Source organism: Massilia litorea (assembly GCF_015101885.1).
Taxonomy (GTDB): Bacteria; Pseudomonadota; Gammaproteobacteria; order Burkholderiales; family Burkholderiaceae_D; genus Telluria; species Telluria litorea.
In genome coordinates, this window is sequence record NZ_CP062941.1 from 1,479,559 (window position 1) to 1,592,265 (window position 112,707).

The 112,707-nt window shown below is 64.1% G+C and carries 105 protein-coding genes and 1 tRNA gene (2 of these 106 cut by a window edge); 52 read left to right on the forward strand and 54 right to left on the reverse strand.

Annotated elements, in window-relative coordinates; genetic code table 11:
• Positions 1 to 164: the 5' portion of an asparagine synthetase B family protein gene (locus tag LPB04_RS06580; protein WP_193687931.1), read on the reverse strand. It extends 1,615 nt beyond the left edge of the window; only the first 164 of its 1,779 coding nucleotides appear in the window; it begins with the start codon at positions 162 to 164; the stop codon falls past the left edge of the window.
• A gap of 890 nt (positions 165 to 1,054) precedes the next feature.
• Between LPB04_RS06580 and LPB04_RS06585 the strand changes: the two genes are divergently transcribed.
• The 4 genes from LPB04_RS06585 to LPB04_RS06600 are packed head-to-tail and all read left to right on the forward strand — an operon-like array spanning position 1,055 to position 6,534.
• Complete coding sequence (locus LPB04_RS06585; RefSeq protein ID WP_193687932.1) at positions 1,055 to 2,542, forward strand: lipopolysaccharide biosynthesis protein; 1,488 nt, start codon at positions 1,055 to 1,057, stop codon at positions 2,540 to 2,542.
• Positions 2,539 to 4,314 carry an asparagine synthetase B family protein gene (locus tag LPB04_RS06590; protein ID WP_193687933.1) on the forward strand — a complete coding sequence of 592 codons (1,776 nt, stop codon included), beginning with the start codon at positions 2,539 to 2,541 and terminating at the stop codon, positions 4,312 to 4,314. Before LPB04_RS06585 ends, LPB04_RS06590 begins: the two co-directional genes overlap by 4 nt.
• A gap of 1 nt (position 4,315) precedes the next feature.
• Entirely contained in the window at positions 4,316 to 5,278 is a 963-nt protein-coding gene (locus tag LPB04_RS06595; protein ID WP_193687934.1) for a N(5)-(carboxyethyl)ornithine synthase, read from the forward strand.
• A 59-nt stretch (positions 5,279 to 5,337) separates the two neighbouring features.
• Positions 5,338 to 6,534, forward strand: a complete 1,197-nt coding sequence (locus LPB04_RS06600; RefSeq protein ID WP_193687935.1) for a glycosyltransferase family 4 protein — start codon at positions 5,338 to 5,340, stop codon at positions 6,532 to 6,534.
• A 7-nt stretch (positions 6,535 to 6,541) separates the two neighbouring features.
• Here LPB04_RS06600 and LPB04_RS06605 read toward each other — a convergent pair whose 3' ends face one another.
• The 14 genes from LPB04_RS06605 to LPB04_RS06670 all read right to left on the reverse strand — a co-directional run bounded on the left by LPB04_RS06605 (position 6,542) and on the right by LPB04_RS06670 (position 24,889).
• Positions 6,542 to 8,452, reverse strand: a complete 1,911-nt coding sequence (locus LPB04_RS06605; RefSeq protein ID WP_227496637.1) for a polysaccharide deacetylase family protein — start codon at positions 8,450 to 8,452, stop codon at positions 6,542 to 6,544.
• Positions 8,392 to 8,841, reverse strand: a complete 450-nt coding sequence (locus LPB04_RS24000) for a polysaccharide deacetylase family protein (RefSeq protein ID WP_227496638.1) — start codon at positions 8,839 to 8,841, stop codon at positions 8,392 to 8,394. Before LPB04_RS24000 ends, LPB04_RS06605 begins: the two co-directional genes overlap by 61 nt.
• Before the next feature lie 219 nt (positions 8,842 to 9,060).
• Positions 9,061 to 10,419, reverse strand: a complete 1,359-nt coding sequence (locus LPB04_RS06615; protein WP_193687936.1) for a putative O-glycosylation ligase, exosortase A system-associated — start codon at positions 10,417 to 10,419, stop codon at positions 9,061 to 9,063.
• Between the two features lie 136 nt (positions 10,420 to 10,555).
• On the reverse strand, positions 10,556 to 11,731 hold the full coding sequence (locus LPB04_RS06620; RefSeq protein ID WP_193687937.1) for a glycosyltransferase family 4 protein: 1,176 nt from the start codon (positions 11,729 to 11,731) through the stop codon (positions 10,556 to 10,558).
• On the reverse strand, positions 11,728 to 12,951 hold the full coding sequence (locus LPB04_RS06625) for a TIGR04063 family PEP-CTERM/XrtA system glycosyltransferase (RefSeq protein ID WP_193687938.1): 1,224 nt from the start codon (positions 12,949 to 12,951) through the stop codon (positions 11,728 to 11,730). The genes LPB04_RS06620 and LPB04_RS06625 overlap by 4 nt, the downstream gene beginning before the upstream one ends.
• 27 nt (positions 12,952 to 12,978) lie before the next feature.
• Positions 12,979 to 14,922, reverse strand: coding sequence for an XrtA/PEP-CTERM system amidotransferase (locus LPB04_RS06630; protein ID WP_193687939.1), 1,944 nt, complete (start codon positions 14,920 to 14,922; stop codon positions 12,979 to 12,981).
• Positions 14,907 to 16,106, reverse strand: coding sequence for a TIGR03088 family PEP-CTERM/XrtA system glycosyltransferase (locus LPB04_RS06635; RefSeq protein ID WP_193687940.1), 1,200 nt, complete (start codon positions 16,104 to 16,106; stop codon positions 14,907 to 14,909). Before LPB04_RS06635 ends, LPB04_RS06630 begins: the two co-directional genes overlap by 16 nt.
• Before the next feature lie 2 nt (positions 16,107 to 16,108).
• A complete protein-coding gene (xrtA, locus tag LPB04_RS06640) occupies positions 16,109 to 17,647 on the reverse strand; it encodes an exosortase A (RefSeq protein ID WP_193687941.1) in 1,539 nt (512 codons plus the stop codon).
• Complete coding sequence (locus LPB04_RS06645; protein ID WP_193687942.1) at positions 17,641 to 18,888, reverse strand: TIGR03087 family PEP-CTERM/XrtA system glycosyltransferase; 1,248 nt, start codon at positions 18,886 to 18,888, stop codon at positions 17,641 to 17,643. Before LPB04_RS06645 ends, xrtA begins: the two co-directional genes overlap by 7 nt.
• Positions 18,885 to 19,769 carry an XrtA system polysaccharide deacetylase gene (locus tag LPB04_RS06650; RefSeq protein WP_193687943.1) on the reverse strand — a complete coding sequence of 295 codons (885 nt, stop codon included), beginning with the start codon at positions 19,767 to 19,769 and terminating at the stop codon, positions 18,885 to 18,887. The genes LPB04_RS06645 and LPB04_RS06650 overlap by 4 nt, the downstream gene beginning before the upstream one ends.
• Positions 19,766 to 20,800 (reverse strand): XrtA/PEP-CTERM system-associated ATPase, encoded by a 1,035-nt coding sequence (locus LPB04_RS06655; protein WP_193687944.1) that lies wholly within the window; start codon positions 20,798 to 20,800, stop codon positions 19,766 to 19,768. The genes LPB04_RS06650 and LPB04_RS06655 overlap by 4 nt, the downstream gene beginning before the upstream one ends.
• 14 nt (positions 20,801 to 20,814) lie before the next feature.
• Positions 20,815 to 22,365 carry a TIGR03016 family PEP-CTERM system-associated outer membrane protein gene (locus tag LPB04_RS06660; protein WP_193687945.1) on the reverse strand — a complete coding sequence of 517 codons (1,551 nt, stop codon included), beginning with the start codon at positions 22,363 to 22,365 and terminating at the stop codon, positions 20,815 to 20,817.
• Complete coding sequence (locus LPB04_RS06665; RefSeq protein ID WP_193687946.1) at positions 22,346 to 23,344, reverse strand: XrtA-associated tyrosine autokinase; 999 nt, start codon at positions 23,342 to 23,344, stop codon at positions 22,346 to 22,348. Before LPB04_RS06665 ends, LPB04_RS06660 begins: the two co-directional genes overlap by 20 nt.
• Before the next feature lie 21 nt (positions 23,345 to 23,365).
• Positions 23,366 to 24,889: an XrtA system polysaccharide chain length determinant gene (locus tag LPB04_RS06670; RefSeq protein WP_193687947.1), complete on the reverse strand. Its 1,524-nt coding sequence runs from the start codon at positions 24,887 to 24,889 to the stop codon at positions 23,366 to 23,368.
• A gap of 385 nt (positions 24,890 to 25,274) precedes the next feature.
• On the opposite strand from LPB04_RS06670, the gene LPB04_RS06675 reads away from it, so the two are divergent.
• The 7 genes from LPB04_RS06675 to pepA all read left to right on the forward strand — a co-directional run bounded on the left by LPB04_RS06675 (position 25,275) and on the right by pepA (position 31,029).
• Positions 25,275 to 26,057, forward strand: a complete 783-nt coding sequence (locus LPB04_RS06675) for a S1 family peptidase (RefSeq protein WP_193687948.1) — start codon at positions 25,275 to 25,277, stop codon at positions 26,055 to 26,057.
• Positions 26,058 to 26,213: 156 nt separating this feature from the next.
• The gene (locus tag LPB04_RS06680) at positions 26,214 to 26,834 is read left to right on the forward strand and encodes an XrtA/PEP-CTERM system exopolysaccharide export protein (RefSeq protein WP_407943895.1); all 621 of its coding nucleotides are present in this window, start codon (positions 26,214 to 26,216) and stop codon (positions 26,832 to 26,834) included.
• 207 nt (positions 26,835 to 27,041) lie between these two features.
• On the forward strand, positions 27,042 to 27,668 hold the full coding sequence (locus tag LPB04_RS06685; RefSeq protein WP_193687949.1) for a hypothetical protein: 627 nt from the start codon (positions 27,042 to 27,044) through the stop codon (positions 27,666 to 27,668).
• Between the two features lie 20 nt (positions 27,669 to 27,688).
• Positions 27,689 to 27,976 (forward strand): HPr-rel-A system PqqD family peptide chaperone, encoded by a 288-nt coding sequence (locus LPB04_RS06690; RefSeq protein WP_193687950.1) that lies wholly within the window; start codon positions 27,689 to 27,691, stop codon positions 27,974 to 27,976.
• Entirely contained in the window at positions 27,970 to 28,887 is a 918-nt protein-coding gene (locus tag LPB04_RS06695) for an HprK-related kinase A (protein ID WP_193687951.1), read from the forward strand. The genes LPB04_RS06690 and LPB04_RS06695 overlap by 7 nt, the downstream gene beginning before the upstream one ends.
• On the forward strand, positions 28,884 to 29,978 hold the full coding sequence (locus tag LPB04_RS06700; RefSeq protein WP_193687952.1) for a nucleotidyltransferase domain-containing protein: 1,095 nt from the start codon (positions 28,884 to 28,886) through the stop codon (positions 29,976 to 29,978). The genes LPB04_RS06695 and LPB04_RS06700 overlap by 4 nt, the downstream gene beginning before the upstream one ends.
• A 196-nt stretch (positions 29,979 to 30,174) precedes the next feature.
• Entirely contained in the window at positions 30,175 to 31,029 is an 855-nt protein-coding gene (gene pepA, locus LPB04_RS06705) for a flocculation-associated PEP-CTERM protein PepA (protein ID WP_227496640.1), read from the forward strand.
• A 198-nt stretch (positions 31,030 to 31,227) separates the two neighbouring features.
• Here the strand turns inward: pepA and LPB04_RS06710 are convergent, their stop codons facing one another.
• From LPB04_RS06710 to LPB04_RS06735, 6 genes are all read right to left on the reverse strand, one after another.
• Positions 31,228 to 32,307: a nitroreductase family protein gene (locus tag LPB04_RS06710; RefSeq protein WP_193687954.1), complete on the reverse strand. Its 1,080-nt coding sequence runs from the start codon at positions 32,305 to 32,307 to the stop codon at positions 31,228 to 31,230.
• On the reverse strand, positions 32,304 to 33,191 hold the full coding sequence (locus tag LPB04_RS06715; protein ID WP_193687955.1) for a ThiF family adenylyltransferase: 888 nt from the start codon (positions 33,189 to 33,191) through the stop codon (positions 32,304 to 32,306). The genes LPB04_RS06710 and LPB04_RS06715 overlap by 4 nt, the downstream gene beginning before the upstream one ends.
• A gap of 118 nt (positions 33,192 to 33,309) precedes the next feature.
• Positions 33,310 to 34,095 carry an N-acyl amino acid synthase FeeM domain-containing protein gene (locus tag LPB04_RS06720; protein ID WP_227496641.1) on the reverse strand — a complete coding sequence of 262 codons (786 nt, stop codon included), beginning with the start codon at positions 34,093 to 34,095 and terminating at the stop codon, positions 33,310 to 33,312.
• A 130-nt stretch (positions 34,096 to 34,225) separates the two neighbouring features.
• Positions 34,226 to 36,994 carry an XrtA/PEP-CTERM system TPR-repeat protein PrsT gene (gene prsT, locus LPB04_RS06725; RefSeq protein ID WP_193687956.1) on the reverse strand — a complete coding sequence of 923 codons (2,769 nt, stop codon included), beginning with the start codon at positions 36,992 to 36,994 and terminating at the stop codon, positions 34,226 to 34,228.
• 146 nt (positions 36,995 to 37,140) lie between these two features.
• Positions 37,141 to 37,452 carry a hypothetical protein gene (locus LPB04_RS06730; protein ID WP_193687957.1) on the reverse strand — a complete coding sequence of 104 codons (312 nt, stop codon included), beginning with the start codon at positions 37,450 to 37,452 and terminating at the stop codon, positions 37,141 to 37,143.
• Between the two features lie 98 nt (positions 37,453 to 37,550).
• Complete coding sequence (locus tag LPB04_RS06735) at positions 37,551 to 39,992, reverse strand: TonB-dependent receptor (protein WP_193687958.1); 2,442 nt, start codon at positions 39,990 to 39,992, stop codon at positions 37,551 to 37,553.
• Positions 39,993 to 40,272: 280 nt separating this feature from the next.
• On the opposite strand from LPB04_RS06735, the gene LPB04_RS06740 reads away from it, so the two are divergent.
• The 5 genes from LPB04_RS06740 (at position 40,273) to LPB04_RS06760 (ending at position 46,902) form a co-directional block, all read left to right on the forward strand.
• On the forward strand, positions 40,273 to 41,283 hold the full coding sequence (locus LPB04_RS06740) for a LacI family DNA-binding transcriptional regulator (RefSeq protein ID WP_193687959.1): 1,011 nt from the start codon (positions 40,273 to 40,275) through the stop codon (positions 41,281 to 41,283).
• A 121-nt stretch (positions 41,284 to 41,404) separates the two neighbouring features.
• On the forward strand, positions 41,405 to 43,723 hold the full coding sequence (locus tag LPB04_RS06745) for a glycoside hydrolase family 65 protein (RefSeq protein WP_193687960.1): 2,319 nt from the start codon (positions 41,405 to 41,407) through the stop codon (positions 43,721 to 43,723).
• Positions 43,720 to 44,361 carry a beta-phosphoglucomutase gene (gene pgmB, locus LPB04_RS06750; protein ID WP_193687961.1) on the forward strand — a complete coding sequence of 214 codons (642 nt, stop codon included), beginning with the start codon at positions 43,720 to 43,722 and terminating at the stop codon, positions 44,359 to 44,361. Before LPB04_RS06745 ends, pgmB begins: the two co-directional genes overlap by 4 nt.
• A gap of 31 nt (positions 44,362 to 44,392) precedes the next feature.
• Positions 44,393 to 45,643 carry an MFS transporter gene (locus LPB04_RS06755; RefSeq protein WP_193687962.1) on the forward strand — a complete coding sequence of 417 codons (1,251 nt, stop codon included), beginning with the start codon at positions 44,393 to 44,395 and terminating at the stop codon, positions 45,641 to 45,643.
• A gap of 53 nt (positions 45,644 to 45,696) precedes the next feature.
• Positions 45,697 to 46,902: an FAD-dependent oxidoreductase gene (locus LPB04_RS06760; RefSeq protein ID WP_227496642.1), complete on the forward strand. Its 1,206-nt coding sequence runs from the start codon at positions 45,697 to 45,699 to the stop codon at positions 46,900 to 46,902.
• 36 nt (positions 46,903 to 46,938) lie between these two features.
• On the opposite strand, the gene LPB04_RS06765 is transcribed toward LPB04_RS06760, so the two are convergent.
• The 4 genes from LPB04_RS06765 to LPB04_RS06780 all read right to left on the reverse strand — a co-directional run bounded on the left by LPB04_RS06765 (position 46,939) and on the right by LPB04_RS06780 (position 55,695).
• The gene (locus LPB04_RS06765) at positions 46,939 to 47,358 is read right to left on the reverse strand and encodes a hypothetical protein (RefSeq protein ID WP_193687963.1); all 420 of its coding nucleotides are present in this window, start codon (positions 47,356 to 47,358) and stop codon (positions 46,939 to 46,941) included.
• A gap of 202 nt (positions 47,359 to 47,560) precedes the next feature.
• Entirely contained in the window at positions 47,561 to 50,848 is a 3,288-nt protein-coding gene (gene icmF, locus LPB04_RS06770) for a fused isobutyryl-CoA mutase/GTPase IcmF (protein ID WP_193687964.1), read from the reverse strand.
• Between the two features lie 170 nt (positions 50,849 to 51,018).
• Positions 51,019 to 54,591: an indolepyruvate ferredoxin oxidoreductase family protein gene (locus LPB04_RS06775; RefSeq protein ID WP_193687965.1), complete on the reverse strand. Its 3,573-nt coding sequence runs from the start codon at positions 54,589 to 54,591 to the stop codon at positions 51,019 to 51,021.
• 171 nt (positions 54,592 to 54,762) lie between these two features.
• Positions 54,763 to 55,695, reverse strand: coding sequence for a LysR substrate-binding domain-containing protein (locus LPB04_RS06780; RefSeq protein WP_193687966.1), 933 nt, complete (start codon positions 55,693 to 55,695; stop codon positions 54,763 to 54,765).
• 123 nt (positions 55,696 to 55,818) lie between these two features.
• Here LPB04_RS06780 and LPB04_RS06785 point away from each other — a divergent pair, with 123 nt between their 5' ends.
• Positions 55,819 to 57,039, forward strand: a complete 1,221-nt coding sequence (locus LPB04_RS06785; RefSeq protein WP_193687967.1) for an HD-GYP domain-containing protein — start codon at positions 55,819 to 55,821, stop codon at positions 57,037 to 57,039.
• 8 nt (positions 57,040 to 57,047) lie between these two features.
• On the opposite strand, the gene LPB04_RS06790 is transcribed toward LPB04_RS06785, so the two are convergent.
• A complete protein-coding gene (locus tag LPB04_RS06790) occupies positions 57,048 to 58,088 on the reverse strand; it encodes a GGDEF domain-containing protein (protein ID WP_193687968.1) in 1,041 nt (346 codons plus the stop codon).
• A 353-nt stretch (positions 58,089 to 58,441) separates the two neighbouring features.
• Between LPB04_RS06790 and LPB04_RS06795 the strand changes: the two genes are divergently transcribed.
• From LPB04_RS06795 to LPB04_RS06855, 13 genes are all read left to right on the forward strand, one after another.
• Entirely contained in the window at positions 58,442 to 58,627 is a 186-nt protein-coding gene (locus LPB04_RS06795; protein WP_193687969.1) for a Flp family type IVb pilin, read from the forward strand.
• Between the two features lie 60 nt (positions 58,628 to 58,687).
• The gene (locus LPB04_RS06800; RefSeq protein ID WP_193687970.1) at positions 58,688 to 59,218 is read left to right on the forward strand and encodes an A24 family peptidase; all 531 of its coding nucleotides are present in this window, start codon (positions 58,688 to 58,690) and stop codon (positions 59,216 to 59,218) included.
• A gap of 153 nt (positions 59,219 to 59,371) precedes the next feature.
• A complete protein-coding gene (locus LPB04_RS06805; protein ID WP_193687971.1) occupies positions 59,372 to 59,557 on the forward strand; it encodes a Flp family type IVb pilin in 186 nt (61 codons plus the stop codon).
• 245 nt (positions 59,558 to 59,802) lie between these two features.
• Entirely contained in the window at positions 59,803 to 61,239 is a 1,437-nt protein-coding gene (locus tag LPB04_RS06810; protein ID WP_193687972.1) for an ATP-binding protein, read from the forward strand.
• A complete protein-coding gene (cpaB, locus tag LPB04_RS06815; RefSeq protein ID WP_193687973.1) occupies positions 61,236 to 62,096 on the forward strand; it encodes a Flp pilus assembly protein CpaB in 861 nt (286 codons plus the stop codon). The genes LPB04_RS06810 and cpaB overlap by 4 nt, the downstream gene beginning before the upstream one ends.
• A gap of 25 nt (positions 62,097 to 62,121) precedes the next feature.
• Positions 62,122 to 63,654, forward strand: a complete 1,533-nt coding sequence (locus LPB04_RS06820) for a type II and III secretion system protein family protein (protein ID WP_193687974.1) — start codon at positions 62,122 to 62,124, stop codon at positions 63,652 to 63,654.
• Positions 63,655 to 63,663: 9 nt separating this feature from the next.
• Positions 63,664 to 63,936, forward strand: coding sequence for a hypothetical protein (locus LPB04_RS06825; protein WP_193687975.1), 273 nt, complete (start codon positions 63,664 to 63,666; stop codon positions 63,934 to 63,936).
• A gap of 62 nt (positions 63,937 to 63,998) precedes the next feature.
• On the forward strand, positions 63,999 to 65,174 hold the full coding sequence (locus LPB04_RS06830; protein ID WP_193687976.1) for an AAA family ATPase: 1,176 nt from the start codon (positions 63,999 to 64,001) through the stop codon (positions 65,172 to 65,174).
• Between the two features lie 18 nt (positions 65,175 to 65,192).
• The gene (locus tag LPB04_RS06835) at positions 65,193 to 66,539 is read left to right on the forward strand and encodes a CpaF family protein (RefSeq protein ID WP_193687977.1); all 1,347 of its coding nucleotides are present in this window, start codon (positions 65,193 to 65,195) and stop codon (positions 66,537 to 66,539) included.
• 33 nt (positions 66,540 to 66,572) lie between these two features.
• Positions 66,573 to 67,550, forward strand: coding sequence for a type II secretion system F family protein (locus LPB04_RS06840; RefSeq protein ID WP_193687978.1), 978 nt, complete (start codon positions 66,573 to 66,575; stop codon positions 67,548 to 67,550).
• A gap of 9 nt (positions 67,551 to 67,559) precedes the next feature.
• Positions 67,560 to 68,498, forward strand: coding sequence for a type II secretion system F family protein (locus tag LPB04_RS06845; RefSeq protein ID WP_193687979.1), 939 nt, complete (start codon positions 67,560 to 67,562; stop codon positions 68,496 to 68,498).
• A 16-nt stretch (positions 68,499 to 68,514) separates the two neighbouring features.
• A complete protein-coding gene (locus tag LPB04_RS06850; protein ID WP_193687980.1) occupies positions 68,515 to 69,639 on the forward strand; it encodes a LytR C-terminal domain-containing protein in 1,125 nt (374 codons plus the stop codon).
• A 96-nt stretch (positions 69,640 to 69,735) separates the two neighbouring features.
• Entirely contained in the window at positions 69,736 to 70,047 is a 312-nt protein-coding gene (locus LPB04_RS06855) for a BON domain-containing protein (protein ID WP_193687981.1), read from the forward strand.
• Positions 70,048 to 70,057: 10 nt separating this feature from the next.
• Here the strand turns inward: LPB04_RS06855 and LPB04_RS06860 are convergent, their stop codons facing one another.
• The 9 genes from LPB04_RS06860 to LPB04_RS06900 form a co-directional block, all read right to left on the reverse strand.
• Entirely contained in the window at positions 70,058 to 70,825 is a 768-nt protein-coding gene (locus LPB04_RS06860; protein ID WP_193687982.1) for a GIN domain-containing protein, read from the reverse strand.
• Positions 70,826 to 70,940: 115 nt separating this feature from the next.
• A complete protein-coding gene (locus LPB04_RS06865; RefSeq protein WP_193687983.1) occupies positions 70,941 to 71,147 on the reverse strand; it encodes a hypothetical protein in 207 nt (68 codons plus the stop codon).
• Positions 71,148 to 71,160: 13 nt separating this feature from the next.
• Entirely contained in the window at positions 71,161 to 71,793 is a 633-nt protein-coding gene (gene ureG / locus LPB04_RS06870; protein WP_193687984.1) for an urease accessory protein UreG, read from the reverse strand.
• Between the two features lie 10 nt (positions 71,794 to 71,803).
• Complete coding sequence (locus LPB04_RS06875) at positions 71,804 to 72,493, reverse strand: urease accessory protein UreF (RefSeq protein ID WP_193688877.1); 690 nt, start codon at positions 72,491 to 72,493, stop codon at positions 71,804 to 71,806.
• Positions 72,493 to 72,999, reverse strand: a complete 507-nt coding sequence (ureE, locus tag LPB04_RS06880; RefSeq protein ID WP_193687985.1) for an urease accessory protein UreE — start codon at positions 72,997 to 72,999, stop codon at positions 72,493 to 72,495. The genes LPB04_RS06875 and ureE overlap by 1 nt, the downstream gene beginning before the upstream one ends.
• A gap of 10 nt (positions 73,000 to 73,009) precedes the next feature.
• Positions 73,010 to 74,710 (reverse strand): urease subunit alpha, encoded by a 1,701-nt coding sequence (gene ureC, locus LPB04_RS06885; protein WP_193687986.1) that lies wholly within the window; start codon positions 74,708 to 74,710, stop codon positions 73,010 to 73,012.
• A complete protein-coding gene (locus LPB04_RS06890; RefSeq protein ID WP_193687987.1) occupies positions 74,707 to 75,024 on the reverse strand; it encodes an urease subunit beta in 318 nt (105 codons plus the stop codon). The genes ureC and LPB04_RS06890 overlap by 4 nt, the downstream gene beginning before the upstream one ends.
• An 8-nt stretch (positions 75,025 to 75,032) precedes the next feature.
• Positions 75,033 to 75,335 (reverse strand): urease subunit gamma, encoded by a 303-nt coding sequence (locus tag LPB04_RS06895; RefSeq protein ID WP_193687988.1) that lies wholly within the window; start codon positions 75,333 to 75,335, stop codon positions 75,033 to 75,035.
• A 9-nt stretch (positions 75,336 to 75,344) separates the two neighbouring features.
• The gene (locus tag LPB04_RS06900; RefSeq protein ID WP_227496643.1) at positions 75,345 to 76,172 is read right to left on the reverse strand and encodes an urease accessory protein UreD; all 828 of its coding nucleotides are present in this window, start codon (positions 76,170 to 76,172) and stop codon (positions 75,345 to 75,347) included.
• 358 nt (positions 76,173 to 76,530) lie between these two features.
• On the opposite strand from LPB04_RS06900, the gene LPB04_RS06905 reads away from it, so the two are divergent.
• Entirely contained in the window at positions 76,531 to 77,589 is a 1,059-nt protein-coding gene (locus tag LPB04_RS06905) for an OmpA family protein (protein ID WP_193687990.1), read from the forward strand.
• Positions 77,590 to 77,753: 164 nt separating this feature from the next.
• On the opposite strand, the gene LPB04_RS06910 is transcribed toward LPB04_RS06905, so the two are convergent.
• From LPB04_RS06910 to petA, 6 genes are all read right to left on the reverse strand, one after another.
• Positions 77,754 to 77,829 (reverse strand) — tRNA-Thr (locus LPB04_RS06910).
• Between the two features lie 27 nt (positions 77,830 to 77,856).
• Positions 77,857 to 78,342 carry a ClpXP protease specificity-enhancing factor gene (locus tag LPB04_RS06915; RefSeq protein WP_193687991.1) on the reverse strand — a complete coding sequence of 162 codons (486 nt, stop codon included), beginning with the start codon at positions 78,340 to 78,342 and terminating at the stop codon, positions 77,857 to 77,859.
• 213 nt (positions 78,343 to 78,555) lie between these two features.
• The gene (locus tag LPB04_RS06920; protein WP_056342583.1) at positions 78,556 to 79,167 is read right to left on the reverse strand and encodes a glutathione S-transferase N-terminal domain-containing protein; all 612 of its coding nucleotides are present in this window, start codon (positions 79,165 to 79,167) and stop codon (positions 78,556 to 78,558) included.
• A gap of 97 nt (positions 79,168 to 79,264) precedes the next feature.
• The gene (locus LPB04_RS06925) at positions 79,265 to 80,026 is read right to left on the reverse strand and encodes a cytochrome c1 (protein ID WP_193687992.1); all 762 of its coding nucleotides are present in this window, start codon (positions 80,024 to 80,026) and stop codon (positions 79,265 to 79,267) included.
• 24 nt (positions 80,027 to 80,050) lie between these two features.
• Positions 80,051 to 81,460 (reverse strand): cytochrome b, encoded by a 1,410-nt coding sequence (locus tag LPB04_RS06930; protein WP_193687993.1) that lies wholly within the window; start codon positions 81,458 to 81,460, stop codon positions 80,051 to 80,053.
• Position 81,461: 1 nt separating this feature from the next.
• Positions 81,462 to 82,076 carry a ubiquinol-cytochrome c reductase iron-sulfur subunit gene (gene petA, locus LPB04_RS06935; protein ID WP_193687994.1) on the reverse strand — a complete coding sequence of 205 codons (615 nt, stop codon included), beginning with the start codon at positions 82,074 to 82,076 and terminating at the stop codon, positions 81,462 to 81,464.
• Between the two features lie 273 nt (positions 82,077 to 82,349).
• Between petA and mscL the strand changes: the two genes are divergently transcribed.
• Genes mscL through LPB04_RS06955 form a run of 4 tightly spaced genes read left to right on the forward strand, consistent with a single transcriptional unit; the run spans position 82,350 to position 85,078 of the window.
• Entirely contained in the window at positions 82,350 to 82,784 is a 435-nt protein-coding gene (gene mscL, locus LPB04_RS06940; RefSeq protein WP_193687995.1) for a large conductance mechanosensitive channel protein MscL, read from the forward strand.
• Positions 82,785 to 82,787: 3 nt separating this feature from the next.
• Complete coding sequence (locus tag LPB04_RS06945) at positions 82,788 to 83,975, forward strand: Do family serine endopeptidase (RefSeq protein ID WP_227496644.1); 1,188 nt, start codon at positions 82,788 to 82,790, stop codon at positions 83,973 to 83,975.
• Between the two features lie 20 nt (positions 83,976 to 83,995).
• Positions 83,996 to 84,688 carry a DUF2461 domain-containing protein gene (locus LPB04_RS06950; protein ID WP_193687996.1) on the forward strand — a complete coding sequence of 231 codons (693 nt, stop codon included), beginning with the start codon at positions 83,996 to 83,998 and terminating at the stop codon, positions 84,686 to 84,688.
• Between the two features lie 9 nt (positions 84,689 to 84,697).
• Complete coding sequence (locus LPB04_RS06955) at positions 84,698 to 85,078, forward strand: cupin domain-containing protein (RefSeq protein ID WP_193687997.1); 381 nt, start codon at positions 84,698 to 84,700, stop codon at positions 85,076 to 85,078.
• Between the two features lie 51 nt (positions 85,079 to 85,129).
• Here LPB04_RS06955 and LPB04_RS06960 read toward each other — a convergent pair whose 3' ends face one another.
• The 5 genes from LPB04_RS06960 to LPB04_RS06980 all read right to left on the reverse strand — a co-directional run bounded on the left by LPB04_RS06960 (position 85,130) and on the right by LPB04_RS06980 (position 88,111).
• Entirely contained in the window at positions 85,130 to 86,137 is a 1,008-nt protein-coding gene (locus LPB04_RS06960) for an NAD(P)H-dependent glycerol-3-phosphate dehydrogenase (protein WP_227496645.1), read from the reverse strand.
• A 26-nt stretch (positions 86,138 to 86,163) separates the two neighbouring features.
• Complete coding sequence (locus LPB04_RS06965; protein WP_193687999.1) at positions 86,164 to 86,607, reverse strand: SH3 domain-containing protein; 444 nt, start codon at positions 86,605 to 86,607, stop codon at positions 86,164 to 86,166.
• A gap of 152 nt (positions 86,608 to 86,759) precedes the next feature.
• On the reverse strand, positions 86,760 to 87,221 hold the full coding sequence (secB, locus tag LPB04_RS06970; protein ID WP_193688000.1) for a protein-export chaperone SecB: 462 nt from the start codon (positions 87,219 to 87,221) through the stop codon (positions 86,760 to 86,762).
• Positions 87,222 to 87,422: 201 nt separating this feature from the next.
• A complete protein-coding gene (gene grxC / locus LPB04_RS06975; RefSeq protein WP_056342617.1) occupies positions 87,423 to 87,686 on the reverse strand; it encodes a glutaredoxin 3 in 264 nt (87 codons plus the stop codon).
• 23 nt (positions 87,687 to 87,709) lie between these two features.
• Positions 87,710 to 88,111 (reverse strand): rhodanese-like domain-containing protein, encoded by a 402-nt coding sequence (locus tag LPB04_RS06980; RefSeq protein WP_193688001.1) that lies wholly within the window; start codon positions 88,109 to 88,111, stop codon positions 87,710 to 87,712.
• Between the two features lie 129 nt (positions 88,112 to 88,240).
• Between LPB04_RS06980 and gpmA the strand changes: the two genes are divergently transcribed.
• The 16 genes from gpmA to LPB04_RS07060 all read left to right on the forward strand — a co-directional run bounded on the left by gpmA (position 88,241) and on the right by LPB04_RS07060 (position 104,106).
• Positions 88,241 to 88,987 carry a 2,3-diphosphoglycerate-dependent phosphoglycerate mutase gene (gene gpmA / locus LPB04_RS06985; RefSeq protein WP_193688002.1) on the forward strand — a complete coding sequence of 249 codons (747 nt, stop codon included), beginning with the start codon at positions 88,241 to 88,243 and terminating at the stop codon, positions 88,985 to 88,987.
• 3 nt (positions 88,988 to 88,990) lie between these two features.
• Positions 88,991 to 90,418, forward strand: coding sequence for a murein hydrolase activator EnvC family protein (locus LPB04_RS06990; RefSeq protein ID WP_407943883.1), 1,428 nt, complete (start codon positions 88,991 to 88,993; stop codon positions 90,416 to 90,418).
• 8 nt (positions 90,419 to 90,426) lie between these two features.
• Complete coding sequence (locus tag LPB04_RS06995) at positions 90,427 to 91,902, forward strand: S41 family peptidase (RefSeq protein WP_193688003.1); 1,476 nt, start codon at positions 90,427 to 90,429, stop codon at positions 91,900 to 91,902.
• A gap of 67 nt (positions 91,903 to 91,969) precedes the next feature.
• On the forward strand, positions 91,970 to 92,731 hold the full coding sequence (locus LPB04_RS07000; RefSeq protein WP_193688004.1) for a HesA/MoeB/ThiF family protein: 762 nt from the start codon (positions 91,970 to 91,972) through the stop codon (positions 92,729 to 92,731).
• A 113-nt stretch (positions 92,732 to 92,844) separates the two neighbouring features.
• On the forward strand, positions 92,845 to 93,297 hold the full coding sequence (gene gspG, locus LPB04_RS07005) for a type II secretion system major pseudopilin GspG (RefSeq protein WP_193688005.1): 453 nt from the start codon (positions 92,845 to 92,847) through the stop codon (positions 93,295 to 93,297).
• 6 nt (positions 93,298 to 93,303) lie between these two features.
• On the forward strand, positions 93,304 to 93,810 hold the full coding sequence (locus tag LPB04_RS07010) for a GspH/FimT family pseudopilin (RefSeq protein ID WP_193688006.1): 507 nt from the start codon (positions 93,304 to 93,306) through the stop codon (positions 93,808 to 93,810).
• Positions 93,807 to 94,187 carry a type II secretion system minor pseudopilin GspI gene (gspI, locus tag LPB04_RS07015; protein ID WP_193688007.1) on the forward strand — a complete coding sequence of 127 codons (381 nt, stop codon included), beginning with the start codon at positions 93,807 to 93,809 and terminating at the stop codon, positions 94,185 to 94,187. Before LPB04_RS07010 ends, gspI begins: the two co-directional genes overlap by 4 nt.
• On the forward strand, positions 94,184 to 94,807 hold the full coding sequence (locus LPB04_RS07020; protein ID WP_193688008.1) for a PulJ/GspJ family protein: 624 nt from the start codon (positions 94,184 to 94,186) through the stop codon (positions 94,805 to 94,807). Before gspI ends, LPB04_RS07020 begins: the two co-directional genes overlap by 4 nt.
• Complete coding sequence (gene gspK / locus LPB04_RS07025; protein ID WP_193688009.1) at positions 94,807 to 95,934, forward strand: type II secretion system minor pseudopilin GspK; 1,128 nt, start codon at positions 94,807 to 94,809, stop codon at positions 95,932 to 95,934. Before LPB04_RS07020 ends, gspK begins: the two co-directional genes overlap by 1 nt.
• 16 nt (positions 95,935 to 95,950) lie before the next feature.
• Positions 95,951 to 97,159 (forward strand): type II secretion system protein GspL, encoded by a 1,209-nt coding sequence (gene gspL, locus LPB04_RS07030; protein WP_227496646.1) that lies wholly within the window; start codon positions 95,951 to 95,953, stop codon positions 97,157 to 97,159.
• On the forward strand, positions 97,156 to 97,677 hold the full coding sequence (gspM, locus tag LPB04_RS07035; protein ID WP_193688011.1) for a type II secretion system protein GspM: 522 nt from the start codon (positions 97,156 to 97,158) through the stop codon (positions 97,675 to 97,677). The genes gspL and gspM overlap by 4 nt, the downstream gene beginning before the upstream one ends.
• On the forward strand, positions 97,674 to 98,447 hold the full coding sequence (gspN, locus tag LPB04_RS07040) for a type II secretion system protein N (RefSeq protein WP_193688012.1): 774 nt from the start codon (positions 97,674 to 97,676) through the stop codon (positions 98,445 to 98,447). Before gspM ends, gspN begins: the two co-directional genes overlap by 4 nt.
• Entirely contained in the window at positions 98,447 to 100,756 is a 2,310-nt protein-coding gene (gene gspD, locus LPB04_RS07045; protein WP_193688013.1) for a type II secretion system secretin GspD, read from the forward strand. Before gspN ends, gspD begins: the two co-directional genes overlap by 1 nt.
• A 7-nt stretch (positions 100,757 to 100,763) precedes the next feature.
• Complete coding sequence (gene gspE / locus LPB04_RS07050; RefSeq protein WP_193688014.1) at positions 100,764 to 102,185, forward strand: type II secretion system ATPase GspE; 1,422 nt, start codon at positions 100,764 to 100,766, stop codon at positions 102,183 to 102,185.
• A 2-nt stretch (positions 102,186 to 102,187) separates the two neighbouring features.
• Positions 102,188 to 103,408, forward strand: a complete 1,221-nt coding sequence (gene gspF, locus LPB04_RS07055) for a type II secretion system inner membrane protein GspF (RefSeq protein ID WP_193688015.1) — start codon at positions 102,188 to 102,190, stop codon at positions 103,406 to 103,408.
• A gap of 11 nt (positions 103,409 to 103,419) precedes the next feature.
• The gene (locus tag LPB04_RS07060; protein WP_193688016.1) at positions 103,420 to 104,106 is read left to right on the forward strand and encodes a type II secretion system protein N; all 687 of its coding nucleotides are present in this window, start codon (positions 103,420 to 103,422) and stop codon (positions 104,104 to 104,106) included.
• Between the two features lie 33 nt (positions 104,107 to 104,139).
• Here the strand turns inward: LPB04_RS07060 and LPB04_RS07065 are convergent, their stop codons facing one another.
• On the reverse strand, positions 104,140 to 104,871 hold the full coding sequence (locus LPB04_RS07065; RefSeq protein WP_193688017.1) for a helix-turn-helix domain-containing protein: 732 nt from the start codon (positions 104,869 to 104,871) through the stop codon (positions 104,140 to 104,142).
• Between the two features lie 319 nt (positions 104,872 to 105,190).
• Between LPB04_RS07065 and LPB04_RS07070 the strand changes: the two genes are divergently transcribed.
• A complete protein-coding gene (locus LPB04_RS07070) occupies positions 105,191 to 106,720 on the forward strand; it encodes a hypothetical protein (protein WP_193688018.1) in 1,530 nt (509 codons plus the stop codon).
• 61 nt (positions 106,721 to 106,781) lie between these two features.
• On the opposite strand, the gene LPB04_RS07075 is transcribed toward LPB04_RS07070, so the two are convergent.
• The 7 genes from LPB04_RS07075 to xerC all read right to left on the reverse strand — a co-directional run.
• Entirely contained in the window at positions 106,782 to 106,982 is a 201-nt protein-coding gene (locus LPB04_RS07075) for a hypothetical protein (RefSeq protein ID WP_193688019.1), read from the reverse strand.
• Between the two features lie 20 nt (positions 106,983 to 107,002).
• Positions 107,003 to 108,340 (reverse strand): ATP-dependent protease ATPase subunit HslU, encoded by a 1,338-nt coding sequence (gene hslU / locus LPB04_RS07080; protein WP_193688020.1) that lies wholly within the window; start codon positions 108,338 to 108,340, stop codon positions 107,003 to 107,005.
• 14 nt (positions 108,341 to 108,354) lie between these two features.
• Complete coding sequence (hslV, locus tag LPB04_RS07085) at positions 108,355 to 108,891, reverse strand: ATP-dependent protease subunit HslV (protein ID WP_193688021.1); 537 nt, start codon at positions 108,889 to 108,891, stop codon at positions 108,355 to 108,357.
• Positions 108,892 to 108,976: 85 nt separating this feature from the next.
• Positions 108,977 to 110,281, reverse strand: a complete 1,305-nt coding sequence (locus LPB04_RS07090) for an STAS domain-containing protein (protein WP_193688022.1) — start codon at positions 110,279 to 110,281, stop codon at positions 108,977 to 108,979.
• A 232-nt stretch (positions 110,282 to 110,513) separates the two neighbouring features.
• A complete protein-coding gene (gene dksA / locus LPB04_RS07095) occupies positions 110,514 to 110,963 on the reverse strand; it encodes an RNA polymerase-binding protein DksA (RefSeq protein WP_056342667.1) in 450 nt (149 codons plus the stop codon).
• A 207-nt stretch (positions 110,964 to 111,170) separates the two neighbouring features.
• Positions 111,171 to 112,208 carry a CobW family GTP-binding protein gene (locus LPB04_RS07100; protein WP_193688880.1) on the reverse strand — a complete coding sequence of 346 codons (1,038 nt, stop codon included), beginning with the start codon at positions 112,206 to 112,208 and terminating at the stop codon, positions 111,171 to 111,173.
• A 118-nt stretch (positions 112,209 to 112,326) separates the two neighbouring features.
• Positions 112,327 to 112,707, reverse strand: the final stretch of a protein-coding gene (gene xerC / locus LPB04_RS07105; RefSeq protein ID WP_193688023.1) for a tyrosine recombinase XerC. Its footprint extends 549 nt past the window's final position; the window shows 381 of its 930 coding nt (coding positions 550–930); its start codon lies off the right edge, out of view — the gene reads right to left on this strand; the stop codon is at positions 112,327 to 112,329.

Consider the following 112,707-nt stretch of genomic DNA (forward strand, 5'->3'; position numbering starts at 1 on the left):
GTGGAAGGTGCGCGCGAACTTACCGCCCAGAAGCAGGACGAACTGACGGTGAGAAGATCGGTCGAGGAACCCTGAAGTTCAACTGCCTCCGATGGGAATATGCATGCCAGAAAGAACTCTACGTTAGCAAAATTCTGCGCTAATAATGTCAAATCGATTTGCATATTGTATTTCTTACAATGACAGGCGCAGGTTTGTGCATTGCTGGCGCAAATTTGCCCGTTTCCAGTCGCATGGGCTGCACCTGCTTTGTTTGCTAACGCAGCGTCTTTTACGAAAAAACCCGCCGATTGGCGGGCTCGTCAATAGAGTAGGGCTCGACTACGCTGCGAGTTGCAAGCGCTCGTTCATTCCGGCATTACACTGCGCAACGATCGCTTCTGCTATCTCCCGAGACACGATGAAAAGAGCGTTCCCATGTGCATCACGGACGGTAGCGTCTGTAGCCCGATATGGAGTTGCGGTCAACGGTAAGGCAAGTTTCATATTTTTCCCAGTCGTGGTTAGGTTAACTATGGCCGTTACGTCTCCCGGCTCTTGTCCTGTTTCATTCAATGAGGGTCTCTGCCAGAGTTGCAAACGCTCGTACGATGGCAATAAGAAAAGCAGTAATCTGTTAATTGCAGGTAATTGCACTGTAGCTAAATTACCTTTTGTATCCTGCCGATAATTTTTTTCCTTAGAAGTTGTTGGAAAACATCTTTCAGTAGTGATAGCTTGCTCTGTGAGAGCGACTTCCCTTGCTTCCCGCTACCTTCCCAGCCTGGAATTCATGCTTTCGGGGCTCTCCGCTACCCTTGACCTGCGCCCTTTTCGAAGGCCAGAAGTGACCGGAGGGGGGGCGCGCACGATTGTTGTGATTCTTGACACATTTCAAGCCTTGGTCTACTCTGCATTGGATAACATTTCTTCCGATCAAAGCACAATACTCCGGCCGTAAGCAGCGTCTGAGGACGCGAAGAAGGCAGCGTCAGGCGCCCTGGCGACGCTGTGCAAACGATCCCTTCCGTGGCGCTGCCATCGGTCACAGACGCAGCAAAGGTAGTATCAACAGATGTCCCATAAAAGTACCAGTATTACCAGCGGCGCAATGATCATGGTTGCCATGCGCTGGATCGATCGTTTCATCGGCATCGTCAGCACCTTCATCCTCGCCCGCATCCTCATTCCCGACGATTTCGGCATTGTCGCTATGGCCTCGGTGGTGGTCTCGTTCGCCGACATCATCTTCGATCTCGGCGTGAACGTCGCCCTTATCCAGCGCAAGCACCCGAGCCAGGCTTATTACAACACGGCCTGGACTTTGCGCATCGTCCAGGCCGCCTGCGTGGCAACGGTACTGGTCATCCTTGCGCCGTTCGCAGCCGAGTACTACAAGGACCCACGCGTCACTGCTGCGGTCCAGGTCATGGCGCTGTCCTTGTTCGTGGGCGCGTTCGAGAACGTTGGCATCGTCGACTTCCAGAAAGAACTGCGTTTCGCGGACGACGCGAAGTACGTGATGTTCAAGCGCCTGGTCGGCTTTTTCATCACGGTGGCGCTCACGCTCATCATGCAGAGTTACTGGGGCATGATCCTCGGTACCCTTGGTGGGCGCCTGGCGGCGGTCGCACGCAGCTACAGTGTTCATCCCATGCGTCCGCGTTTCGCGCTGTCGGAATTCAAGGAAATCTTCGCGGTCTCACAATGGGTGCTGGTCAAGAACATCAGCTCCTTCCTCGACCGCAAGCTGCATATCTTTATGGTCGGCGGCTTGGCGAGCACTGGCGTGACGGGCGGCTATACACTGGCCAGCGAAATCGCCGATATTCCCGGGACCGATTTGCTGGCGCCCATCAACCGTGTGCTGTTTCCTGCCTTTGCCCAAGCCAGGGACAACCTGGAAGAGCTGACCAGGCTGCTGCTGCGCGCGCAGGCGGTGCAGGTGATGGTGACCTTCCCGGCCTGTGTCGGTTTCGTGCTGACCGCTCAGGAATTCGTGCCGGTGGCGCTGGGCGAAAAGTGGCTCTTCATCGTGCCTTTCATCCAGATCCTGGCCCTGTCGAACATCATCCAGTCGATCAACAGCAGCGCGAACTACGTGCTGACCGTCATCGGCAAGATCCGCCTGCTGGCCGTGACGAGCTGGATCCAGATCCTCATGTTCGGCGCCGGCGCTCTCCTGCTGAGCCGGAACCTGACCCCGGAACGCATCGCCCAGTTGCGCATGGCCTCGATCGTGCTGACCTTCGGCATTTCCTACGCTTTGCTGATGCGCAATGTGCCGGGATTGACCGTGCGGATGCTGGCCCAGGGCACCGGGCGCCCGCTGCTGGCTTGCCTGGCCATGGCCGTGGCCCTGTTCTTCCTGCAGACGCAAGTGCAGGCCCCGAACTGGGCCATGCTCGTCCTGAAGGTGGGGACCGGGGTGCTCGTCTACTGCGCCGTCGTGATGTTGCTATGGCGCGTCGCCGGCCGTCCGGAAGGTGCGGAAACCTATTTTCTGTCTAAAATAAAGCGGACGAAGCCATTGCCCGTCGGCGTACCTGGCGAGGCCAAATGAACATCAACCTGGATTTGATAGCGCGTCAGTTCGCGGACGTCGAATTTTTCCTGGCCTGCGTCTTCCCCGACACGGCGCCGCAGTTCGGTCCGGTGCCGTCCACCCTGGCCGTGGCCAGTACGCCGGAGTTCTGGGCGGTCAGTTCACGCGCGCCGTCCAACGGACGGGGCTTGCTGCATGAGGTCGCCGGCTCCCAGCTGGCCTTTCGCGGCTATGAGGCCGCGCTCGGCGTCCACTCCTACTCCGACCCGGCCATTCTCGAGCGCATCGCCGCGCCGGACGCGCTGCAGAACGGTGCTTTTGCGTACCTGAAATTCGACCCCCAGCTGCAGCAGGCAATGGTCAGGAACGATGCCTTCGGCTTCGGTCCGATGTATTACCGGCAGCGCGGCGGCACCTGGTTCTTTGCTTCGCACCCGGTCCTGCTGCACCTGGCCGGGGATGCGCCGGACCTGGGCTCCTGGGTGAGCCTGATGCACAACGGCAGCGCCATGGACGGCCGCAGCTTCTTCCAGGACATCAAGCGTTTCCAGGCCGGGGCACAGATGACGATCCGGCGCGACGGTGCCGACACGCAGCAGTGGTTCGATGTTGCCCAGCTCCCGCCGGGCGAGGAAATGATCGACGACGATGCCTTCCGCATCGTCGAAGACGCCTACCTGGCTGCCATGGAGCGCTGCCTGAAGCTGGACGTGGGCGAGGTGACCTTGCCATTCTCGAGCGGCTTCGATTCGCGCCGCTTCTTCGCCACCTTGCTGCGCAAGGCGGTGCCGTTCAAGGCCGTCACCTGCCAGACCTTCCACCGCAAGAACGGTCGCGACTACGATATCGACTCCTATTTTGCGCCGAAGATCGCCGCCGCTTTCGGCGTCGATTGCGAGCTGGTGCGCGCCGTGCCTCCTTCCGCGATCGAGGCCGAGCAGGCGCGGCGCCAGGCCCTGATCGGCACCGAGACCTTCATGCACGGCTGGGCCTTGCCCTTCATGCACTGGCTCGCCAAACGGCCACCCTCGCTGGTGTTCGACGGCCTGGCCGGCGACACCTTCGGCAATTCCGGTTTCGAGATCGACGGGTTGCACGAGACGCCCGAAAAGGATGCGGAACTGGTACTCGAGAAGTCGACCGGCCCCTTCGTGCTGCAGCAGCTGTCCTCCCGCTTCCCTTCCGGAGAAAGTTTCCGCCGGCATTACCGTGCATTCCTCGCGCAGTTCCCGCCCAACCTCAACCAGGCGGAACTGGCTTTCCTGCAGTCGCGTACGCGCCGCTGCATCAGCCCGTGGATCACGATGATGCACCCGCCGGGACACGTCGTCGTGTTCCCGTACTGCGACCTGGAATTTGCGATCGCAACGCTGACATACCACCCTGCGGAAAAATACAAATATTTCTTCCAGAAGGAATGCCTGCTGCGCTTTTACCCCGAATTCTACGATTTCCATGGTTCGCGTAATCTCCCGGCCGATCACCCGCCGCTGGATCAGGCCACCAGCCGGGCGCGTGACGAGGCCCAGGAGCGCTATGCCTATGGCGATGCCGCGGTCACCCGGGAAGCGCTCGGGTATCTGAACTGGCCGAACAAGCTCGTGCTGCTGGCGTCGCGGCTGATGCCGGGCCTGCGCCGACGCCGCGACTGGCTGTTCCGGCCTCTGCTGCTGCTGGTGCGCACCTACCGCGAAGCGCCGGCCTTCATCGAGCTCGACACCCGCGCGCAGGCAGCTCGCCAGACCGGCCAGGCTGAATTGACCCAACCAACCACCGCAACCAGGGGATGACATGAAAACCGTTGGACTGATGATCAGTACGAAGGAAAACGAAAAACGGCGCGCCATGCTGCCGAAGCACATCGAACGCATCCGCAACCGGGGGCAGCTCTATTTCGAAGCCGGATACGGCGAGACGTTTGGCCACAAGGACGACGAATACCGGGCCGCGGGCGCGCATGTGGTATCGCGCGAGGAGGCGCTGTCGAAGGACGTCATCGTCGATCCGAAGATCGGCGACGCCACCTATCTGTCCGAACTACGCAGCGGCCAGACCGTGTTCGGCTGGGTCCATGCCGTGCAGAACCGCTCGATCACCGACAAGATCATCGACAAGGAAGTGACCGCGATTGCATGGGAAGACATGTTCGAGGGCGGCCGCCATGTGTTCTGGCGCAGCAACGAGCTGGCCGGCGAGGCCGCGATCATGCACGCCTTCACGCTGTACGGCAAACTGGTCTATGAATGCAAGGTGGCGCTGATTGGCCGCGGCAACGTCGCGCGCGGCGCCCACCGCGTGCTCTCCTGCATGGGCGCGCACATTAACGTCTACGAGCGCAGGACCGAGTCGCTGCTGCGCCAGGAACTGTCGAAGTACGATGTGGTCGTCAATGGCCTGCTGTGGGATGTGTACCGCAAAGACCACATCATCTACCGCGAAGACCTGCCGAAGCTGAGGAATCCGGCGATGATCGTCGACATCAGCTGCGACCGGGCCGGCGCCATCGAGACCAGCCGGCCGACGACGATCGAAGATCCGGTCTACACGGTCGACGGCGTGCTGCACTATGCCGTCGACCATACGCCGGCACTGATCGGCTATTCCGTCACCGCCTGCCTGGGTGAAGAAATGGTCAATTACCTCGACACCATTATCGAGGACCGGATCGAGGAAGACCCGGTTCTGCGCCCGGCGATCTGCATCCGCAACGGCAATATCGTCGACCAGCGCATTATCGATTTCCAGAAGCGCTGACTTCGACAGACCCTGGGAAAAGCAAGTACAACACGGAGTTATTCGGTGGAGGATCCTGCGTGGCGCCCGTAACACGCCCTGTCGTCCTGTTTGTCCTGCAGTGGTCCCTGCGCTATGTCGGCGGCGTCAACCACGTCGTCACGCAGTTGGCGCAACAGATGCGCGCTGGCGGTGTGTTCGAGCCGCTGGTGCTGATGGCCGACTGGGATGCGCCGGCACCGGTGTATGAAGACATCCACGGCGTGCGCACCGTGCGCTGGCAACTGCGTGCCCGCCACCACGGCATGGGCGTCAAGGCGCGCCTGGCGTATGCGCTGTGGGAGCGGCGCTTTCGCAAGCAGTTCGCCCGCTTCTGCCATGTCCACGACGTGCGCGCCGTGAACCTGCATTATCCGGGCGACGCCGCGTTTACCTTCGCGCGCGTGCTGCAGTCGCTGAGGCCGCGCATTCCGCTGCTCCTGTCCTTCCATGGCACCGATGCCAGCAAGCTGGCCACCCTTGGAATGGCCGAAAAAGACGCGTGGCGCCGTCTGATCGTGGGGAGCGACGCGGTCGTGACCTGTTCCCGCGAACTGGCGCAACGACTCGATGGGGCACTGGCGACGCCGGTGCCCCATCGCATCATCTACAGCGGCGTCGATGCCGCCAGGTTCGCCCGCCGCACGGCGCCGGACACGCCCGGCAAGCGTGTGATCCTGCACGTCGGCCGGTTCGATCGCAACAAGGGGCAGGATGTCCTGCTTGCGGCCTTTGCGCGCATCGCCGATGCGTTTCCCGACACGGTGCTGCACCTGGTCGGCGACAACGACGGTAACGGAAGCACGCTGGACAGCCTGCGCGCGCAGGTGACCGACCTGCGAATCGAGGCGCGGGTACGCTTCTTTGTCAGTGTCCCGTTTGAGGACATGCCTGCGCATTTTGCCCAGGCCACCGCATTCGCCTTCCCCAGCCGGCAGGAAGCCTTTGGGCTGGCCCTGCTGGAGGCGGGCGCCGGCGCGCTGCCGGTCGTGGCGGCGCAGGTCGGCGGCATTCCAGAACTGATCGAGGATGGGGTGACGGGACTGCTGGTCGAGCCGGACAACGCGCCGGCGCTGGCGCAGGCCCTGGCGACGCTGCTGGAGGATCCCGCCGCGGCGCAGCGGCTGGGAGCGCGCCTGGCCGAACGGGTTGCGGCCGAATTTTCCTGGAGCGCGACCCGCATGCGCTATGAGGAACTGATCCGCGAAACGGGCGGCAAGGCCCGCGGCGCGGCCTGAACGGAGCTCAGGCGGCCTTCGACGTCTTCTGCGTGGCAACCCCATTGACGACTTCATCGAACAGCGCGGCCAACTGGCGCGCACGGTGCGCGCGCGACGAGCGCTCGACCAGTTCGAGCGAGGCGACATGCGCGCTGTCTTCGCGCAGGCGCTCCAGGAAGCGCTCCAGCCGCGCTGCGATCTCGGCGGCATCGTCGATGAAGGCGGTGTCGTCGAAGCCGGCATTCGCCAGCACGCGCGCCGTTTCTCCCTTGTGGTCGACCAGGCCGAAGATCGGCTTGCGGGCGCGGAAGTACTCGTACACCTTGGCCGGGATCTGGTTGTTGAAGGGCGTGCCCTGGAACAGCAGCAGCCCGTCGGCCGCGCCCATTTCGGCCAGCGCTTCGCGGTAGGGTACCGGCTCGGCGGTGGCGGCAATGTCGGCCACGCCATACCGTTCGATCAGGGCCGTCACGCCGGCGCTGTTGCCGGGCGCGCGCAACACCACGCGCAGCGTCGCCGCGCTGATCACGCCGCGTGCCTTGAGGCGCGCGAGGGCGTCCAGGAAGGCCGAGGGATCGCGTCCGGTGTCGTAGAGCAGGCCGCTGTGCACCAGCGTCAGCGCGCGTCCGGCCGCCGGCGCCCTGGCGGCGGGCGGGGCGCTGCCGAATGCGTCCTCGTCGTAGCCGTTCTCGATCACGACGAATTTCGCCGGCGGCAGCTCCGGGAAACGCTCGCGGTAGGAGGCCATGGCACCCTGGGTCGTAAACACGGCCTTGCTGCAACGGCGGATGGTCTGCTGCTCGATCCACGCATACAGGCGGCGTTGCGCCTTGTTGGTCGGATAGGCCGGCTGCAGCATCGGGTCCCGGAAATCGGCCACCCAGGGCAGGCCGGTGAGGCGGTGCAGCGCCAGGCCGATCAGGTGCGCGGTGGCGATCGGAAAGGTCGACCAGATCAGGCGCGGACGCTGCGCGCGGATCAGCGACAGGCCGGCAGGGACCGCGCCCATGCACCAGCTAATCCAGCGGTCGGGCAGGGCGCTCGCGTTCAGGTAGCGCCCGCGCCAGCCCATGTGACGCTTGGCGTCGAGCGCGAACGCGCGCCGCACCAGCAGCTTGGGCGGAATGCTGGCCAGCTGTGAGGGATTCTGGGCTTCGTAGACGCTGGCGTTGGCGGTGAGAACCATCGGTTCCCAGTCGCTGGCGGGAAGATGGCGCGAAAAACTCAGGCTGCGCTGGATGCCGCTGCTGGCTGCCTGCGGCGGAAAATGAAATGCGATCAGTAACGCACGGTTGTGCATGTTGCTATCCTTGTTGCTCATCGTGGTTGCTGGCTGCTTGTTGCCTAGCGCCATCCAGCTCAGGAGGCGCAGGCCAAAACGAAATGGGGTGCGGTCCCAGGGCCGGCTGCGTGGCAGCTGGAAGCGGTCCTGGTCGGAGGTGATGCGCCCGACGGCGGTGGTGAAGGCGGCGAAATAGCCGGCCTGGCGTACCATCTCGACGTGGCGCGCATCGAAGTCCTGGCCGACCTTCCCGTTGGGATAGGCGAACAGGCGCACCGGTTTGCCGATCAGTTCTTCCAGCTGGTTCTTGCCGCTGGCGATTTCGATGCGCGCGCTCTCATCGTCCAGGCTCGTCAAAATCGGATGGGAGACCGTGTGCGCGCCGATGTCGACGCCGTTGCGGTCGAGCGCAACGAGCATGTCAGGGGTCAGCATCAGCGCGGCATGGTCCATGCCGCTCATGCCGTCGAGGCGGGCGACCAGACGCTCGCGCTCGGGCGGCGGCAGGTATTTGCCGGCCTCGGTCAGGCGCAAGGCGGTCTGCTTGCGCTCCTCGAGCGAGTTCAGGGAATAGCGTTCGAGCCCGATGTCGCTCAGGTCGAGGGTACCGGCCGGCAGGGACTGCACCGCGTGAATGATGCGGTCGTTCCACATATTGCCCGCGCCGCTGCCGAGAAAGCCGGTGGTAACGAAGACCGTGGCCGCAACCGGAACTTGCGCAGGATCGGCAGCGCCAGGTCGTGCACCGAACGATAGCCGTCGTCGAAGGTAATGCAGACCGTGCGCGGCGGCAGGCGGCCTTCGTCGAGCGCGCGCAGCGCCTCGTACAGCGGCATGACATTGAAGCACTCGGCCAGCAGCGCCATCTGCCAGTGGAAGGTGGCGACATCGGGTTCGGTGTCGAGCAGCGGATCGGGACGTGCCAGCACGCGGTGATAGTTCACCACGACCAGGCTGCGCTGGCTGGACAAGAGCCCGATGGCGCCGCCGGCAGCGCGCAGCAATGCGGTGTCGAGCCGCTTGTGTCGATGTGATTGGCTCATCGGATCAGCGGCCCTGGCGTTGACCGCGTCGCCGCCGTTGCGCGCGCATCGGACGCGCGCGGAAGGCAGCAAAGCATAGGGTGGTGCAAACATGCGATGTAGGGGGTCATCAAATTCGTGGGCGAGCGATTATTCGTACCGGGGCGATACCGGGCTAACTGAGGGCGCGGGACACACCGTCCCGCCTGCCGAGCCAACTATATCATTCCATTTGGCAATTTATCCACGCGCTGCATAGGCTGGCTTGGCGGCAATCCGGGTTTCGGATGCGGTGGGCGGAACAGGCACGACCGTGGCAAGCATCCTTCTTTCCAAGACGACGACCAGTCCGAACAGCGCGAAGATCAGGTCGAAATACGCTAGGCTCAATGCGGCTCCACCTACGGCGAACGCAAAAATACTGAGCTGCACCATCACCGCCGCAGTCGGCAGCCAAGCCGGCGCCCCTCTTTTCCGCGCTTTGCGCGCGACGCCGCCTGCCTTTAGGAAGCTGGTCGCAAGGCACCCGAGGTACAGGGCGAGCCCGACGAAACCCTGGTCGCCCAGCACCTGAAAATAAATACTGTGTGCGGCGCGGGCGATCGTTGTATTCGGGAACCCAGTACCGGTGTAGAACCAAGGATACGCAAAGAACTCTTTCGAAAGTTCCGACCAGACCGGAAAATACTCAAGCGCCTTGATACCGCCGCCAAAGAACGGATGTTGCATTGCCATAATAAAACTTAATTTCCAGGCAACAACTCGCGTCATGAAAGAATCATCCTGCTCTGCGGCAGTAATGGTGTCCATGCGCGCGACATAGTCCGACGAGATGTAGAACGACGCGCCAATACAAAAAGCCGCGATAAGTATCGTGAGCAGAATCTTGCGGTCGCTTTTAATGTACAGGTAAGCACCCAGCATGAGTAGGGCGACGAACCCGCCGCGCGACTCGGTACCGATGACCCCGAGTGCGAGCAAGGCCATCGTTCCCAGCAGGCCCAGGTTCAGGATGCGCGAGCGCTTACCGTATTCAGTCCACAGGTAATAGCAGAGCGGTAGCGTCATGACGAAAGCGAGTGCCAGTTCGTTGCGGTCGCCCAGGACGTGGCCCGAGAGACCGACAATCTTGTGGCCGCCCCCGCTGGCAATGAATTTCAAGGTTTCCAGGTCGGCGTAAAAACCGACCGAGAGCACGACGCACCACAGGACGAAATCGAAATGCAGCTTGTCTTTGATCACCAGGACGATCGCAATGAACAAGGCCACGACTTTTGAAAAGCGGATCCAGTAGTCCCAGGATACGTCCTGGTTACCGATCGACATCGTAGTACTGGCGAGGGTCCAGACGAAGAAGGCGAGCACGAGCGCACCAACACCCGTCAACTCAATTTTCGGCTTGGTTCTCCAGGCTAGGTAACTGAGGATGGCAACCCCCGTGAACAGCAGGTTGTAACGGGGAATGCCGGCGATGCCATAGACCCAGGCATTCGGGTAGAACAGCGCCGTCCACAGCCACATGCCGACCGCGATGAAGGGACGCTGCACCATCGCATACAGCATGACCGGCAGCACTGCGAGCATGAAGAGGTCACGCATCGGTTTTCTTCCGGTCGCTGTCGGCCTGTTCCTTGCGCTTTTCCGTCTTCAGCGCCCACAAGCACAAATAGGCGACCGCCAACAGGTCAAGCGCCCACAATATAGATTCCATTTTCGTCAGTCCACTGAAAAAGGGTTAAGCCAGCGCCAGCTTTCCGGCCCGGCGCAGCAGGACCTGCTCGAACAGGCGCAGCTGGCCATCGGTCGTATCGTCCCAGCTGAAACGCTCGGCGTAGCGGCGCGTTGCGCCGCGGTCGGGGTAATTCGCGCGCAGCGCATTGACGGCATCGGCCACGCCCTGGTAGCTGCGCTCGCCCATCAGGACGCCGGCGTCGGGCGAAGCCACCACCTCCGGCGTGCCGTAGACGCGGCTGGCCACGACCGGGGTGCCGCAGGCCATCGCCTCCAACAGCACGTTGGCCCAGCCTTCGCGGCTCGACGACAGCACCAGCGCGTCGGCCGCGCCGTAATGCTCGCGCAGCTGCGCCTGCGGTACCGCGCCCAGGAAGGTAACACGGTCGCTGACCTTCAGCTCGCGCGCCAGGGTCTCGAGCTTTGCACGGTCCGGGCCGTCGCCGGCCAGCACCAGGCGCACGCCCGGCAGCAGGGGCAAGGCACCGATGATCAGGTCCTGGGCCTTGACCGGCACCAGGTGGCCGACCGCAAGCAGCGTGAACATGGCGTTCGGCGTGCGCTCGGTCGGACGGAACAGGTGCAGGTCGACGCCGTTCCTGAGCGAGACCACGCGGTCGGCGTCGACGCCGAGCGCCACCACTTCGTCGCGCAGCGCATTGCACACCGTGATCACCGCGTCCGCCCGTTTGGCGGCCCAGGTGATCATCTTGCGCGGCAGCGCGTACTGCGGAAACAGCGTGATGTCCGAGCCGCGCGCCGTGATCACCAGAGGCTTGTTGAAATAGCGACCCAGCATGGCGGCGGCCACACCGTCCGGATAAAAATAATGGGCGTCGATCAGGTCGAAATCGAAACCCTCGTCGATCAGGCGCGCAATGGCCGGCTTGGCCGCCTGCGCCAGCAGCGCCGGCGCCAGGTTCATGCCGACTTTCGGGATCACCGGATAGCGCGGGTGCGCGACCTGGATCCCGTGGCGCACTTCATGGCGCGGCGCCCTGGCAAAACGCGCCCAGTTGCCGAAGCGCGGATGGGTCGAGGGGAACCAGGGAATCGGCGCCACCACGCGCGACTCGACCTGGCCGCTGGCGACCAGGTGGCGCAGGCGCGTCTCCACGAAAATGCCGTGGCCCGGCTTTTCGCCGTTCGGGAACAGGGTACTGAACGTCAGGATCTTCATGCCGCTTTTAACTTGGAGCCCGTCAGCTGGCCATAGATGTTTTTATAACGCGCCACGCTGACCGGCCAGTTACGCTCGGTCTCCACGTATGCGCGGCCGGCCAGGCGCAGCGCCGGCCAGGTCGATTGGGCGTCGAGCAATTCTCCGACCTTGCTGGCCAGCGCGGCCGGATCGTCCGGCGCGAACAGGATGCCGGTCTTGCCGTCGGCGATCAGCTCGCGGTGCCCGCCGACGCTGGACGCGGCCAGGATGCGGCCCTGCGCCATCGCTTCCAGCGGCTTTAATGGCGTGACGAGGTCGGTCAGGCGCATCGACAGGCGCGGGTAGACCAGCACGTCGAGCAGGTCGTAATACTTTTGCACCTGGTCGTGCGGTACGCGGCCGGTGAACACGACCTTGTCGGCGATGCCGAGATCCTTGGCCAGCTGGCGCAGGTTCGCATCCTGCGGACCGCCGCCGACCAGCAGCACGCGCAGGTCGGGCGCGCGCGCGGAGAGGGCCGGCACCGCGCGCAGCAGCACGTCCAGGCCCTCGTAGGCATAGAAGGAACCGATAAAGCCAATTAAGCGATGCCCCGCCAGGCCGAGCTGGCGTTTCAGGTCCTGGTCGGCTTCGCCGCCGACGGCGAACTTGTCGATATCGACCGCGTTCGGGATCACGGTGACTTTACTGGCCGGGATGCCGCGTTCGACGATGTCGCGGCGCAGGCCTTCGCAGATCGTGGTGACCGCATCCGCGCGTTTCAACGCATGGGTTTCCAGCGCGCGCGTCATCTTGTAGCGCAGGCCGTTCTCGGTGCTGGTGCCGTGGTCGACGGCGGCGTCTTCCCAGAAGGCGCGCACCTCGTAGACGACCGGGATGCCGAACTTGCGGCCGGCGCGGATCGCGGCGATCCCGTTCAGGCAGGGAGAATGGGCGTGCAGGACATCGGGTTTGATCTGCGGGATGATTTCGCTCAGGCGCCTTTCCAGGCCGTTGATCACTTCCAGCTGGTTCAGGATCGGCAGTTTTGCGAACGCACCCCTTGATTTCGCGGTGCGATAAAAATGCAGGCCGTCGGCTGTTTCCTCGGCCAGGTCCTTGGCGCCCTGGTGCTTGGAACCGGTCACGTGAAAAGTCTCCCAGCCGAGCGCGCGCTGTTCGCGCAGGATCGAGGCGGTGCGGAAGGTATAGCCGCTGTGCAGCGGGATTGAATGGTCGAGGACGTGAAGGACACGCATAATGTTTTTACTAACTCCTGAATCTTGTTAAGCGGCGGTGGCGATCAACGGGCTGGCCACGCTGGTGGCGCTGTCGGCGCCGTTTTTACGCAGGAAGGCTTCGAACATCAGCACTGCCCACAGCGCGGTGCTGTGGTCCTTGGTGCCGGCCAGGTGTTCGTCGATCATCTGCTGCAGGAAGGCGGCATTAAAAATGCCGGTGTCGAGCAGCATCGGGTTCAGGACCGCCGCCTTCATCGACTCGCGCAGCGGACCGCGCAGCCAGGACGCGAGCGGAATCGAGAAGCCCATCTTCTTGCGGTACAAAATGTCGTCGGACAGGTAAGGCTCCAGCGCCTTCTTGAAAATGTGCTTGCCTTCTCCGTTGCGCAGCTTGCTCGACGAGGGCAAGCCGGAGACCCATTCGACGAACTTGTGGTCCAGCAGCGGCACCCGCACTTCCAGCGCGTGCGCCATGCTGGCGCGGTCGACCTTGGTCAGAATGTCGCCCGGCAGGTAAGTCTTCATGTCGATGTACTGGATGATCGACAGCGGATCGTCGGTCGGCGCATTCGCGGCGTGGCCGCGCATCACCTCGACCGCGCGATAACCCTGCAGCTGGCTGCGGAAGCCCTGCGAAAACAGCTGATCCCGCACGCGGTCGACCAGGATCGACACGCCATGGAAGTAGCCGTCGGGCAGGTCGCGTGCCAGCGCCTCGAAAGTCGTCTTGGCGCGGAAGATGCGCGGCGCCCAGTCGGCCTTCGGATAGGCTTTACCCAGGAAGCCGAACACGGGCTTGCGCAAGGCCAGCGGCAGCATCGAGCGCACCTGCTGCTCGCCCATCGCCATCCGGTGGCGGCGGTAGCCGGCAAAGTTCTCGTCGCCGCCGTCGCCCGACAGGGCGACCGTGACGCGCTTTCTCGCCAGTTCGCACACGCGGTAGGTCGGGATCGCCGAGCTGTCGGCATACGGTTCGTCGTACAGGCCGGCCAGCAGGTCGACCAGGCCGTAGTCGTCCTTGTCGACGGTTTCGCACTGGTGGTTGGTTTTATATTGCTCGGCCACTTGGCGCGCATAGGTCGATTCGTCGAAGGCCGGATCGTTGAAGGCGATCGAGCAGGTGTTCACCGGGCCTTTGTTCAGGCCAGCCATCATGGCCACGATCGCGCTCGAATCGACGCCGCCGGACAGGAAGGCGCCGAGCGGGACCTCGGCTTCCAGCTGGCTCTCGACCGCTTCGCGCAGGCGTACGATCAGCTCTTCTTCCATCTGCTTTTCGGACATCGGCGCGTGCGGGGTGAAGGGCACATCCCACCAGCGTTTCGGTTTCACGTTTTGCGCGTTGGCGCCCACCTTCAGCGTCAGCGAGTAGCCCGGTGCCAGTTTGAAAGCGTCCTTGAAAATCGTGCGCGGTTCCGGCACGTAGCCGTATGCAAAATATTCCTCGACGGCGCGCGGTTCGATCACGCGCGGCAGTTCCGGGAAGGACAGCAGGGATTTCAGTTCCGAACCGAATACAAACGTCCCATCAGGCAGGAACGCGTAGTGCAGCGGTTTGATGCCGAGGTGGTCGCGTGCGACGAAAAAGGTCTGCTTGTTGCGGTCCCAGATGGCGAATGCAAACATGCCGCGCAGGTGCTTGACGCAGTCCTCTCCCCATTCTTCCCAGGCATGGACGATGGTCTCGGTATCGGACCTGGTGGCGAATTTGTAGCCGAGTGCGGTCAGCTCTTTCGTCAGTTCGCGAAAGTTGTAGATCTCGCCATTGAACACGGTGACGACCGACCGGTCTTCGTTGAACAGCGGCTGCTGGCCGGCGGCCAGGTCGATGATCGACAGGCGGCGGTGGCCGAAGCCGACGCCCGGTTCCAGGTAGACGTCGCCTTCGACGGGGCCGCGGTGGAACTGGGTCTGGTTCATCCGCACGAGGGCGGCGCGATCGAATGCGCGCGTGCCGCGCGGGTCAAATATGCCTACGATTCCGCACATGGTTGGGTGATCTCTTTGAGGGTTGTCTTGGAGTTGCAGAGCTGGTCGTACAGGGCGGTGTACGCGCCGACCATGGCTGCAACGCTGTAATGGCGTTCGATTTTTTCGCGCGCGGCCACGCCGTGGCCGGCGACGCGCGCGCGGTCGTCGACGTAGCGGCCGAGCGCCTCGGCCAGGGCCGGGGCGTTGGAAGCGGGAACCAGCGCGCCGTTGACGCCGTCCTGCACCACTTCCGGGATGCCGCCGACCGCGGTGGCCACGACCGGCACGCCGCAGGCCATGGCCTCGAGCAGGGTCACCGGCGTGCCCTCGGCGATCGAGGACAGGGCGAACAGGTCGAAGCTGCGCATCAGTTCCGGGATGTCGTTGCGGGCGCCGGCGAACCAGACCAGGTCGGCCACGCCGGCGTCCTGCGCCTTTTGTTCCAGGCGCGCGCGCAACGGGCCGTCGCCGACGATGGCCAGGCGCAAGCCTTTGCCCTCCTGTGCCGCAGGGCGGGCGGCGCGCAGCAGGGCAAACGCCTCGATCAGCGTGGCCTGGTCCTTGACGTCCTGCAGGCGCCCGACGGTGCCGATCACGAACGGCTGATCGGCGCCTGTCCACGGCATCGTCGCCGCCGGCAAATTCGGGGCGTAGCGCACCGTGTCGACGCCGTTCATGATCAGCTGCGACTTCGCGGCCGGAATCTTCACCACGTTCTGCAACCAGCGCGCCAGGTCGTGCGAGACCGGCACATAGCGGTCGATCCACGGCACCAGCGCGCGGCGTAACAGGTTGTGCTTGCGGTTCAGGCCCTGCGGGTCGCTGGCGTCGCGCCCGTGTTCGGCGTGGATGCGCACCCGCACGCCGGCGGCCCAGGCCGGGACGGCGTATTCGGCACAGGCGAAATTATAGGTGTGCAGGATCGCCGGACGCAGTGCGCGCAGCAGTTTGAACAGTTTGACGTGGATGCCCAGGCCCAGGCCCGGCTGCTTGTGCAGGGCGTACAGTTCCACGCCCGGGCGCGTGATCTTGTTCGCAAACGCCGTGTAGTCGGTCAGGCAGACGATCGCATGGCGGTAGCGTTCGGGCGGCATGTGGTTGATGCAGTCGACCAGCAGGGTTTCCAGCCCGCCGAAGTCGAGCCGGTAGATCAGGTGCACGACCAGCGGGGTGTCCACTGGCCGGTTCTTCGTGACAGCCATGATTAATGTTCCCGTGCCGCCTCGAGCGTTGCCTGCAATGGTGCCAGGTTCGCGTCCAGGAAAGCGCGCAGCGCGGCGCGCGCGGTGTCCGGATCGTCGCCGACCGGGGTCGCGACCATGATCGCGGCGCCGTCGTCGCCGCGCATCATCAGTTTCGCCTGCGCCTGACGCAGCTTGCCGAGGTAGTCGTTGGCGATGAATTGTCCGTCGATCCAGGTCCAGTGCCAGACCAGGTAGTTGCCGTCCGGGCCTTTTACGCGCGTCTCGCGCAGCGCCAGTTTCTCTCCGCGGATGGTTTCGAGCCGGCCCTCCGAGCTGACATGCTGGAATCTGGCCTTGCGGTTGTCGACCCGGTTGACGGAGCTGATCAGGCGCTTGTCCGGCCCCTGGTTGCGGTAGTACAGCAGGGTCAGATCGACCGGCACGCCGGCCGCCGTGTAGCGTCCCGCGAGGGTGGCGTCGGGTGCCAGGAATTCCGGGCTCCAGGCGGGGACGCCGGCCGGCGTGCCCGCCAGGCGCGTGCCGTCGAGGCGCACCGGCGCCGGATTGTGGGCCGCCTTGTCGCTGACCGCGCCCAGCGCCGGCCACAGTGCGCAGACCAGCAGCGCGGCGACCGCCACGGCGGTCAGCGGACGGGCCGGCAGGGCGGCCGGTGCCTCGACGGCAGCGCCGGCCGTTGCGGGCGCCACGTCTTCTTCGCGCCAGTAGCTGCCGATCCAGAACATGATGAACATGACCAGGCCGAAGAACAGCCAGCCGTAGATCAAGTGGTCGACCCCTGTCGCGAGGGCCATGTCGCTGGTGTGGCCGATCATGACGATCATGTAGGCACGCAGGCCGTTGGCAATGACCGGCACCACCACCGACAAAGCGATGAACAGGATGCGGCGCGCGGTCGAACGGTAGCTCAGGTAGGCGTACAGGCAGCCCAGGGTGATCGAGGAGATCAGGTAGCGCACACCGCTGCAGGCTTCGACCACCGACCAGTTGCCGGTCGGGAGTTCGAACATGGTGCCGTTGCGCAGCACCGGGATGCCGGTGGCGCGCACCGCGGCGACCGTGAAGTCGGCCGTAAAATTAATCAGGGGCGGCACGAAGACTTCGCCGAAGGGCACCGCGAACAGCAGGAACAGCAGCGGGAAGGCCAGCGCGCCGGCCAGGCGCCGGCCAAGGACCGCCAGCGCCAGGGCCGGGATCATGGCGACGAAGGCATATTGCATCACGACCTGCACCTCGCCTGCGCGCGCCAGCAGCCAGGCGCCGCCGCACAGGGCGAGCAGGCCCAGCGCCGGCCAGCACGGGGCAGCCGGGATGCGCGTAAACACCTCGCGCCGGCGCCAGATCAGCCACAGGCTGATCGGCAGGATGGCGTAGCCGTGGGCGAAGGTCTCCGAGCTGTTCCAGACCGAGACCATCGAGGCGACGGTGCCGCGGTACAGCACCAGCAGCGCCAGCAGGGCGGCGACGAGGATCGCGATCCGCGGTACCGACAGGCGGGGCGACGCGGCGCCGGCCAGGGCCGGCTGGTCGTTCATCAGCATTCGAACCTCGTCTCGATCGGGGACAGGTGGGCGGCCCAGCTGTAGCGGCGCTCGACGCTGGCGCGCGCGGCCTGGCCCATGGCCGTGTCGGGAGTACGCAGCAGAGCAATCACGCTGTCGGCATGCTCCTCCGGCGTGTCGGCCACGATCAGTTCGCGGCCGGGCGCGGCCTCGATGCCCTCGAAGGCCTGCTGCGATGCGACCACCGGACGGCCCATCGCCATCGCCTCGAGCACCTTGTTCTGGATGCCGCGCGCAATGCGCAGCGGTGCCACCGCGGCCACGCAATGGGCAAGGTAGGGGCGCACGTCAGGCACGGTGCCGGTGACGACGATGGCTTCGTTGGCCAGCGCCAGCACTTCCGGCGCAGGGCGCGAGCCGACGATATAAAACCGTGCGTTCGGTACCGAGGCGCGCACGCGCGGCAGCACGTGTTCGGCGAACCATTTGACGGCGTCGACGTTCGGCCAGTAGTCCATCGCACCGGTGAACACCAGTGCCTGTTCGCCGGCGGCATACGGATTGTCGTAGGCGCGCAGCGGGCTGAAATACTCGGTGTCGACGCCGTTGCTGAAGTGGCCGATCTTGGCGCCGCTCTCCGGCGCCAGGGTGCGGAACAGCTCCGCTTCCGGCGCCGAGACGAACAGGGAAGCGTCGAATTCGCCGGCGACCTTGCGCTCGTAGTCGAGCAGGCTGCGCGCTTCGTGGGCATACACCCAGCTCATCGGCCACTTCTTCTTTTCGGCGTACTGGCGCCATTTGTCGGAGTCGATGTCGCAGAAGTCGATCACGCGGCGCGCGGCCGGGAAGTCTTCCGCATACTGGGCCATCACCGAGCAGAAGGTCATCACGCGCGCGATGCCGCGCTCGCGCATCGTGCGCGCAACCCAGCGCTTCATCCCGGCGTCGCGGTAATATTCCAGCGACAGCGATTTGCCCATCGCCAGCGCCTTTGCGCTGCGCAGCTTGCCCTGCAGCGGATCGAGCTTCACGAAATGGCTGCTGGCGCACAGCGCCTCGACCGTCGGCACGTGCTGCCAGTCGTCGGCGTCGTCCACAAAAGTAGCCAGGTGCACCTTGTATTTCGTCGCCAGGTGCTTCAGCAGGTTGTACGAGCGGATCTTGTCGCCCTTGTTCGGCGGGTAGGGGATGCGGTGCACCAGCAACAGCAGGTCGGGCTTGGCCGCCTCGAAGGCAGCGGCGGACTGCCGCTGCAGCGCGCCCTCGATGATCGAATTCATGGCTTGCTCAGGAAAATGCGGTCCATCCGGTCCCACGCGAAATCGCGGGCGAGGGCGGCAATGCGCCCTTCCATGCGCTCGATGTTGATGTAGTGGCGAAAGCGCGCCTTGGCGCCGAGTCCTTCCGGGCGCGGCTGGCCCGGGTCGACTTCCCACGGGTGGAAGTAGAACAGGGCCGGCTCGTTGTCCAACTCATTTACGCGTTTCACCATCCAGCGCGACAGCGCATACGGCAGCAGGCGGAAATAGCCGCCGCCGCCGGCCGGCAGCTTGCGCTTGCCCAGCATGGCCGTGGTGATCGGGATCTCCAGCAGGCCGTCCGGGCCGTTCGGATAAAAGGCGAAGCGCGGCGCGTCCGGCATGCCGTAGTGGTCGTGGGCGATCGGGTAGATGCTCGAGCTGTAGCGGTAGCCGGCTTCGGTCAGCGCCTCCAGGGCCCACAGGTTGCCTTCGCCGATCGAAAAACTCGGGGCGCGGTAGCCGATCACCTGCTGGCCGCCGATGTCTTCCAGCAGGGCTTTCGCGCTGCGGATGTCGTTGTCGAACTCGGCGCGGCTCTGGTCCGAGGCGCGCAGGTGGCCGTAGCCGTGGCTGGCCAGTTCGTGGCCGGCATCGACAATGCGGCGCACCATCTGCGGATAGCGTTCGGCGATCCAGCCGAGCGTGAAGAACGTGCCTTTGACGTCGTTTTGTTCGAACAGCGCCAGGATCCGTTCGACATTGGCTTCGACGCGGCATTCGCGCGTCGGCCAGCTGTCGCGGCTGATGTAGGGCGCGAAGGCCGAGACCTGGAAGTAATCCTCGACGTCGCAGGTCATCGCATTCTTGATGCGCTCGCCCGGCTGGCGTTGCGGCCGGGCTGCGGGGGTCTGCATCTTCATTCGGGGGTATCCACGTGTTGGTTCGCGGGCACGCCGTTTTGCGGCGTGGCGACGATTTTTTTCAGGATCGACAGGACCGAGACGATCGATTTTTCGAGGCGCATCATGCGCTCGTCGAGCATGTCGACGCTGTCGCGGCGATCCTGCATGCCGCCCAGGCCGCTGTCGAGCAGTTCGCCGCCGATGTCCGCGGCTGGCGGGCGCATCGCTTCCGGCAGCTCGAATTCCTCGCTGACGTCGGCGATCACGGTCTGGATATGCGCTTCCGTAAAATGGTGCAGTTCTTCCAGGTAGCCCATCAGGAGCACGCGGTCGAGCAGGGTATTGGTCTTGCGCGGGATGCCGCCGGTGTAGGCGAAGATGGCCGCGTGGGCGGCGTCGTCGAAGCTCGGGTCGCCGTTCCAGCCGACCGTGTGCAGGCGGTGCTCGATATAGGCGCGCGTTTCCGGCGCATCCATCGGGCCCAGGTGGTAGCTGGCGATGACGCGCTGGCGCAGCTGCTGCATGCTCGGGCTGTGCAGGGTGCCGCGGAACTCGGGCTGGCCCAGCAGGAAGGTCTGCAGCAGCGACTTGTCGTCGGTCTGGAAGTTCGACAGCATGCGCAGCTCTTCAACCGTCTTCGGGTTCAGGTTCTGCGCTTCGTCGATGACGAGCAGGGCGCGTTTGCCCTGGCGGTCGACCGTGTGCAGGAACTGTTCCAGCCGGGTGAGCAGGTCGGTCTTGCTCGCGCCTTCATACGGCAGGCCGAAGCCCGAGACCACCATGCGCAGCGTGTCGTCCGGATCGAGGTGGGTGTTGACGATGTGGGCCGCGACGATCTGGTCCGAGGGCAGCTTGTTGAACAGGTTGCGCACCAGCGTGGTCTTGCCGGCACCGACTTCGCCGGTGACGACAATGAAGCCTTCACCTTGCGACAGGCCGTATTCGAGATAGGCCATGGCGCGTTTGTGGCCCTTGCTGCCGAAGAAAAAGTGGGGATCGGGGCGCAGCTGGAAGGGCTTGGCGGTCAATCCATAATACGGTTCGTACATCGTGTCTCTCCGCTTTAGAACAGGGCCGTTAAGGTGGCGCTGATGGCGTTTTCTTTGTAATCCGAGCCAAAGCCGCGGTTGCCGCGCAGGTGGCGCAGTTCGGCGGTGCCGGACAGATTGCGGCTGAAGCGGCGCGTCAGGCCGAGGCGCACGGCCTGCTGGTCCGATTCGATGTCGGTGGTCAGGGAGCGGGTGCGCGACGTGCTCAGCGTCGCGTTGGCGCTGGTGCGCGCGTTGACGCGGTAGCTGTAGGCGGCACTGGCGCCGAACTGGCGCACGTTGTCGTTGAGCGAGAACAGCTGGTTGCCCAGCAGTTCGCTGTCGGCCGCGCCCGAGGATAGCGCGACACGCTCATTCGCGAACAGTGTCATTACCGCACCATGCTGGCGCATGTTGTACGCGACCGAGGCTTGCGCCAGCTTCTGGCGGAAGTAGCGATTGGTCAGGTAATTGACTCGTTCGCCCTGGGTCGCGGGCAGGCCGGCCAGCTGGATGTAGTCCAGCACCGCCTGGCGGCGCGCGACCGGGTCGGGAATCGATACGGCAAACAGGCTGTCGAGCAGGGCCGCGGTATCGATCTGCTGGCCCTGCGTGTACTCCTGGCGCGTACTCGTGACGGCGTCGGAATAGCTCGCCCGCCAGACCGTGTGGCGGCTGCGGTGCGTGGCCAGCAGGGAGCCGGTGTTGCCCAGGAAGTGGCGGCCCACCGACATCTCGATGGCGGTACGCACGGTCGGGCGCCAGGCGAAGCCGGCCGACCAGCTGGCCCCGGAGGTGCGTCCGCCGAAGTCGCCGTAGTCGTAGACGTCATAGCCGGCGCTGGCCGTCAGGCTCAAGGTGCGCTGCAGGCGGTAGCTCAGGCCGAGCAGCGCATTTTCCGAGGACGAATCGCCGAAGCGCTTGTTCGCCACTTCCTGGCGCGCATAGCGCAGGTTCCAGCCCAGGTCGCGCCAGGCACGTCCGCTGGCCAGGTTGAAGCTGACGCCGTCGGACTCGCTGCTGCCGAAGCGCGTCTCGTCGGCGTTCACGCTGTCGTGGGTGTAGCGCAGCGTCGCCGCGGCGAAGTTGCCGAAGCGCCGGACCAGGTAGGGACTGATGCTCCAGTTGGACAGCTTGGTCTGGTTTTCGTCCGTATAGCGGTTGAAGGTATTGTCCGGGCCGAAGGCCGACACCGGGCGCGTACCGCCATTCGCCCGCGCATCGACATACATGAATTCGTCGATCACCTTGACGGTGCCGCCGGCATCGTACTCGACGCCGCTGCGGCGCGCGTTGGCAGGCCTGCTGTCGCTGTAATTGAAGGACGAGGCGCGTGCGTTGGCATGGAACTGGATGCGCGAATTGCGGCCGTCCACCCGGATGGCGGGCGTGACTTCGGTAATGAACTGGCCGCGCTTGTTGGCATCGCTGTTCAGGCCCGGGTTGTCGCTGTAGGTTTCACCCAGCGTGAGCGAAGGCGTGACATTCCACTGGGCCTGGGCCGGCAACGCCACCAGCAGCGCCGCGGCCAGCGGCGCCAGGCGCGGAACGCGTGCAGCGATGCGTTTAGCCGTAGTGATAGTCATACGTCTCTTCGATCCCCGGGATGTCCCGCGCCTTGTTATAGATGAGATTGACGTTGCTGCAGCCTTCCAGCTGGCGCAGCGCTTCCTTGACCGCGTGCTGGGTCGTGCCCTGGGCTTCGACCACCACCACGATCTGGCCCATGTGACCGGCCAGCACGCGCGCTTCGCTCGTGAGCAGCAGCGGCGGCGAGTCGAAAATGACGATGCGGTCCGGATAGCGGTTGGCGATCTCGTTGACCAATGCGCTCATCGTCGAACTGGCCAGCAGCTCGGTCGCGCGCGGCGTGCTGGTGCCGGCCGGCAGGATGCTCAGGGTGTCGACGTTGGTGCGCAGCATGACGTCCGACAGGTCGAGCTTGTCGTCGACCAGGATGTCCATCAGGCCGCGCTGGGCCGGCAGGCCGAGGGTGCGCAGCACCGATGGGCGGGCGACGTCGGCGTCGACCAGCAGCACCGTGTGGTCGAGTTCCATCGCGATGCTCATGGCCAGATTGATCGCGCAATAGGTCTTGCCTTCGCCCGGCAGCGAGCTGGTGATCATGATCAGGTTGTTCGGGCGGCCCGGCGTGCCTTCGCTGAAGGCTTGCTTGAGCAGCGGGCGCTTGATGACGCGGAAGTCTTCCAGCAGGTTGGTACGGCCGCTGGCGGCGGTGACCATGCCGGCTTCGCGCATGCGCACCAGGTCCAGGTCGACCTTGCGCACGCCCGGCTTCGGGGCCACCTTGCGCGGCGCGGCAACGCCCGGCTTGTCAACGCGCGGCGTAGCGACGCCCGGCGTTTCAACCCGCGGCGTTTCGACGCGTGGCGCCGGCGCGGCGGCCGGGGTCGGCTCGACCGCGGGCGGCGCGGCTTCGGCCGCGGGCGCCAGGCCCTGCGGTTCGAGCACGATGGGCTGGCCGTCGTGTTCGACGACGGTGGGGGCCGGCGCCGGTGCGCGGGTGTGGTCAATGCGGCTGGCCGCTTTTTCGATAATGCTCACATTCGCTCCTAATATTGTCCGTCAGGCGCTGGCGCGCGCCAGCATCGTCGCCACGCCGACGGCGTAGGCGACGATCAGCAGCAGTACTGCGACGCCGACACCGAGCAGGCGGCGCTTGCGCAGCACCTTCTGGCTGTCGGTCCAGTGCATGTTGATCGATCCCAGTACCGGCACGCCGGTCACTTCACGCAGCGCGGCGTGGCTGAGGAAGGTCGGCCGCACCTGGCTCATCATGAAGGCGCCGACCAGTCCCGCCACCAGGGCAAAAACGAACACGCCGGAGAACAGCGCGATGCGGTTCGGGCCGCTCGGCTTGGTCGCGGCCAGCGGCGGCTCGACCACGCGGAAGGTCAGCATGTCGGTGGCCGAGGACAGGTCGCCGGACAGCTTGGCCTGTTCGCGGCGCTGCAGCAGTTGCTGGTAATTCTCGCGGTTGACCGTGTAGTCGCGGTTCAGCTGGACCAGCTGGGCCTCGACTTCCGGCGCCGTCTGGCTCTGGTTGCGCAGGGTCGTGACGCGGGCCTGGTATTCGCCGACGCGGGCGCGCAGGGCGGCGACGCGCGATTCGGCATCCGACAGCGAGACGCTCAGCTGCTGCATCATCGGGCTGGCGGCCACCGACGGATCGGGACGGCCCTTCTTCATCTCTTCCTTCTTGCGCGCCTGCAGCTGCTCGACCAGGCGCTTGGTGGCGATGATGTCCGGGTGTTCTTCAGTGTATTGCAGGCGCAGGGTGTCCAGGTTCTTCTGGGCGGCCGCCAGGCGGCTTTCGGTTTCCGGATCGACCATGCCGCCGCTGCCGCCTTCGGCAGTGCCGCCACCGCCGCTCATGCGGCGACGGATGGCGTTGCGCGACTGCTCCGCTTCGGCCAGCTCGAGGCGCGCCTGGCTCAGCGCATCGTTGGCGGCGGCCACGCGGGCGCTCCAGTCGCCGCCTTCGCGCGGCAGCAGGCCCATGTTCTTGAGCTTGAATTCCTTCAGCGCGTTCTCGGCGGCGGCCAGCTTCGTTTCGTAACCCTTGATCTGGTCGTCGATGAACTGGACCGCCTTGTCGGAGTCCTGCTTCTTGCCGCCGAAGCTGCCTTCCACGAAGATGGTCAGCAGCGACTGCACGACGTCCTTGCCCAGCTTGGCATCGGTCGAGGTATAACTGATGGTATAGATGTCGTCGCGCTCGGTGCCGGCGATCTTGATCTTGGTCATCAGCTCGTCGATCATTTTTTCCTTCTCGGCGCTGCTCGTCGCTTTCACGTCGAGGTCGGTGTCGCGCATGACCTTTTCGATGTTCGGACGGCTGATCAGCGTCTGGCGCATGAACATCACCTGCTGGTCGAGGTTCGGCAGCGTCGTCATGCCTTGCAGCAGCGGTTTCAGGATGCTCTGGGTGTCGACGTAGACGCGGGCCGAGGTTTCGTACTGGTTCGGCAACTTGAGCACGATCGCCCAGCCGATCAAGGCGACCAGCCAGGCGATGCTCACTGCGTGCCAACGGTATTTACCGAGGGCTTTGAGGAAATTCAGGATAAGGGCTGTTATTTCTGCCATCTCAGTCTCGCCATGTCCGCCCGGCACGGGGCCGGGCATAAATAATCACAAAAGAACACGCATCATCGCTTGTAGTTTGTGCAATTGCAATTGCGTCCCGGAAAATCGCGCTAATAAAGGTTCAGTCTTAGTACCCGATACAACACAAATTCCTGACTGCAATGCCGAAATTCACTGTCGCGTCCTCTCATCGGCGTTATTATTGCCAACCGACAAACAACAACAGTGAAAAATGTTGCACACCATCAAGAATGAGGTGGGGAGCAGGGGGCGTCACCGTGAAGTCCGGACACCGCCCATGCGTAACATCAAGCTGTTGTATTGTAATGTTTAATTTGCAAAAGGGCCTGCACGATTGATTCCTATTCGAAATAATGAATGCAACATGATCAAGCCCCGTGCGCGCCGCCGTGCGCTGGGCCTCTGTGCCGCGCTGGCGGCCCTGTTGGCGCTGGGGCCGGCGCGTGCCGACAGCCTCGTACGCACGATTGCTACAGTGAAACCTTCCGTGGTCGGCGTCGGCAGTTTTCTGAAGACGCGCAGCCCGTCCGTCGTGTTTTCCGGCACCGGTTTTGCCGTCGCCGACGGCATGAGCATTATCACAAATGCCCACGTGGTGCCAAGCAACCTCGACGCCTCCAAGATGGAGGAGCTCGGTGTCGTGGTCGGCGCCGGCCAGGATGTCCGTTTTCGCGCGGCGCGCCTGGTGGCGCTCGACCGCGAACACGACCTGGCACACCTGCGCTTGGTCGACGGTCCGCCGCTGCCGGCGCTGGCGCTGGGCGATTCGCGCGCCGCCGCTGAAGGGCAGGCGCTGGCGTTTACAGGGTTCCCGCTCGGCATGGTGCTCGGGCTGAACCACGTGACCCATCGTGCGACGCTGTCGGCGATCACGCCGATCGTCATGCCGTCGCTCAGTTCGCGCCGCCTCGATGCCCGTGCCATCGCCCAGCTGCAGCGCGATCCTGTGAAAATTTTCCAACTCGACGGCACGGCCTACCCGGGCAACAGCGGCAGTCCGGTCTATGATGCCGAGAGCGGCGCCGTGCTGGGTGTGATTAATATGGTGTTCGTCAAGGGCTTGAAGGAAACCGCCATCACCAGCCCGAGCGGTATCAGCTATGCGGTCCCGGTCCAGTATGTGCAGGAGTTGTTGCGGCAGAAGTGAAAACGAAGTATTTCAATCGTGCACGCCTTTCGTTAAGGCATGATTAAGATACAATATGCCCAGTTTGATGGCTAAATAACAATTTTATGTTTCTATTACAACAGCCTGGCTTTGCCGGTCGCTGCTGTCGTGAAGGGGAATGACGTGAGCAAGATCATGACGAATCTGATGAAACTGGCCCTGGCCGCCGCCTGCGCCATGGCCGTGTCCGGCTGTGCGTTCTGGAACAAGCCGGCTGCGCCGTCGGCAGCCGAGATGGCAGGTGCCGCGCCGGCCGATTACCTGATCGGTCCGGGCGATGCCGTCAACATCATCGTCTGGCGCAATCCGGAAGTATCGATGTCGGTGCCGGTTCGTCCGGACGGCAAGATCACGACCCCGCTGGTCGAAGACCTGCCGGCCGCCGGCAAAACCTCGACCGAACTGGCGCGCGACATCGAAAAGGCATTGGCCAAGTTCATCCAGCAGCCGGTCGTCACCGTCGTCGTCACCGGCTTCGTCGGCAACTACGGCGAGCAGATCCGCGTGATCGGCCAGGCCGCCAAGCCGCAAGCGCTGCCTTACCGCCGCGACATGTCGCTGATGGATGTCCTGATCGCCGTCGGCGGCGTCACCGAATTCGCTTCGGGCAACCGCGCCAGCATCATCCGCACCGTCGACGGCAAGCAGCGCAAGCTGAATGTGCGCCTCGACGACCTGATCAAGGACGGCGACATTTCGGCGAATATGCCGATGCGCCCGGGCGACATCCTGGTGATCCCGGAAAGCTTCTTCTAAGCCAGTTGACTGTCGGCTTTTCTTACAACGGCGCCTGCGGGCGCCGTTGTCGTTTTGGGTAAAAGTCGAGGCTACCGGGCTAAGTGCTTGATTCGATGTTGCAATTAGTCAACTTATCGGTCTGTGGTCCGTATTTTGCTTGTGTAGGAATATATGCCGTTGAACAAATGTGTATGGCATACTTTCTAAGACTTAGGAAACGTGCTCATGGACACTCAAGATAAAACTACTCCGATCTCGGACACGCAGGCCGTGCCGCAGCCACTGCTGGATCCGCAGGGGATTGCCCGCCGCCGTTTTGCGCGTGCCGGGGCGGGCGCCGCCGGTGTCATCCTGACGCTGCACAGCCAGCCCGGCATGGCCGCGTTCAGCAAAACGATGTGCAACTCGCCTTCCGGCTATATGTCGATGAGGCCGGGCGCCAGCGCCAAGCCGCAGATGTCATGCAGCTATAACCGTTCCCACGGCTACTGGAAAACCCATCCGAACGAATGGAAGACCACGGCCGGGATGGATTCGAGCGCCAAGTTCAGTAGTTTTTTCATCTGTAGCGGCAGTTATGTCGCACTGGCCAACGTCACGATGATGCAGGTGATCGATCCGACGCGGGCCATCAAGGCGATCGACCGCAACAATGTGGCGATGCAGTGTGTCGCCGCCCTGGTGAATGCGCGCGCATCGCGCAACGCCGGTATCCCCACCGTGTTACCGGAGGACAGGGTCATCGAGATCTGGACCCAGTTCGTCACGAAAGGCTATTACTCTCCCGGCGCCGGCATGGCGCAGTGGGGCGGCGCAGACATCGCTGCCTATCTTGTGAGCACCTTCCGCTAGTACGGCGCCGCTTTGCACGCATGACAGCTTCCCCGACCTGGCGCCTGGTCTCCGGCCAGCGCCTGCGCTACCGTTGCTGGGACGGCGAGTGCGTGCTGTATAACGACCTGTCGGGCGATACCCACCTGCTCGACGAGTTTGCTCTGGCCTTGCTCGCGCAGTTGCAGGCAGCTCCCCAGGCGGTCGTGCAGCTTGCCGCGGCCTTCGGGCTCGATCCCGACGCCGATGCGCACGACGGCGCTGCGATGCTGCACGATGTGCTGGACGACCTGGCTGCGCTGCACCTGGTCGAACCGCTCGCGTGCTGACCGTCGGCGCACTCGACCGCCACACGCTGGCGGCCCGCCTGCGTGGTCCCGGCCTGCGCCTGCAGACCGGTCCCTTCATTGCCTGCATCCGCAGTTCGCTGCCGGCGCTGGCCGTCGCCCTTTCTCGCATGTACGCCGACTATCCGGTGCTGGACGAAGACACGACCGCCGATTTCAACGTGCTGCTGCGCCGCCCGCGCGGCCTGCGGCGCTTCATCAAGCCGCAGGTCTATTTTCACTACGACGGCATGGAGCCTTTCCAGCCGCTGCCGCTGGCCCAGCTCTACCCGATGTTCGAATGGGCGATGAACTGGTGCGTATCGAGCCACGCCCACTCCTGGCTGGTGATCCACGCCGCGGTGGTCGAGAAGGAGGGCGCAGCCGTGATCCTGCCGGCCCCGCCGGGTTCCGGTAAAAGCACCCTGTGCGCGGCGCTGGTCGCGCGCGGCTGGCGCCTGCTTTCCGACGAGCTGACCCTGGTGCGCCTGGTCGATGGTCAAATCGACCCGGTGCCGCGTCCGGTCAGTCTCAAAAATGCCTCGATCGACGTGATCCGGGCCTGGGCGCCCGAGGCCCACATCTCGCCCCCGGTGGCCGATACCGTCAAAGGCACCGTGGCGCACATGTGCGCACCCGGCGCGAGCGTCGCGCGCGCCCTGGAACCGGCCACGCCGGCCTGGATCGTGTTCCCGCAATGGAAGCAGGGCGCGCCGGCCGAACTGGTGCCGGTGGCGCAGGCGCGCGCCCACCTGCGCCTGGCCGAGAACGCATTCAATTACAGCCTGCTGGGCGGCGCCGGGTTCGACACGGCCGCGCGCCTGATCGACGGCACCCACACCTTCGATTTCAGCTACGGCGCGCTCGACGACGCCATGGCCGTCTTCGAAGGCCTGCTTGCCGGACGCCGATGAATACCTTGCCCCTGCTGACCCGGGTGCTGCGCAGCCCCCCGACCATGGCGGCGTTCGACGCGCCGGCCTGGGAACTGCTGCTGCGCCAGGCGGTTTCCGCCGACCTCGGCGCCACGCTGGCCCTGCTGGCCGAAGAACACGGCATATTGCATACCTTACCGGAGCGCGTACAGCGCCGCCTGGGCTGGGAGCGCAGGGCGTGGGAGCGCCACGGCCAGGCGGTACGCTTCGAGACGCAGCAGGTGCGGCGCGCGCTGCAGGACACCGGCCTGCCGCTGATCCTGCTCAAGGGGACGGCCTATGTGGCGGCCGGGCTGCCGGCGGCGGCAGGGCGCCTGTTTTCCGATATCGACATCCTGGTGCCGAAAGACAGGCTCGACGAGGTCGAAAGCCGCCTGATGCTGCACGGCTGGGTGTCGAACCATCACGACGCCTACGACCAGCGCTATTACCGCGAGTGGATGCACGAACTGCCGCCCTTGCAGCACCTGCGCCGCGCGACCGTGATCGACGTCCACCATGCGATCCTGCCGGAGACGGCGGCGGTGCGCCCCGACCCGGCCCGCCTGCGCGCCGCTGCGCGCGCCATTCCTGGCGCCCCTGGCCTGTCCGTGCTCGCGCCCTGCGACATGGTGCTGCACAGCGCCACCCACCTGTTCTACGAGGGCGAGTACGACCATGGCCTGCGCGACCTGTTCGACCTGCACCGGCTGCTGTGCCATTTCGGCGCGACCGAGCCCGGGTTCTGGACGGCGTTGCCCACGCGTGCGCACGAACTCGAACTGGCCCGTCCGCTGTTCTATGCGTTGCGCTACTGTATACAGCTGCTCGGCACGCCCGTGCCGGCCGCCACCGTGGAGACGGCCGGCGGCGGGCGCCCGGGGCGCGCCTTGCTCGCCTTGATGGACGGATTGTTCGCGCGCGCCCTGCGTCCGATGCATCCGAGCTGCGCCGCTGCCCTGACGCCGCTGGCGGATGCCATGTTGTATATCCGCGGCAACTGGTTACGCATGCCGCCGCTGATGTTGTCGCGCCATCTCTTCCATAAAGCTTTTTTGTCGCCTGGAAATGTTAAATCTGATCAAGTTTGAGTGCTCAAAAGTATTATAATTCCTACAAGAATTTTTTGTGAAAAAATGCTGTCGGGGTTTTTTACACAGCGGTTGAGCCCGCTCTAAGGTTTAGCCACAAATCCTTGATTATTAAGGGAATTAACAAGCTGGCACGCTGCTTGCTAATAGTTGAGTGTGTTTGCCCAAACCTATCAACTAAGCGAGGATTGAAATTATGAAATTTCTGAAGAAACTGGCATGCGCCGCAGCTGTTGCAATGACTGTCGCTGGTGGCGCTAACGCTGCTACCGTGTTGAACGACTGGGTCTTCAACCCGACCGGTGGCGGCTACGCCAGCGGTCAAAAAATCAACGAATACCTGGACGTGAACGGCAACGCCTTCATCCAGATCAACCCGACCGGTGGCTCCAGCTTCTCGTTCTCGGAACACGCAGTGTTCAACATCGTCCAGGCTGACAGCAACAGCCAGCTGTTCCCGGTGAACTACCCAGGCGGTAACATCTCGGCAACCTTCGAAGCGACCGGTACCGGTAACTTCAGCGGCGCCTTCAGCTTCAGCGGCGGCACCATCCGCATGTACCAGAACGCGACCAACCAGTACGGCACGTCGGCTGGTATCTACGGTGCCAACCAGGGCAACATGATCGCCGAGTTCACCGTGCTGGCCGGCGGCGGCGGCCGCGTCGATGCAAGCGGTTCGCCAACCAACAACGGTCAAGTCACCGTGTTCGCCAAGGCTGACCAGGGTTCGCTGGATTCGGGCTACTTCTTCCGTGAAAACGGCCAGGACCTGTCGACCGAGTCGATCATGGCCTTCGCCTTCACCAACGCCAACACCGTCGCTAACCCGACCGACATCCTGGTGGACGAAGTCGCTTGCCAGTACGCCAACTTCACCGGCAACGGTTGCAACGGCCAGGCCTATGCCAACACCCCAGGCAACTTCTTTGTCAGCAACAACGGTCAGTTCAAGCTGGCTGAAGTGCCAGAGCCAGGTTCGCTGGCCCTGTTCGGCATCGCCATGCTGGGCGCTGGCGTCGTGAGCCGCAAGCGCGCCAAGAAGGCTTAATTAGCCCTCTGAGCGTCAGGTAGTACAAGGAGAGAGCGGGCTTGCCCGCTCTTTCCCGTTGCAAACTACGTAAAACGCGAGTTGCTGGGCAAGCGCTGGCGATAACAAGAACAAGATCGACCAATTAGGGCAATGAAAGCAAAAGCGGCGTCAACCTTCGGGTCGACGCCGCTTTTTTTTGTGGCCGGGCCAGCTTGGTCAGCGCTTCATCAGTTCGGAAACGGGGCGGCGAACCGAGCGCGCCGCCGGTGCCGGGCCATAGCCGAGGCGTCCCATGTAGACCGGGAACAGGGCGTCGTTGAAGATCAGCGCTTCGGTCTCGCGCTGCAAGGCCTTGGCCGCATCCGTCAGTTTCGCCTGCGCCGTAAAACGCGTGCCTTCGCGCGCATACTTCGAGAAGATCAGCGGCGTCATTTCCGGCTGCATGTACAGCCCGAGGGTCGTCATGGTCAGCCAGAAGCGCTGCAGCGCGCGGCCGGCGGCGACGTAGTCGTCGATCGACTGCGGCGCGGATTTCGCCTTGAGCACGAAGTGGGCGGCGCAGGCCATGCCCGGGGCCAGGTCCATCTGCAGGCGCGGCGCCCAGGTGCCCATCAGCGTGTTGACGGACTTCATGCGGCGCCAGCTGACCATCGCCCATTTCATCAGGACCAGGGTCATGGCGTCGACGCCCAGGGCGCCGGCCGGCACCTTGTCCGGGCTGTGCGTGCGGTTGTCCCAGTCGATGATGCTGCGGTGGGTCTCGAAGGCTTCCGGCATCGTCAGGCGCAGCCGGGCGTTATTGAACATCAGCTTGGCGGCCTGCCATTTCTGCGGCCGGCTCTCGAGCCAGGTCAGGGAGTAGGCCGGCGCCACGGTGGCTTCCAGCAGGCGCTTGTGTTCGGCGGTCAGCGGCGTCGTCTTCATCGGCCGGCGCTGCACGGTGCGCACGTTGATCACGTCGATCAGCGGATCGCGCACGATCGCCGCATCCTTGGTGAACCGCACGTCGAAGATGGGGTGGGTCTCGCGGCCCCCGGGGCGGCGTTCGATCCCGGCACGCAGGCCGTGGCCGCTGGCGGCGATGGCAATCGTCTCCAGCAGGGTGCCGAAGGCGATCTGGCTCGGGTGGCCGTCGAGGTCGTAGACGCAGTGGTCGCGCGTGTCGTAGGCGTGCACGGCCAGGTGATCGGGCGCGACGATCTCGAAGCGCCAGGTCTGCATGTTGTCGCCGCTGGGGGCCCAGCGCGCCAGTTCGAGGATCTGTTCGATCGTGCCGGGTTTGATGTCTGCATTCATGCGCTCGCTCCCGCGGCGGCCAGGTCCTTGGCCAGCTGCTTCTTGCCGATCTTGATCATCAGGCGGTGCAGGGGATTACGGTTGCCGCCCGGCCGCCAGGTACGCACCAGCTTGTTGCGATAGGCGTCGAACTGGATGCCCCATGGGGCCGCCAGCACGCGTCCCCGTCCCAGCAGGATTTTGAGGGCTTCGGTGCCCATCACGCCGGCGCACAGCTGGCAGGCCATGATGGTCGAGGGACCGCGCCGTTCGACGAAGTTCACCGCTTCCGGCACCACCAGGTAGGGGCGGTGCAGGCCGGCCGGGGCCAGCCCGACCACGAAGTGGACGGCCTTGTCCGTTTCCGGCAAGTCTCCCCACTGGAAATACTCCTCGAAGGTCATCTGGCCCGGCAGGAAGTTCAGCAAGGCTGCCCCCATGCCCAGCGGCGCCACGGTGCTGGCGGGGATGCCGAGCCGGGCGCACAAGGCGAAGGTTTTCTGGCGGATATCGAAGGCGAAGAAGTCGAGCGCGTCGACGTACATGTCGGCGCCTTCGAGGAAGGCGTGCAGGTTGGCGTCGTTGATGCCCTGGTCGAACATCTCGACTTCGCATTCGGGGTTGATGTCGAGCAGCATGCGACGGATCACCTCGACCTTCGGCTGGTTCAGGGTCGAGACCATGGCGCCGACTTGCCGATTAAAATTGGGCACGTCGAAGGTGTCGAAGTCGGCGATCCGGAATTTGGTCACGCCCAGGCGCGCCAGGGTCAGTGCATGGACGCCGCCGACCCCGCCGCCGCCCGCGATCGCCACCCGTTTGGTACGCAGCTGCGCCTGCTCCTCACGCGTTACCCAGCCAATATTTCGGGAAAAAGCCTGCTCATAGCGGAAAGGAGATGTCATGTGTGGGAGAGGTAAAGCGGTCAACGTGAATGTCGGGATGGCGAAAAACAGGAAGCGCCCGGGCGGCGCATCCAATGGCGCTGCCCGAAAATGGGGCAGGCCGCAACCAGCGGGCAGATTACGCCGCCTGGTGTTCGTCGATGCGGCGCAGGCGGTTGATAATACCCTGCTCTTCGCGCGGGGAGAAGAAATATGGATAGAACGAGCGTTCGGTGGCCGCTTCGGTGGCCGATTGGCTGAAGGTGCCGCCGTGCTTTTGAATCTGCTCGGTGACATACGCCAGCTCGATACGCAGCAGATAGGCCGGCGCATTCACGCGCGGATTGTCCTTCAAATCGCCTTCGCGCTTGAACCCGAGCATATGCTCGTAAAAGCGGCGGTGACGCGGATTGACTTCGATAACGATATCGGTGCAATCGTGGATATCGCGGGCGTAAATGACAGCCAGGTGGAACAGATTGGCGAGCGAGGTTTTCGAACGCACGGTCGGATCGAAGGCCAGCTTGGTGAATTCACAGAGCTTGGCCCCGCGCGCGCGGTGCGCGTCGAGTTCTTCCTTGAAGATCTGGTCGGCCATCAGGCCGATGGGCGAATCGATACCGAGCGTCAGGGTGCCTACCACTTCGCCTTTGTCCGTGGCGGTGAGCGTGATGCGATTGGGATCGTCGCTGAACTGGTGCGTGCCAGCATAGCCGCGCCAAGCATACATCTTGTTGACCAGCATACTGGCCGAATTGCGTCCTTTTGCCGTATCGGTAAGCCGGATTCCATATGAATCTTGGTTCACGATAACATCCTCTAATTCTGAGTTCGCTATATTATCGCGATCCTCTGACACATGAGCGTTCGATAGAAACTCGAGGGTTCGTTCGTCCAGTTCCTGGACTTCGTCGGGATTCGTCATCGTGAGACACCTTGGGTTTTGGCGCGCCGCCGCAGTGGGCGGCGCCTTTATTTTGGCCCGGGGCCGCGCTTTGCCAGTCAGGCAAAAAGCGCGGCGCTGTTGGTTTTTTATTTAGCTGAAATATAGACCGTTATAAGGTTTTTAGCAACGAACGGGCTTCCTCCAGCTGGGCGAACGGCTTGTTTTGCGCGAGCAGGGTTTCGAGTTCCTTGCGTGCGCCGGCCTTGTCGCCCGATTTACTCAGGCCGACCGCCAGGTGATAGCGAATTTCCGGCAAAGCCGGCGCGCCGGCAGCTGCTTTTTGCAGCAAGGGCAGGCCGCGCTTCGTGTCCCCCTGTTCCACCAGCATCCAGCCCAGCGTGTCCATCACCGAGGCGTTGTCGCCGGCGACCTTGTACGCCTGCTCGGCGGTGGCCAGCGCGCGCGGATCCTTCTGCTGCTGGTAGGCATAGGCCAGGTTGTTCAGGGCCGCGCCATTGTTCGGCGCGCGCTTGACGACCTGCTCCAGTAGCGCCGCGGCAGGCTTGTATTCCTTCGCCGCCAGGTGCGCTTCGGCCAGGTAGTTTGCCACCTGCACGTCGTCCGGATGTGCCTTGGCCCAGGCGTTGACGCGCTGCTTCGCTTCGTCTTCCTTGCCCATCTGGCGCAGCGCCTGGGCGCTGCGCAGCAGGACCGCGCTCGACTTGGTGATGGCGAAGGCCTTGTCGTAGGCCGCCACGGCCAGCGCCGGCTTCTTCTGCGCCTGCTGCAGGTCGCCTTCCATCAGGAAGCCGACCGGGGAACCGGGCACGTCCTGCTGCAGCTGGCGCACCATGCCCAGCGCCTCGTCGGTACGGCCGCGGCGCATGGCGACTTCCACCTGGGCCACGCGTGCCTGCAGCAGGTTCGGCTGCAGTGCGCTGGCGCGCTTGAGCGATTCGGCCGCGCCGGCATCGTTCTTCAGCTTGCCCTGCGCCTCGGCCAGGCGCATTTGCGCCAGCGCCGATTTCGGCACGATGTTGACCAGCTTGCTGTAGCTGTCGAGCGCACCCTGGCCGTCGTCGTTTGCCAGCTGCGCCTGGCCGAGCAGGTCCATCAGCTCGGGATTCGACGGATGCGCGGCCTGGAATTTACGGGCCAGCGTCAGCGCCTTCTTTTCCTGCTTGGTCGCCAGGTAGTGGCCGCCCAGCCTGAGCACCGGTGCGATCGCATCCGGATTTTCGGCTTGCGCCTTTTCCAGCCAGGTCGTGGCTTCTTCCGGACGGTTCTGCAGCATCGCCAGTTCGGCCAGCGCACCCATCGCGCCGAAGTTCTTCTTGTCCTTCTCCAGGATCGCCTCGAAACGCTTGCGCGCGGCGTCCGGCTTCTTCTCCATCATGTCGAGCTTGGCCAGGTTGGTGGCGGCCGGGAAGAAGGTTGGCTGGATTTGCAGGGCTTTCTCGAAGGCGCTGCGGGCAGCGGGGACGTCGCCCTTGCTGAGCAACACGGTAGCCTTCAAGTTATAGGTCTGCGGATCGTTCGGTTTCAGTGTCTCGAGCTTGGCGGCCGCGGCGGCGGCCTTGTCGTAATGCTTCAGGCCGAGTTCGGCCTGCACCAGCGCCGTCAGTGCGCGCTCCGATTTCGGATCGAGCTCGGCGGCGCGTTCCAGTTCGGCAATGCCCTTGGCGGCATCGCCCTGCTGCAGGCGCGCCATGCCCAGCGAGGTGTGCAGCGCAGCGACCTCGGGAGCGAGCTGGGAGGCTTTTTCGAGGTAGGCGATGGCCTTGCCGAAATCGCGCGCCTGCATGTACGACTCGCCGGCCAGGGCCAGCAGCTGCGGGTCGCTCGTGTCCTTCAAGGCCGGCGCCAGCATGGAGGCGGCGTCAGCCGGCTGGGCGTTCTTCAGCATGGCCTGCGCCATCAGCTTGCGCGCATACACGTTGTTCGGCTCGACTTCCAGGTATTTGCGCAGGTGCATCTGGGCCGACTGTGGCGAATCCAGGTTCAGCTCGACGGCGGCGGCCAGCAGCACGCTCGGCATGTGGTTCGGCGCGCTTTTCAGGATGCGCTGCAGCGATTCGCGCGCTTCCTTGTTCTTGCCTTCGCTGTAGTCGAGCAGGGCCTGGCCGTAGGTGACGAGCAGGCTCCCTGGTGCGAGCTTGTGCGCCGCCTCGAGCTCGGTACGCGCTTCGGCATACTTCTTCTGGTTGATGCGGATATACGCCTTCTCCAGGTTCGCGTTGCGGTCTTGCGGACGCAGGGCGAGCACCTTGTCGAAGGCGGAGAGCGCCGCGTCGGGCTTGTTCAGGCCGCGCAGCAGGCCGCCCTGGAACATCCAGACTTCCGGATTCTTGCCGTCCTTGGCGATGGCGTCGGCCGCGAAGCGCTGCGCCGTCGCCGTATCGTTCTTCAGCAGGGCGTGGCGCGCCAGGCCGATGAGCGCGGCGCCGCTGCCGCCGTCGATGCCCAGTGCCGCATCGTAGGCCGCCTTGGCGGCGTCGGTTTCGCCGGTGGCGAGCAGGGCGTCGCCGCGCAGGGCCGTCAGCGGCGCCGACTTGGCGGCCAGTTCCGGCTTGATCTCGGCCAGCACTTCCTTGAATTTGCCCTGGGCCAGCAGTGCCTGGCCCAGCAGCGGCAGGCTGCGCGCCGGGGCCAGGCCCAGGCTGGCTGCTTTGCGCAGTTCCTTCTCGGCCGATACGGCATCGCCCGTTTCCAGGTACAGCGACCCGAGCTGCACGCGCGCCTCGGCGTCTTCCGGGCTCTTCGCGACGGCATTTTTCAGCTGGATCAGGGCGGCCTTCTGGTCGCCCTTCTGTTGGTATTGCCTGGCCTCGGCCAGCAGGCTCGCGGTCGACTGGTCACGGTTGCAGGCACTCATGCCGGCAAGCAGGAGCGCACCGGAGACGACAGCGGCGGTGAATTTGATCTTGTTACGGGACATGGCTTCCTCAATTTGACGTGCTGATGCCGGCCGGGAAACGCCGGACGACAAGTTTCCTAGTCAACAATAATACCTCAAGGAACAGATTAATTACCGCACAATCGGGCAGGCGTTGTAGGCAGACGATTTCTTGTTGGAACTGCCTGTCAATCCTCGTCGGTCTTGCGCAGGCGGCCGAGCAGGGCTTCGACGTTTTCGCTGACGGGCAAGCCGTGGCGGCGCAGCAGCTGGACGTGCAGGACGAGGTTTTCGAGGACCAGCTTGGCGGACACCGCGAGCAGGGTCAGCAGGCGGTCTTCGGTACTGAAATTTTCCATGGCCGCCGCCATCTCGCACAGGTGGTTCGCCACCAGCGCTCGTAAATCGTCTTCCGCAAAGGGCAGATCGGCGAAATCGATCGGGTCTTCCAGCTCGACTTCGCGCATCAGGGCGGCAAGTTCTTCCGGCTTGATCGGCATGCGGGGCTCCGTGGATGGGTGACGCTTCCATTGTAGGCGCCGCGCAAAAAAAAGGGAGCGGCAAGCCGCTCCCAAAGTCTGACGGGAAAGTTATTTAATTAAAAGCGATACAGGAGCGAGGCTTCCACCGCACGGCCGAAGATCGGACGGGCATTGATCGGACCGCTGCTCTGGGCGCCGGTCAGGCGCGAATTGCCTTCGGTGAGGCCCAGCTCGTTGGTGAGGTTGGTGGCCGCGACGCGCACTTCCCAGTTCGCGCCAATGCTGGCCAGCGCGCCGATGTCGAGCGTTTTATAGGACGGCAGGTAGGACAGGTTTGCCTGGTCGGCCCAGCGGTCGCCAACATAGGTGTAGGTACCGTACAACTTGACGGCGTTGTCGCCCAGCGGGATGCGGTAGCTCGGCGAGAAGCGGAACTGCAGGTTCGGCTGGCGCTGCACTTCGTTGCCGGTGATCGCCGGATTGTCGCGGTACTTCGATTTTTGATAATCGCCGGTCAGGGTCAGCTGCAGGTTTTTAACAGGACGCAGCGCCAGCTCGAATTCGACGCCATGGCCGCGCGAACCGCTGACCGAGTTCAGGACCGCATCGGTCGTAATCTGCTGGAACGAAATGCCGGTGAATTCGGTGTAGAACGCGTTGATGTAAGCGCTGTACAGCGAGTTCGCCGTTTTGAAGCCCAGTTCGTACTGCTTCACCTTCGGGTTCGGCACGCCGTTGCGGTCGTTGACGGCCGCCTGGGTGCCGGCATTGCGCAGGTCGTCGAAGTAGATGAAGGTGTGGCCGGTGTTGGCACGGGCGAACACGCTGGCATCCTTGTTCAGCTTGTACAGGCCGCCGACGGTGAAGGAGGTGGCGCTGTCGTCGCGTTCCAGGCGGGTAAAGCTGCCGGTCGGGATCGAGGTGCCGTTGTTGTAGACGGTCAGCGGATTGTTGTCGGTGTCGCCCGCGGCCAGGTTCGAGATCGACCCTTCCAGGCTCTGGCGCTCGCGGCGCAGGCCGGCGTCGACGCGCAGGTTGTCGCTGATCTTCCATTCGTCGGCCAGGAACAGGGCGACGTTGTTGCCCTTGTAGTTGGCGACCGGCGCGTAGAAGACGTTGCCGCTCTTGCCGCCTTGCGAGACGATGGTGCCGTTGGTCAGGCTGGCGTTGATCAGGCGCGCGTTCGGCGTGGCCGTCATCAGGTGGGCGTTACCCAGGTACCACTCGTCGTCCGACTTGTAGTTGGCGTAGTAGCCACCGACGGTGAGCGTATGGCCGGGGAAGACTTCGCGGCTGACACGCAGTTCATCGGTGAACGAGCGCAGCTGCTTTTCGACCGACCACAGGCCGGCCTGCACCACTTGCTGGTTTGGATCGACGGCGCCGCCGCCATTCACATAGGTCATGCTGCCGGAGCTGCTTGCCGCGGTCGGGTTGTACTTGGTGTTGGCGGCGGCCAGGTAGGTGGCCGCCGTCTGCGGGTTGTCGCCGGTGAACATCGAGATCGTGTTCAGGTCGCCGTCGAAATAATTCGCTTTATTCGAAACGTCCCAGCCGTTGATCTTCTGCTCGTAGTCCACGCCCCAGACGGCGGCCTTCATGCCGCGGCCGTCGGCCAGGTCGCGCTCGAGCGTTTTGCCGGGCGCGGCGTCAATCGTGAAGTGACGCATTTCGTTGCTCATCAGGGTGCCGGTGAGCGGATCGAAGCCAGGGAATTCGCTGATGGTGCGGCCGTTGTTGCTCGAAATGAGCGGCACGCCGGTATAAAACGCGTTCTTTTCGTTGGTGGCGCGCACGTAGGCCGTGACTTCACCGCCCTCCAACTTGCGGGTGATGGTCGCGGTCAGCTGGCCACCGTCGTCCGCCTTGAACTGCGGATCGCGCACGCCGTGGCCCTGGCGGTAGAAGCCGCCCACGGTGCCGTACCAGCCGTCGGCGAGCTTGCCGCCAACAAAAACGTCGCCGCGGCGCAGGTTGCCGGTGCCGGTGGTCAGGCGGATCGTGCGCTCAGGCACGTCATCACCCTTTTTCAGGATGAAGTTCATCGTCGCGCCAGGCTGGCCGACCGAATAGATCGTGCTCGGGCCGCCGCGCAGCACTTCCACGCGCTCGATCGTGTCGTCGAGGCGGAAGGCCGAGGTGCCCTCGAAGAAGGACAGCACCGGCACCGGATAGATAGGATTGCCGTTCAGCTGGACCGAGACGAAGGGCGAGTCCGAACCCGACGGGAAGCCGCGCACTTCGACGTTGGCGCCCGACTGGCCGCCGGTCGCTTCTGCGTACACGCCCGGCACCAGTTTCAACACGTCGGCGGTGCTGCTTGGCGAAGCCGCTTTCAGCTGCTCTTCATTGGCGGTGGTGATGGAGAAGGAGGTGTCGATCCTGCGGGTGCCGGAAGCCGAGGCGGTACCGGTGACGACGACTTGCTGGATTTCCTGGGTGACTGCGGCATTGCTGCCTTCTTGAGGCGTAGCCTGGCCGGCGGCCTGGGCCTGGCTAACCAGGGTCAGCACGGCCAGTGCGACCGTGGACAGCACGAACTGCTTCGATTGGTTCATGTAATTGCTCTCTTTTTTATGGTTCAAAATCCGTCTCCTGGACATGCGGGCCCTGGCGGGCCGTTGAACGCCTACTGTCGCAGTGCATGTACTACTTCGTCGTCTTGCTCGTATTTGGTGCATTGGCGGGCTTGAATGGTGCACGCCTGTCAATGTGTGTCATTGAAACAAGGAATGATATCGATGTCAATAAAATTGTTATCGATGTCATTTGTGATTCCACCGTCATTTAAATCTGTCATAATTTGACGCAGAGTTGTTTCCTTCACCCAAGTAGCCCATGGCGACCAACAAAAATATCAAGCGCAGCAGCGAAGCCGGCATGACGATGGAAGACCTGGCCGCGCTGGCCGGCGTGTCCACGATCACCGTGTCGCGCGCGCTGCGCAACAGCCCGCTCGTGACCGAGAAGACGCGCGATAAAGTGCGCCGCATCGCCGAAGAGCAGGGCTACCGCCTGAACATCAGCGCCCGCAACCTGCGCATGGGCCGCAGCAATTCGGTGGCCGTGGTGGTGGAAATGACGCCCATTAAAGGGCGGCCGATGTCGGATCCGTATCCGCTGGCCCTGCTCGGCGGAATTACCGAAGAACTGACAAGTGCCGGCTACACCGTTGTATTAACGTCACGCCAGCTGCTCGACAGCGCTCCGGTGCGCGGCGCCGACGGCATGATCCTGCTGGGCCAGGGTTCGCATGGCGAAGCGGTCAAGGTCTTGCAAAAGGTGGGCCTGCCGCTGATCGTCTGGGGTGCGCCGGAAGCGTCCGATTCGTATGTGGTGGTCGGCAGCGACAACCACGCCGGTGGCGCCAGCGCCGCGGCGCGCTTCATCGAGCAGCGCCGCCGCAAGCTGGTCTTTCTCGGCGACGTAGACCACGCCGAAGTGCAGAGCCGCTGCGCCGGCTTCATCGAGGCCATGCGCGGCCACGGCATCGTCCACATCGTGCGCCCGAAAGCATTCACCTTCGAGGCCGGTTTCGACAGCATGACGGCGCTGCTCAAGAAGAAGGGAGAGCACGCCGTCGACGGCGTGTTCGCGGCCAGCGATTTGCTGGCGATGGGCGCGATCCGGGCGCTGGCTGAACACGGCTTGCGCGTGCCCGACGAGGTGTCGGTGATCGGCTACGACGATACGCCGGGCGCGGCCAGTTTCGTGCCGCCGCTGACCAGCGTGCACCAGGATTTGCGCGATGGCGGCGTTTTACTTGGACGCAAGATGCTGGCGCTGCTGAACGACGAGCCGGTCGCCTCCGAGACGCTTCCGACCAGGCTGATCGTGCGCCAGACCTGAGTTTTATCCGCTTCAACCCTTTATCCCGGTGTCCGCCCGAGCGGACGCCTGATTTGTTTCGACTTCGATCCACCGTACTCCGTTTTGAGGACTCGCCGTGCAGCCATCCGACAGCCCAACCATGACCCTTCCGCTCGATCCGTGGAGCATCCGCGAGACCGGTTTCGATACCAGTACCCACTTCCTGCGCGAGACCCTGTTCGCGCTCGGTAACGGCTACATCGGCCTGCGCGGTACCGGCGAAGAGGGCTATACCGGCCCGGCCGGCACCTCGCTCGACGGCACCTACCTGAACGGCTTTTACGAGTCCGAGCCGATTGTCTATCCGGAGGCGGCCTTTGCGCTGGCCAAGACAAACCAGTTCATGCTCAACGTGCCGAACGCGAAGGGCGTCGAGATCGAGATCGACGGCGCACGTTTTAATCCATTGACCGGCACCCTCGGGCGCTACGAGCGTGTGCTCGACTTGCGCAGCGGCGTGCTGGTGCGCTCGCTCGAATGGACCGCACCGAACGGCAAGCGCATCGCGCTGCGCAGTCGGCGCGTGGTGTCGTTCGCAAATAAGCACCTGTTCGCGATCGAGGTCGAACTGACGCCGCTGAATTTCTCGGGCACGGTCATGATTAAATCCTTCCTCGATGGCGCCGTGAAAAACCAGGAAGCGGGCGACGATCCGCGCGTCGGCTCGGCGGTGTCGGGCCCGGCCCTGAAAACGGTCTCGGTCGAACAGGTTGATGCCTTCTCGGCCCTCGTGCAGCGCACCCACAACAGCGGTTTCAGTTTGGTGAGCGCGATCCAGACCGTCGTCGAGGGTATCGCGGCGAGCGCCTGGCAGGAAGGCCAGCGCGCCGGCCAGAGCTTCGCCTGCGACGCCGTCGAGGGACAAACCCTGCGCCTGACGAAATACGGCAGCTACCACTCCTCGCGCGACTATCCGGAAGGAGAATTGCTGGCTCGTGCCCGTGAGACGCTCGCGGCCGCCCAGGCAGCCGGCTTCGAAGCGCTGTGCGCCTCGCAGGCGGCCTTCCTGGCCGACTTCTGGGCCAGTGCCGACGTCGAGATTGCCGGCGACGACGCGCTCCAGCAGGGTATTCGCTTCAATGAATACCACCTGCTGCAATCGGTGGGACGCGACGGCCGCACCAACATCGCGGCGAAAGGCGTGACCGGAGAGGGATATGAGGGCCACTATTTCTGGGACACCGAAATCTACATCTTCCCGTTCTTCCTGTATTCGAAGCCGGAGATCGCGCGCAAGTTACTTGAATATCGCTACGCCGGCCTGGAGCAGGCACGCGAGCGCGCGCGCCAGATGGCGCATGCGAAGGGAGCGCTGTACCCGTGGCGCACCATCGCCGGCGGCGAGTGCTCGGCATACTTCCCGGCCGGGACCGCGCAGTACCACATCAACGCCGACATCGCGTATTCCATCAAATCGTATTACGAAGCGACCGGCGACCTCGATTACATGGCGCAGGCGGGCCTCGAGATCGTGCTGGAGACGGCGCGCATCTGGATCGGCATCGGCAGCGATGACCGCGAAGGGCGCTTCTGCATCAACGAAGTGACCGGGCCCGACGAATACACGGCGCTGGTGAACAACAATTACTACACCAACGCGATGGCGCGCATGCACCTGCGCTTCGCCGCCGACATGGCCGACCAGCTGGCAAGCGAGCGCGCGCACGACTTCGCGCGCGTCGCCGCCGCGACCGGCGTGACGGACGAAGAAGTCGCCGTCTGGCGCGACGCCGCCGCGCGCATGCACCTTCCCTATGACGGCAAGCTCGGCATCCACGAGCAGGACGACAGCTTCCTGTCGAAAAAAGTGTGGGACTTCGCGAACACGCCGAAAGAGAACTACCCGCTGCTGCTGAACTACCACCCGATGGTGATCTACCGCCACCAGGTCTGCAAGCAGGCCGACGTGGTGCTGGCGCTGATGCTGCTGTCGAACGAGTTCACGCTGGAAGACAAGCGGCGCGACTTCGATTACTACGAAGCCGTCACGACCCACGATTCTTCTCTCTCGTCCTGCATCTTCAGCATCATCGCCTCCGAGGTCGGCTACCACGACAAGGCCTACGACTACTTCATGGAGACGGCGCGCCTTGACCTGGACGACACCCACGGCAATACCCATTACGGGGTGCACACGGCGGCAATGGCCGGCACCTGGATGGGCGTGGCCTATGGTTTCGCCGGCATGCGCGTCTCCGATGGCGCGCTGCGCTTCGCCCCGACCCTGCCGAAGCAGTGGCAGCACTACCAGTTCAAGATCCAGTTGCGCGGCGCCCAGCTGCAGGTGCGCGTCGATGCCGGCGCGGTCGAGTACACGCTGCTGGCGGGCGATACGCTGGACTTCAGTCACCTCGGACAAGAGGTGCAACTCACCCGCGCGGCGCCGAACGCCCGCATCCCGATGGAGGCACAGGCATGAGTCACTTCAAGGCAGTCATTTTCGATCTCGACGGCGTCATCACCGACACCGCCCATTACCACTACCTGGCCTGGAAGGCGCTGGCTGAATCGGAGGGCGTGCATTTCGATCACGCGTTCAATGAAAATTTAAAAGGCGTGGACCGCATGGGGTCCCTGAACCTGATTCTCGCGGGTTCGCCGAAGACGTACACGATGGAGGAAAAACTGGCGCTGGCCGAGCGCAAGAACAATCAGTACGTGGAACTGATCGCGACCATGAGCGCGGCGGACCTGCTGCCGGGCGCCATTGACGCCCTCGCTGCGGTGCGCGCTGCCGGCCTGAAAATCGGCCTGGCCTCGGTCAGCAAGAACGCGTTCACGGTGCTCGATCGCCTCGGCATCCGCGACCGCTTCGATTACGTGGTCGACGCCGCTCGCATCGCCAACAGCAAGCCGCATCCGGAGATTTTCCTGAATGCCGCCGCCGCACTGGGCGTGGCGCCCGGGGACTGCCTGGGCGTGGAAGACGCGGTGGCGGGAGTCGCCTCGATCAAGTCGGCGGGCATGTACGCGCTCGGCATCGGCAGTCCCGCCGTGCTGACCCAGGCCGACCGGGTGATCCCGAGCCTGAGCGAATTCCGCCTGAACGACTACTGACACGCGCATCACTATAAAAAACGGAGACAGCGTGAAAAACCAGCGCATTTTATTGGCCTTGTTCCTGATTTACTTCGTGTTCGCGATCCTGCTCAACAGCGTGGGCACGGTGATCCTGCAGGTCATCAACAACTACGACGTGAGCAAATCCGGCGCCAGCATCCTGGAGGCTTTCAAGGACCTGCCGATCGCCGCGGTGTCCTTCCTGGTCGCGTCGTTTTTGCCGCGCCTGGGCTACAAGAATGCGATGCTGGTCGCGCTGGCCATCGTCACCGCGGCCTGCGTGGCGATGCCGCTGTTGCCGAGTTTTGCGACGGCCAAGCTGCTGTTCCTGTGCGTGGGCGTGGCGTTTGCACTAGTCAAGGTGTCGGTGTATTCGACGCTGGGGCTGATCGCGACCGACCGCCGCCACCACGCCAGCATCATGAATACGCTGGAGGGCGTGTTCATGGTCGGCGTCTTGAGCGCCTACTGGGTGTTCGCCCATTTCATTGATTCGGCCAATCCGAAGTCGCAGAGCTGGCTGCAGGTGTACTGGGTGCTGGGCGGACTGTGCGCGTTCACGTTCGTCCTGCTGCTCTCCACGCGCTTCGACGAGAGCGAGGCCCAGCTGCCGGCCGGGCGCAGCCGCTGGGAAGATTTCACGGCGATGTTCAAGCTGTTTACGAAACCCCTGGTGTGCGTGTTCGTGCTCACCGCTTTCCTGTACGTGCTGATCGAGCAGAGCGTCGGCACCTGGCTGCCGACGTTTAATAACGAAATCCTGAAACTGCCGGCGGCGATGAGCGTGCAGGTGGCCAGCATCTTCGCGGCCTGCCTCGCGATCGGGCGCCTGTCGGCCGGCGTCGTGATGCGCAAGGTGCACTGGTACACGGTAATGAACGGCTGCGTGATCGGCATGGCGGCGATGGTGCTGCTGGCCCTGCCGCTGACGCGCGAACTCGCCATCGACGCGAATGTGACGTGGGCGAATGCGCCGCTGGCGACCTTCCTGTTCCCGCTGATCGGCCTGTTCATGGCGCCGATCTACCCGGGCATCAATTCGGTCATGCTCAGTTCCCTGCCGAAGAACCAGCATTCGGCCATGACCGGTTTGTTGGTGATCTTCTCGGCGTTGGGCGGCACCACGGGCTCGTTCATTACCGGCTACGTGTTCGGCAATTTCAGCGGCCACTTCGCGTTTTATCTGACGCTGGTGCCGATTACGCTGGTGTTGATTACGCTGTTCTTCTTCCGCCGCCAGGTGGAGCGTAGCGGGGAAGCCGTGGCGCAGCCGGCCTGACAGGGGTTGTGCGGCGCCACCGACCCAGGGACGCCGACCTCGTCTAGAATGGCATGATGATGCCAAATAGCAATCTTCTCAGTATTGGAATCGTCGGCGCCGGCACGGCCGGCCTGGCGAGCGCCATTGCCCTGGCCCGTCTCGGGCACGCGGTGACGGTCTTCGAGAAGCACCCATCCCTCAGTCCGCTCGGCGCGGGCCTGCTGATCCAGCCGCAAGGCGTCGCCGCCCTCGATGCGCTGGGTGTCGGCGCTGCCTTCCACGCGGCCAGCGTGCCGGTGACGCGCCTGCTCGGCACCTGCCACCGCAACTGGACCCTGGTCGACATCCCCTATGACGAACACGAAGCGCGCGGCGTGAGCCGGGCGGCGCTGGCGCAGGTGCTGCTCGAGGCCGCGCTGGCGCTGGGGGTGCGTATCCGCTATGGCTGTCCGGTCGAGACGGTCACGGTCGAGGGCGAGCGGGCGACCGTGCATGCCCCATGCGCTGCCGGCTTCGACCTGGTCGTGATGGCCGATGGCGCGGCATCCACCTTGCCGGCGCAGGTCGGGCTGTCGGTGGCCTCCACGGTCTATCAATGGGGGGCATTGTGGGCGATGTTCGATGTCGCCGACTGGGACGGGCAGGCCCTGCTCGAGCAGCGCTACGAGACCACGCGCAAGATGTTCGGCCTGATGCCGACGGCGCGCGTGGACGGCAAGTTGCGCCTGTCGATGTTCTGGAGTTTACCGTGCGCCGACTATGCCGCGTGGCAGGCGCGTCCGATCGAGGAGTGGAAGGACGAATTGCGCGCCCTCTGGCCGCAGGCGGCGCCCGTCATCGATCAGATCGAACGCCATGACCAGTTCGCGCTCGCCACCTACCGCCATGCGCGCGCCCGGCGGCTGGCGGGCGGTCCCGTCTGCGTGATCGGCGACGCCGCGCATTCGATGAGTCCCCAGCTTGGCCTGGGCAGCACGCTGGCGGTGCAGGATGCGCTGGCGCTGGCGAACGCCGTCCGCCTGCACGGTGCGGCCGCCGGCGCGGCAGCCTATTCGAAGGCGCGGCTGTGCGCCGTGCGCAACTACCAGATGCTGAGCAAGGCGTTGACGCCTTGTTTCCAGGCCGACGGCAACGGCTTGTGGCGCGACCTGATGTTCGCCGCCGGCCTGAAGCTGCCCGGCGTCCAGCGCCTGATGTACCGCAGCATCGCCGCACCGGCGCGGGCAGTCAAAAAACAAATCCCTCCGGACGCCGTGGAGGCGTTGCGGAGGGATTGAGCGCGCCGGCCGCCGGCGCGGCCCTCGCGGTTCCGATCAGATCTCGGCCAGCAGCTGGTTCCGCTTCGAGCCGTATTCGGCGTCGCTGACGAGCCCCTGGCGCTTGAGTTCCTCCAGTTGCTTCAGGCGCTCCTGCAGGGAGGGGCCGCCGCTTGCCGCACGCTGCGGTGTCCTTTCGGTAGGCGTGGCCAGGGACGCCGACCCGCAAGCGGCATTGATGTCGTTCATCAGCGCGACTTCGTCGAAAACGGTCACGCCTTTCTGGTCGCGCGTGAGGTTGGCATAGGTCCGTCCCAGGTTCAACGTGGTCATGCGCAGCCCGGCATTGGTCGGATCCGCCGTCAGCTTGGCAAGGCTGTTGTCGTAAGCTTCCTTCGCGCTCTTCCGCATCGTGGATTTACCCACGGCGGCGAGCACCATCACCACGGCTACGCCGATTAAGATTACCCAAAACATAGATTCCCCTTTGACTGTGGCAGCAGTTTCACTGCAGAACTTTGCAGGATGATACGCTTTTTTTCCTTGAGGAATCTATCGAAAATTCACAAGCGGTGCACCGGGATGCTGCGTTTCAGGATGGAGACGTGAGGACGAGGGCGCGTCCCGCGAACGGGGATGCGCCGGCTGGCGCACGAACGGCGCCAGCCGAGGATGCTGCTTACATATTGCGGCGGTACTGCCCACCCACCTCGAACAGGGCCGTGGTGATCTGGCCCAGCGAGCAGACGCGCACAGCGTCCATCAGCTTCTCGAAGACGTTTTCGTTGTCGATCGCCGCCTGCTGCAATGCGGCCAGTGCGGCCGGGGCCTCGCTGGCGTGCTGCTGATGGAAGGCTTCCAGGCGCGTCAGCTGCGACTGCTTTTCATCGTCGGTCGAACGGGCCAGTTCGATCGTGGCCGGGGCTTCCGCGCCTTTCGGGTTGCGGAAGGTGTTGACGCCGATGATGGGCAGCGAGCCGTCGTGCTTCTTGTGCTCGTACAGCATCGACTCTTCCTGGATCTTGCCGCGCTGGTAGCCGGTTTCCATCGCGCCCAGCACGCCGCCGCGCTCGGCGATGCGCTCGAATTCCTGCAGCACGGCTTCTTCGACCATGTCGGTCAGTTCGTCCATGATGAACGAGCCCTGGTTCGGGTTCTCGTTCTTGGCCAGGCCCCATTCGCGGTTGATGATCAGCTGGATCGCCAGTGCGCGCCGCACGGATTCGTCGGTCGGCGTGGTGATCGCTTCGTCATACGCATTGGTGTGCAGCGAGTTGCAGTTGTCGTAGATCGCGATCAGCGCCTGCAGCGTGGTACGGATGTCGTTGAAATCGATTTCCTGCGCGTGCAGCGAGCGGCCCGAGGTCTGGATGTGGTATTTCAGCTTCTGCGAACGGTCGTTGGCGCCGTACTTGTCGCGCATGGCGACGGCCCAGATGCGGCGTGCGACGCGGCCCAGCACCGTGTATTCCGGGTCCATGCCGTTCGAGAAGAAGAACGACAGGTTGGGCGCGAAATCGTCGATGTGCATGCCGCGCGCCAGGTAGGCTTCGACAAACGTAAAACCGTTCGACAGCGTAAACGCCAGCTGCGAGATCGGGTTCGCGCCCGCCTCGGCGATGTGGTAGCCCGAGATCGACACCGAATAAAAATTGCGGACCTGGTGATGGACGAAATACTCCTGGATGTCGCCCATGACTTTCAAGGAAAACTCGGTCGAGAAGATGCAGGTATTCTGGCCCTGGTCTTCCTTCAGGATGTCGGCCTGCACCGTGCCGCGCACGTTGGCGAGCACCCATTCCTTGATTTTTGCCGCTTCGTCGGCGGTCGGCTGGCGATGGTTGTCGGCCACGAATTTGTCGATCTGCTGGTCGATCGCGGTGTTCATGAACATCGCCAGGATGGTCGGCGCCGGGCCGTTGATCGTCATCGAGACGGACGTGCTCGGGCTGCACAAATCAAAGCCGTCGTACAGCACCTTCATGTCGTCCAGGGTGGCGATCGAGACGCCCGAGTTGCCGACTTTGCCGTAGATGTCCGGACGCAGGGCCGGGTCGGCGCCGTACAGGGTGACGGAATCGAAGGCGGTCGACAGGCGCTTCGCATCCATGCCGGTCGAGACCAGTTTAAAACGTTTATTGGTGCGGAAGGCATCGCCTTCGCCGGCGAACATGCGGGTCGGATCCTCTCCTTCGCGTTTGAAGGCGAATACGCCGGCAGTGAACGGGAAGGAGCCCGGCACGTTTTCCAGCATCAGGAAGCGCAGCACTTCGCCGTGGTCCTCGAACTTCGGCAGCGCGACCTTGCGGATGCTGGTGCCGGACAGGGTTTTCTGCACCAGGGTCGTGCGGATTTCCTTGTCGCGGATTTTGACGACGTAATCGTCGCCGGCGTAAGCGGCCTGCATGTCGGGCCACATCGCCAGCAGTTTCTTGGCGCCGGCGTCCATCGCATTGTCACGCTCGGTGATCAGGTCGTCGAGGACCACTTCGCGATTCGCCGCGGCCAGCATGCGCTTGGTTTCACTGAGTTGCTGGCGCTCGCGCGCGAGTTTCACCTGTTTCGCGGTGTTGTTGTGATAGCCGCGCACGGTGTCGGCGATCTCGGCGAGGTAGCGTGCACGGGCCGGCGGGACGATCACGTTCTTGCCGCTCGAGTGTTTCTGCGATGGGACGGCCAGTTTCGACGGCTCGATGTGCAGGCCCAGTTCCGCTAGCTTCGGCAGCAGGCCGTGGTAGAGGGCGGTGACGCCGTCGTCATTGAAACGCGAGGCTTGCGTGCCGAACACCGGCATCTGGTCCGGGCTCTGGCTCCACAGTTCGCGATTTCTCTGGTACTGCTTGGCCACGTCGCGCAGCGCGTCCTGCGCGCCCTTGCGGTCGAACTTGTTGATCGCAATGAAATCGGCGAAATCGAGCATGTCGATTTTTTCCAGCTGCGAGGCGGCGCCGAATTCCGGGGTCATCACGTACATCGAGGCGTCGACGTGCGGCACGATGGCCGCATCGCCCTGGCCGATGCCCGAAGTCTCGACGATCACGAGATCAAAACCGGCGACTTTGCAGGCCGCGATCACGTCCGGCAGTGCATGCGAAATCTCGGAGCCGGCTTCACGCGTTGCGAGCGAGCGCATGAAGACGCGGGATTGGCCGTTCCACGGATTGATCGCGTTCATGCGGATCCGGTCGCCGAGCAGGGCGCCGCCCGACTTGCGGCGCGACGGATCGATCGAAATGACCGCGATGTTCAGGCGGTCGTTCTGGTCGAGGCGGATGCGGCGAATGAGTTCGTCGGTGAGCGAGGATTTGCCCGCGCCGCCGGTGCCGGTGATGCCGAGCGCCGGGACTTTCACGAGGTCGGCCGCTTCCACGATCTGCTTGCGCAGTTCCGGGTCGACTTTGCCGTTTTCCAGCGCGGTGATCAGCTGGGCCAGCGGGCGGTGACGCTCGGCGATGTCGCCCGATTGCAGCGGGGCGAGGGCGGTCGGCGCGTACGGGGTCAGGTCGATGTCGCAGGCTTCGATCATCGAGCGGATCATGCCGACTAAACCCATGCGCTGGCCGTCTTCCGGACTGAAGATGCGGGTGACGCCATAGGCGTGCAGTTCTTCGATTTCGGACGGGACGATCACGCCGCCGCCGCCGCCGAAGACTTTAATGTGCGCGCCGCCGCGCTGGCGCAGCAGGTCGATCATGTATTTAAAATATTCGACGTGGCCGCCCTGGTAGCTGGAAATGGCGATGCCTTGCACGTCTTCGGCCAGGGCCGCGGTGACGACGTCGTCGACCGAGCGGTTGTGGCCGAGGTGGATGACTTCGACGCCGTTCGACTGCAGGATGCGGCGCATGATGTTAATCGAGGCATCGTGGCCGTCGAACAGCGACGCGGCGGTGACGAAGCGGACCTTGTTGGCGAGCTTCGGCTGCTCCGGCAGCTCGAGCTTGGCGGCGGTGGTGATGTCGTTCATGGGGTTCCTTCTGGAAGTCGGACGCGGACAGGTTCGATTTGTACGGTATATGACGTTAACGTTAACGTCAAGTTTGGGATGCAGGATGATCGACGGATGAGACCGCGTGGGCACAAGTGCCCACCCTAGGGAGGGTGGACTCCCGCGTCCACGCGGTACAACGCCAGAAATTAAGCTGCGCGCTTCTTGATGTTGCCGCTGAGCAGCTCCGCCTTGCGGGCACGGAAAGCTTCGACCGCCTTTTCCTTCACGTGACCAAAGCCGCGGATCTGTTCCGGCAGGTTCGCCAGCTCGACGGCGGTGGCATACGAGGCGCCGTTCAGGGACGGCAGCAGCATGTCGATCATCTGGCGATACTCGACAATCAGCGCGCGCTCCATCTTGCGCTCGGCGGTGTGGCCGAACACGTCGAAGGCGCCGCCGCGCAGGCCTTTCAGTTTAGCCAGCACTTTGAACGCGCCCAGCATCCAGGAGCCGAATTCCTTTTTGACCAGCTGGCCCTTGGCATCCTTCTTCGCGAACAGCGGCGGCGCCAGATTGAACTTGAATTTAAAATCGCCTTCGAACTGCGATTTCACCTGCTCGAGGAAGCGGCCGTCGGTGTACAGGCGCGCCACTTCGTATTCGTCTTTATACGCCATCAGCTTGAAGTAGTACTTCGCCACCGCCATCGACAGTTTATTCCCGAGACCCGCTGCCGTTTCGGCCGCGCGCACGCGCTCCACCAGCTCGGCATACAGGCCGGCATAGGCCGCGTCCTGGTAGCCGGTCAGGAACGCGACACGCTTCTTGATGACCGTATCGAGGCTTTGCGGCATCTGCACCAGCACGGCCTGGGCCGGCGTTGCCACCTTTTCGACGCGCTTGAAATCGACTGCGGCGCGACGGCCCCAGAGGAAGCTCTTTTTATTCGAGGCCACGGCGACACCATTCAGTTCGATCGCCCGCATCAGCGATGCTTCGGTCAGCGGGATGCGCCCTTTCTGCCAGGCGTAACCCATCAGGAACAGGTTCGTTGCGATCGAGTCGCCCATCAGCGCAGTCGCTAATTTGGTGGCGTCGACGAAATCGGCGCCGGACGCGCCGCCGACCGCTTCCACGATCAGGCCGCGCACGTCGTCGGCCGGGAACTGCCAGTCGGCGTTCTGGGCAAAGGTGCCGGTTGGCTGCTCGTGCAGGTTGACGATGGCCAGCGTGCGCCCCGGACGCATTTTAGAAATGGCGTCGGCGGCGCCGGTGGTCAGCATGTCGCAGCCGAGCACGAGGTCCGCTTCGCCGGTGGCGATGCGCTGGGCGCGCAGGCGCTCCGGCGTCGCTGCGATTTTCACGTGCGAGGTGACGGAGCCGTTCTTCTGGCTCATGCCGGTCATGTCCAGCACCGAAGCACCCTTGGCTTCCAGGTGCGCGGCCATGCCCATCAGCGCGCCGACGGTGATGACGCCGGTGCCGCCGATGCCGTTGATCAGGATGTTGTACGGATGCTCGACCGACGGCAGCATCGGCTCGGGCAGTACACCCCAGCCGTCGTCACCGGCGTCTTTCGACATACCCGCCTTGCTCTTTTTGAGCGTGCCGCCTTCGACCGTGACAAAACTCGGGCAGAAGCCTTTGGTGCAGGAATAGTCCTTGTTGCAGGACGACTGGTCGATGGTGCGCTTGCGGCCGAAATCGGTCTCTTTCGGCAGGATCGAGACGCAGTTCGACTGGATGCCGCAGTCGCCGCAGCCTTCGCAGACGGCTTCGTTGATGACCATGCGCTTGGGCAGGTCGGGGAATTCGCCCTTCTTGCGGCGGCGGCGCTTCTCGGCCGCGCAGGTCTGGTCGTAGATGATGACCGACACGCCCGGCAGCTCGCGCAGTTCGCGCTGGATGTCGTCCATCTCCTTGCGGTCGTGCAGGGTCACCAGCGCCGGCAGCGAAGAGCGGTCCGCGTAGCGCGACAAATCTTCGGTGACGAGGGCGATGCGTTTGACGCCCTCGGCCGCCATCTGCTGGGCGATCATCGGCACCGAGGTCTGGCCGTCGACCGGCTGGCCGCCGGTCATCGCGACCGCGTCGTTGTACAGGATTTTATAAGTGATGTTCACCTTGGCCGACACGGCGGCGCGCACGGCGAGATAGCCCGAGTGGAAGTACGTCCCGTCGCCCAGGTTCTGGAACACGTGCGGCACTTTCGAGAACGCGGCCTGCCCGATCCAGGGCGCGCCTTCGCCGCCCATGTGGGTGGTCAGCTTGTTCATCTCCGGGTAGATGGACGTTGCCATCACGTGGCAGCCGATGCCGGCCAATGCGAAGGAGCCGTCCGGCACTTTCGTGGACGTGTTGTGCGGGCAGCCGGAGCAATAAAAGGCTGGGCGGAAGGGCGTGGTGATCGCCTTTTGCAGCACGGTGTCCTTGGCATCGAGGAAGGCGAGACGGGCCTTGATCAGGTCACGCGTGGCCTCGTCCGTAACGAGGCGTGCGATGCGGCCGGCGATCACGCGCGCGACCTGGGCAACTGAAAAATCGGCCTTCGGCGGCAGCAGCCAGTCGCCGCGCGGCGCAACCCATTCTCCCTTGTCGTCGAACTTGCCGATGATGTGAGGACGGACGTCGTCGCGCCAGTTGTACAGCTGTTCCTTTAACTGGTATTCGACGACTTGCCGCTTTTCCTCGACCACCAGGATTTCGTCCAGGCCCTGCGCGAATTCGCGCACGCCTTCCGGTTCCAGCGGCCAGATCATCGCGACCTTGAACAGGCGCAGGCCGACCTTGGCCGCCATCGCCTCATCGATGCCGAGTTCTTCCAGCGCTTCCAGAACGTCGAGATAGGATTTGCCCGAGGCGATGATGCCGAGCTTCGCGTTCGGGCTGTCGATCGTCTTGTGATTCAGCTTGTTTTCGCGCGCATAGGCCAGGGCCGCGTAGATCTTATAGTCCTGCATCAGCGCTTCCTGGTTGCGCGCCTGCTGGCCCAGCGGGACCGAAGACAATGTCGTATTCAGGCCACCTTCCGGCATCGCGAAATCCTGCGGTAGTTTGACCTGCACGCGGTGCGGATTGGCGTCGACCGAGGCGCTCGATTCGACCGTGTCGGCCAGCGCTTTGAAAGCCACGGCGCAGCCCGAGAAGCGCGACATCGCCCAGCCGTGCACGCCGAGGTCCAGGTATTCCTGCACATTGCAGGGGTACAGGACCGGGATCATGCAGGCCGAGAAGATGTGGTCCGACTGGTGCGGCAGGGTCGACGAATAGGCGCCGTGGTCGTCGCCGGCGACGAGCAGCACGCCGCCATGCTTTGCGGTACCGGCATGGTTCATGTGTTTGAAGACGTCGCCGCAGCGGTCCACGCCGGGGCCCTTGCCGTACCACATGGCGAACACGCCGTCGTATTTCGTCGGGCCGATCAGGTCCACCGTTTGCGTGCCCCAGACGGCGGTCGCCGCGAGGTCTTCGTTCACGCCCGGCACGAACTGGACGTGGCTCGCCTCCAGGTGGTTTTTTGCTTTCCACAGGGTCTCGTCGAGGCCGCCCAGCGGCGAACCGCGGTAGCCGGACACGAAACCGGCGGTGTTCAGGCCGGCCGCGCCGTCGCGCTCGCGCTGCATCATCGGCAGGCGTACCAGGGCCTGGATGCCCGACAGGAAGATGTTGCCTGACTTCGCAGTGTATTTGTCGTCGAGGGTGACCGCAGTTAAAGCTGAGTTATTGAGGCGGGACGGGACAGCATCCTGCGCGGCTTGTGGCGCGACGGTATCGGGCATGACGGACTCCATGGGTATGCGAGGGATCCTGCCGCGTCGGTCACGCCGGGTAGGCGCGGGGTGACGGCAGGGTGGTGTCGCGGTGGGCGACGGGCGCGTGGAGTGTATGGCCTTCCCGCTAACAGGGGAAATAGGGATTGCGGATAGGGGTATAAGAAAAAATGATGGCAGTTATTCACGCAAACGCGCGCCGGGCCAGGCGCCATTGGCACACAGCATTTCGGTCACCTGGCGCACCAGGCGGCTGATCGCGGCAGCCGCATTCGTCAGCGGAATATTGCGCGAGGCGCACAGGGTGACGCTGCGGCGGATCGGCGGATTCTCGATCGGGGTCGCGGCCAGCAAGCCGCTGTCGATTTCAGCGCGCAGCGGCGCCAGCGGCAGCAAGGTCGCACCCATGTCGGCCAGCAGGGCGGATTTCAGGATCGCGATCGAGTTGATTTCGATCAGCTTGGTGAGCGCCAGCCCCGCACCCGCCGCGGCTGCCTCGATCAAGGGGCGTACGCCGTGCTGCTGGGCGGGCAGGATCAGTGTGTTGGACAATGCCGCGGCCAGCGCGATCGATGCCGAGCGCGGCTTTGACAGGGAATCGGTGCGGCAGATATACATCAGGTCTTCCTCGACCAGGGGTGTCGCCTCGAAGCCGCCGAGCTGACCATCGTCGAACAGGACGGCCAGGTTCAATCTCCCCGATTTCAGCTGTTCGATCAGGTTGCCCGAGATTTCCTCGGTCAGTTGCAGCGTGATTTCCGGGTAGGTGGTGCGCGCGGCCGTCAGCAGGGGTAAGGCCAAGGCCCCGGAGATGCTGTGCGGCAGCCCGAGTGTGACGCTGCCCGAGGGGCGGGTGGTCGACTGGGTGACGGCCGAGCGCGCGTCGGCCACCTGCTTCAGGATGGCTTGCGCATGTTCGTAAAAGACCTTGCCCGCATCGGTGCTGAGGACGCCGTGGGCGGAGCGGTGCAGTAACTGGGCGCCGAGTTCTTCCTCGAGCTGGCGCAGCTGCTGGGTCAGCGCCGGCTGCGCCACATGCAGCACCAGCGCAGCGCGCGACAGGGACCCGTGATCGACGATGGCAACGAAATAACGGAGTTGTCTTAATTCCATCGAGAACTAGTTTGTGCCTAGCTGCAACACATTAGTGGTAAAAAATTTATTCAAAGAAACGAAGTTGATATACTGCATAGCCCCGTCATGCTGGCGGAGATTAACATACGGTCGGACCCTTGCATGCTTAAAAAAATCGATTCCTCCCAGCTTCGCGTGGGCATGGCTATCCACGACCTCGACTGCGGCTGGATGGAACACCCGTTCGTCCGCGCCAGGTTCGTTCTCAGCAGCGACGACGAGATCCGCAAGATCACCCGTGCCGGCATCCGCAACGTCATTATCGACTGTTTGAAAGGTGTCGACGTCGAGGCGGCCCCGACACTGGCCGAAGCGCAGGCGAAGACTGAAGCGGAAGTGACGGCCATTGCCAGCAAGCCCGTGAAACCGGTCCGTACCAGCCTCGGCGACGAGATGCAGCGCGCGGTCGGCATCCGTCGCCAGGCGGTCAACCTGGTGCGCACGGTGATGCAGGACGCGCGCCTCGGTAAAGCGGTCGAGATGGAGAATGTCTCGCCGGTCGTGACCAACATCACCGAATCGATCCTGCGCAATTCCGGCGCCTTGCTCAGCCTGATGCGTATCAAGACCAAGGATGACTACACCTTCCTGCACTCGGTCAGCGTGTGCACGCTGCTGGTCGCGTTCTGCCGTTCGCGTGGCATGGACGAGGAAACGATCTACCAGGCCGGCATCGGCGGGCTCCTGCACGATACCGGCAAGGCGCTGGTGCCGGATAGTATCCTGAACAAGCCGGGGCGCCTGACCGACGAAGAATTCGCGATCATCAAGAAGCACCCGCGAGACGGCTACGACCTGCTGCGCCAGACGCCGGAAATCGGCGCGATCCCGCTCGATATCACCTTGCACCACCACGAGCGGCACGATGGCAGCGGTTATCCGGAAATGCAAAACGCATCCGAGATTTCCGAGCTGGCACAAATGGCGGCGATCGTCGACGTCTACGATGCGATCACCTCGGACCGCAGCTACCACAAGGGCATGTCGGCGGCCGACGCGCTGCGCAAGATCTACGAGTGGAGCAAATTCCACTTCAATCCGGCGCTGGCCCAGGAGTTCATGCGCTGCGTCGGCATTTATCCGGTCGGCACCATGGTGATGCTCGAATCGGGGCGCCTGGGCGTGGTGGTCGAGCCGCACGAGAGCAACTTGCTCACGCCCAAGGTCAACGTGTTCTTCAACACCAAGAGCCAGACCTATATTCGTCCGGAGCTGCTCGACCTGTCGCGCGCGCTGGGCTTTGGCGGCGGCGACAAGATCGTGCGTCACGAGTCGCCCGACAAGTGGCGCGTCGACCCAAATAAATTCTTGCTGGTTGCCTGAAATAAGGCCTAGAAAAATTCGGCGGTTTCGTTCGAGGTCACCGTCTGCAACAGCCCGCGCTCGACCAGCTCGTTGTAATGGCAGACCTGGTTGCGGCCGTGGGTCTTGGCGTAGTACAGCGCCTGGTCGGCGTGACCGAGCGTCACCACCGGCGAATCGTAGGGGCTGATGCTGACGAAGCCGACGCTCACCGTCACCTTTCCCACCTGCGGAAACTGGTAGTTTTCGACATTGCCGCGGAAGCGGTCGATGATGCGGCGCGCATTCTCGAGCGTCGTCGAGCGCAGCAGGACCACGAACTCCTCGCCGCCAAAACGAAACACCCGGTCCTGGGCGCGGAACGATGCCTGCAGCTGATTCGCGATCAGGATCAGCACTTCGTCGCCGTACAGGTGGCCGAAGGTGTCGTTCACCATCTTGAAATGGTCGACGTCGACCACCGCCAGCCAGCCCGTCTTCTCGCCCTGATTGCAGCGCCGTTCGGGCTGGCCCGCTAGCGGCGGCTCCGGCTCGGCCGGGCATTGCAGCATGCGTGCGAGCTGGTCTTCGAAGGTTTTGCGATTGAGCAGGCCGGTAAGCGAATCGCGTTCGCTGTAGTCGAGCAGATTCTGGAAATTCCGGTAGACGCCGACGATGCCGGCGACCATGTGGATGGTGGTGGCAGGGAAGGGCGCTGCGCGCACGATTTCGATGCAGGTCGTGGCCTTGTCGCCGAACCAGATCGGCAGCCACAAGCTACGGGTGCCGTCAGGACCGCATGTTTCAGTGCTGGTGTCGTGGCGCGCCAGGCAGGCGGCCAGTTCAGGATAGGCTTCGAGTGGCTCGCCGGGCGTGCCGCCGTCGTGCAGGTCCTCGACGCGGGCGGCACCGCCGGTGCTGATGCTGGCGCGGACACGTACATGCTGGCGCCCACCGAACGTGGAGATGGACAACACCCGCGTCTGTGCGGCGGCGGCCAGTTCCTGCACTGCCGCCACCACCGAGATGTCGAGCATCGCATGGTCGCGGTGGCCGGTCATGTCCACCATGTGTTTCAGAAGGGAATCCATGTCATTCTCAGAAATGTAATCAACCCACCACTGCCTCTCTTCGACCAGCGCCGACCGCTAAAATTTCCGAAGAGCAAGCGAAACAGCATAATCCTTTTTTGTTATCAGAGCAATATTCGGCCTGCTAATTCGGTGGTTTCCATGACACAGACAGTCCCATTCGATCCGCATCAATGTTCTCCAAGAGAAAGTAATTCCTTATGGAAAGCTTGCTAACAGTCAACTTGCCGTGAGGCATCATATTTTATAGTGAACTCACTGCAGCGGAAACGACGAAGCGCAGTTAGCGGAGTCAACGGAGGTTCTCCAGCCGTTGCAGGGTTGTTCTTATAAACCACCATATGGAGTTTGTCATGAAAACGATCTTTACCGCTGTGCAAGCTTTCATCGCTGACGAAGACGGCGTCACTGCCATCGAGTATGGTCTGATCGCTGCGCTGGTCGGTGTCGCCGTGGCGGGTACCGCAAAGCTGCTCGGCACCGAGATCAAGACGACGTTCACCAACGTGATTAACGCCCTGAAAGGTACCACTACCTAATTACTCAAGTTTGCCCTCCGGATCTCGGTCCGGAGGGCTTTTTTTTTGGGGAATTCGATCATGCCCATTCCTACCTGGCTCGACCTGTTGCTGGTCATTCTCGTTGTCAGCGCGGCCATCACCGACCTCGCGATACGCAAAATCCCGAATTTATTTCTGTTACTTGCCTGGTGCGCGGTGGTCGGTCTGCACCTCGCCGACACTGCTCCCGTCGTCGCCCTCGGCCATGCCCTCGGTGGCGCTCTCATTGGGTTTGCTTTCTTCCTGCCCCTGTATGTCGTACGGGGCATGGCAGCTGGCGATGTCAAGCTGATGGCGACCGTCGGCCTGTTCCTCGGGCCCTCGAACACCGCACAGGCCTGCATCCTGACCTGGTGCGTGGGCGGGGTGATGGCACTGCTGATGATTCTCTTTACGCGCCGCTGGTCCGATGCCTATGCCAATTTGCGCAGCCTGCTCCTGCCGATGCTGCGTATCGGCCCCAGCGTACAGGCAGCCTCGCTGGCGCGTCCCAGCGTTGGTTCGATGCCCTATGGGTTCGCAATCGCCGTCACCACGCTCTGGCTGCTGGCACAACGGCATTTTACCTAAGGTAAGTAAGACTTTGCTTATGGTCAACTTTCCTTGCGGCATCATATTTTATAGTGGACATACTGCAGCGAGAACGGCAAATCATCGTTGGCAGAGTCAAGGAAGTCTCCTGCTGTTGCAGGGCTGTTTTATCAACCAACCTAGGGAGTTTTCATGAAAACGATGCTTAACAGTGTGCAAGCATTCATTGCCGACGAAAGCGGCGTGACTGCCATTGAGTACGGTTTGATTGCTGCCCTGGTCGGGGTCGCAGTGGCCGGGACCGCCAAGTTGCTGGGCGATGAAATCAAAACCACATTCAATAACATTGTGACGAGTCTGAAATTGGCGTTGACGTAAGCACGCAGGTTTGCCCTCCAGAGCGGCTCCGGAGGGCTTTTTTCAGAAGCGAGCTCGCCCGAACCAGCGTTGAATCCGTGCCTGATGGATTCGCAAGTTCAACGGCCACTTTATGGTGATGCGCACAACCTCATCTTCCGCGACGGTAACCCCTTGCTGCGCCTCAATGGCTTGGGAGAACCGGTCGCTAGAATGAAATCCATATTCCTAGGGAATGTTCTCTAGCGAATGCAAGGAGAAATACCATGAGTGAAACGCTGTCTTTCGCAGCGTCTGCGGGGGCGTTCGGCACGGCGCCGAGCGCGTCCACGATGCCGCCGGGCGAACTCGATGTCGCTGCGATCTTGCCGCGCCAGCCGAGGTCGGTCAGCGACACCGGACTCGACCTGCGCCTGGTATCGAGCCTGGTGCTCAAAACCTTGCATACCACCGGGCGCGCGCCGCTGCCGCTACTGTCCGGAAAGCTTCGCCTGTCCATCAGTGTGTTGCGTGAAGCGCTGGGGGCCCTGACGGTCGAGCAGCAGGTCGAAGTGGCCTGGTCGGGTGATTCCGACATCGACGTCCAATATCAACTGACGCCGATCGGCCAGCGTGCCGCGCTCGCCTGCCTCGCCGAGTGCGGCTATGTCGGGCCGGCACCGGTCACGCTCGATGCCTATCGCGCGATGGTCGAGCGCCAGTCCCTGCGGCGGCCGGCGCTGCGCCATCCGGAACGGCAGGGCGGACGCCCGTCGGCCCCGACTTGCGGGCCTGCCCCGGCCGCCCTGGCTGCCATGCTGGCCGACGATGGACTGGATCGGGCCCAACGCGAGCTGCTCGGTGCGGCCTTGCATGCGCAACGGCCGCTCTTGCTGCATGGCCCGACCGGCTCCGGCAAGACGACACTGGCGCGCAAGCTGGCGCGCCTGCTGCCGGGCACGGTGGCGGTGCCGTACGCGCTCCTGGTCGAGGATCGCATTGTCCCGTTCCACGATCCGCTGCGCCATCCGGCACCGCTGCCGCTGGGACGCCAGCAGGAAGAACGGCGCAGCTGCGATGCGCGCTGGGCGATCTGCCAGCGCCCGCTCGTGCATGTCGGAGCCGAACTCGATGCGTCCATGCTCACGCTGCACGCCGACCCCGACAGCGGAATGCATCACGCTCCGCTCCAGCTACAGGCCAACAATGGCATCCTCGTACTCGACGATCTCGGACTCGCACCTGCGCCGCCGAGCGAACTGCTCGCGGCCTGGCTCGGAGTGCTCGACGGCGGCCCGACACGCCTCGCCGCGGGCGGACATGGCGAGACGGTGCCCTTCGACGCGATGCTGGTGCTCGTCACCAACCAGGCGCCGGGCAGCGTGTTCGATCCCGCTTTCCTGCGCCGCATCGCTTACCGGATCGAGCTCGGGCCGCTGGCCGAAGCGGCCTATCGCGCCATGTTGCGCCGTGCCAGCCGGCTACACGGACTGGACTGCGACGAGACCGTGATCGATCACCTGGTCACGCGCCTGCACCGCGCCGGCAACATACCGCTGCTGGCCTGCTATCCACACGAGCTGCTCGGCCGTGTGTTTGATTTCGCCGGCTTTGCCGGTACCGAACCCCGCCTGACGATCGCTGCCCTGGAGCAGGCGTGGAGCAGCATGTGCACCAGCGGCAGCGCCCCGGCCTCGTGCCACGTCGCAGGAATCGAACCATGAAAAACAAGCGCGCCCTTGTCGTGATGGCCATTGCCGTCCTGTTCGGCCTGACGGCCGTGATCCTCGCTTCGCGCTGGTTGCTGTTGCAGCCGACTGCCAGCGCCGGACATATCGTGGTCGCCGCCACCGACATCAACCTCGGCCAGCGCCTGACGCCCGAGATGCTCAAGCTGGCCGAGTGGCCCGCCGACAGCATGCCCAAGGGCGCCTTTACCGATCCGGCCAAGCTGGCGGGCCGGGTACTGAAAAGCAGTGTGCTGGGCGGCGAACCGGTCAGCGAAGCGAAACTGGCGCCGGCCGGCACGCTCGGCGGCCTGTCGGCCCTGATCACCGAAGGCAAGCGCGCGATCACCGTGCGCGTCAACGACGTCATCGGCGTGGCCGGCTTTGCGCTGCCGGGCAATTATGTCGACATCATCGTCAGCACCGCGAAGGATCCGGGCCCCGAGACGAATGCGCGCGAACAAAGCATTTCGAAGATCGTGCTCGAGCGCATCCTGGTGCTGGCGGTGGCACAGGAAGTCAACCGCGATGAGACCAAGCCACGCGTGGTCAATGCCGTCACGCTCGAGGTCACGCCGGAACAGGCCGAGAAACTCGACCTGGCGCGCAGTGTCGGCACGCTCTCGCTGGCGCTGCGCAACCAGGTCGATCCGCAATCGGCCCAGACCGAGGGCGCCACCAAACTGACCTTGTTGCCGCTCGCGGCCCCCGTTGAAAAACCAGCGTCGCCCAAGCCGGCAGTCGCGCCGCGCCGTCCCGAGAAGGCCGTCGTCTACCGCGTCGCCACGCCCCTGGTCCGGCGCAATTGCGTCACCGTCATCAACGGCCTGCATTCCTCGCAAGAGTGCCTCTGATCCCCTTACCGTGTCAGGTGAAATCATGAACACCAGTTCACAACCGTCCGGCTACCCGCTTCACCCGCGCGCCGGCTTGCTTTCCCTGTTGCGCCGCTGCGCTGTCGGCGGCGCGGCATTGGCACTGGCCGGCGCCGCGCACGCTGCGCGCCCCATTCCCCAGGCCGAGGCCGCGCCCGCCGCCGGCAGCGGGGCGGGGCCGCGCTGCAGCGGCGAGGCGGCACGCCCGGCCCAGGTGGCGCTGCAGATGGGTAAATCGACGCTGATGCGCCTGCCGGAAGCGGTCCAGAACCGCAGCGTCGGCAACCCGGAAGTCGTGCAGGCGATGCTGGTGTCGGCGGACACGATGTATATCGCCGGCGTCGATGTCGGCACCACGAACATGATCGTGCAGGGCCGCAGCGGCTTGTGCAGCGTGCTCGATATCACGGTATCGATGGATCCGAGCGCGCTGCAGGCGACGCTGGCTGCCGTCATGCCCGAGGAGAAGGAGATCCGCGTGCTGGCCGCCGCCGATTCGCTGGTGCTGACCGGGACCGTCTCCGATGCGTCGGCAGTGGCGCGCGCCGCTGACCTGGCCACTGCCTACGTGCACCGTCCGCTGCGCCCACTGGGCGCCGTGCCGAAGGATCTGGCACCGAACGGCGCGGGCGCAGCCAATGGCAATACGGGCGGCCCGCGCCTCGTCAATCTACTGAGTGTGGCTGCGCCGCAGCAGGTGCAGCTCGAAGTGAAGGTGGCCGAGGTATCGAAAAGCCTGCTCGAACGCCTTGAAGGCGGGGTCAACTGGAGTTTCGGATCCGGCAACTGGGCCGCTGTGCTGGGAGCGAATTTCCTGAGCGGTACCATGAAAGGAGGACTGGCTGCCCAGCGTCCGAACGGAAACGGCTTCGGTGCAGCCGCCCAGACGCAGGATAGCCTGGTACGTGTGCTGGCCGAGCCGAACGTCATGGCCATCAGCGGCCAGGAAGGCAGTTTCCTCGCAGGCGGCAAATTCTATATCCCGGTGGCGCAGGACAACAACCGCATCACGCTGGAAGAAAAGGAGTTCGGCGTCGGCCTGCGTTTCACGCCGACAGTGCTCGGCGGTGGCCGCATCAACCTGCGTGTCGCGCCCGAAGTGTCGGAGTTGTCGCGCGAAGGCATCGGCATCAGCGCCACCGGTCTTTCCGGTAGCGCGATCCTGCCGGTCGTCACCACGCGCCGCGCCAGCACCACGGTGCAGCTGTACGACGGCCAGAGCTTCGCCATCGGCGGCCTGATCAAGAACAACCTGGTGACGGGCCTGAAGGGGTTGCCGGTGCTGGGCGAGGTCCCCGTACTCGGCGCCCTGTTTCGCAGTACCGACTTCCAGCAGGACCGCACCGAACTGGTCTTCGTGATCACGGCGCGCCTGGTCAAGCCGCTGACGGCGACCGGCTACAAACTGCCGACCGATGGTGTGGACGCACCGTCGCGCGCCGCCCTGATGCTCGGCGGCCGCTTGGAAAGCGCGGCCAAGCTGCCCGAGCCCGTCGCGCGTACGGGCCAGAGCGTGGACGGATTCGAACTCAAATAGGAGGCGGCAATGATCACCAGGATAACCGCATCAATCGTGGCGCTGCTGCTGCTGCAGGGCTGCTCGACCGCACCCCGTTTCGAAAAAGGCTTCGGCACGTCGGTACGCGCCAATCTCGCGGCGCAGACGATCGACCCGCGCGGCGCGGCCAACGCCAACCCTGCAATTGGCATCGACGGGCCGGCCGCGCGCGCGGCGCACCAGCGCTACCAGCAATCCTTTGTTCAACCTGACAGCGCGGCCAGCGCACCGCTGCTCAATACACTCGGCAGCGGGAAGTAAGTCGAGCGGCGCGCCATCGTCCCTCCACTGTTTCCAGCCCGAGTGCCTCCACGAGGATCGTCATGAAAGCCCTTTTGATCAGCCGCGACAGCCTGCTGTTTGCCGAGCTCGCCTCCCAGGGCGCGGCACGGGTGCCGCCGCTGAACGTGGCCAACAGCCGTGTCTCGATGCGCGAAGCGCTTGACCGGCCGCTGGGTGAAGCGCCAGGCCTGGTGATCGTCGACGCCGGCGAAGGCGCGCCCGACGATGCCGACCTGCTGGAACGGATGGTGCGCCAGTACCCGGAGGCGCAATTCATGCTCCTCAACAGCCAGCACCAGCCGGAATTCCTGATTCGCGCGATGCGTGCCGGCGTGCGCGAAGTGCTGCAGCTGCCGCTGGTGCACCGTGCCTTCCACGAGGCGATGGACCGCATTGCCACCGCCGCCGGCGTCGCCCAGATGCGCGAAGGCAAAGTACTCGCTTTCATCGCCTGCAAGGGCGGCAGCGGGGCGACTTTTATTTCGACCAACTTCGGCTACGCCTTGGCCACGCTGGCCGAAAAGAAGGTGCTGCTGATCGACCTGCACGGCCAGTTCGGCGACGCGGCTTTGTACGTGTCGGACCAGAAGCCGACGATGACGCTGTCCGACGTGTGCGAGCAGATCTCCCGCATCGACGGCCCCTTCCTCGATTCCTGCCTGGTGCACGTGACGCGCGGTTTCGGCGTGCTGGCCGCGGCCGACGACCCGTCGCAGGCGAAGGAGGCCAAGCCGGAACACATCGACGCCATCCTGCGCGTGGCGCGCCAGCACTATGACTACATCGTGCTCGATGTCGGGCGCCAGATCAACGCCGTCTCGCTGCGCGCGCTCGACAGCACCGACACCATCTATCCGGTGCTGCAGCTGGCGCTGCCCGACATCCGCGACGCCCGGCGCCTGCTCGACATCTTCCGCTCGCTCGGCTATCCGCTCGAGACGATCCGCCTGATCGTCAACCGCTACGAGAAAGGCGGCCGCCTGCGCCTGCCCGACCTGCACGCGGCGCTCGGCTGCGAAGTCGTGCATACCGTGCCGAACGATTACGTCGCCGTCACCGATTCGGTCAACCAGGGCGTGCCGGTCCTTGAACTGTCGCGCACGAGCGCGGCCGCGCGCAGCCTGGCCGACCTGGTGGAACTGGTCACCGCACGGCGCGCCCCGGAAACCCGTGGCTTGCTCGACCGCCTGTTCGGACGCGGCGAAGCCGATTATTAAGTATTCAGGGAGAAGCCCATGTCCTTGCGCGAACGCCTTTCCGTCTCCGACGATGACCGCAAGACCGGCGTACTGCCGGTCGAAGCCGGTAACGGGGCCTATCAGGAACTCAAGAAGACGATGCACCAGATGATCCTCGACCGGATCGACCTGGAGCGCCTCAAGCGCCTGACCGCCGAGCAGTTCAAGCACGAGCTGGCGCTGCTCATCCAGCGCATCATCGAAGAGGAACGCATCGTCCTCAACCAGCACGAGCGCCACAACCTCGTGCTCGACATCCAGCACGAGATGCTCGGCTTCGGCCCGCTCGAGCCGCTGCTGAACGACCCGACGGTATCGGACATCCTCGTCAACACGGCCAGTCGCGTCTACGTCGAGCGCCGCGGCAAACTCGAAATGACCGACATCAGCTTCCACGACAATGCGCACCTGATGAAGATCATCGAGAAGATCGTGTCGCGGGTGGGCCGCCGCGTCGACGAATCGAGCCCGATGGTCGATGCGCGCCTGCCGGACGGGTCGCGCGTCAACGCGATCATCCCGCCGCTGGCGATCGACGGGCCGATCCTGTCGATCCGGCGCTTCGGCGCAACGCCGTTGACGGTGCAGAACCTGCTCGAGTACAAGAGCGTGACGCCGCCCATGGTCAAGGTGCTGCAAGGCCTGGGTATCGCCAAGATCAACATTCTGATCTCGGGCGGCACGGGCAGCGGCAAGACCACCCTGCTCAACCTGCTGTCGGGCTTCATTCCAGCCAACGAGCGCATCGTCACGATCGAGGATGCGGCCGAGCTGCAGCTGCGCCAGCCGCACGTGGTGCGCCTGGAGACGCGGCCGGCGAATATCGAAGGCAAGGGCGAGGTCACGCAGCGCGCGCTGGTCAAGAACGCGCTGCGCATGCGCCCGGACCGCATCATCCTCGGCGAAGTACGCGGACCCGAGGCACTCGACATGCTGCAGGCGATGAATACCGGCCATGAAGGCTCGCTGGCGACGATCCACTCGAACACGCCGCGCGACGCCTTGTCGCGCCTGGAAAACATGGTCGGCATGGCCGGCGTGAACCTGACGCCGCGTGCGATCCGCCAGCAGATCTGCTCGGCGGTGACGGTGGTGGTGCAGGCGTCGCGCCTGATCGACGGCGGCCGCAAGATCGTCAGCCTCCAGGAAATCACGGGCATGGAAGGCGACATGATCTCGATGCAGGAGATCTTCCATTTCGAGCAGACCGGTGTCGACCGCGACGGCAAGGTGCTCGGGCAGTTTTCCGCCACCGGTGTGCGGCCGCGCTTTGCCGACCGCCTCAAGATGTACGGCGTCGACATTCCCGACAACACCTTCGACCCCGACCGCATTTTCCAATGAACCCGCAGGCCATGCCTGCAGTGGAGCCGCGCCATGGATCTGCTTTTCTACAGCTTCACCGTCTTCCTGTTCGCCGCCGTGATCCTGCTGATCGAGGGCGTTTATTTATGGTGGTCGAACACCCACGGCAAGGCTGCCCAGCGCATCGCGCGCCGGCTGCAGGTGATGTCCGGCGGGGTGGGGCGATCCGGCGAGCGCATCTCGATTCTCAAGCAGCGCCGGTTCAGCGCCCATGACGGCGTCGACCGCCTGCTGCACCGGATCACGCCGCTCCACCGGTTCGACGCCTTGCTGCTCCAGGCCGGCAGCGCGCTGACGGTCGACCGCTTCCTCGGCTGTTCCCTCGCGGCCTTCCTGCTGGCCCTGCTGGTGAGCGCGCACTGGCCGCTGCCCCTGGCGCCGCGCATCATCCTGGTGCTGCCCGCGCTCGGCGTACCGTATTTCCTGGTACGCCGCGCGCGGGCACGGCGCCTGCACCGCATCGAGTACCAGCTGCCCGATGCCGCCGATTTCATCGCGCGCGCCCTGCGTGCCGGGCACTCGTTTACGAACGTGCTGCAAATCGTCGGCAACGAGCTGCCCGAACCGCTGAGCAGCGAGTTCCGCATCGCGCGCGAGGAAATCAACTATGGCGTGCCGATGGGCGAAGCCCTGCACAACATGGCCGCACGGATTCCGCTGACCGACCTGCGCTACCTGATCATCGCGGTGCTGATCCAGCGCGAATCGGGCGGCAACCTGGCCGAGATCCTCGGCAATATCAGCACCATCATTCGCAGCCGCCTGAAACTGGTGGCGCAGGTGCGTGTGCTGTCGGCCGAGGGCCGTATGTCGGCCTGGATCCTCGGGCTGCTGCCGTTTGCCGTGATGCTGGCGCTCACCCTGCTCAACCCGGAATACGTCAGCATGCTGTGGACTGACCCGAGCGGCGTGCGCCTGCTGTGGTACGCGGCCGGCATGATCCTGTTCGGCGTCGTCTGGCTGCGCAAGGTCATCCGTATTCGCATTTGAGGAGTTGCCATGAACGCCGCACAATTGTCCTTCCTGCTGATCGTCTTCGGCATCGTCTGCGCACTGGCATGGCTGGCGATGATCCTGTTCGCACCGGTGGCGCTGCGCACCCGCCTGCGCCGTTTCATCGGCAAGTCCGACACCACCCAGCTCGAGTCCGATGGCTGGGTGGAGCGGATCGCCAAGGTCACCCAGCCGCTGACCAAGCTGTCCGTTCCGGACGAGGGATGGGAACAATCGGCCTTGCGCACCCGTTTCATGAACGCGGGCTGGCGCAACCCGTTTGCACCGACCTTGTTCTTCGCCGCCAAAACGGCGCTGTCACTGTTCGGGCCGGCCGTGATCGGCGTGCTCGTCCTCGCTACCGTGATCGTGCTGTCGGGTATGAAACTCCTGTTTCTGCTGCTGCTGACCGCGTCGATCGGCTACTACCTGCCGAATGTCGCCCTGCGCCAGATCGCGCAGCGCCGCCAGCGCGAGATTTTCGAGACCCTGCCCGACGCGCTCGACCTGCTGACCGTTTGCGTCGAGGCCGGACTCAGCCTGGAACGGGCATTCGTGAAGGTCGTAGGCGAAATCCACATCAAAAGCGTGACATTGGCGCAAGAGCTGCAGCTGGTGCTGATGGAAATGCGCGCCGGTTTCAGCAAGGAGCGGGCTCTGCGTAATTTCGCCCTGCGCAGCGGTGTCAACGACGTCGATACCCTGGTCGCCATGCTGATCCAGTCCGAGCGCTTCGGCACCAGTGTCGGCGACTCGCTGCGGGTGTATTCGGACAACCTGCGCAACAAGCGGCGCCTGCTGGCCGAGGAGTGCGCCGCCAAGATCGGACTGAAACTGCTGTTTCCGCTCATCTTCTGCATCTTTCCGACGCTGTTGATGGTCCTGCTCGGACCGGCCGCCATCCAGCTGGGCCGCACGCTGGGCTCCGTCAACGCCGGATTGTGAATCAAGGAGAACCCTCATGCAGACCCGTCGCCTACTCAAGAAGATCTCGGTCCTGTGCACCGGTGCGCTGTTGCTCGCCTGCGCGAATGGCACGCGCCAACCGGCCGCCGCGCCGGCTGCCGACGCCGAGCGCGCCTATGACCAGGGGCGCCAGCATCACCTGGCCGGACGCTATGAGGAAGCCATCGCCGCCTACCGCACGGCGCTGGCCGCCACGCCGCGCCATGTGGGTGCGCGCAATGCGCTGGCGGCCGCGTTTGCGCGCCAGGGCAACTTCGCGCAGGCCATTCCCATCTGGCGCGCCCTCACCGACGAGCTGGCACCAGGCAGCGGACCGGACAGCGCCTACCTGTTCGCCAACCTCGGCCACGCCTACCTGCTGGGCGGCGACCTGCAAAACGCCGTGACCGCGCTGGAGAAAGCCTGCGTGCTCGACCCGCTCGACCATCGCGCCTGGAGCAAGCTTGGCGAAAGCCTGCGCCGCCTCGGCCAGGACGAACGCGCGGCCCTGATGTTCCGCCAGGCCGAGGCGCTGCGCCAACACGATTTCCGGGGCGACTATGCAACCGCCGGCGGCACGGCGGTGGCGGCGATCGAAGCGGCGGTCGCGCGGCCGGCGCGGCCAGAGAACGGCTGGGCCGTCACCGAAGTGCGCACGGCCGCCGACGGCACCCTCGAACTGCTGCGCCTGCCGGCAGCGGGAACGCCGGCCAAGCCGGCGCTGGCACGGACTGCGCCGGCACCGCAGCCGGCGCCCCGTGCGCGGCTTGAACCCGTGCTGCTCGAAATCCGCAACGGTAACGGTGTCACCGGGATGGCCCGCTCGCTGTCGCGCCAGGTCGTGGGCGACGGCCTGCAAGTGACGCGGTTGAGCAACGAAAAAGGTTTCCAGGTGCGCCATAGCCGCATCGAGCACGCTGCGGATTTCCGCGCCGCGGCCGAACGGCTGGCGCAGCGCCTGGGCGGCGCCGGCAGCGGCCGCTTCGATCCGGTCCAGATCGTCCAGGTCGACAATTGCAAGCCGACCGACATGCGCCTGGTGCTCGGCCAGGACCTGGCACGCGGGCAACTCGTGCTGCGCCCGGCCGCGCAAGGCCAGCAGGCTCTGGCGGTGGCCGACCTGCCAATCAGGGCGCCTTGAGCGCGCGCTAGCCCGGCACCTTTGTTCCGTATCAAACGCTGTCGGTACGCCCGCCCGAAAATGGGAAGATCTTCTTCATCTCACGGGAGCGTTGCCATGAATATTGCACAGCGTTTTATCTCGATGTTTGCCGCCTTCATGGTGTTTGTGCTGGTCGGTTGCGCGCCGACCAGTACGCGCGAAGGCACGGGCGAGTACATCGACGACACCCTCATCACCAGCAAGGTCAAGGCCGCCTTTGCCGCCGATCCCACCGTGAAAGCCACTGAAGTGAAGGTGGAAACGTTCAAAGGTACGGTGCAGCTGAGCGGCTTCGTCGAATCGCGCGAGAGCGCCCAGAAGGCGGTACAGCTCGCGCGTGGGGTCAAGGGTGTGAAGGAAGTGCGCAACAACACTGTCCTCAAGTAGCGGGTTTTATTTAACGCCAGCTGACCTTGCCCATGCCACCAGTGGTCGCATTGCGCTGCGCCGGCTTGCCATAGACGGTGGCCGAGCCCATGCCGCTCAGGTTCAGGCTCGCCGCCGAGCTGGCATACACGGTCGCCCCGCCGAGACCGCTCATATCGAGGTCGACGGTTTCGGCGCGTAGCTTTTCGGCGTCGAGGTTGCCGACCCCGGCGAGGGTCGCGCGCAGCGCACGGGTCTGGCCGCTGACGGCGAGTCGGCCGGCGCCGCGCAAGGCGAGGTCCATCCGCTCGGCCTTCGCCGCGTCGATGGTCAGGCTGCCGACGCCGCCCAGGCTGGCATCGACCTTGCGGTAGCTGCCCGCGAGCGTGACGGCCCCGGCGCCATCGAGGGCGAGCACGATCTTGTCGCCGCTGAAGCCGCTGACCGTGCTGGCGCCCACGCCTTCCGACACGAACTCGGCAAGGTTCGGCACGACCAGCTCGGCACGCAATTTCGGATTGTGGTCACGGGCGTAGTGATTGCGGCGTTCGGTGTCGATTTCCAGCGTCTCTCCCTGCTGGTGGGTCGTCACGCGCGCGACATCGGCGCGCTCGCCCGAGATCACGAGCGAAGGCGTGGCGCCCTGGCGCACGACGAGGTCGACCACGCCGTCGAGTTTTACGCGCGTGACACGCGCATCGACTTTGCGCGCTTCGCGCACGAGGTCGTCCGCCAGGGCGGCGCTTGCGCTCAGGGTCAGGGCCGAGGCCATCAGGGTGGTGCCGAGCAGTTTGTTCATGGTTGTCTCCGTCATCGAGTGGATGATGCCACTATAGGAGCGGGAACCGGCCACGGCACGGGCCGTGCGACAGACTGCACGATAGACGGAATGAAGCGCTGAACCATCGCACCGCTCAGCGCCGTAGTGCCCGCCTGATGAGCAAGCCCGCGCCCAGCAGCGACAGCACGACCACCGCCAGCGCCATCCATCCTTCGTACGCGTGAATCAGGTGCGGCATCCCGGTCTCATGGGCCTGGGCCGGCGCCGCGGTGAGGGTGGCGGCGAGGATCGCGACCAGGATTGCGGCGATGGGGGCAAGGCGGCGCAGGAACGGGGACATGACAACTCCTTGGTCAGGTAAAAGAGGGAACGGCATCGAGCAGTCCCTGATGGCGGATGAAGGCAACGATGTCGTCGACACCGGCGCCATGGCGCAGGCTGGTGAACACGAAGGGACGCGTACCGCGCATGCGTGCAGCGTCCACGCGCATCACCTCCAGGTTCGCGCCCACATGGGGCGCGAGGTCGGTTTTATTGATGACGAGCAGGTCCGAGCGCGTGATGCCCGGGCCGCCCTTGCGCGGGATCTTTTCTCCACCGGCCACGTCGATCACGTAGATCGTCAGGTCCGACAGCTCCGGGCTGAAGGTAGCGGCCAGGTTGTCGCCACCCGATTCGATCAGGATCAAATCGAGCTTTGGGAAGTCGGCGCTCATGCGCGCGATTGCTTCCAGGTTGATCGAGGCATCCTCGCGAATCGCCGTGTGCGGGCAACCACCCGTTTCCACGCCCATCAGGCGCTCGGCCGGCAGCGCTTCGGCACGCAGCAGGATCTCCATATCCTCGCGCGTATAAATGTCGTTCGTGATCACCGCCATCTCGTACTGCGCGCGCATCGCTTTGCACAGCATTTCGCACAGCGCCGTCTTGCCCGAACCGACCGGGCCGCCGATACCCACGCGCAGCGGCGTTTTAGTAGATTCCATCTCGATCTCCTTATGAGCGGTACAAGCGGCTGTATTGCACTTCATGCCGCATCGACAGCAGCGACAATCCCGGCGCCCAGTTCGACAGCGCGTGATCGGGCAATGCCTGCGCGTCGCCGGCAACCATCTCGACGACGGGTGCCAGCGCAAGCAGCATCTTTTGTCCGGCGACCTGGCCCAGGGGGATGGTCTTGACGCACACCAGCACCTGGTTCTCGGCCCAGGAAAACAGGGCACCGAGCAAAGCCTCGCGCGGCGCCACGCCGAGTGCGGCCGCGGCGCAGGCGTAGGCGACCGGCAGCGACAGCGCGGCGGCGTCGAGCAGGGGCAACATGCGCGCATCGGCGCCGGGCAGGTCCTCGAGCAGGGCACCCAGCAACTGGCGCAGCGAATAACCCATCTGGATGGTTTCGGCGCGCAATTCAAACGTGTCGCGCGAGGCGAGCCAGCGCTCGCTCCAGTCGCAGACTGCGGCGCCATCGCGCTCGGTGAATGCACATAACAGGCGCCACTGCAGCGGCGCGTCAAAGCGGCCCACGACCTCGGTCAGCGCTGCTCCGATCCAGTCGCGGGCGCTGGCCGCGTTGTGCACCAGGCCGGCATCGATCGCGCTCTCGAGTCCTTGCGAATAGCTGTAGGCGCCGATCGGCAGCGCAGGACTGGCCAGTTGCAGCAGGCGCAGCAGGGAAGCGTCGGCCATCATGCGAGGTCCGACGGCCGGTGGATTTTCTGGCGCAGCGGTACCGGCGCCAGCGGGTGGGTACCGTGTTCGCCATGATGGTGGCCGCCACCGTAGGCGCCCGCTTCCGGCTCGAACGGCGCCGTCTCGCTGCTCACCTGCGCCCCGAGTCCGATCAGCATCTCCTTCAGCACCGGATCGGCGCGGATGCGCAGCCAGCCGTTGCCCACTTGCGCCTGCGTATGCCGGTTCCCGAGGTGGAAAGCGCAGCGCACCAGGCCGGTCGTGTCGGCGTGCGCGATCGTATACAGGCTTTCCGCTTCGGCGACGATGCGCACGACACGGCCATCGTCGCCGCGCAGCAGGTCCCCTCCGCGCAGCACTGTGCCGCGCGGACGCAGCACGGCCACCTCTTCGCCGCTCGCCAGCGCCGCGCGCAGCCGGCTTTTTTCGCGCAGGTGAAACGGCAGCACCAACTCGCCATCAATCGGCGCCGGGCCATCGATCAGGGTATGCAGGGTCAGCATGGTGACACTCTCAGAACAGAAAATAACGCTGCGCCAGCGGCAGCTCGGTCGCCGGCTCGCACGCCAGCAGCACGCCGTCGGCGCGCACCTCATAGGTTTCGGGATCGACCTGCATGTGCGGCGTCGCATCGTTGTGGACCATGTCGGCCTTGCCGAGGCGGCGGGTGTCGCGCACCGCCATCAAGGGTTTGACGAGACCAAGCTGCCCGCCAATGCCGGCGTCAAACGCCGCCTGCGACACGAAGGTGAAGGATTTCGTCAAGGCGCGGCCGAAGGCGCCGAACATGGGCCGCGCGTGCACCGGCTGCGGCGTCGGGATCGAGGCATTCGGGTCGCCCATCTGCGCCGCCGCGATCATGCCGCCCTTGATCACCATCGACGGCTTCGCGCCGAAGAAGGCCGGCTTCCACAGCACCAGGTCGGCAATCTTGCCGGGTTCGACCGAGCCGACCGCGTGCGCGATACCGTGCGTGATGGCCGGATTGATCGTGTACTTGGCGACATAGCGTTTTACGCGCGCGTTGTCGTGGCGTGCCGGGTCGCCGGGCAGGGCGCCGCGCTGCAGCTTCATCTTGTGCGCGGTCTGCCAGGTGCGCAGGATGGTCTCTCCCACCCTCCCCATCGCCTGCGAGTCGGACGACATCATCGAGATCGCACCGAGATCATGGAGGATGTCCTCGGCCGCGATCGTCTCGCGCCGGATGCGCGACTCGGCAAAGGCGATGTCCTCGGCGATGGCCGCGTCCAGGTGGTGGCACACCATCAGCATGTCGAGGTGTTCGTCGAGCGTGTTGACCGTATAGGGCCGCGTCGGATTGGTCGACGAGGGCAGTACGTTCGCTTCGCCGACGGCGGCGATGATGTCCGGCGCATGGCCGCCGCCGGCGCCCTCGGTGTGAAACGTGTGGATGGTGCGGCCTTTGAAGGCTGCCAGCGTATGCTCCAGGAAGCCGGCTTCGTTGAGCGTGTCGCTGTGGATGGCGACCTGGATGTCCATGGCATCGGCAACGTTCAGGCAGGTGTCGATCGCGTTCGGTGTCGTGCCCCAGTCCTCGTGCAGTTTGAGGCCGATGACGCCGGCCTGCACCTGTTCGACCAATGGCGCCTGTTGGCTCGCATTACCCTTGCCGAAAAAGCCCAGGTTCATCGGAAAGGCCTCGGCCGCCATCAGCATCGAGTGGATATGCCAGGGCCCGGGCGTACAGGTGGTGGCCGCCGTGCCGACCGCGGGACCGGTGCCGCCGCCGAGCATGGTCGTGATCCCGCTGTGCAGCGCTTCGTCGATCTGCTGCGGGCAAATGAAGTGGATATGGCTGTCGACGCCGCCGGCGGTGACGATCATGCCTTCGCCGGCGATGATCTCGGTCGCCGCGCCGATGACGATCGTCACGCCCGGCTGGATGTCCGGATTGCCGGCCTTGCCGATCGCCGCGATCATGCCGTCCTTGATGCCGATATCGGCTTTCACGATGCCCCAGTGGTCGACAATCACCGCATTCGTGATCACGGTATCGGCCACCTGTGCATGTAGGCGCTGGGATTGGCCCATGCCGTCGCGGATCACCTTGCCGCCGCCGAATTTGACCTCCTCGCCGTAGATTGCATGATCGCGTTCGATCTCGATGAACAGCGCCGTATCGGCCAGGCGCAGGCGGTCGCCGACGGTCGGCCCGAGCATCTCGGCATAGGCCTGGCGCCCGATGCGGCTCATGGCGCCTCCTTCAACGCTCCGTTGACCTGACCATTAAAACCGAAGACGATCCGGTCGCCGGCCAGCGCAACGAGGGTGACGGTGCGCACCTGGCCCGGCTCGAAACGCACCGCGGTGCCGGCGGCGATATCGAGCCGCATGCCGTAGGCGAGGGCGCGCTGGAACTGCAAGGCCGGATTGGTCTCATAAAAGTGAAAATGCGAGCCGACCTGGATCGGCCGGTCGCCACTGTTCGCCACCGCGAGCGACACGGTCGGCCTGCCGGCGTTCAGCTCCAGTTCGCCCGGTTCGATCAGCATCTCTCCTGGAATCATGCCGCCTCCTAGATGATTGGATGGTGCACGGTGACGAGCTTGCTGCCGTCGGGGAAGGTGGCCTCGACCTGCACATCCGGGATCATTTCCGGCACGCCTTCCATCACCTCGTCGCGCGACAGGATCGCCGTCCCCTCGCTCATCAATTGCGCCACGCTCTTCCCGTCCCGCGCGCCTTCCATGATGGCGGCCGAGATATAGGCGACCGCTTCGGGATAATTCAGTTTCAGTCCACGTCCCTTGCGGCGCTCGGCGAGGAGGGCGGCCGTAAAAATCAGCAGCTTGTCTTTTTCGCGTGGGGTGAGTTCCATGATGTCCTCTCAGGTAGTCCACAGGCGCGGCACGGTGGCCTCGCGCCCGAGCAGGGCAGGGCGCAGGCGGCGCCAGGCCGCGAGCAGCACGGCGCGCGCCGCCTCGCTGGAGCGGCCGAGATGGCGCACGACGACGATCTTCGGCAGCTGGGTCACGCCGGTTGTCCCGCCGGTGCGATCGAGTTCCTCGCGCAGTTGCCGCAGCTGGCCGGCGTCGAGCGTGAGGCCGCAGGCGACCAGGCTGGCGCAGACTGTGTTGCCGTCCAGGCCGAACCGACTGTGCATCGCAGCCCCGGCGCCATCGATCCTGCCCTCTTCGTGCCACACCAGTTCCCCGTCGCGGCGAATGGTGCTGGTCTGCCGTATTGAACCTTCAGTGAACACTTCGCCCGACGCGGTGCGGCCGAAACACAGGAGCTCGCTGCCGAGATAGCGCGCGTTTGCAGCGAGCGACACGTCGTGGGTCATCTCGACCTCGGCCTCGCGGTAGAACAGGGTTTCCTGGGGCAGCCATTCGAGCGCGGCGTTTTCGGCGACATCGATGCGCATGTCCTGACGCGACGGACAGCCGTTTGCGCGATACCACTTGCCAGCGCCAGGCGTTGTCAGCAGCGCGTGGGCACCATTGGCGGCGCCGATATCGATGGCGAGCGCGTCGCCCCCGACGATGCCGCCGGGCGGATGGACAATGATCGCATGGCAGACCTGTGCGCCTTCCGGATACAAGGGCTTTTGCACGCGCAGCGGACCGCAGTGAATGCGTTCACCCAGCTTGGTTCCGTCGCCACCGCGCACGAAACCGAGGCGCAGCTGCGCCTGCCAGCGACCGCCAGGCAACGGTGTTCTCATCGGGAATAGAGCACGGTCTTCATAACCAGTTTTGAGCAAGAAGCATGCCGTGCTAAAACGCCCTTTGCTGTCTGAAAAGGCAGCTGGCCTGCACCCGAACAGGGCACTTTCCACGCCACGCGCCAGCATGGGGCACAGGTGCGTAAAAGGAGGATCCCTCCTGACGCCATGCCGGATCGGAACCGATAGACGATTGCGGGCGCGCACGGCCCGCGATCCGACGGCGTCGCTTGAAGGGCGCTATCAACACGCCCACAATGGATATCTGACGAACAGGGTTGCTCGTTCGCGGTTACGCTAACTTTAATTTGAGAAATTTGATCGCGTCACTTAGGAGGCTACGGTCATGGCTTTCATTCCGTTTGTTCGCGCACAAGTTGCAAGCAGGCTGCCACAACCCGTCGATTTCAGAGTGAGACAAGCGCTCGAAATACAGCGTTTTTCCGAATTTGTCACGGACATCTCGCCGAAGCAGAAAGACGAGATCGAGCAATTGGCGCGGGAGATCGTTCGAAGCAATTCCACGAATGATCCCATTTATGCGTTTCGCGTCGAGGGCCATGCAGACATCGCTCGCACGATTCCTGTTGGACAACGAACGCAATTCGAAAACGAAATCAGCGAAGAGCGTGCGGAAAATGGCTTCCGGCTGTTGGTGGAAGCACTGGAAAGGATCGGCGGCAAGGCGCTGGCGGAAAAGATTGCCAGGGACTCGAAGGCGTTCGGCATGGGCACGCAGCGTTTGAAGATTCCGAATGCCATCACAAAAGATCAGTTCGAGCAGAACCGGCGCGCCGTCTTCTTCGTTCAGCAAGTCACCTATATCCAGCCAGGACCTCCGCCCCCACCACCGCCCACCTCGGTCATTGAGGACAGGTTCACGGTCCAGCTGGTGAAGAGTGCCACTGTGACCAAAACCATCACGCCCTCACTGAAGGTGGTCGACTTTGGGATCGAGGGCATCATCCTGGCGGCCACGCTGGAAATCGTCGATACGATCGACAAGAAACGCGCAACGTTCAATGTCTTTGCCACCGGGGTCGGCGTAAGTATCGGGCCACCGCAACTCCCGGCCGGTAGTCAGATCGTCTTCAGTCCGGGGCCGCCGGTGAAGTTCAAGATCTTTCGTTTGCTGGGGAAAAACCGTGTTCATATCGATCTGAACAGTTTCGTGGGATCTGTGACCGTCTTCATCAACGCCGGTACAAGTCCGGGCGGAACGCAGTCAGTGGGTGGCGCTTTGTCGTTTTCGTTCGACGCTCTGGAGGCGGCTGGCGTCAACACCCAGCCGACCTTGGTCATGGTTCCGAGCGGCTCTTCAAGCCTGTCGACGCCGTCCGTCGGGGGCGGCGATGTCTTGCCTTTGGCACGGATGATAATGATCGGAACACCGTCCGACCTCTGACCGGGCCGATGCAATCAAACGATGGCTGCGCCAGCGCTTCGCCGCGCGGATCGAGATCGCATAAGGACGCGTTTGCCTGGGAACCTGCATGGCAGCACAAGGTTCCAGAAATGAAAAAGGGTTACACGCAATGAGCATGTAACCCTTCGAATCGACCACTATCCTGGTGCCGGCTGCCGGTTTCGAACTGGCCACCTGATGATTACAAATCAACTGCTCTACCAAATGAGCTAAGCCGGCGTAATCTGTACGGCAGGAATTATAACGCTATTTAATCCGGGTCAGCGTCGGGCGGCCGCCTTTTTTCGGGGGCTCATTGTTGTCGTCGGGCGAATGCGACACCTCCGCCGGCGGCGCTTCGCTGGTCACGCCAGGCACGGCCGACAGGGTCGGCGCGCTCGGGCTCGGCTCTTCCTCGGCTGCCGCCATCTCGGCCGCGGTGGTGCTGACGTCGAAGGCCATGCCCTGGCCGTTTTCGTTGGCGTAGATCGCCAGCACGTTTTGTACCGGCACGTAGATTTCACGCGAGACGCCGGCGAAGCGGGCGCGGAACTGGATCGCGTCGTTGTCCATCTTCAGCCCGGAGGTCGCGCCATAGCTGATGTTCAGGATGATCTCGCCCTTTTTGACGTATTCCATCGGAACCGTCGTGGCCGCGTCGACCTTGACTGCAAGATAGGGCGTGAAACCGCTGTCGGTGCACCATTCATACAGGGCGCGCAGCAAATAGGGTTTAGTGGAAATATCAGGCATGTGCAGATGGGATAAACAGTGAGCCGGCTATGGGTCGGCGAAGGCGCCAGCGCAGCACACGCGCAGCGGCAGCAATGGGACTGCCAGCAAACACGTGTGAAACGTACATACACGAGGTGCCAGCTTACTGCGCTTTGTCAAACGACGTCGCAACACTGGCACGAACGACAGCACGCCGTCCGCCAGGCGGACGGCGTGCTTGCCACGTTTGCCTTAGCGGCGCATCACCTTTTCCGACGGCGTCAGCGCTTCGATGTAGGCCGGACGCGAGAAGATGCGCTCGGCGTACTTCATCAGCGGCGCGGCCGTCTTCGACAGTTCGATGCCGTAGTGGTCCAGGCGCCAGAGCAGCGGAGCAATTGCCACGTCGAGCATCGAGAACTCGTCGCCCAGCATGTACTTGTTCTTCAGGAACAGCGGCGCCAGCGTCGTCAGGCGGTCGCGGATTTCGGCGCGTGCCTTGTCGTGGGCTTTTTCGTTCGTCTTGTTGCGGTCGCTTTCCAGCACGTGCACGTGGACGAACAGTTCCTTCTCGAAGTTGAACAGCATCAGGCGGGCACGGGCGCGCATCAGCGGGTCGGCCGGCATCAGCTGCGGGTGCGGGAAGCGCTCGTCGATGTACTCGTTGATGATGTTCGATTCGTACAGGATCAGTTCGCGCTCGACCAGGATCGGGACCTGGCCGTAGGGGTTCATCGTCGAGATGTCTTCCGGCTTGTTGAACAGGTCGACGTCGCGCACTTCGAAATCCATGCCTTTTTCGAACAGGACGAGGCGGCAGCGTTGGGAGAACGGGCACGTGGTGCCAGAGTAGAGAACCATCATGGTTGGCGTTCCTTAAGAAACAAAGGGGCGAGCGCCGAGCGACTCACCCCGAATAAATAATTGCCCGTATTATAGCCAAGCGGGCAATGAAAACGAATTACTTCAGATCTTTCCAGTAGGACGCGTTCAAACGCCAGGCCAGGAAAGCAAATACTGACAGGAAAATCAGCACGATAGCACCAAGTTTCTTGCGGGTTCCTTGCGCTGGCTCAGCCATCCAGCTGAGGTAGGCAACCAGGTCGGCCGTCGCGGTGTCGAAGTCGGGTTGGGACAGCGCACCCGGTGCCACCTGCTCCCAGCCGGCGAACTTGTGGATCTTCTTGTGCGCGTCGTGCGGATCGGTCTCCTCGACCATTTTCGGGGTGCGTATGCCCTGCAACTGCCACATCGCGTGCGGCATCGCCACGTTCGGCACCACCATGTTGTTCCAGCCGGTAGGGCGGGCATCATCCTTGTAGAAAGTGCGCAGATAGGTGTACAAGTAATCGGCGCCGCTGCCTGCCGACGACGATTTTGCACGGGCGATCACCGACAAATCCGGCGGCACCGCACCGAACCAGGCCTTGGCGTCTTCCGGGCGCATTGCCGTCTTCATCAGTTCGCCCACTTTGTCGGCAGAGAACAACAGATTGTTCTTGATCTGCTCGTCGGACAGGCCGAGATCGCGCAGGCGGTTGTAGCGCATCGACGTGGCCGAATGGCAATTCAGGCAATAGTTGACGAACAGCTTGGCGCCGTTTTGCAGCGAGGCCATGTCGCTGCGTTCCGGTGCGCGGTCGAGCGGGAAGCCGCCTTCGTTGGCGAATACCAGTCCCGGCACCAGCGCCAGGACCGCAATCAGTTTCTTCGTGAGGTTCATGGTTGTCCTTGGCTAGTCCTGCGATCAATGCGGGTGGAAGGTCACGCGCGTCGGCACCGGCTTGAACCGGCCGGCGGCGCTCCACCACGGCATCAGGAGGAAGAAGCTGAAGTACAACAGCGTGCAGACCTGGGAAATCATCGTATAGGCCGGCGTCGGCAACTGGGTGCCGAGGTAGCCGAGCGCCACGAAGGCCATGCCGAACAGGACATAGAGCCACATGTGCCAGTTCGGACGGTAGCGGATCGAACGCACCGGCGAGTGATCCAGCCACGGCAGCGCGCCGATGATCACCACCGAGGAACCGAACAGCACCACGCCCCAGAACTTCGCTTCCAGCGTCAGCATGCCGACCAGCAGGATCAAGGCGATCACGGCGGTCGCGATCTTGGCCTTGTACGACAGGCGCGACTTGATCCAGATGAACACGACGTACAGGACAATCGCCGCCATCAGCACGAAAATAAAATCGGCCGTGGTTGCGCGCAGCACCGAATAAAACGGCGTGAAATACCAGGTCGGCGCGATGTGCGGCGGCGTCTTCATCGAATCGGCCGGAATGAAGTTGTTGTACTCGAGGAAGTAACCACCCATTTCCGGGGCGAAGAAGACGACTGCCGAGAAAATCAGCAGGAACATCGACACGCCGAACAGGTCTTTCGTCGAATAATAGGGATGCGACGGAATCGCGTCCAGCGGGTGGCCGTCCGGACCGATATGGTCTTTGACTTCGATGCCGTCCGGGTTGTTCGAGCCGACTTCGTGCAGCGCGATCAGGTGTGCCGCGACCAGGCCCAGCAGCACCAGCGGCAGGGCGATGACGTGGAAGGCGAAGAAGCGGTTCAGGGTGGCGTCGGAGACGACATAGTCGCCGCGGATCCAGAGCGACAGGTCGGGGCCGATGATGGGGATCGCGCCGAACAGGTTGACGATCACCTGTGCACCCCAGTACGACATCTGCCCCCATGGCAGCAGGTAGCCGAAGAAGGCTTCGGCCATCAGGCACAGGAAGATCGCGAAACCGAAGATCCAGATCAATTCGCGCGGCTTGCGGTAGGAACCGTAGAGCAGGCCACGGGTCATATGCAGGTAGACGACGATGAAGAAGGCCGAGGCGCCGGTCGAATGCATGTAGCGCACCAGCCAGCCCCAGGGCACTTCGCGCATGATGTATTCGACCGAACCGAAGGCGAGACTCGCGTCCGGTTTGTAATGCATCGTCAGGAAGATGCCGGTGACGATCTGCAGCACCAGAATCAGCATCGCGAGCGAGCCGAACAGGTACCAGATATTGAAATTTTTCGGGGCGTAGTACTTGCCCCACTGGTCGTTCCAGAGTTTCGACAGCGGGAAGCGGTCGTCGACCCAGGCCAGGGCCTTGTGGCCGGCCGGCGCGTCGGCCGGCAGCTTGGTTTCCTTGAATGCGGCGCCCATGTTATGCCTCGCCTTTCTCGTCTTTGCCGATCACGATCTTGTTGTCGGACAGGTACATGTATGGCGGGATGTCCATGTTCGTCGGGGCCGGCTTGTTCTTGAATACGCGTGCCGACAGGTCGAAGGTCGAGCCGTGGCAGGGGCAGAGGAAGCCGCCATGCCAGTCGTCCGGCAGGTTCGGCTGCGGGCCGGGCGAGAAGCGCGAAGAGGGCGAGCAGCCCAGGTGCGAGCAAATGCCGACGGTGACCAGGACCTCTTTATGTTCGGGACGGGCGCGGAATTCGTTCTTCGCGTACTCCGGCATATCGAGCTGGAAGGTTTTTTCGGATTTGGGATCGGCGACGAGCGCGTCGTTCTGCTGCAGGCTGGCGAGCATTTCCGGCGTACGGCGCAAGATCCACACCGGCTTGCCGCGCCACTCGACGACCTTCATTTCCCCGGGCTTGACGTCCGAGATGTCCACTTCGACCGGAGCGCCGGCAGCCTTGGCCCGCTCGGACGGCTGGAATGTGCTGACCAGTGCACCTGCCGTAGCAACACCGACGACGCCACCCGCCGCACATGTCGCGACGAGCAAGCCGCGCCGGCCTGAATCGACCTGCTTTTCATTACTCATACCAACCCCACTCCGTGAAATTACGAATCTTGAGAATCAATTAAGAGCTTGCAGCAACACAAAATTATATGTGAATGGCAATCTTTATTGGAGAAAAAATATTGCGTGTGCAAGGCTGACGAAATGTCTGTCCCTTTTCTGGCGTCAACGCAGGGTTGCCGGCCGGGCTGGCCCAGCGTTAACCGGCAGCAAAATATCCACCGCGCGTACGCGCACGGGGGCTTGCGGTATGATTGATCTTGGGATTTCCATAACAAGCTTGGGAGAGCAGCGATGTCGATGATGAGTGAGTTCAGGCAATTCGCAATGCGTGGCAATGTCGTCGACCTGGCGGTCGGTGTGATCATCGGCGGCGCCTTTGGGCGCATCGTCGACTCCCTGGTGCAGGACGTCATCATGCCGCCCATCGGCAAAATCTTCGGCGGCCTTGATTTCGCAAATTACTATATACCCCTGAACAACCAGGCAACAGGCCTGGCGCTGGCGGAAGCGAAAAAAGCCGGTGCGGTGATCGCCTACGGTAACTTCCTGACGATCCTGCTGAATTTTATTATTCTCGCCTTCATCATTTTCCAGATGGTGCGCCTGATGAACCGCATGCGCGAGCGGCTCGTGCCGATCGAGGCAGCTGCCGCGCCGGCAACGCCGGAAGACGTCCTGCTGCTGCGCGAAATCCGCGATTCCCTGCGCCGCCCACCCCTACCGTAAACCGTGAAAGACGACATCGTCACCATCCGCCCGGTCTCGGCCTGGCGCCGGCTGTGGCTGCTGTTTGCCCAGGTGGTGACGGTCGCACTCGCCCTGTATTTCGTGGTGGCGGCCCTGCGCCCCGACTGGCTCGGACGCATGCCGGTGCAGGTGCCGGTCGGCGCTGGCGCGCGCGATGTGCCTGTGCTGCAGGCGCAGTCCGGCCCGCCCACCGCCAGCTACCGCGACGCGGCCGGGCGCGCGATGCCGGCGGTGGTCAACATCCTCACCAGCAAAGCCTCGCGCGAAGCGCATCCGATCCTGAAAGACCCATTCTTCCGGCGCTTTTTTGGGGACCGCATGCCGCCCGAGGAGCAGATGTCGAGCCTGGGTTCGGGCGTGATCGTCAGCGCAGAAGGCTATATTTTGACCAACTTCCACGTGGTGGAAGGCGCCGACCAGATCGAAGTGGGCCTGGCCGATGGCCGTAAAGCGGCCGCGCGCATCGTCGGCACCGATCCGGAGACGGACCTGGCCGTGATCCGTATCGGCGAGCGCAACCTGCCGGTGATGGTGCTCGGCCAGCCGGACGAGGCGCGGGTGGGCGATGTGGTGCTGGCGATCGGCAATCCGTTCGGCGTCGGCCAGACCGTCACCATGGGCATCATCTCGGCCGTGGGACGCAACAACCTGCACATCAACCACTTCGAGAATTTTATTCAGACCGATGCCGCGATCAATTTTGGGAATTCAGGAGGCGCCCTGGTCGACATCCACGGCAACCTGCTCGGCATCAATTCGGCGATCTATTCGCAGACCGGCGGCTCGATCGGCATCGGCTTTGCCATTCCCGTCTCGACGGCGCGCACGGTGCTCGAATCGATCATCAAGCACGGGCAGGTGGTGCGCGGCTGGATCGGCATCGAATCGCAGGACATCACCCCGGAACTGGCCGACAGTTTCGGCCTCGGGCGCAGCAGCGGCGCCATCATCGCCGGCGTCGTGCGCAACGGCCCGGCCGACCGCGCCGGCGTGCGCCCGGGCGACATCCTGCTCGCCGTCGAAGGAAAAATCGTCAAGAATACCGGCGACATGCTCAATCTCATTGCCCAACTCGCGCCCGGCGCCAAGGCAAGCTTGAAACTCATGCGCGAGAACCGCGAGTCGACCGTCAACGTGACCGTCGGCAAGCGCCCGCGCCCTTCACCGTAACCCCATTCTCTGGACCATCCATGCACCTGCGTGACTTGACGCAATTTCTTAGCGAGCTAAGCGAAAACAACACCCGTCCCTGGTTCATCATGAACAAACCGCGCTACGACATCCTGCGCGAAGAGTTTTTGGCCGTCGTTACCGAACTGATCCGCGAGCTCACGACATTCGACCGCCAGATCGCCGGCGTCGATCCGAAGAAGGCGATGTTCCGCATCAACCGCGACATCCGCTTTTCGAACGACAAGACCCCCTATAAAACCCGGTTTTCGGCAGGCATCACGCCGAACAACAAACGGCGTCCGAGCGAAGGCGGCGGGTCGACCTATTATTTTCAAATTGACGGCAACGGCACCCTGGGTCTCGGCGCCGGCGAATACCTGCCGCCCGCGGCGCGTCTGAAAGCGATCCGCGAACACGTGGTCAACGATGCGCCAGGTTTCGCGAAAATGTTAAAGAATAAACACCTGCGCGCGACCTATGGCGACCTGCTCGACGAAGACAAACTGCAGCGTCCGCCAAAAGGGTTCGATCCGGCGCACCCGCATATCGAACACATCAAGCTGAAAAGCTTTTTCGTGTGGACGGAACTGCCGCTCAAGGTGAACGATCCGGACGAGCTGGTGCCGCGGCTGGCGCGCGGATTCGAGGATGCCTTTGCGCTGGTCACCTGGCTGCGCGGGGTGCCGCACACAAACGAAGAGAACGAATAAGGAGGCGACATGGCCTTGCAACACGCAGCATCGGGCGAACGGATCGCCTTGCAACGCGGCGAAGACGACATCGCCAATTTCACGTCGATCGCGCTGGCGAAGACCGAACACATGGAACTGATCCGGCTGATCGTCCCGAAGGACAAACCGATGCCGGAACACCGGGTCGAGGGAGAAGTCACCCTGTTGTGCCTGGAGGGAGAAGTCGTGGTCGATGCGCACGGCAACAGCGTGGTGCTGCGCCCGAACGAAATGCTGTACCTGATTGGTGGCGAACCGCATGGCATCCGTGCCAACGAGGATGCCGTGGTCCTGATGACGATTCTGTTGGGGCCGGTGCGCACGGGCGGGCCGACGCATACCGGCGCCGGCGCAGGTCAGGACAAATAAGCACGCAGTGCGTATTGTTCCGGGCAGGCTCGCGCAGCCTGCCCGGCGCAATCAAATCAATTCATTCCTCGGATCGCGCGCCAGCAACTGCTTCGCCATCTCCGCCGCGTCGTAGCCGTCGAACAGGACTGCCGCCACCGCATTCGTGATCGGCATGTCGACCCCGAGTTTGGCCGCCAGATCGCGCACCGCTTTCGAACAGGGCACGCCTTCGGCCACGTGACCGAGTTCGGCCACGATCGTCGCCAAAGGTTTGCCCTGCGCCAGCGCCAGGCCGACACGGCGGTTGCGCGACAGGTCCCCGGTGCAGGTCAGGATCAAATCTCCCATCCCCGTCAGCCCCATGAAGGTGCCGGGTTGGCCGCCCAGGGCCATGCCGAGGCGGGTGATCTCGGCCAGTCCACGCGTGATCAAGGCCGCGCGCGCATTCAGGCCGAGCCCGAGGCCGTCGGCGGTGCCGGTCGCGATCGCCAACACATTTTTGACGGCACCGCCCACTTCCACGCCAATGACGTCATCGCAGGCGTACACGCGCAGGTTGCCGCCGTGGACCGTGGCGACTACGCTGTCGCGCAATTGTTTCGAGGTCGAGGCCACCGCCAGCGCACAGGGCAGGCCACGCGCCACTTCCTGCGCGAACGACGGCCCCGACAAGGCCGCACCCGGTACCGACTCGCCCAGCACCTCGCGCACCACCTGGTGCGGCAATAAACCGGTGCCGTATTCAAAACCTTTGCAGAGCCAGACGACGTTCGGGATCTTTCTCCCTTTGAGCTGCTCGAGCAGCGGACGCAAGCCGGCGACCGGGCAGGCCGCGATCAGGAGCGCGTCCGGCCCGGCGTCGAGCACGTGAGACAAGGCTTGCTCGAAATCGGCGGTGACGCGCAGGCTGTCGGGCAGCGGCTGACCCGGCAAATAGGTCGTGTTCTCGCGCGCGGCGGCGGTTGCGGCCATCTGTTCGGCGTTGCGGCCCCAGAGCAGCACGTCGTGGCGTGCAGCGACGGCGATGGCGACGGCGGTGCCCCAGGCGCCCGCGCCGAGAACGGTGATCTTGTTCATTTTCTTGGTTTCTTGCATGGTTGAATTCAGGTGCCCCAGATCTCAAACGCGCGCACGAAGCCGGCGATGCCGTCCTGGTGGCGCACGCGGACCCAGTCGTTCGCTTGCGGGTCGACTAGCTCGAGCAGGACGCCCTTGTCGGCCGTCATCAGGACGGCGGCGTTGTCGTCGGGCGCGGCGCGTACTTTGGCAAACGGCACCTTCACGACGACGTTGCGGCGCGCGGACAGTCCCCTCGATTCGGTCCAGGCGAATTCGCCATCGACGTCGCGCACCTTGACCCAGTCGCCGTAGCGCGCAACGATCTCGACCGGCATGCCTTGCGGCGCGACGTAGCGCTTGCCGCTTTTCGCAGAGGGCGCGTCATACAGCACGACGGAGGCGGCGCCGACCGAGCGGAAATCGGCGGCGCAGGCCTGCGCGCATGCCAGCATCAGCAGCACGGTGGAGAAGGATCGGGAAATGGTCATGGCAGGGCCCGGGTTCGGTAAAACCAGACGCCAATATGGCAGGAAGGGCATCCACCCCGCGCTTTTCATGGATATAAAAGGCGCGGCAGGGATGCCCGTCACGGTATGCCGACCCATCCAGCGCATGCCGAACGGGGCAGGCAAAGTACAACTTAGTTTGCCGGTGCGGCTGCAGCGGCTTCAGCCATCGCCTGGCGGCGCTGCTGGTAGAACACTTCGAAGTTGATCTCGGCCAGGTGCACTGGCGGGAAGCCGGCACGGGTGATCACGTCGGCGATGTTCGCGCGCAGGTACGGGTACACGATGTTCGGGCAGCCGATGCCCAGCAGCGGATCCATCTGGTCGGCAGGGATGTTGCGTGCCTCGAAGATGCCGCCTTGCTTGCCTTCGACCAGGAAAGCGACCTTGTCCTTGACCTTGGCGGTCACGGTGATGGTCACGGTCGACTCGTAGATGCCTTCGGCGATCGCTTCAGCGCCAACGTCCAGCGAGACCTCGATGGTCGGGGCTTCCTGCTCGAGGAAGATTGCCGGGGAGTTCGGTTGTTCCAGCGACATGTCTTTCAGATAGACGCGTTGGATTTGGAAGACTGGTTGCAGGTTTTCGTCAGACATGGAACGCTTTCGTTGTGAAGTAAAAGGGACGGCAAAGCGCCGCCCCCGATGGGCTTGGAGTCAAACGCAACGGCAATTGTATCAAAATCAATTTGGATAAAATACTCCCGCGGGGCGCCTTTTTCGCCCCGCCCCGATTTGTAGCCTGGGCACCTGTGCCCAGGGTGCGGCGCCCGATCAACCCGCACCCACGGCCTTACCTTACTCCCCCTTGAGCAGCGGATCGAGACGCCCGGCCTGATCCAGCGCATACAAATCGTCGAAGCCGCCGACGTGGGTCTCGCCCACGTAGATCTGCGGCACCGTGCGGCGGCCGGTCTTTTGCATCATGATCTGGCGCTGTTCCGGGTCGAGGTCGACACGGATGCGCTCGATTTCGGTCACGCCCTTGGCTTCGAGCAGGCGCTCGGCGCGGACGCAGTAGGGGCAGCTGGCGGTGTGATAGAGGACAACGTGGGCACTCATGATGATTTCCTTCCTGTCTTGATTTACTTGGTGGTCGGCAGGCCGGCTGCCGTCCAGGCCGTCATGCCGCCTTCCAGGCTGAGCGCGTCTTCGAAGCCGGCCGCCTTCAACTGGCGGACCGCCTTGTCCGAACGGGCGCCGGTCTGGCAGACGACGACCAGGGTGCGGCTTTTCGACTTTTCCAGCTCGCCGATGCGATTGCCCAAGTCTGCCAGCGGAATGTTTTTCGCGTCGCGCACGTGGCCCGCCGCAAATTCGTCGGCGCCGCGCACGTCCAGAATCGTGGTCTTGCCGCGGTTGATCAGCTGGGTAACCTGCAGCGCGGTCGCGCGGCGGCCCTTCGGCGCCAGGGCTGGCCACAGCAGCGCGCCACCGGAAACGACGGCAATAGCGACGATGAAGATATTATCGAGGATGAATTTCACAAGGCTTCCAATGGTTGAACGCAATCCGGCCATTATAAAATAGAAGCCGGACAGGAATATTTTTAGGGGCTCGATCAGCCGCAGCGGGCGCCTTTGCACGTTTTTTCAATAGATAGCAAAGAAGATCTTATGTACAAAATCGTATTCATGCGCCATGGCGAATCCACCTGGAACCTGGCCAACCGCTTTACCGGCTGGGTCGACGTCGACCTGACCGACAAGGGCATCAACGAAGCGAAGGCCGCCGGCCGCGTGCTGCGCGAAGCCGGTTTTCATTTCGACCTGGCCTACACCTCGGTCCTGAAACGCGCGATCCGCACGCTGTGGCTGGCGCTCGACGAGATGGATCAAATGTACCTGCCGATCAAGAACGACTGGCGCCTGAACGAGCGCCACTATGGCGCCCTGCAGGGCCTGGACAAGGCGGAAACGGCTGCCAAATACGGCGACGCGCAGGTGCTGGTCTGGCGCCGCAGCTACGACACGCCGCCGCCCGCCCTCGAGGAAGGCGACGACCGCGCATCGTTCAACGACCCGCGCTACGCCGGCCTGCCGAAGGAGCAGATTCCCCTCACCGAATGTTTAAAAGACACCGTAGCGCGCGTGATGCCGGCCTGGGACGAAGAGATTGCCCCGGCCATCCGCGCCGGCAAGCAGATCCTGATTTCGGCCCACGGCAACAGCCTGCGCGCCCTGATCAAGATGCTGGACGGGATCAGCGATGCCGACATCGTCGGCCTCAACATCCCGAACGGCCAGCCGCTGGTATATGAACTGGACGAAAACCTGAAGCCGATCCGCCATTACTACCTGGGCGACCAGGAAGCGATCGCCGCGGCGACCGCAGCGGTGGCGAACCAAGGGAAGGCGAAGTAAGTCTTGCGTTTTCCTATCAAGAAGTTGGCCGTCGGCACCCTGCTGTGCGGCCTGCTGGCCCTGTCCGCGGCGGGTACCGCCGCGGCCGCCAAGCCTACCGAACGCAGCCGCCAGAAGGCGGCTGCCGAGGCGCAGCGCGCCGGGATCCAGCAAAAGCTGACGGCGCTCAAGAAAGAGATCAGCCGTACCGAGAGCGAAAAGGACGATGCCGCCGACACGCTGGCCGAGTCGGAAGAGGCGATCTCGAACGCGAACCGCGCCCTGCGCGACCTGCACCAGGAAACGGTCGAGACCAATGTCCGCCTGCAAGACCTCGCGGGCGAACAGGAACGCCTGGCGCAAACGATCGCTGGCCAGAAAAAACAACTGTCGGCCCTGCTGCGCGAGCACTATGTGGCCGGCAATGAGGACAGAATCAAGCTGCTGCTGTCGGGAGACAACCCGAACCGCATCAACCGCGATTTGCAGATGATGGCCTATGTCTCGCAGGCGCAGGCAAAACTGCTGACCGCCCTGAACGCGAACCTGGCGCAAGTCGAGGCGAACAAGGAGAAGGTCGAGAACGCCAAGGTCGAACTCGAAGAGATCGCCGAGGAACAGCGCGACCAGAAAGCCGTGCTGGAAAAGGAAAAGGCGCGCCGCGCCGCCCTGCTCGGCGAACTGTCGAGCAAACTGGTGGTGCAGAGAAAACAGGCCGACAGCCTGCAGCGCGACGAGCAGCGCATGAGCGGCCTGGTCGACCAGCTGACCAAGCTGATCCGCGAACAGGCCGAGGCCGAACGCAAGCGGCAAGAAGCGCTCGCTGCCGCCCGCGCCAAGGCGAAGCTGGAAGCGGAAGCGGCCGCGAAAGCGCGCGCGCTGGCCCGTGCCGCCGCAAAAGCCGAGCGCGAGCGGTTGGCGCGCGAAGCGGCGAAAGCGGGCAAGCCGGCACCAAAACCATTGCCGCCGGAGCCTGATGAGCCGAAGGTGGCGGAGCAGCCGAAACACGAAGAGCGTACGCCCGATATTTCGCTCGCGCCCGCGGCGCCCGCCGGCGCCTTCGCCTCTCTGCGCGGACGGTTGACGTCACCGGTCAGCGGCACCATCGCGGCGCGCTTCGGCGCCAAGCGCGGCGGCGATGGCCCGAGCTGGAAAGGGATGTTCATCAAGGCGCCGGAAGGGACGGAAGTGCGCTCGGTGGCGGTCGGCCGCGTGGTGCACTCGGGCTGGATGCGCGGCTTCGGGAATTTGATCATCGTCGACCACGGCGGCGACTATTTATCGATCTACGCCAACAACCAGACGCTATTGAAACGCCTGGGCGATGCGGTGCGCGCCGGCGAGCCGATTGCGAGCGCGGGCAATACCGGCGGTAACGAAGAATCGGGGCTATACTTTGAGCTCAGGCATCTCGGTAAAGCCTTCGACCCGGCAAGCTGGGTTAAATTCTAGGGGCAGCGATGGGCAACAAAGTGAAAAGCATGGGCCTGGTCGGCCTGGGTGTCGTGGCCGGCGTGGCGCTGACGGTGCAGGTCTCGGCCTGGGCGCAGAAGGGCGAGCCAAGTCCGTTGCCGCTGGACGAACTGCGCCAGCTGGCCGATGTCTTCGGCCTCATCAAAAGCGATTACGTGGTGCCGGTCGAGGACAAGAAGCTTTTATCGGAAGCCATCGGCGGCATGGTCGCCTCGCTCGACCCGCATTCGGTCTACCTCGACCAGAAGGCGTATCGCGAGATGCGCGAAAGCGTGCAGGGTAAATTCGTCGGCGTCGGCATCGAAGTCGCGGCCGAAGACGGCTACGTGAAAATCGTCTCGCCGATCGAAGACTCTCCCGCCTACCGGGCCGGCATCAAGGCCGGGGACCTGATCACCCGCATCGACAATGTTCCCGTCAAAGGCTTGTCGATCGACGACGCCATCAAGAAAATGCGCGGCAAGCCAGGCAGCAAAGTGACGCTGACGATCGCCCGCCGCGGCGACGACCGCCCGTGGGTGGTCCCCGTCACGCGCGAGGAAATCCGCGTCCTGAGCGTCAAGGCAAAAATGGTCGAGCCCGATTACGCCTGGGTGCGCATCAGCCAGTTCCAGGAAGCGACTTTAGAGGAGCTGGCGACCAAGACGCAGGCCCTGTACGCCGCCAATCCGAACATCAAGGGGCTCATACTCGACCTGCGCAACGATCCGGGCGGCCTGCTGCCGGGCGCGATCGGCGTCTCGACCGCCTTCCTGCCGAAGGAAGAGCTGATTGTCTCGACCAAGGGCCAATTGCCCGACTCCAACCAGAGCTATTATGGCCGGCGCGAATTCTATGCCCCGCGCGGCGCCGATCCGCTGGCGAAACTGCCGGCCGGATTGAAAACGGTGCCGATGATCGTGCTGGTCAACGGCGGCTCGGCCTCGGCCTCGGAGATCGTCGCCGGCGCCCTGCAGGACTACAAGCGCGCCATCGTGATGGGCAGCCAGAGCTTTGGCAAGGGCTCGGTGCAGACCCTGCGGCCCTTATCAAGCGACACGGCCATCAAACTGACCACGGCGCGCTACTACACGCCGAAGGGACGGGCGATCCAGGCCAACGGCATCGTGCCCGACATGGCGGTCGACGAAACGGCGGAAGGCGACGGTTTGAATGCGCTGCGCGTGCGCGAAGTGGATTTGCAGCGCCACCTGGCGGGCGAGAACGAAAAGCCGGGCGCGGTCGCCAAGGATGCCCGCGACAGCGCCGAACAGAGACAACGCGCGCTGGCCCTGCTGAAGAACCGCAAACCGCTTGAATTGGGCGGCAAGGACGATTTTCAACTGGCCCAGGCGCTGAACCACTTTAAAGGGTTGCCAGTAAAAGTTGCCAGGGCGGAGGCGGTCGAAGTGATCTCGCCCGAGCCGAAGCAGTTGCCGGGGACCGAAACGAAACCGCCGGAGCTGAAGGGCTCGAAGAAGTAAAGCAGGTGAATGGCCGTACCCGGATGCATGATTGTCCGCGCCGACGCCGTCCACCCTGCATCGCTCCATGAACGACTCCCAACTGCTGCGCTATTCGCGCCACATCCTGCTCGATGAGATCGGTATCGAAGGCCAGGCCCGCCTGCTGGCCTCCCATGTCTTCGTCATCGGCGCCGGCGGCCTCGGCTCGCCGGCGGCGATGTACCTGGCCGCCAGCGGCGTCGGCCACATCACCCTGGTCGACGATGACCTCGTCGACCTGACGAACCTGCAACGCCAGGTGATGCACACGACCGAACGCATCGGCACCTCCAAAGTCGCGTCCGGCCGCGCGGCTTTGCACGCGATCAACCCGGAGGTGAGCGTCACTGCCCTCTGCGAACGCGCCGGCGACGCCCGGCTGCGCGAACTGGCGCAAGCTGCCTCGGTCGTGCTCGATTGCAGCGACAATTTCGCCACCCGCCATGCCGTCAACCGCGCCTGCGTCGCGGCCGGGGTGCCGCTGGTGGCGGGCGCGGCGATCCGCTTCGACGGGCAATTGTCCGTATTCGACACGCGCCGCGCCGACTGTCCCTGCTACGCCTGTGTCTTCCCCGAGGACAGCGGTTTTGAAGATGTTGCCTGCAGCACGATGGGGGTCTTCGCGCCCCTGGTCGGCATCGTCGGCGCCGTCCAGGCCGCCGAGGCCCTGAAGCTGATATTAAATGTCGGCATGCCGCTGGCCGGGCGCCTGCTGCTGCTCGACGGGCGCGCCATGGAGTGGACCGAGATCCGCGCGGCCCGCAATCCGGGCTGTTCTGTCTGCCAGGAAAGACCCGCGCACGCCTGAGAGTGCAGCGGGTTTTGCTCTGCAATACAATGGCGCACCGCCGCTGGTGGTTCTTGCCCCCCATTCCGCCTTATACTAAGCCGATTGTCCCATCCACCTTTTCAAGATTGACTATGCAGATCGTTTCGCACCGTGCAGTTGGCCGGCGTCTCGCGCGCGGCTTCACCCTCGTTGAAATCATGGTTGTCGTGGTCATCATCGGCATCCTGGGCGCGCTGGTCGTGCCGAAACTGTTGGGCCGTACCGGCGAGTCGCGCGTGGTCGCGGCAAAAACCGACATCGCCACCCTGATGCAGGCACTCAAACTCTACAAGCTGGACAACCAGCGCTACCCGACCACCGAACAGGGCCTGCAAGCCCTGACCACCAAGCCGACCTCGGGCCCATCGGCCAATGGCTGGAAGGAAGGCGGTTACGTCGAAAAGCTGCCGAAGGATCCCTGGGGTAACTCGTACCAGTACCTGTCGCCCGGCTTGCATGGCGAAGTCGACATCTTCTCGTTCGGCGCCGATGGCCAGGCCGGCGGCGAAGGCGAAGACGCCGACGTCGGCTCCTGGCAGGGATAAGTCGTCATGGCCGGCGCCGCGCCGCCACACAGGGCTGATGGTTTCACCTTGGTGGAAATCCTGGTCGTGATGGTCATCATCGGCATCACGCTCGGGATGGCCTCGCTCAACGCGATTCCCAGTCCGCGCCAGGATCTCGAAAACGAGGCGAAACGCCTGACCTTGCTGCTCCAGCTGGCGCGCGACGAAGCCATCGTACGTAACCGCGAAGTCGCCTTCGAGGCCACGCCCGAGCGCTACCGCTTCCTGGTGCGCGAGGACAAGGGCTGGACCCCCGTGACCCAGGACGATTTATTGCGCGAACGGCCTTTCCGGAATGCCCCGGTGCGCCTGCTGCTCGATCCGCCGGCCGCCGGCATCAACGCCAATAGCGAGGCCATGCGCGTGACCTTCGGCCGCGAGCCGGTCGACAAACCTTTTACCCTGACCCTCGCCAGCGGCAACAACAGCGTCGGCGTGCGCGCCGACGGCGTCGGCCATTTCACGGTCGTCGAACCGGGAGAACCGCAGTGACCCCTTCCAGGCAGCACGCCGGTTTCACCCTGCTCGAGGTGCTGGTGGCGCTCGTCATCGTCGGCACCGCGCTCGGCGCCGGCCTGCGCGCGATCGGCAGCCTGGCCTCGAACGGTGCCGGCTTGCGTTCGTCCATGATGGCGACCTGGTCGGCCGAGAACCGTCTCGTGCAAATCCGCCTGAGCAAGGAATTCCCGGAAATCGGCAAGCGCAGCTATGCCTGCGGCCAGGGCGATTTACGCCTGATGTGCCAGGACGAAGTGCTGGCCAGCCCGAATCCCCAGTTGCGCCGCGTCGAAGTGTCGGTGTTCGACATGGATAATCCGAACCGGCGCATCCTCAAATTGGTGCAGCTCGTCCTGAGGCCCTCGCCATGAAGACGGCGCGCGGGTTCACCCTGGTCGAATTATTGGTGGCGATCGGCATCCTCGCCATGGTGGCCGTGCTCGGCTGGCGCGGCCTGGACGGCATCGTGCGTGCCAGGGTCGCCCTGACTGACCAGATGGAAATGACACGCGGCATGCAGCTGGCCTTTGCCCAGATGCAGAGCGACTGCGAACACGCGGCCGACGCCACCATGCTGGGTCGCCGTCCCTTCCTGCTGCAGGCCGACAACCGCCTGACCCTGGTCCGTACCGTATTCAACGAAAACGAACCGGCGCGCCTGCAAGTGATTGCCTACCGCCTCGTCGACAAGCAGTTGCAGCGGCGCGAATCGAAGACCACCCGCGACCTGGTCGAGCTCGACGCGCTGTGGCAGGCCTCGGTCAGCGATACCGATCCAACCCCGCCGGTGACGCTGCAGGGCGGCGTCGAATCGATGGGCGTCCTGGTGTGGCAGAACGGCGCCTGGCAAAAGCAGGCACAGCAGCAGCAGGTAGCCGCGGCTGTCCAGGGCGGGGTGGTGCCGAACGCCGTGACCGGGTTACAGGTGGTGCTGGCCGCCCGCGGCTTTCCGCAGCCGCTGACCAAGGCCTTCCTGTTGGGGAGTATCTGATGCCTGCTTTTCGCCATCCCCGGCGCCAGCGCGGCGTCGCCGTCATCACCGCCTTGCTGCTGACCACGCTGGCGATTTCGATTGTCGCCAGCCTGTTCTGGCAGCAGCAGGTGCAGGTGCGCTCGATGGAAAACCAGAGGCTGCACCTGCAGACGCGCTGGATCCTGCGCGGCGCGCTCGACTGGTCGACCCTGGTGCTGCGCCAGGATGCCTACACCAACCGCTACACGGCGTTGAACCAGGTCTGGGCCACACCGCTGGCGGAAACCCGGCTCGACCAGTACATCGAGCGCGAGCGGGTGGAAGGTGAAGTGTTTGATGCTAGTCTTTCTGGCAACATCGTCGACGCCACCTCGCGTTACAATCTGCGCAACCTCGAAAGTGGAAACAGGATCGACAAGGCCCAGCTGGAAATTTTACAGCGCCTGCTGACCAACCTGCAGATCAATCCGGCGCTGGCGAAAACCGCCGCCAACCTGATCGCCGGCAGCCAGCCCGTCATCCAGCCGCCCGGCCAGGTCGATCCGGTCACGGGCCAGGAGGTCGGTGGCCAGGAAAGGGACCCGAGCGCCGGCGGTACGCCGGGCGCCGTGGGTGCTGGAGGTGCTGCGGTAGCGGCGGCGGGCAGCGCCGCGGGTAACGGGACGGGAAGCGGCGACGCCGGCAATCCGGATGGCAGCGCCACGATCGCGGTGTCGCGCGAAGGCCTGGGCACGCCGATCAAATTCCTCGAAGTCGAGGATTTATTGGCGGTGCGGGGCATGACGCCCGAGATGCTGGAAAAGTTGCGCCCATTCGTCATCGTGCTGCCGGAACGCACGCCGATCAATGTGAATACGGCCTCGGCCGAAGTGCTGGCGGCGGTGATCCCGAATTTTTCGCTGTCGGAGGCGAACGCCTTGCTGGCGCGCCGCCGCAGTGTGCCCTGGACCGACATCGCCAACTTCCAGGCCGATATCACCGGGCACACGCCGGTACCGGATTCGGTGGACGTGAAAAGCAATTGGTTCCTCGTGAATAGCTACATCCGCCTCGACCGCGCCGCATTGAATGCGCAGTCGCTGGTCCAGCGCAGCGGCAATCAGATTGGCGGCGGCGTCAAGGTGGTTTGGGTTCGTCAAAACTAAAAGAAAGCGAGACGGTTTGACTACACTTTATATCCGGCATCCGGCGCGCGCAGAAGGAGAAGGCGCGCCATGCCGTTTCGCCGTCGTCGGCGACGGCGGCACGATCGAGCAGCAGGGGGAGGGGGCGCTGCGCAATCTGACCGATGTCGTCGCCGCCAGCCGCCGCGTCGTGCTGCTGCTGGCCGGCACCGACGTCAACCTGCTGTCGCTGCAGATGCCGCCGCTGACCGGTGCGCGCCTGCGCGCGGCGCTGCCGGGCCTGGTCGAAGAACATATCCTGGGCGACCCGAACGATTGCGTGCTGGTGGCCGGTCCCCCCACGGGCGAGGGCACGCGTCCCGTGGCCGTGGTCGCGCGCGACTGGTTCGAGCCGCTCGTGCGTACCCTGCTGGCCCAGGGCGCGCGTGCGGTGTCGGCCCTGCCGGCGCAGCTGTGCCTGCCCCTGCAGCCGGGCGGCGTCAGTGCGGCCCTGAACGGCGCCGAATTGCTGCTGCGCCAGAGCCAGTTCGGCGGACTCGGTCTGGCGCTCGACGCCAATCCTGCCAGCGCCCTGCAAACGGCGCGTGCGCTGGCGGGCGACGCCCCCCTGACGTTATACGTGCCGCGCGAGCAGCTGGGCGAGTACGGCGTGCTGCTGGCCGAAGCCGGTCCCGGCACGGTGCTGGAAGCCGATGACTGGGCGCACTGGATCGCCGGTGCGAAAACGATCAGCTTCGACCTGGTGCCGGGACTCGGTGCGGCCGGTGCGCGCCAGACCGACTGGCGCCGCTGGCGCGTGCCGATCGCGCTGGCCTTCGCCGGCGTGGTCGTCAACCTGGCCGGCATCAACATCGAATGGCTGCGCCTGCGTGGCGAAGCCGACGCCGTGCGCGCCCAGATGAAGCAAACCTTCCAGTCGGTCTATCCGAACCAGCCGATGGTCGACCCGGTGGCGCAAATGCGCCAGGGCATCGCCCGCGCCCAGGCCGGCAGCGGCCAGATCGGCTCCGACGAATTCATCTATCTGGCCGGCGCCCTGGGCGACGCAACCCGGCAATTGCCGCGTCCGCCCGGGATTAGCTCAATCGAATACAAGGAACGCACGCTGCGGGTGCGGGTCAAACCCGAAACGGTCGACCCCACCGCCTTGCGCCAGCTGCAGGCGGCGCTGTCCGCGCGCAGTCTTTCACTGGAAGCCGCCGCACCCGACAATTGGCTGGTGCGCAGCACGGGAGCTAAGCCATGAGTCTGCTCAGTCATGTCGGCCGGGTGCGCACACGCGCCACCGGATATTGGATCGCACGCAGCGAGCAGGAGCGCCGCTACCTGGCCGCCGGTTTCGGCGTCGTGTTCCTGGCGCTGGTGTACACGGGTTTGATCGAGCCGGCGGTCGAAGGCCGCGCACGGTTGCAGCGTTCGCTGCCCGAGCTGCGCCAGCAGGCCGCCCAGCTCGCCAGCATGGCGAACCAGGCACGCGCGCTGGCCGGCCAGGCACCGGTACCGGTCACGCCGATGACGCGCGAAAGCCTGATGACCAGCCTGAGCGGACGCGGCATCACGCCGGGCTCGCTCACGCTGACCGGTGAATTCGCACGGCTGCAGGTGACCGGCGTCTCGTTCGCCAACCTGGTGTCCTGGCTCGATGCCCAGCGCCGCGAGAGCCGCATCGCCGTCCAGGAAGGCAGTTTTACCGCCCAGGACCCGCAGGGACAGGTCGACGCCAACCTGACGCTGCGCCAGGATAACGGGACTGCTGCCCGATGAGGCGCAGCCTCGGTTGGCTGGTCGTGGTCGCCCTGGCGATCGCGCTGACCGTGCTCGTCTTCCTGCCGGCCAGCTGGCTCGGGACGATGGTGGAACGCCAGACCGGCGGTCGTTTGACTCTCGGGGATGCGCAGGGTACGCTCTGGCACGGCTCAGCCTTCGTGGGGGGGGCGCCGGGCGAAGGCGGGGCGGTAACGCCGCTGTTGCCGGGACGCTTTTCCTGGCGCCTGTCGCCGCTGGTGCTGGTGGGACATGTTGACATGCAACTGGAAAATCCGCAGGCGCTGGCCGCGCCGGTGGCGCTGACCGGCAGCTGGTCGGAGTGGCAGCTGAGCAAGGGGCAATTGCTGTTGCCGGCCGAGGGCCTGGCCGGGCTCGGCGCACCGCTCAACACGCTGGTGCCCTCGGGCGTGATCCGGCTGTCGTGGAACCGGCTCGACCTGGTGCGCCTGCCGGGCAGCGTGGCGGTGACGGGGCGCACGACCTTGTCGATGAGCGACATGGGTTCGCGCATGGCGCCGATCAAGCCGCTGGGCAGCTACGAGATGGTGATGGACTGGCGCGGCCAGCAAGCCGACCTGGTGTTGCGCACGGTGCGCGGCGCCTTGCTATTGTCGGGAAATGGAACGTTGCAGAATGGACGCCTGCGCTTTTCGGGACAGGCATCGGCCGCCGATGGCTACGAAGACACCTTGGGCAATATGCTCAATCTTCTTGGCCAGCGCCGCATGGTGAACGGTAAAAACATAATCGCATTAGAGTTCAGATAATGAAAAAATCCTCCCGTAGCACCCCTGCATTCCCGACCTCGCGCCCGAATCTGCGCCGCATTGCGGCCGGCGTCATGCTGTCCTGTGCGGTGGCCGCGGCGATGCCGCCGGCGCTGGCCCAGGGCCAGGAAAATTCCGCCGCCCTTTCTTTCGTGAATGCCGACATCGAATCGGTGATCAAGGCCGTCGGCCACTACACGGGGATGACGTTCATTATCGACCCGCGCGTCAAAGGCACGCTGACCCTGGTGTCGGAAAAGTCGCTGACCAAGAGCCAGGCGTTTGGACTGCTGACCTCGGCGCTCCGGCTGCAGGGCTTTGCCGTCGTCACCACCGGCGAGGGCTATGCCAAGGTGGTGCCGGAAGCGGAAGCGAAACTGCAATCCTCGCCGACCCAGGTGGGCAAGCGCGGCACCCGCGTGCAGGGCGACCAGATCGCCACCCAGATTTTCCACTTGTCCTACGAATCGGCGGCCAACCTGACGGCCGTGCTGCGTCCGCTCATTTCTCCGAACAATTCGATCATGGCCAACCCGGGCAATAACAGCCTGGTCATTACCGACTACGCGGATAATCTGCGCCGCCTCTCCCGCATCATCGCCGCGCTCGACGCGCCGGTGGCGGCCGACCTCGACGTGGTGCCGATCCGTAACGGCATCGCCAGCGACATCGCGACCCTCGTGTCGCGCCTGATGGAGCCAAGCGCCGGCGGCGACTCCGGCCGCGTCACCATCCTCGCCGATTCGCGCACCAATTCGGTCGTGGTGCGCGCCCCGTCGCAGGCACGCGCGAACCTGGCCAAGTCGCTGATCGCCAAGCTCGACCAGGCGACCACCGAAAAGGGCAACATCCACGTCGTCTACCTGAAGAATGCCGATGCCACCAAGGTGGCGCAGACCCTGCGCGCGGTGGTCTCGCAAGATGCCTCGGCAACGCAGACGACGCAGCAGGGCACGGCCGGCGGCTCGATCCAGGCCGGCGCCCAGGGTGCCGGTGGCGCGGGCGGCCTCGGCGGGGGGCAGCAAGGCCAGCAGGGCAGCACCGGCCTCGGGGGCACCAGCAATACCTTCGGCCAGGGCGGGCAGGGCGCCAGCGTCGGCGGCGGCGGTGCCCAGGGCTCCGGCTTCATCCAGGCCGATGCCTCCACCAACAGCCTGATCATCACGGCGCCCGATGCGATCTACCGCAACCTGCGCGGCGTCATCGACCAGCTCGACGTGCGCCGCGCACAGGTCTACATCGAGGCCCTGGTGGTGGAGATGAATTCGCAGAAAGCGTCGGAATTCGGCGTGCAGTGGCTCGGATTGTCGGGCAACGACACCAGTAAATACCGCGTCGGCGGCATTCAGTCGTTTAATAGCGGAAACGCCAACAACATCATCAACCTGGCCGCTGCCGCCCGCGCCGGCATCAGTTCCACGACCACGCCACCGCAACTCCCGGGATTCACGCTCGGCGTCTTCAGGCAGATCAACGGCGCCCTCGGCCTGGGCGCCGTCGCCAGCGCACTTGAAAACGAAGGCTCTGCCAACATCTTGTCGACACCGAACATGATTACGCTCGATAACGAGCTGGCGACGATCAAGGTGGGCCAGAACATTCCGATCATCACGGGTTCGTTCACGACCGGCACCAGCGGCGCGAACAATCCCTTCCAGACGGTCGACCGCAAGGACATCGGCCTGCTGATGAAGGTGCGCCCGCAGATTTCCGAAGGCGGCGTGATCAAACTCTCGATCTACCACGAGAATTCGGGCATCGACAATTCGGTGGTGCGGGCCGAGGGCATCGTCACCACCGTGCGCGCGATCGAAAGCAATGTGCTGGCCGACGATGGCCAGATCATCGTGCTGGGCGGCCTGATTTCCGATAACGAAGACCACGGCGAAGAAAAAGTGCGGGGTCTCGGCGACATCCCGGTGCTGGGCAACCTGTTCAAGTACCGCAACCGTACCCGCAACAAGACCAATCTGATGGTCTTCCTGCGTCCGGTCGTGGTGCGCAGCAAGGAGCAGAACAACGCCATTTCGCTCGACCGCTACGAATACATGCGTGCGCTGGGCGCGGAAACCCGTCCGCAGGACGATACGATCCTGATGCCGAACCTGGGCGCGCCGGCCTTGCCGCCGCTCACCAACGGCCAGCCGCCGGCCGGCAGTACCATGGCGACGATGCCGCCGCCGGCCCCGGTCGCCGCCCGTCCAGGCGCCGCCACCGGCCCCGGCACGGGCCAGCAGGGCGCGCAGCCCCAACCGAACCAGGCGCCCGTGCCCGAATTCCGCCCGGTGACGCCGCCGAACCAGAAGTGATTCCATCATGACCAACCTGTTGCCTTACGCCTTCGCCCGCGACCACGGGGTGCTGGCGCGCACCGGCGATGATGCGAGCCAGAGCGTGGAAGTGCTCATTTCAAACAGCACGCCGCCGGCCGCCATCGCCGAGGTCTCGCGCCGTTTCGGCCGCATCGCCCTGCGCCGCCTCGAGCGAAGCGAGCTCGACGACGCCATCGCCGCCGCCTACGCCGCCGCCGGCGGCGACGCCAACCAGGTCTCCGAGGAGTTCGACGCCGACCTCGACCTGACGCGCCTGCTGCAGGACGTGCCGGCCATCGAAGACCTGCTCGAATCGTCCGACGACGCGCCGGTGATCCGCATGATCAACGCCTTGCTCACGCAATCGCTGCGCGAAGGCGCGTCCGATATCCACATCGAACCTTTCGAGCAGACCTCGGTCGTCCGTTTCCGCATCGATGGCGCCCTGCGCGACATCGTGCGTCCGCGCAAGGGGATCCACGCTTCCCTGATCTCGCGTATCAAGATCATGTCGCAGCTCGACATCGCCGAAAAACGCCTGCCCCAGGATGGCCGCATCACGCTGCGCGTGGGCGGCAAACCGGTCGACGTGCGGGTCTCGACCTTACCGACCGGCCACGGCGAGCGCGCCGTGCTGCGTCTGCTCGACAAGGAAGCGGGGCGGCTCGACTTGTCGCACCTGGGCATGAGCCCGGACCTGCTGCCGCAGTTCGACAAATTGATCAACCAGCCGCACGGCATCGTGCTCGTCACGGGGCCGACCGGTTCCGGCAAGACGACGACCTTGTATGCGGCGCTGTCGCGCCTGAACGCCTCGACCACCAACATCATGACGGTGGAAGACCCGATCGAGTACGACCTCTCCGGCGTCGGCCAGACGCAAGTCAATGCCCGCATCGACATGACCTTCGCAAAAGCCCTGCGCGCGATCCTGCGCCAGGACCCGGACGTGATCATGATCGGCGAGATCCGCGACCTGGAAACGGCGCAGATCGCGGTCCAGGCCTCATTGACCGGCCACCTGGTGCTGGCGACCCTGCACACCAACGATGCCGCCGCCGCCGTCACCCGCTTACTCGACATGGGGATCGAACCGTTCCTGCTGTCGTCCTCGCTGCTGGGCGTGATGGCCCAGCGCCTGGTCCGTAAACTGTGCACGCACTGTAAAAAAAGCGATGGCGTGCTCTGGCATGCGGTCGGTTGCGAGCGCTGCGGCCACACGGGCTACCACGGCCGGGTCGGCGTCTACGAATTGCTGGAGACGAACGAGGGCATCCGCGCCCAGATCCACAACCAGGCCTCGGAAGCGGAAATCCGCGCGGCAGCCCAGAAGAGCGGCATGCGCACCATGCGCGAAGACGGCGAACGCTGGCTGCGTGACGGCACCACGACGCAGGCCGAGCTGCTGCGCGTAACCAAGGATTAGCGATGCCGGCATTCCGTTACGAAGCCGTCGATGCGGGCGGCGCCACGCGCAAGGGCGTGGTCAATGCCGACAGCCCGCGCGCGGCACGCGCCGACCTGCGCGTGCAGGGCCTCACGCCTTTGAGCGTCGAGGCGATCGCCGCCCAGGTCGACGCCAGCGGCGTCACCCGTTCGCGCGGCTTCGGCGAACGTCTTTCCACGGTCGAACTGGCGCTGTTTACGCGCCAGATGGCCAGCTTGCTGGAAGCGGGCTTGCCGCTGGAACAAGCGTTCACGGCCCTGCTCGAACAGGCCGAAAAGCCGTATCTGCGCGACCTGATCGCTTCCATCCGCGCCGAAGTCATGGGCGGCATTTCGTTTTCGGATGCGCTGTCGCATCACCCGCGTGATTTCGACCAGATCTACCGCGGGCTGGTGTCCTCGGGCGAACAGATCGGCCAGCTGGCGCGGGTACTCTCGCGCCTGGCCGACTACATCGAGCGCCGCAACGCGCTGGTGCAGAAGGTGCGCCTGGCGTTCACCTATCCGGCCATCGTTACCGTCGTCGCCTTCGCCATCGTCATCTTCCTGCTGACCTATGTGGTGCCGCAGATCGTGTCCGTGTTTGCCAACACCAAGCAGAAGCTGCCGCTGCTGACCGTCATGATGCTGGGCGTATCGAACTTCATGCGCGCCTGGGGCATCCTGCTCGGCCTGGCACTGGTGGCCGCCTGGTTCGCCTGGCGCCGGGCGCTGCAAAATCCGGTGCTGAAGCGGCGCTGGCATACCTGGCTGCTGACCGCGCCCGTGTACGGCAAGTTCGAGAGAAGCCTGAACACGGCGCGCTTTGCCAGCACGCTGGCGATCACGACCGGCTCCGGGGTGCCGATCCTGCGCGCGCTCGATACCAGCCGCGACACCCTGTCGAACGTCGCCATGCGCGAGCTGGTCGAACAGGCCACCGCCAGCGTGCGCGAGGGTATCAGCCTGGCGCGGGCGCTGTCCGTCCAAAAACATTTTCCACCGATGCTGGTGCACATGATCCGTGCCGGAGAAATTACCGGCGAGTTGCCGGCGATGCTGGAGCGGGCGGCCAATTCGCAGCAGGCCGACCTCGAACGCCGCACGCTGACCATCGCCGGCCTGCTCGAACCGGTGCTGATCCTGGCCATGGGCCTGGTGGTGCTCTTGATCGTGCTGGCGGTCCTGATGCCGATCATTGAAATCAACCAGCTGGTGCGCTAACAAGGATACCGATGAAGCGTCTGCCTCTCTTATTTACCCTGCTTGCCCTGATCTTCCTGGCCGTGTCGGCCACCTACTGGGGCATGCAGCTGTACAAGCCGGTACAAAGGCCGATCGCCGCGGCGCCGGTCGCCAGTGTGCCGGAACCCTCGCCCGATGCCGCCGCCACGCTGTTCGGCGGCCAGCCGGTCGCGAACGTCGCCACCAATTACCAGCTGACCGGCATCGTCGCCGCCGGGCGCGACAGTGTTGCGATCATCGTGGCCGACGGCCAGCCGCCGAAAGCCCTGAAGGTCGGCCATGAACTCAATCCAGGCGTCAGCATCAGCGAAGTGCACCCGCGCTACATCATGCTGTCCGAAGGCGGCGTCATGAAACGCATCGACCTGGCGGCCGACACCAAGCCGGCCATCGCGCTGTCGGGCGGCGCCGCGTCGCCGCTGCCCGTGCCGCCGCAAATGGGCCGTCCGACGCTGGCCCCGGCCGGCGCCTTGCCGGCAAGCGAGCCGCAAACGGCGCCCGGCGCCGTGCAGAGCCCGCCACCACAGGGCGAAGTCAATCCGGTCGTGCCGCAAGGGCAGGAACCGCCGCAGGAAGGCCCGCCCGCCGACGTCGCCCCGCCGCCGAACCAGCCGCAAATGCCGCCGCCGACCCGTTCGGTAGGCAGCCCGGTCAGCGGAACCAACCCGGTACGTTAACCGGGCCGGGTGGCCGCAACGCAGGGCCACCCGCTAGCGCCGCAAGGCCGTAAACGCGGCAAATTCCCACGATCTGAACCCGACCAGCAAGGTCATCCCCTCTCTTTCCTGCGCCGGCAGGCGCCGGTCGTGCCGGTGCAGGCGCGTCAACTCCCCGGCCAACTGGTGGATCTTCTGTGCCAGCTCGGCCGCGCTGGCCGGCGACAGCCGCGCCGGCAAGCACATCAATGTCTCGCCGGCGCCGTCGAAGCGTCCCGCAAAATAATCCGGCACGATCTGTTCCCGAAAATAATGTTGGACCGGTCCGTCCGGCAGCCAGTGAAACGCGTTCGAGACGCGCAGCGTGTAGCGGTTCAGCGGGCGCAGTTCGATCAGGCCGAGCCGGTCGAGTTCGGCCAGGCAGCCGATGCACTCCGCCTCAGTCAGGCGATAGGTCTCGACGATCTGCTCCATGCTCCAGTAGCCGAGGCAGCAGATCGCCACCAGCAGCAATCTCGGCTTGGCGACGAGCGAGGTTTCCTGGGGCAGGGTCAGGGCGTCGGGCTGGGGGCGGCTATCGGCCGCGCGGCGCAGCACATCCTCGAAGGCGATGCCGGTGGCCTGGCAAATCTGCGCCAGGCGCGACAGCGGCATGTCTTTCTGGCCAAACATCCGCTTGACGCTCGACTCGCTCATGTCGATGCGTTCGGCCAGGGTTTTATAGGTGAGATTGGCCGCGCGCAGTTCGGCGCGCAGCACGTCGACGATCAGCTCGGGTGAGCTCATGGGGATCCTGTACTCGGCAATGGGCGCCGATCAATGTACAGGCGAATGATCCAGGCGGCAAGGTGCCCCGCGGCCGATCTGGCTCGCGGCCCGGCTTGCGCTAAACGAGCTCAGCCTGAAAAAACTTCCATTAGATTCGTAGAGGTTCGTCTCGGCGAACTGACTTGCCGGCTTCCTCGCGGGCAAGGTTAACCATAGGCATACGGCGTACTTCAAGGAGATGGTCATGTCGAACAATCAGCTTCAAACACCTGAACGAATTTCCGCGGCTATCGGTGCCGCTTTCGCGGAGGATAGCCAAGACGTCCAGCAAGCGCTCGTGCAGCCGGCATTCGGCGCGGCCGCTCCCGAACCCGAGCTGAGCGGAAACGGTTTTACTTACCGCCATGATTGGGGTCTGCGCCGCGGCCAGTGGAAGCTCCGGCTCAACTGGGGAGACGTGAACCCGCGCTCGCGGGTGTTCGTGTCGATCGGCGAAGGCGCCGGCGCCGGCCCGGACGCCGGCAAGTTCCTCGGGGACGCCCGCTACACGCTGCACAATGTGGCGCCGCGCGCCGGAGGCGTCGACATCTGGGTGAACATCGAATGGAGTTCGGATATCCGGCTGTATGTCGACTACCTCGTGGTGAACCCGCCTGCGACGATCAGGACGGTGCAGGTCACCGTGCAGCGCCACAGCACAGTCGCCTTGACCGACGCGGAGGCCGATCGTATCTTGGGCGACATGGGAACGATTCTCCAGAGCGACGACTCGCCTGCGGACGTGGCGACCCCGGTCCGGTTCGTACGCAACGGGCCGGTCCAGCTGTTGCCGGCGGCGATCCCCGCGGCGATCCAGACCGAGGCCGACCTGACGGCACTGCTCAACGCAGGTTCCGGGGTCAAGATCGTGCAGGCGATACGCTGGTGCGGCGGTCCGGGCGGCTCGATCATCGGCTGTGCCCCAGTCGGCAGCCCGACGGTCAACCTGGCGGCCGTGCGCTTCACCGCCAATCAGGAAGGGCTGATCTGGGTGCACGAATATGGCCACAACTGCGGCCTCGGCCACCGCACGGATGACCTCAGGGCCGTCATGTACCCGAGCGTCGGCGCCGACCACAACGTGGTCAACAGCGCCGAGTCCGCCAGTTACCTGGCCGGCCCGCTGGCCGTCACCGGCGCCGTCATGGCGTCCAGCTGCCTGCTCGGCGCCGCCGTCCAGCCGCCGCAGGACGTGCGCGCATTCGTTTCCCAGCACTGGATCGCAGGGATTCCCTACGAGGCGGCTTCCCACTACACCGAGGAAGACGCCAAACGGCTGCTGGAATGGTTAGTCAACGAGCCCGAACAGCATGAGGAGTTCCTGCCGGAGATCGTCACCACGCTGGGCTTTATCGGCAGCGAGCTCGCCGTCCAGCCTTTGATCGATTTCGTGCAAAGCCCGCGCGCCAGCCAGGCCGTGTTCAATGCGAAGAACGCCGCCCTGATCCATCTCGGCGACCTGATCAACAAATCGGGAAGCCAGGCCGCGCTCGCATTCCTCACCCAAGTCGCGACCGATACGGCAGCGGCGAAAACCCTGGCCGTGCCGCGGGTCGACATCGCAGCGGCCGAAGCGGGTGTAGCAGGTGTGAGCGCGCCCGGCCTGGAGGAGCTGGCGGCCGAACTGGCGGTGTCCGCAAGCTTCGGTCTGGCGCTGGCGGGCAAACCGGAAGCGGAGCAGACCTTGATCAAGCTGGCGCAGGACACGAAGGCCTTCCCCGCTGTCAAGGCGGCGGCAGCGGAAGCGGCGGCGTTGTCGCAGAAGATGCGCGCCCAGGGCCAGGCGGCGTATTACAGCGCGAAGTGTGAAGGGAGCAAACAGCCGTAACAGGACGATCCGTCGGATCGCGCAGCGCCCCGGCCTTGGTACTGGCCGGGGTTTTTTAATTTCACTCGTCTTCCGGAACCAGCGGCGCCTTTTTCAGCTGCTGCTTGGCGGCCTGGCGCTCGGTTGACGCCGGCTTGGCGTGTGGACCGGCCGCGCGCGCCTTGGCCAGGGCCGCGATGGGATTGCGCGGCTTGCCGAATTGCTGCGCCGGCATGGCGCGCAGCATCATCTTCTGCCGGGTTGCAAGTGCCTTGTTCGCCATGTCCTCTCCTTCCCGAAACCTTACAGCACGTAGCGCGACAGGTCCTCGTTGGCCGACAGCATGTCGAGCCGTTCGTTGACATAGGCCGCGTCGATCGTGATCTGTTTATCCTGCGTATCGCTGGCGTGGAACGAAATTTCCTCGAGCAACTTTTCCATCACCGTGTACAGGCGCCGCGCACCGATGTTCTCGGTCCGCTCGTTGACGGAAAACGCGATCTCGGCCAGGCGGTGGATGCCGTCCTCGGAGAAGGTCAATTGCACGCCTTCGGTGCCGAGCAAGGCTTCGTACTGCGTCGTCAGGCAGGCATCGGTGCTGGTGAGAATGCGTTTGAAGTCGTCGATCGAGAGCGATTCGAGTTCGACCCGGATCGGGAAGCGCCCCTGCAGCTCGGGGATCAGGTCCGACGGTTTAGCAAGATGAAACGCGCCCGAGGCGATGAACAGGATGTGGTCGGTCTTGATCATGCCGTACTTGGTATTCACGGTGGTGCCCTCGACCAGCGGCAGCAGATCGCGCTGCACGCCGGCGCGCGAAACGTCGGCGCCGCCGTGCTCGGAACGGGTCGCGATCTTGTCGATCTCATCGAGGAACACAATGCCGTTGTTCTCGACGTTGTGGATCGCCTTTTGCTTCATCTCGTCTTCGTTGATCAGGCGTGCCGCTTCTTCCTCGGCCAAGACCTTCATCGCCTCCTTGATCTTCATCTTGCGCGCCTTCTTGCGCGTGCCGCCGACGCCGGCGAACATCGACTTGATCTGTTCCGTCATTTCTTCCATGCCGGGCGGGGCCATGATTTCCATCTGCGGCGCGGCGTCGGCGACCTCGATTTCGACCTCGCGGTCGTCGAGCGAGCCCTCGCGCAGGCGTTTTCTGAACGTCTGGCGCGTGCTGTCGCCTTCTTTCGCTTCGGCCGAGGCGCTGACATTGAAGCCGAAGTCGCGCGCCGGCGGCACCAGGATGTCGATGATGCGGTCTTCGGCCGCGTCTTCGGCGTGCTGGCGCACCTTTTTCATTTCGCTGGCGCGGGTCTGCTTGACGCCGATGTCGATCAGGTCGCGGATGATGGTGTCGACATCGCGCCCGACATAACCCACTTCCGTGAACTTCGTCGCTTCGATTTTAATAAAAGGCGCATCGGCCAGCTTGGCCAGGCGGCGGGCGATTTCCGTCTTGCCGACGCCGGTCGGGCCGATCATGAGGATGTTTTTCGGGGTGATCTCGTGGCGCAGCGGTTCCTGCACCTGCTGGCGGCGCCAGCGGTTGCGCAGGGCGATGGCGACGGCGCGCTTGGCTTTACCCTGGCCGACGACGTGCTTGTCCAGTTCCGAGACGATTTCAAGGGGGGTCATGTTCATGGTATGCGCGCCGGTCAGTCCAGCGTTTCGATGATGTGGGACAAATTGGTGTAGATGCACAGCTCGCCGGCGATGGTCAGCGCCTTTTTGACGACTTCGCCTGGCGGCAGGTCGGTGTTTTCCTGCAAGGCTTTCGCTGCCGACTGGGCATAGATGCCGCCGGAACCGATCGCGCCGATGCCGTCCTCGGGCTCGAGCACGTCGCCGTTGCCGGTGATGATCAGGGTCGTTTCCCTGTCAGCCACCAGCAGCATCGCCTCCAGCTTGCGCAGCATGCGGTCGGTACGCCAGTCCTTGGCCAGTTCGACCGAGGAGCGCAGCAGGTTGCCCTGGTGCTTCTCGAGCTTCGCCTCGAAGCGGTCGAGCAGGGTGAACGCGTCGGCGGTGGCGCCGGCGAAGCCGCACAGGACTTTACCTTGGTAGAGCTTGCGCACCTTGCGTGCCGAACCCTTCATGACGACGTTGCCCAGCGTAACCTGGCCGTCGCCGCCCAATGCGACCTTCTCGCCGCGGCGCACGCTCACAATGGTGGTGCCGTGAAATTGTTCCATATCTGCCTCATGATTAACTAGCCCTCCGCAAGTGGGGGTGTTGCACAAAATTGCAAGACAGGATGAGATGCGTGCCGAAGCCCGTCTAGTATTTATGCGCGTAAAGGCGGGCGCAATCCCCGTAGTTCAACAGGCGCAGCAATGCCGCCACCAGGTGGTTCAGTTCGCGCAGTTCGATGCGGCGTTCGTCAGCGGCAAGGCGGCGCAGGGTGGCATGCAGGCTGGCGGCTGCGGCGAACTCGATGCGCACCAGCCGCGCACAGTCGAGCACGACCGGTGCGCGCGGATCCATGGCCGCATATGATTCGATGGCCTCCAGCAAGTTCCGAATGTCGCCCTCGACGACGGCGGGCAGCATGAAGCGCTGTTCCGCCGCCATGGCGCCATGCGCGGCGGTGCCGGCGCCGCCCTTCGGGGACGGCAACGCTTCGAACGAGGGCGGCGAGACTTCGAAAGTGACGCAATAATCCATCGCCGTTTCTTCGAAATCCTTTTCGCGCCCTGCCAGCTGCAGCACTTCAAGCAGCAACAGCCAGGGCGCTTCCCCGCTGCCGCGCTCGCCGATCGCCAGCATCGGCCGCAACACGGCGAGGAGGACGTCGGCGCCGGCCAGCACGACGTCGCGCCGCGCCGCGCGCAAGTCCTGCAAGGCGGCCAGCAGGGCGGCGCAACCGTCGAGGGTGGCATGCGTGATTCCGGCGACATCGATGCGCACCGGGGAACCGGCGCTCGCGCCCAGGGCATGCAGGCGCAGCTTCGCGTCCTGATCCAGGGTACCCGTAAAACGCGCGGCCGGCGCCAGCCCGGCGACGACTTCCTGCGGGCTGTCGGCCGGCAAGCGGTTGCTGTAGGCGGGCGGCGAGGTTTCGAAATGGCTGGCGTAGTCGATCGCGATGCTGTCGAAATCCTGCTCGCGGCCCGCCGCCTGGTAGAGGTCGAACAGCATCCACCAGGGCTGGCGCTCGCTGCGTCCCAGGTCGGCCAGGCTGGCGCGCAGCATTTGCTCGGCGAGTGTAGCTTGACCGTTGGCATACAGGATGGCGCTTTCCTCGACCACGGGCGCGGCGGCGGGCGCGGCGGCGGCGTCGGGCTGCTCCAGCTGGGTGACGGGTTCAGTTTCGCCAGGCGCTTCGGGCCCAGGGGCACCTGCAGCCGCGGCCGCAGCCGGTACGCGCCGCGTATTGCCCCAGCGTGCTTCGGCGTCGTCGAAAAAGTCGGTTGTCATCGCCAGTTCGATGGCGTCGATCTTGGCGGCGGTGGCGCGCGCAATTTCGCGCTGGCGCTCGCGGTCGGCGTCCAGCGACAGGCGCGCCGGCTCATCAAGGCGTGCGGGCGCCACCGGCGCCGCGGCCGGTTCGGGTTTTTTCTTTAAAAAGGAAAATATGCCCACGTTACCCTGTCGATCATCCGGCGCCGCGGCAGCCGTAGCGCTCATCCATGACGGTAGCATGGACGCGCGCACGCCGTCCTGCGCACACGTGCGCCCGCGCAAAGCCTGTGCGGGCGCCTGCTAGTGTATCCGATAGGAAAGTTTTGATCGCACGAACGGGAGCGACCAGGACGTAAAAAAGAGAAAAGCATGCGGCAGGCGCATGCTTTTATGAGGGCAAGGCGGACCGGAATCAGTCGCCGTAGAGCTTTTGCTTCAGTTCGCGCCGTTGCTGGGCTTCCAGCGACAGGGTCGCGGTCGGGCGCGCGATCAGGCGCGGGATACCGATCGGTTCGCCAGTTTCTTCGCACCAGCCGTAGTCGCCGCCGTCGATGGCAGCCAGCGATTGCTGCACTTTTTTCAGCAGCTTGCGCTCGCGGTCGCGGGTGCGCAGTTCGAGGGCATGCTCTTCCTCGATGGTCGCGCGGTCGGCCGGATCGGGAACCAGCACCGTTTCGCGCAGGTGCTCGGTGGTCTCGCCGGCGTTTTTCAGCAGCTCTTTCTCGAGCTGTTGCAGGCGGTCCTTGAAGAACGCGAGCTGGGCCGGGTTCATGTAGTCCTCTTCGCCCATCGCCCGAATTTCTTCTTCCGTCAAAAGTCGGTCTTCGGCCTGAGCGGCATTCGGTTTCGTTGTTTTAGTCATGACTTCACTTACCTTCGATACGACAGAGGTTTTCATTTTATCAGCTAGCTCAGCCGTAGCACCCTGAACTCAAGGGTGCGCGCCCTTGCTGCTGCCATGACGGCCCATACGATCCGCCGTCTTCGCTGCCTGGCTTCGGCAGCGGTCAATCATCAGTACTTGTTGGACCCTTGTGGGAACCGACCGGTACCGCTAAACCGGGATAGTTTATACCAAACATTGTTCCAATCCGCGGATAAATACGTCTTTCGGTAAATTTTTACCAATAAATACCATTTTGCTGCCACGGGCCTCGTCAAGCTCCCACTTGGCGCCGAGGTCGCTGCCCATGATTTGATGCACACCCTGGAAGACGACCTTGCGCTCGGCGCCTGCCATCGACAGCACGCCCTTGTAGCGCAGCATGCTCGGCCCGAAGACCTGCACCATGCTGCCGAGGAACTGGTCGAGCCGCTCTGGATCGAACGGACGCTCGCTCTTGAACACGAAAGCGGCGATGTCGTCGCTGTGGTGCGCGTGGTGGTGATCGTGCTGGCAAGCCTCGGTATGAACGTGGCCGTGCTCGTGGTGCTCGTGCTCGTGCTCCTCTGCGCGCAGGAAATCGGGGTCGAGTTCGAGCTTGTCGTTCAGGTTGAAACCGCGCAGGTCGAGGACTTCGGCGATCGGCGCGCGGCCGAAGTCGGACGTCGAGATCGGGGCGCGCGGGTTGATCCGCTTTAAACGCATCTTGAGGGTTTCCAGCGCATCCGCATCGACCAGGTCCAGTTTTGATAACAGGATCTTGTCGGCGAAACCGACCTGGCGCTGGGCTTCCTCGTGGCGGTCGAGCTGGTCCATTGCATGGCGGGCATCGACCACCGTCACGACGGCGTCGAGCATGTAGTGGGCGCCGACTTCTTCGTCGACAAAGAAGGTCTGGGCCACCGGGCCGGGATTGGCGAGGCCGGTCGTTTCGATGACGACGCGGTCGAAGCTGATCTCGCCGGCTTCCCGTTTTTGCGCCAGGTTCGTCAATGCGACGACCAGGTCGCCGCGGATGGTGCAGCAGATGCAGCCGTTGTTCATCTCGACGATCTGCTCGCCGCTGTCCTGCACCAGGATTTCGTTGTCGATGTTTTCTTCGCCGAATTCGTTCTCGATGACGGCGATGCGCAGGCCGTGCTCCTCGCGCAGGATGCGGTTGAGGAGGGTGGTCTTGCCGGCGCCAAGGAAGCCGGTGAGGATGGTGGTGGGAATGGGTGACATGGTCATTTTACAATTCGTACGGCTGGAAGCGGCATGGGAAGCCGAAGATTATGCCGCAATTTGCAATTTGCCACCATCGACCGCGCCAGCGTTTGCGCCAGCTCAGGCGAACCCTTGTCTACTTCGCTTTCGCTCTCGGATGAGCTCGGTCATATACGGCGGCAAGATGCTGGAAGTCGAGCGCGGTATACACCTGGGTCGAGGTGATGCTGGCGTGGCCGAGTAGCTCCTGCACGGCCCGCAAATCCCCCGAAGATTGGAGCAGGTGCGAAGCGAAGGAATGGCGCAGCACGTGCGGGTGCACGTGGACGGGCGAGCCGGCCTGGAGTGCGTGGCTCTTCAATCGCTGCTGCACCACGCGCGGGGTGATGCGGGTGCCGCGGGTCGACACGAACAGGGCGGCGCTGCCGTCCTTCGCCGGCGGACGCACCGCGAGCCAGGCGTCCAATGCTGCGCGCGCCGGGCCGCCGACCGGTACCCGGCGCATTTTATTGCCCTT

What these genes read in the sequence shown, in the direction of transcription:
- LPB04_RS06805 (WP_193687971.1), top strand. Translation starts at nt 59,372, where the DNA reads ATGAAAACGATGCTTAACAGTGTGCAAGCATTCATTGCCGACGAAAGC.
- gspG (WP_193688005.1), top strand. Translation starts at nt 92,845, where the DNA reads ATGCAGATCGTTTCGCACCGTGCAGTTGGCCGGCGTCTCGCGCGCGGC.
- LPB04_RS06670 (WP_193687947.1), bottom strand. Translation starts at nt 24,889, where the DNA reads ATGGCAGAAATAACAGCCCTTATCCTGAATTTCCTCAAAGCCCTCGGT.
- LPB04_RS07000 (WP_193688004.1), top strand. Translation starts at nt 91,970, where the DNA reads ATGAACGACTCCCAACTGCTGCGCTATTCGCGCCACATCCTGCTCGAT.
- LPB04_RS06655 (WP_193687944.1), bottom strand. Translation starts at nt 20,800, where the DNA reads ATGTACGAACCGTATTATGGATTGACCGCCAAGCCCTTCCAGCTGCGC.
- LPB04_RS06965 (WP_193687999.1), bottom strand. Translation starts at nt 86,607, where the DNA reads ATGACCATTTCCCGATCCTTCTCCACCGTGCTGCTGATGCTGGCATGC.
- LPB04_RS06585 (WP_193687932.1), top strand. Translation starts at nt 1,055, where the DNA reads ATGTCCCATAAAAGTACCAGTATTACCAGCGGCGCAATGATCATGGTT.
- LPB04_RS06915 (WP_193687991.1), bottom strand. Translation starts at nt 78,342, where the DNA reads ATGCCTGATATTTCCACTAAACCCTATTTGCTGCGCGCCCTGTATGAA.
- ureE (WP_193687985.1), bottom strand. Translation starts at nt 72,999, where the DNA reads ATGCTGACCCTGCATACCCTGATCGATGGCCCGGCGCCGATTGATGGC.
- LPB04_RS06840 (WP_193687978.1), top strand. Translation starts at nt 66,573, where the DNA reads ATGGATCTGCTTTTCTACAGCTTCACCGTCTTCCTGTTCGCCGCCGTG.
- gspM (WP_193688011.1), top strand. Translation starts at nt 97,156, where the DNA reads ATGAGTCTGCTCAGTCATGTCGGCCGGGTGCGCACACGCGCCACCGGA.
- LPB04_RS06795 (WP_193687969.1), top strand. Translation starts at nt 58,442, where the DNA reads ATGAAAACGATCTTTACCGCTGTGCAAGCTTTCATCGCTGACGAAGAC.
- hslV (WP_193688021.1), bottom strand. Translation starts at nt 108,891, where the DNA reads ATGGAACAATTTCACGGCACCACCATTGTGAGCGTGCGCCGCGGCGAG.
- LPB04_RS06650 (WP_193687943.1), bottom strand. Translation starts at nt 19,769, where the DNA reads ATGAAGATGCAGACCCCCGCAGCCCGGCCGCAACGCCAGCCGGGCGAG.
- LPB04_RS07060 (WP_193688016.1), top strand. Translation starts at nt 103,420, where the DNA reads ATGAAGCGTCTGCCTCTCTTATTTACCCTGCTTGCCCTGATCTTCCTG.
- prsT (WP_193687956.1), bottom strand. Translation starts at nt 36,994, where the DNA reads ATGTCCCGTAACAAGATCAAATTCACCGCCGCTGTCGTCTCCGGTGCG.
- LPB04_RS06905 (WP_193687990.1), top strand. Translation starts at nt 76,531, where the DNA reads ATGGCTTTCATTCCGTTTGTTCGCGCACAAGTTGCAAGCAGGCTGCCA.
- grxC (WP_056342617.1), bottom strand. Translation starts at nt 87,686, where the DNA reads ATGAGTGCCCACGTTGTCCTCTATCACACCGCCAGCTGCCCCTACTGC.
- dksA (WP_056342667.1), bottom strand. Translation starts at nt 110,963, where the DNA reads ATGACTAAAACAACGAAACCGAATGCCGCTCAGGCCGAAGACCGACTT.
- LPB04_RS06745 (WP_193687960.1), top strand. Translation starts at nt 41,405, where the DNA reads ATGACCCTTCCGCTCGATCCGTGGAGCATCCGCGAGACCGGTTTCGAT.
- LPB04_RS06735 (WP_193687958.1), bottom strand. Translation starts at nt 39,992, where the DNA reads ATGAACCAATCGAAGCAGTTCGTGCTGTCCACGGTCGCACTGGCCGTG.
- gspF (WP_193688015.1), top strand. Translation starts at nt 102,188, where the DNA reads ATGCCGGCATTCCGTTACGAAGCCGTCGATGCGGGCGGCGCCACGCGC.
- LPB04_RS06780 (WP_193687966.1), bottom strand. Translation starts at nt 55,695, where the DNA reads ATGGAATTAAGACAACTCCGTTATTTCGTTGCCATCGTCGATCACGGG.
- LPB04_RS06615 (WP_193687936.1), bottom strand. Translation starts at nt 10,419, where the DNA reads ATGCGTGACCTCTTCATGCTCGCAGTGCTGCCGGTCATGCTGTATGCG.
- LPB04_RS06800 (WP_193687970.1), top strand. Translation starts at nt 58,688, where the DNA reads ATGCCCATTCCTACCTGGCTCGACCTGTTGCTGGTCATTCTCGTTGTC.
- hslU (WP_193688020.1), bottom strand. Translation starts at nt 108,340, where the DNA reads ATGAACATGACCCCCCTTGAAATCGTCTCGGAACTGGACAAGCACGTC.
- icmF (WP_193687964.1), bottom strand. Translation starts at nt 50,848, where the DNA reads ATGAACGACATCACCACCGCCGCCAAGCTCGAGCTGCCGGAGCAGCCG.
- mscL (WP_193687995.1), top strand. Translation starts at nt 82,350, where the DNA reads ATGTCGATGATGAGTGAGTTCAGGCAATTCGCAATGCGTGGCAATGTC.
- LPB04_RS06860 (WP_193687982.1), bottom strand. Translation starts at nt 70,825, where the DNA reads ATGAACAAACTGCTCGGCACCACCCTGATGGCCTCGGCCCTGACCCTG.
- LPB04_RS06955 (WP_193687997.1), top strand. Translation starts at nt 84,698, where the DNA reads ATGGCCTTGCAACACGCAGCATCGGGCGAACGGATCGCCTTGCAACGC.
- gspK (WP_193688009.1), top strand. Translation starts at nt 94,807, where the DNA reads ATGCCTGCTTTTCGCCATCCCCGGCGCCAGCGCGGCGTCGCCGTCATC.
- LPB04_RS06810 (WP_193687972.1), top strand. Translation starts at nt 59,803, where the DNA reads ATGAGTGAAACGCTGTCTTTCGCAGCGTCTGCGGGGGCGTTCGGCACG.
- LPB04_RS07010 (WP_193688006.1), top strand. Translation starts at nt 93,304, where the DNA reads ATGGCCGGCGCCGCGCCGCCACACAGGGCTGATGGTTTCACCTTGGTG.
- LPB04_RS07100 (WP_193688880.1), bottom strand. Translation starts at nt 112,208, where the DNA reads ATGTCACCCATTCCCACCACCATCCTCACCGGCTTCCTTGGCGCCGGC.
- LPB04_RS06835 (WP_193687977.1), top strand. Translation starts at nt 65,193, where the DNA reads ATGTCCTTGCGCGAACGCCTTTCCGTCTCCGACGATGACCGCAAGACC.
- gspN (WP_193688012.1), top strand. Translation starts at nt 97,674, where the DNA reads ATGAGGCGCAGCCTCGGTTGGCTGGTCGTGGTCGCCCTGGCGATCGCG.
- LPB04_RS06890 (WP_193687987.1), bottom strand. Translation starts at nt 75,024, where the DNA reads ATGATTCCAGGAGAGATGCTGATCGAACCGGGCGAACTGGAGCTGAAC.
- LPB04_RS06850 (WP_193687980.1), top strand. Translation starts at nt 68,515, where the DNA reads ATGCAGACCCGTCGCCTACTCAAGAAGATCTCGGTCCTGTGCACCGGT.
- LPB04_RS06875 (WP_193688877.1), bottom strand. Translation starts at nt 72,493, where the DNA reads ATGGCCGACGCTTCCCTGCTGCGCCTGCTGCAACTGGCCAGTCCTGCG.
- LPB04_RS06920 (WP_056342583.1), bottom strand. Translation starts at nt 79,167, where the DNA reads ATGATGGTTCTCTACTCTGGCACCACGTGCCCGTTCTCCCAACGCTGC.
- LPB04_RS06690 (WP_193687950.1), top strand. Translation starts at nt 27,689, where the DNA reads ATGACAGCTTCCCCGACCTGGCGCCTGGTCTCCGGCCAGCGCCTGCGC.
- LPB04_RS06730 (WP_193687957.1), bottom strand. Translation starts at nt 37,452, where the DNA reads ATGCCGATCAAGCCGGAAGAACTTGCCGCCCTGATGCGCGAAGTCGAG.
- LPB04_RS06590 (WP_193687933.1), top strand. Translation starts at nt 2,539, where the DNA reads ATGAACATCAACCTGGATTTGATAGCGCGTCAGTTCGCGGACGTCGAA.
- LPB04_RS06720 (WP_227496641.1), bottom strand. Translation starts at nt 34,095, where the DNA reads ATGACGAATCCCGACGAAGTCCAGGAACTGGACGAACGAACCCTCGAG.
- LPB04_RS06675 (WP_193687948.1), top strand. Translation starts at nt 25,275, where the DNA reads ATGATCAAGCCCCGTGCGCGCCGCCGTGCGCTGGGCCTCTGTGCCGCG.
- pepA (WP_227496640.1), top strand. Translation starts at nt 30,175, where the DNA reads ATGAAATTTCTGAAGAAACTGGCATGCGCCGCAGCTGTTGCAATGACT.
- cpaB (WP_193687973.1), top strand. Translation starts at nt 61,236, where the DNA reads ATGAAAAACAAGCGCGCCCTTGTCGTGATGGCCATTGCCGTCCTGTTC.
- LPB04_RS06595 (WP_193687934.1), top strand. Translation starts at nt 4,316, where the DNA reads ATGAAAACCGTTGGACTGATGATCAGTACGAAGGAAAACGAAAAACGG.
- LPB04_RS06630 (WP_193687939.1), bottom strand. Translation starts at nt 14,922, where the DNA reads ATGTGCGGAATCGTAGGCATATTTGACCCGCGCGGCACGCGCGCATTC.
- LPB04_RS06620 (WP_193687937.1), bottom strand. Translation starts at nt 11,731, where the DNA reads ATGAAGATCCTGACGTTCAGTACCCTGTTCCCGAACGGCGAAAAGCCG.
- LPB04_RS07075 (WP_193688019.1), bottom strand. Translation starts at nt 106,982, where the DNA reads ATGGCGAACAAGGCACTTGCAACCCGGCAGAAGATGATGCTGCGCGCC.
- LPB04_RS07065 (WP_193688017.1), bottom strand. Translation starts at nt 104,871, where the DNA reads ATGAGCTCACCCGAGCTGATCGTCGACGTGCTGCGCGCCGAACTGCGC.
- LPB04_RS06680 (WP_407943895.1), top strand. Translation starts at nt 26,214, where the DNA reads ATGACGAATCTGATGAAACTGGCCCTGGCCGCCGCCTGCGCCATGGCC.
- LPB04_RS06625 (WP_193687938.1), bottom strand. Translation starts at nt 12,951, where the DNA reads ATGCGTGTCCTTCACGTCCTCGACCATTCAATCCCGCTGCACAGCGGC.
- LPB04_RS06895 (WP_193687988.1), bottom strand. Translation starts at nt 75,335, where the DNA reads ATGGAACTCACCCCACGCGAAAAAGACAAGCTGCTGATTTTTACGGCC.
- LPB04_RS06700 (WP_193687952.1), top strand. Translation starts at nt 28,884, where the DNA reads ATGAATACCTTGCCCCTGCTGACCCGGGTGCTGCGCAGCCCCCCGACC.
- LPB04_RS06765 (WP_193687963.1), bottom strand. Translation starts at nt 47,358, where the DNA reads ATGTTTTGGGTAATCTTAATCGGCGTAGCCGTGGTGATGGTGCTCGCC.
- LPB04_RS06950 (WP_193687996.1), top strand. Translation starts at nt 83,996, where the DNA reads ATGCACCTGCGTGACTTGACGCAATTTCTTAGCGAGCTAAGCGAAAAC.
- LPB04_RS06830 (WP_193687976.1), top strand. Translation starts at nt 63,999, where the DNA reads ATGAAAGCCCTTTTGATCAGCCGCGACAGCCTGCTGTTTGCCGAGCTC.
- LPB04_RS06820 (WP_193687974.1), top strand. Translation starts at nt 62,122, where the DNA reads ATGAACACCAGTTCACAACCGTCCGGCTACCCGCTTCACCCGCGCGCC.
- LPB04_RS07020 (WP_193688008.1), top strand. Translation starts at nt 94,184, where the DNA reads ATGAAGACGGCGCGCGGGTTCACCCTGGTCGAATTATTGGTGGCGATC.
- gspE (WP_193688014.1), top strand. Translation starts at nt 100,764, where the DNA reads ATGACCAACCTGTTGCCTTACGCCTTCGCCCGCGACCACGGGGTGCTG.
- LPB04_RS06660 (WP_193687945.1), bottom strand. Translation starts at nt 22,365, where the DNA reads ATGACTATCACTACGGCTAAACGCATCGCTGCACGCGTTCCGCGCCTG.
- petA (WP_193687994.1), bottom strand. Translation starts at nt 82,076, where the DNA reads ATGAGTAATGAAAAGCAGGTCGATTCAGGCCGGCGCGGCTTGCTCGTC.
- LPB04_RS06995 (WP_193688003.1), top strand. Translation starts at nt 90,427, where the DNA reads ATGGGCAACAAAGTGAAAAGCATGGGCCTGGTCGGCCTGGGTGTCGTG.
- LPB04_RS06845 (WP_193687979.1), top strand. Translation starts at nt 67,560, where the DNA reads ATGAACGCCGCACAATTGTCCTTCCTGCTGATCGTCTTCGGCATCGTC.
- LPB04_RS06925 (WP_193687992.1), bottom strand. Translation starts at nt 80,026, where the DNA reads ATGAACCTCACGAAGAAACTGATTGCGGTCCTGGCGCTGGTGCCGGGA.
- LPB04_RS06930 (WP_193687993.1), bottom strand. Translation starts at nt 81,460, where the DNA reads ATGGGCGCCGCATTCAAGGAAACCAAGCTGCCGGCCGACGCGCCGGCC.
- LPB04_RS06715 (WP_193687955.1), bottom strand. Translation starts at nt 33,191, where the DNA reads ATGACATCTCCTTTCCGCTATGAGCAGGCTTTTTCCCGAAATATTGGC.
- xrtA (WP_193687941.1), bottom strand. Translation starts at nt 17,647, where the DNA reads ATGCTGATGAACGACCAGCCGGCCCTGGCCGGCGCCGCGTCGCCCCGC.
- gpmA (WP_193688002.1), top strand. Translation starts at nt 88,241, where the DNA reads ATGTACAAAATCGTATTCATGCGCCATGGCGAATCCACCTGGAACCTG.
- LPB04_RS06685 (WP_193687949.1), top strand. Translation starts at nt 27,042, where the DNA reads ATGGACACTCAAGATAAAACTACTCCGATCTCGGACACGCAGGCCGTG.
- pgmB (WP_193687961.1), top strand. Translation starts at nt 43,720, where the DNA reads ATGAGTCACTTCAAGGCAGTCATTTTCGATCTCGACGGCGTCATCACC.
- LPB04_RS06825 (WP_193687975.1), top strand. Translation starts at nt 63,664, where the DNA reads ATGATCACCAGGATAACCGCATCAATCGTGGCGCTGCTGCTGCTGCAG.
- LPB04_RS06865 (WP_193687983.1), bottom strand. Translation starts at nt 71,147, where the DNA reads ATGTCCCCGTTCCTGCGCCGCCTTGCCCCCATCGCCGCAATCCTGGTC.
- LPB04_RS06760 (WP_227496642.1), top strand. Translation starts at nt 45,697, where the DNA reads ATGATGATGCCAAATAGCAATCTTCTCAGTATTGGAATCGTCGGCGCC.
- ureG (WP_193687984.1), bottom strand. Translation starts at nt 71,793, where the DNA reads ATGGAATCTACTAAAACGCCGCTGCGCGTGGGTATCGGCGGCCCGGTC.
- LPB04_RS06740 (WP_193687959.1), top strand. Translation starts at nt 40,273, where the DNA reads ATGGCGACCAACAAAAATATCAAGCGCAGCAGCGAAGCCGGCATGACG.
- gspD (WP_193688013.1), top strand. Translation starts at nt 98,447, where the DNA reads ATGAAAAAATCCTCCCGTAGCACCCCTGCATTCCCGACCTCGCGCCCG.
- LPB04_RS06960 (WP_227496645.1), bottom strand. Translation starts at nt 86,137, where the DNA reads ATGAACAAGATCACCGTTCTCGGCGCGGGCGCCTGGGGCACCGCCGTC.
- LPB04_RS06775 (WP_193687965.1), bottom strand. Translation starts at nt 54,591, where the DNA reads ATGCCCGATACCGTCGCGCCACAAGCCGCGCAGGATGCTGTCCCGTCC.
- LPB04_RS24000 (WP_227496638.1), bottom strand. Translation starts at nt 8,841, where the DNA reads ATGAGCCAATCACATCGACACAAGCGGCTCGACACCGCATTGCTGCGC.
- LPB04_RS06785 (WP_193687967.1), top strand. Translation starts at nt 55,819, where the DNA reads ATGCTTAAAAAAATCGATTCCTCCCAGCTTCGCGTGGGCATGGCTATC.
- LPB04_RS06710 (WP_193687954.1), bottom strand. Translation starts at nt 32,307, where the DNA reads ATGAATGCAGACATCAAACCCGGCACGATCGAACAGATCCTCGAACTG.
- ureC (WP_193687986.1), bottom strand. Translation starts at nt 74,710, where the DNA reads ATGAGCCGCATCGGGCGCCAGGCCTATGCCGAGATGCTCGGGCCGACC.
- LPB04_RS06635 (WP_193687940.1), bottom strand. Translation starts at nt 16,106, where the DNA reads ATGGCTGTCACGAAGAACCGGCCAGTGGACACCCCGCTGGTCGTGCAC.
- LPB04_RS06645 (WP_193687942.1), bottom strand. Translation starts at nt 18,888, where the DNA reads ATGAATTCGATCATCGAGGGCGCGCTGCAGCGGCAGTCCGCCGCTGCC.
- LPB04_RS06790 (WP_193687968.1), bottom strand. Translation starts at nt 58,088, where the DNA reads ATGGATTCCCTTCTGAAACACATGGTGGACATGACCGGCCACCGCGAC.
- LPB04_RS06855 (WP_193687981.1), top strand. Translation starts at nt 69,736, where the DNA reads ATGAATATTGCACAGCGTTTTATCTCGATGTTTGCCGCCTTCATGGTG.
- LPB04_RS06605 (WP_227496637.1), bottom strand. Translation starts at nt 8,452, where the DNA reads ATGTGGAACGACCGCATCATTCACGCGGTGCAGTCCCTGCCGGCCGGT.
- secB (WP_193688000.1), bottom strand. Translation starts at nt 87,221, where the DNA reads ATGTCTGACGAAAACCTGCAACCAGTCTTCCAAATCCAACGCGTCTAT.